The organism is Rossellomorea pakistanensis, assembly GCF_016908495.1.
Taxonomy (GTDB): Bacteria; Bacillota; Bacilli; order Bacillales; family Bacillaceae_B; genus Rossellomorea; species Rossellomorea pakistanensis.
In genome coordinates, this window is record NZ_JAFBDZ010000003.1 from 576,713 (window position 1) to 692,055 (window position 115,343).

The following is a 115,343-nucleotide window of genomic DNA, read 5'->3' on the forward strand; positions in this document are numbered from 1 at the left end:
ATAGCTGATGAACAAAATTTGAAATCCGCTGTTATGACGTTTGACCCCCATCCTTCTGTTGTATTAGGTAGAAAACATAAACATGTTCAATTCATTACACCTCTTATAGATAAAGAAGAACTAATAAAGGATATAGGAATTGATTACCTATTTATCGTTAGATTCACTTCTGACTTTGCGAACTTGCAACCACAAGAGTTTGTTGATCAATATCTAATAAAATTCAATGTAAAGCACGTTGTTGCGGGATTTGATTATAGTTATGGCAGGCTTGGGAAAGGAACGATGGAAACTCTCCCGTTCCATTCGAGGGATCTTTTTTCTCAAACCACTGTCAGTAAATTAACAGATGGTGATGTGAAAGTAAGTTCTACATTAATAAGAGATAGGTTAGGAAATGGGGATATGACAAAGGTTTCTACTCTTTTAGGACGCAATTATCGTACAAAAGGTACAGTCATTCACGGGGACAAAAGAGGGCGGAAGATAGGCTTTCCAACTGCTAATATTGAATTATCAGAGGACTATATAATCCCTAATAATGGTGTATATTCCGTTAGAATCATGGTTCAAGGCAAATGGTATAATGGGGTGTGTAATGTAGGGTATAAACCAACATTTAACGATCCAGATCACGTCTCACTCTCGATTGAAGTCCACATATTTGATTTTGAAGGAAGTATATACGGTGAGGAAGTAATTGTCGAATGGCACGATCGCATCCGATCTGAGAAAAAGTTTAACGGAATCGATCAGTTAATCGATCAAATTGAAAAGGATAAATTAACTGCTATTCACTATTTTTCTGCCTATTCCCATAAAGAGTAAAAGGGTTTCATTCCATTTTGGCAGATTTATCGGACTAACCCTTGCATTTTAACAGAAATAGTAGTATTCTATTAAACGTATGACATGAACCGTTGCTTGGCAACACGATTCTCCAACGTTTGCTCAGTAATAGGGGATTTTCAGAAAGAAATTTTAGGAGGTGAATAGGATGGCTATCACTCAAGAGCGTAAAAACGAACTAATCAGTGAGTATAAAACTCATGATAATGACACTGGATCACCAGAAGTTCAAATTGCTATCCTTACAGAAGAGATCAATAATCTGAACGAACATTTACGTACTCACAAGAAAGACCACCACTCTCGTCGCGGTCTTTTGAAAATGGTAGGACGTCGTCGTAATCTTTTAACTTACTTACGTAATAAAGACGTACCACGCTACCGTGAGTTAATCAACAGACTAGGCTTACGTCGATAATGATTCTAGGAAGCGGGATTTATTCCCGCTTTTTTCTTAGAAAAAATTTCCAGTAGAATGCTACCTTACGAATCATTTCAATTGTGGCATTCTTATTTATTTCATACCTCTAAAAATTCTTTATTATTTATAAATAACGGAATACTTTTATGAACATTTTGACCACAATACATAATAAATGCCTATTTACAATGCTTTTCAACACATCGTGTTTTGAATAGATTTAATTCAGTCAATGATCTTCTTACTAGTAAGAAGCGAGATAAGAGAGGGGTTTAATATGGAACAAACGAAACAAGAATTCTCCATAGATTGGGCTGGCCGTCAAATGACAGTTGAATATGGTCAACTGGCTAAACAAGCAAACGGTGCAGTATTAATTCGTTATGGTGATACAGTAGTATTAAGTACAGCGACAGCTTCAAAAGAACCAAAGCAATTAGACTTTTTTCCACTTACCGTAAATTATGAGGAACGTCTTTATGCAGTAGGTAAAATCCCTGGAGGGTTTATTAAAAGGGAAGGACGTCCAAGTGAAAAAGCAATTCTTGCAAGCCGCTTAATTGACCGACCGATTCGTCCATTATTTGCAGATGGATTTCGAAATGAAGTACAGGTCATTAGCATCGTCATGAGTGTTGATCAAAATTGTTCTTCTGAAATGGCTGCAATGTTTGGATCCTCACTTGCATTAAGTGTATCCGATATTCCATTTGAAGGGCCTATTGCAGGCGTTGTAGTCGGCTTAATTGATGATCAGTTTGTCATTAATCCAACAGTTGAAGAGCTTGAAAAAAGTGAAATCAATTTATCCGTTGCGGGTACAAAAGATGCTATTAACATGGTTGAGGCTGGAGCAAATGAAGTCTCAGAAGAAAAAATGCTTGAAGCTATTATGTTTGGCCATGAAGAAATTAAGCGACTTATTGCCTTCCAAGAAGAAATAGTTGCAAAAGTCGGGAAAGAAAAAATCGATGTTACTCTTTTTGAGCTCGATAAAGATATTGAATCTTCCGTTCGAGATATGGCTGGACAAGAACTTGTTTCGGCAATCCAAGTTCAGGAAAAACATGCTCGAGAAGCTGCGATAAAAGAAGTAAAAGAAAAAGTCATTACCTCATATGAAGAAAAAGAATCAGATGAGGAAACACTTAAACAAGTTAAAAAAATCTTAGATAAACTTGTGAAAGAAGAAGTTCGTCGTCTTATTACTGAAGAAAAGGTTCGCCCAGATGGCCGTAATCCTGATGAAATTAGACCTTTATCTTCTCAGGTTGGCCTCCTGCCGCGTACACACGGCTCCGGTTTGTTCACCCGTGGACAGACACAAGCCTTAAGTATTTGTACTCTTGGTGCATTAGGTGATGTTCAAATCCTGGATGGTCTAGGTATTGAAGAATCAAAAAGATTCATGCATCATTACAATTTCCCACAGTTCAGTGTAGGTGAAACAGGACCTATTAGAGGACCGGGTCGTCGTGAAATCGGACACGGTGCACTTGGCGAACGTGCTCTTGAACCAGTTATTCCAAATGAAAAAGATTTCCCATATACAATTCGTCTTGTGTCTGAAGTGTTAGAGTCCAATGGATCTACATCACAAGCTAGTATATGTGGAAGCACACTTGCAATGATGGATGCTGGAGTTCCAATTAAAGCACCAGTAGCTGGAATTGCCATGGGACTTGTAAGTTCAGGTGAACATTATACAATTCTGACAGATATTCAAGGAATGGAAGACTTCTTAGGAGATATGGATTTTAAAGTTGCAGGTACATCTAAAGGTGTAACGGCTCTGCAAATGGATATTAAGATTGAAGGTCTTTCTCGCGAGATTTTGGAAGAGGCTCTTCTTCAAGCGAAACGTGGACGTATGCATATTCTAGAAAGTATGCTATCGACTATTTCTGAATCACGCCAACAACTTTCTCAATATGCACCTAAGATCCTTACAATGGCTATAAAACCTGATAAAATCAGAGATGTTATTGGACCAAGCGGGAAGCAAATTAACAAAATTATTGAAGAAACTGGCGTAAAGGTCGATATTGAACAAGATGGTACAATTTTCATTTCATCTGTAGATGAAGAAGCTAATAAAAAAGCTAAGAAAATCATCGAAGATATCGTTCGTGAAGTTGAAGTTGGCCAAATGTATCTAGGTACAGTGAAGCGTATCGAGAAGTTCGGTACCTTTGTTGAAATCTTTAGTGGAAAAGATGGGCTTGTCCATATTTCTGAGCTTGCAGAAGAAAGAGTACGTAAAGTAGAAGATGTCGTTTCAATTGGAGACGAGATTCTTGTAAAAGTAATTGATATTGATAACCAAGGTCGAGTAAATTTATCTCGTAAAGCTGTCCTTAAAGAGCAGCGTGAAAAAGCGGAACAAGAACAAAAATAGTGATTTAAAATGAGTTGACCATAAAAATATTCGATCTATTTCCTATCAGGATAGATTTGAAATTATGGATCAGCTCTTTTTTATTAGACCCCATCTGATAAGATCTTCATATTCTGTTTAATCTCGGTTGATGTACAGTTCTACCTCGTCCCGTTCCTTCATATGAATGTAAGGAAGAGGAAGGTGAAAACCATAATGGGAAAAAAACACTTGATTGGAATAGTCTTCATTGCTATTCTAACGATATTGGTTGTTTCGAATCCGTTATCATCTCAGTATATATCGTTATTAAAAGAAGAATCGGTAACTGTATCAGGGGGGGAAAAGAGTACATTACTTCTACAAATTCAAGAACAGGCTGAAAATTTTGAAATTCCTGCGAAGGATGCTAAAATTGATCCTGTTTGGAAAGCAAGACCAGGATACAATGGTTTAAAGGTGAATATTGAAGCATCGTATGAGAAAATGAAAAAAAAGATGAAATTTGATCAAGAGAAATTAGTTTTTGAAGAAGTATCTCCTAAGATTCATCTTAATGATTTACCGCCATCACCAATTTATAAAGGCCATTCAGATAAATCCATGGTTGGTTTGATTATAAATGTTGCCTGGGGAAATGAATATATACCTGACATGCTTTCAACCTTAGAAAAAAATAAAGTTTCTGCAACATTTTTTCTGGAAGGAAGATGGGTAAAAAACAATCCCGATTTAGCAAAGATGATAGCAGAAGCAGGCCATGAAATTGGAAATCATTCTTATACACATCCTGATATGAAGACCCTTTCTGCAACAAGGTCAAAGGAAGAGCTGGAAAAAACAACAGAGATAATCGAAGGGACGACTGGGAAAAAGGTAAAATGGTTTGCTCCCCCAAGTGGAAGCATTAGGGATGAAGTTGTAAAAATAGCTGATGAAATGAATATGGGAACCATTATGTGGAGCATAGATACAATAGATTGGCAAAAACCACGCCCAAGCGTGATCATCCAGCGTGTAACATCAAAACTTCATAATGGCGCATTGATTCTTATGCACCCAACACAATCCACTGCTAGTGCACTTCCGATTCTCATTCATGAAATTAAAGAAAAGAATTTCCGGTTAGGAACCGTTTCTAATGTATTAAAAGAAGAAAGAATTGAACAAGGTGGAAATAAATCTCTAAAACAAGGAGAGATTAATACTAAACAGTAGATGTAGGCAACAAGACAGGAGGACTAACATTGATTAAGAAATATACTTGTCAAAACGGACTAAGAATTGTACTAGAGGAAATCCCGACTGTTCGATCTGTAGCAATTGGAGTTTGGATTAATGCAGGGTCTAGAAACGAACATGTTAAAAATAATGGTATTTCACATTTTCTTGAGCATATGTTTTTTAAAGGCACAAAATCCCGTTCAGCTCGTGAAATTGCTGAATCGTTTGATAGTATTGGAGGGCAAGTAAACGCTTTTACCTCAAAAGAATATACTTGTTACTATGCCAAAGTACTGGACACTCATGCTTCATATGCTCTTGATATCCTTTCAGATATGTTCTTTCATTCAACATTTGTTGATGAAGAGTTAAAGAAAGAAAAAAATGTTGTCTATGAAGAAATAAAAATGTATGAAGATACCCCCGATGATATAGTGCATGATGTATTAAGTAAAGCTGTTTATGAGAATCATTCATTGGGATATCCAATCCTTGGAACAGAAGAAACTCTAGAAACTTTTTCAAGAGATACATTAAACGAATACATGCATGATATGTATACTCCTGATCAAGTTGTTGTATCGATTGCCGGAAATATTCAGGAGTCATTTATAAAAGAGGTAGAAAAACTGTTTGGAAATTATAAAGGCGGCAGTAGACCTGAAAAAGCAGAAAAACCTGTATTTCACAGCAATAAGATTGCTCGTAAAAAAGAAACAGAACAGGCTCACCTTTGCATAGGGTATAACGGATTACATATCGGACACGAAGATATTTATAGCTTAATTGTACTGAATAATATATTAGGTGGGAGCATGTCTTCTCGTCTTTTCCAAGAAGTTCGTGAACAAAGGGGACTAGCTTATTCCGTTTTCTCTTATCATTCAGCCTTTGAAGACAGTGGAATGTTGACGATATATGGAGGAACTGGAGCAAAACAATTAGATCAATTATTTGATACCATTCAATCTACATTAAATTCCTTTAAACTAGAGGGAATAACTTCTAAAGAACTTTCAAATAGTAAGGAACAGCTAAAAGGGAACTTAATGCTAAGTCTTGAGAGTACAAACAGTCGAATGAGTCGAAACGGAAAGAATGAATTACTTCTTAAACGACATCGTTCTCTTGATGAGATAGTCGAAGAAATTGATAAAGTAACAGATATAAGTGTTAATAAGCTTGCCAAAACTCTTTTCACAGATGAATATTCAGTAGCTCTAATCAGCCCAAATGGAGAAATGCCTAAAAATATAGGGTAGTACTTTTGAAAAACGGGGCTGTCTCAAAACTAAGGTTCGGGAGCCTTATCTTCAAAATATAGAAGAAATCCTCAAAATATCTTCATATTTAGAAGTTGATAATGGTTCCGGCACCTATTGGGACAGCCCCGTTTTGTTTCGTCTATGGAAGGATTGAAATTAAATCAAATTAATCAGTTAACCGCCATAAAAATCATTAATGCATAGTTTGTATAGACTTTTGTTCTAAAAAGGAAAAGCCTAATATACATTTTAGTATAGAGCAATAAAAAGGAGGTTTCTTACTTTGAGATTAAGTGAACTGAGTGGGAAGGAAATTGTTGATTATAAAAGGGCGGAACGTTTAGGAGTCTTAGGTCAAACTGATTTGGAGTTTAATGATAAAACAGGTCAAATTGGTGCACTAGTCATTCCGACTGGTAAATGGATGAGGAAGCAAAGCAGTGAAATTCGAGTACCATGGCATCAAATACGTACGATTGGAACGGATATGATTATCCTCGAGGTGCCTGATCGGGATTAATAACTCTAATTGTTGTAGAGTATCCAAAATAAGTTATAAGGTTTATATAGGATCTAGTTTCTTCTTTAGATTGCAGTTGTGAATTCTAACAAATTATTATACACGGTTGGATAGATGAAATAATAACAATATAAAAACTTGAGCACTTTCCATTCTAAATACCTCTAAGCTAAGAAGCCCAAAGTCAATGGCGAGCCATCAGGGAGGGAACCCCCGTCCTTCATGGCTCGTCTTTTCCTAATTCTCAAGGCACTTTTTATGTAGATTGTTGCTTTACCAAATTAAAGGTCTTATAAATAGTGAAATTGGCAAATCGTCACTTGGTTCATAGTCCCTCTTCTCACTTCTGACATTAAGCACAAAATTACAGGAAACTTACTTTTCTTCTAAAAGGAAGCAAAGTTCGTGAAAAGGATTCTTGAATTTAGGTACAAGCGTCTTTTATTTTTCGAAGGTTCAAATATCCCCTTTTTCCTCTATTCTTTCTTATCTTCACTCACCTATTCCAGATTACATTCATACACTGTTGAAGTGATAACCTTATATTTCTAGTAATTCGATTATGGATAAAAGAAGGTGAAAGTGTTGATGTTGACTGGAATGCAGATCGCAGTATTAGGCGGAGATGCTCGTCAACTCGAGATCATTCGTAAGCTTACAGAACTTGATGCAAAACTATCCTTAGTTGGTTTTGAACAGTTAGACCATGCATTTACAGGTGCGACTAAAGAGAAATTAACTGAAGTGAATTTTAGTGAGGTAGATGCCATTATTCTTCCCGTACCCGGAACCAGTCTTGACGGGGATGTAGACACGATTTTTTCAAATGAAAAAATCAAAATAACAGAAGAGATACTTATGCAAGCTCCTTCTCATTGTGTAGTTTATTCAGGAATAACCAATCGTTACCTTGATGATATTATTCAATCCTCTAATAAAAAACTAGTTCAACTATTTGAGCGGGATGATGTCGCCATTTACAACTCAATCCCAACGGTTGAAGGAACGATCATGATGGCGATACAGCATACCGACTTTACAATTCACGGATCAAATGTTACCGTACTCGGCTTAGGTCGTGTTGGAATGAGTGTGGCACGTACTTTCCACCATTTAGGGGCGAGAGTAAAAGTTGGAGCGAGGAAAAGTGAACACCTAGCAAGAATCTCTGAAATGGGTTTAACTCCTTTTCACTTAGATGACCTACAAAACGAAGTAAATGACTGTGATATATGCATAAATACAATCCCGGTATTAATTGTTACAGCAAATGTAATTGCCAAAATGCCTTCTCATACATTAGTCATTGATCTAGCTTCCAAGCCAGGTGGAACGGACTTTAGGTATGCAGAAAAAAGGGGTGTAAAAGCATTATTGGCCCCAGGACTTCCAGGCATAGTCGCACCGAAAACAGCTGGTCAAATTTTAGCAAATGTATTATCTCAGTTGTTAGAAGGTGACAAGTAAAAGAAAGGGGAATTCATTATGGGTGTAAAGGGTAAAAGAATTGGTTTCGGGCTAACAGGCTCACATTGTACGTATGATGCCGTTTTTCCCGAAATTGAAAAATTAGTTAATGAAGGAGCAGAGGTCATTCCTGTTGTAACTAGTACCGTAAAGAATACTGTTACTCGGTTTGGAGATGGAGAAGATTGGATAAGAAGAATAGAAGAGGTTACTGGCCATAAAGTTGTAGATACGATTGTAAAGGCTGAACCACTTGGTCCAAAACTTCCTCTTGATTGCATGATCATCGCTCCTCTAACAGGTAATTCCATGAGTAAATTTGCAAATGCCATGACAGATTCTCCAGTATTAATGGCTGCAAAAGCTACATTGAGAAATCACCGGCCAGTCGTTTTAGGTATTTCTACAAATGATGCACTCGGTTTAAATGGAGTTAATCTTATGCGTTTGATCTCGACAAAGGATATTTATTTTATTCCTTTTGGCCAGGATGATCCCGAGAAGAAACCAAAATCGATGGTGGCCCGAATGAATATGTTACAAGAAACTGTAGAAGCAGCAATGGAAGGAATACAATTACAACCCGTTGTTGTTGAACGGTTTTTAGATTAACTATATAGAAGGCTTGACTACTACCATCCCCTATTTTTTAGTAGTTAGCCTTCTTTTATTGCGATTTAGGAAAACTTCTTCAAAGTGTATACTGGTTAATCATATCGAATGGAAATAATATACACTTTATTTTTTTCATGCAAATTTATATTGTCAAACAATTGTTTATGTTAGAATATTCTTTATTACGATAAACCATTGAACTGTTTTATGACATGTTTACAAGGAAGGGGAAGATTAAAGATGGTATCCAGTTATCATGTAGCTGTTGTAGGTGCAACAGGTGCGGTAGGACAGCAAATGATTCAAACACTTGAAAGTAGGAATTTTCCAATTGCCAAATTAACATTACTTTCTTCTGCACGTTCAGCAGGTAAGAAAGTAGTATATAAAGGTGAAGAGATAACTGTACAAGAAGCAACTCCAGAAATGTTCGAAGGAGTAGATATTGCTTTATTTAGTGCAGGGGGAAGCGTTTCTAAAGAACTAGCTCCTGAAGCGGCAAAACGAGGAGCGATTTGTATCGACAATACTAGTGCATTTAGAATGGATCCCGATGTACCCTTAGTCGTTCCGGAAGTAAATGAAGAAGATATTAAGAATCATAAAGGAATAATTGCTAATCCAAATTGTTCAACCATTCAAATGGTTGCAGCATTAGAACCGATTCGCCAGAAATTTGGATTAACCAAAGTGATCGTATCCACTTATCAAGCAGTTTCGGGAGCAGGAGCTGCTGCCATTGAGGAACTTGAAGAGCAATCAAAGGCGATTCTTAACGGTGAGGATTTCACCCCTGAAGTTCTTCCGGTAAAAGGAGACCAAAACCATTACCAAATTGCGTTTAATGCGGTCCCTCAAATTGATAAGTTTCAAGACAATGGCTATACATTTGAGGAAATGAAGATGATTAATGAAACGAAAAAGATTATGCATTCTGAAGAATTAAAGGTAGCTGCAACTTGCGTGAGGTTACCAATTGTAACAGGACATTCTGAAAGTGTGTATGTTGAAGTAGAACATGAAAATGTATCTGTAAAAGATATCCATGAAGTCCTTTTAGATGCACCAGGAATTGTTTTAGAAGATGAGCCGCATGAGCAAATTTATCCTATGCCTGCTAATGCTGTTGGTAAAAATGATGTATTTGTAGGGCGTATCAGAAAAGACCTAGATGATGATAAAGGAATCCACCTTTGGATTGTTTCAGATAATCTCTTAAAAGGAGCTGCATGGAATTCTGTTCAGATCGCTGAAAGTGTAGTTCGTCTTGGCTTACTAAAACATTAATAAAAGAAGAGGTTACTCTATATATCAATGAACTTTATTCGTATCACTATTCTAAGGCATACCTCTCATTAGACTCTAGAAATGCAGGCGAGGTGTCGAAATGAAACTAACAGTTCAAAAGTATGGTGGTACATCCGTACGTGATGAGAACGGTCGTTTAAAAGCAATTTATCATATTAAGGAAGCCTTATCACAAGGGTATAAAGTCGTGGTAGTTGTTTCTGCAATGGGAAGAAAAGGAGATACCTATGCTACGGATACTCTTTTAACTCTCATCAATGGGAACAAAACAAAACTGAGCAAAAGGGAGCAGGATTTGCTTTTATCATCTGGGGAAATTATCTCTAGTCTAGTTATGACGAATATGTTATTAGAGGAAGGAATTTCTTCAGTTGCTCTCACTGGCGCTCAAGCTGGGTTCCGTACGAATCAAGATCATACAAACGCAAAGATTACTGACATGAAATGTGATCGTTTGCTAAATGCATTAAGAATACATGATGTTGTGGTTGTTGCTGGTTTTCAAGGGGTCGCACCGAATGGAGATGTTACAACTATTGGTCGTGGAGGTAGTGATACCTCAGCAGCTGCACTTGGAGTGACGCTAAAAGCAGAATGGATCGATATTTTTACAGATGTTGAAGGGATTATGACCGCTGATCCGAGAATTTCAGAAAAAGCTCGTCCATTATCTATTGTTTCATATAATGAAGCTTGCAATATGGCTTACCAAGGAGCAAAGGTGATTCATCCAAAAGCTGTCGAGATGGCAATGAGCGGTAAGGTTCCCATTAGAATCCGTTCAACCTATTCAGATAGTCCTGGAACATTAGTCACTTCAATTAATAGAGCAAAAGAAGAATTAAAATTTCTAAAGAGGCCAGTTACTGGTATTGCCCATGTTAATCATGTATCACAACTGAAAGTGTTTGCTAAAAAAGATCAATATAACCTACAGGCTGAAGTTTTTAAAGCAATGGCAAATGAAAATATTAGTGTCGATTTTATCAATATTTCTCCTACTGGAGTTGTGTATACCGTCTCAGAGGAAATGACGGCACGTGCCATCCAGACGTTAAAAACATTAGGTCATGAACCAATCGTTGAGAGAGAATGTGCAAAGGTTTCGATTGTTGGTGCAGGGATGACCGGAATTCCAGGAATTACTTCAACAATCGTTTCGGCATTGTCAGAAAAAGGAATTCGAATTTTACAATCAGCAGATAGTCATACAACCATTTGGGTTCTGGTAAAAGAAGCAGATCTAAAAACAGCAGTTAACTCATTACATGATGCTTTTCAGCTTGAAGCAGAACCTTATACAATGGAATTAGATGAAATATAAAGGAGCGTGAAAGACTTGCGTTTTGGGCGAGTATCAACTGCAATGGTTACCCCTTTTGATCACAAAGGTAACATTGATTTTCAAAAAACCACACAATTAGTGGAGTATCTCATTAATAATGGAACAGACTCTCTCGTAGTTGCAGGAACAACGGGGGAATCTCCTACGTTATCATCAGAGGAAAAACTAGCTCTATTTCGTCATGTGGTTAAAGCGGTGGATAAACGTATCCCTGTTATTGCAGGAACAGGCAGTAACAATACGTACGCTACAATTGAATTAACGAAGAAAGCAGAACAAGCGGGTGTAGATGCAATAATGGTTGTCGCACCATATTATAATAAGCCGAGCCAAAGGGGAATGTATGAGCACTTTAAAACGGTTGCTGCTGCCACTTCTCTCCCAGTGATGCTCTACAATGTACCAGGTCGAACGGCTGTTACTATATCTGCTGAGACCATTATTGAGCTGTCGAAGATCGATAATATTGTCGCTGTGAAAGAAGCAAGTGGTGATTTAGATGCAATAACAGAAATTATTTCTAATACTGGTGATGATTTCTTACTTTATAGTGGGGATGATGCATTAACGCTTCCAGTTCTTTCAGTAGGTGGTGTTGGTATCGTTTCAGTAGCTTCACATGTTGTCGGAAATGAAATGCAAGATATGGTTTCTGCATTTTTGGAAGGAGAATTGGCTAAAGCAGCAAAACTTCACCAACGTCTTCTTCCGTTAATGAAAGGCCTTTTCACTGCTCCCAGCCCAACACCAGTCAAGACAGCATTACAATTGAAAGGGTTGGATGTAGGATCTGTTCGATTGCCTCTTATCCCCTTAACAGAAGAAGAAAGAATGAACATTTCAAGTTTATTAAAAAAATAACAACGATTTCCTATAATAAGAGGCCAGAATAGATCTGGCCTCTTATTTTATAAAAATAAAGGATTTTTAATATTTTTTATAGAAATGATTAAGTTCGAAAACAATACATAAAAATTGCGAAGTGAAAATGAATGATATTACTTATTGTTTTAATGGGTTATTGTTGTGGACAAATACTAACGGCCCATTTAATTGGGAAACTATTCTACAAACAAGATATTTTTAAAGAGGGGAGTCAAAATCCTGGTGCCCGTAATGCGGGTCGGGTATTCGGAAAATCTGCCTTTCTTCTAGTTCTTTGTGGTGACATTGTTAAAACAATTATACCTTTATGGATTGGGGAGTATTTTGGAGCTGGCATTGAGGAATTGGTATTAATTATGATATCTGTTGTTGTAGGGCATATGTATCCGATTGTATTCTCTTTTACTGGAGGGAAAGGAGTTGCTCCATTCTTAGGTGGACTCTTATTTCTTTCTCCATTCACTGTAGCTGTCACTGCAGTAATTATGTGTATTTCTTGGCCAATATTAGGTTTTACTCGTTCAGGGTTACTATCCTTATTAACGGTGCCTATATCATTTTATTTTTTTACAAAATCCTTTATGGGCTCCATTTTTCTTGGAGTGTTGATGATCATTGTGGTTATAAAACATCTAAAAAAATAGAAATAAAACGGACATTAAGGTTAGTTGATTAGTATTCAAACCTATTAAAAGGCTGTTTATTAAGGTTGGTTGGAACAGCAAGTGAGCAACTTGGAGAGGAAACCAACCTATTTACAAATGATAACAATGTTTACGAAAACTTCCTATAAAAATGATTATAACCTAAAGGTCATTCGCTCTTTTGTCAAATGCCAAGGTCATAATAAACTCCTTTTCCAAGTATGAAAACATTTCCTCAAAGGGATACTATACAATATCATTTGGAAGAAGGAGTGAAGCGTTATGAGTGATAATTATCAGATGGAAGGGTCTCAGGATCCACAAACTTCGCCTGGTTCTGAACCTGATAAAGGAGATCAAGATAAAGATAAAGACCAAAAATCTGGTTTGATGGAAAAGATTCAACAATTAGGCCAAACAAATGTCCCGCAAATGTCAAATGATTCAAATATTCATTGTTTAACCATAGTAGGTCAAATAGAAGGGCATATGCAATTACCGCCTCAAAACAAAACGACGAAATATGAGCACGTTATCCCACAGTTGGTAGCTATTGAACAGAACCCTAAAATTGAAGGGGTACTTGTGGTCTTAAATACTGTTGGTGGCGATGTTGAAGCAGGGCTTGCGATATCAGAAATGCTTGCTTCATTATCAAAGCCTTCTGTTTCGATTGTACTTGGCGGGGGTCATTCTATTGGGGTTCCAATTGCAGTTTCATGTGATTATTCCTTTATCGCAGGGACTGCTACAATGACCATCCATCCTGTAAGGCTTACAGGATTAGTAATTGGGGTACCACAAACCTTTGAATATTTAGATAAAATGCAAGAGCGAGTTGTTAATTTTGTCACGAAACACTCGAATATTACAGAAGATGATTTTAAAGATTTAATGTTTGCGAAAGGAAATCTAACGCGTGATATCGGAACAAATGTTGTGGGTCACGATGCTGTGAATTATGGATTAATCGATGGTGTAGGTGGTGTCGGCGAAGCTATCAAGAAATTAAATGAACTGATTTCACAAAATGGAGGATATAAGGAAGAAGGGATGATTCAATGATCTTGTATACAGTTATTCCAAATGAGCAAGTTTATCCTACTTCCGATGCTGATTATACAGGGCAGATGATGATTGAGCGACAAGGCATTCCAATGATTGTACAGCAAGTTGATCAACAATATAGAATCGTCCGATTAATGAGTAGTGATCCTGCTGATTACCTGATTGAACAATATTGTCCGGGGCAATATATAAAGTGATTTTTTCAAAAGACTGTTTTCTAAAATTTTGTTGCTACCCTGAGATGAGTCGGAAATACATTTTAGAAGCTTTGAGTAGCCTGAATACATATAGATTCCTGCGGGCAGTGGCCAAAGTGAGACCTCGAAGTGTCTCTAGGAGGCTCACGGTCAACCCGAAACCGAAGTGTATTCAGGCTGCGGGTTAAATCACAACAATCAGATGTTCTAAGAAAATGGATATGATATAATAAGATGGAAACAGCAGCCAATGTTGGCTGCTTTCTTCATCTTACATATAACTACATAATAGAAATACTGGAAAAGAATTTAGGTGATTGATAGTGGCAAAAAGAAAAAGAAGAAGAAAGAAGAAAACCTCAGATATAAAACAAACTGTTAAATATGAACTTATTGGTATGCTTCTTATCGCTTTAAGCTTAATCGCCATCATCGAATTGGGGGCAGTAGGAAAAGCATTTGTTTTTTTCTTTAGGTTTTTCCTTGGCGAATGGTACATTATTGCGTTTTTAGGAATGCTTTTTTTTGCAGGATATTTAATGATCAAAAGGCAAATTCCATACCTATTTAAACGAAGATTGGTCGGGATTTATATTGTGTTATTTAGTGCCCTGCTCTTAAGTCATGTGAAATTATTTGAACTTTTATCGAATGATGGTGCATTTCAAAATCCAAGTGTAATTACAAATACATGGGATCTATTTTGGATGGAAGTTAAAGGAGAATCAAGCACTTCTGATTTAGGTGGAGGTATGATTGGAGCTATCCTGTTTGCTGCTTCTCACTTTCTATTTGCCTCTCAAGGTACAGAAATAATTAGTATTGTTCTCATCATAATTGGAATTATTTTAATTACAGGAAAATCTTTAGGTGACTGGATTGGCAGAGTTGGAGGGAAAACCATCCATTTCATGAGTGATCAATGGAGTGCATTTAAAAATGACTTGTCCGAATGGAAAGATGAACGACAAGTGAAAAAAGAAGAACGTCAAAAGACTAAAGCTGATGAAAAAGCAAAAGCAAAAGAAGAAGTAATACAATTTCCTGAGAATAGCACAGAAGAGAAAACAGAACCGATTATTTCAAGTTTTGCAGAAAGGGCATATCCAGATGAAGAGCACAAACTTGATACTCAAAAAATCGAGGGTGAAAATAATAGCTATGATGTGGAAAAGACTCCCTCTTCTGCTATAGAAGAGGATCAGGCACCTCCAATTACCTTTACAGAATTAGAGAATAAGGATTATAAATTACCGCCAATTTCCTTATTAAAGAGGCCACAACAAACGGATCAGAGCAATGAATATCAATTAATTCATTCCAATGCAGCCAAACTCGAGCGAACTTTTCAAAGCTTTGGTGTAAAAGCAAAAGTAACTCAAGTTCACCTAGGTCCTGCAGTAACGAAATATGAAGTACACCCGGATGTTGGGGTAAAGGTTAGTAAAATCGTAAACTTAAGTGATGATTTAGCACTTGCACTTGCTGCTAAGGATATAAGAATTGAAGCACCAATCCCAGGGAAATCTGCCATTGGGATCGAGGTCCCAAATTCAGAAGTGGCAATGGTTTCACTCCGAGAAGTAATTGAATCAAAAGCGAATAACAAGCCCGATTCAAAGCTAATGATCGGTCTAGGAAGAGATATTACAGGGGAAGCGGTATTAGCAGAACTAAACAAGATGCCGCACATGCTTGTAGCCGGAGCAACAGGAAGTGGGAAAAGTGTTTGTATCAATGGAATTATCACTAGTATTCTCATGAGAGCTAAGCCACATGAAGTGAAAATGATGATGATTGATCCCAAAATGGTAGAGTTAAACGTATATAATGGAGTTCCGCATCTATTGGCGCCTGTGGTGACAGATGCCAAAAAAGCATCTCAAGCTCTTAAAAAAGTCGTTAGTGAAATGGAAAGGCGGTACGAGCTGTTTTCACATACAGGGACTAGAAACATTGAAGGATATAATGAATATGTAAAAAGACAAAATAATGATAATGACGAAAAGCAACCGTTACTTCCTTATATTGTCGTTATTGTTGATGAATTGGCAGATTTAATGATGGTTGCATCAAGTGATGTTGAAGATGCTATCACACGACTTGCACAAATGGCACGGGCAGCGGGTATCCATTTAATTATCGCTACTCAAAGGCCGTCAGTTGATGTTATTACTGGTGTAATAAAAGCAAATATTCCTTCACGTATAGCATTTGCAGTGTCTTCCCAAACCGACTCCAGAACGATATTGGACTCAGGAGGGGCAGAAAAACTTTTAGGTAAAGGGGACATGCTCTTTATGCCAGTTGGTGCATCCAAGCCTACCCGTGTACAGGGTGCCTTTCTATCTGATGATGAGGTAGAAGAAATCGTTGACTTTGTTATAGACCAACAAAAGGCACAGTATCAAGAAGAGATGATACCGGATGAAATTCCAGAGAATGAGAGTAGATCGGAAGTAGATGATGATGTCTATGAAGACGCAGTCCAATTAGTGGCTGAAATGCAAACAGCCTCCGTATCCATGCTACAAAGGAGATTTAGAATAGGTTATACAAGAGCAGCAAGATTAATTGATGAAATGGAAGTCCGCGGAGTAGTGGGACCATATGAAGGAAGTAAACCGAGGACAGTACTCGTGCCAAAGCCTTCAGATGAACAAACATCATAGAAAAAGGATGATTCAATAGAGTCATCCTTTTTTGAAGAGGTGGATGGTGCTTATAAACATGATCATCTTCCTTAGGAGGTATATGTATTAAATGGAAAATAAAAAAATTTAAGATATATGATGTCAGACGTCTAGTAAGGATATCCACTATTGTGTTATACTATTAAAAGCGTTTACATTTGTAAAGAAAATGTCTCCTGCTTGTTATAAATGAAAAATATTCGAGTTCCAATGTATTATTATTGTTTATACTGAAAAGGAAAGGGTTTTCATTCGAGGATTCTGCAATGAAAACTGGTTTTGCGAATTCTGAATATTGGTATTTTAGTGTTTTTTCGACAAAATCACACAATCCTATTTATTTTATTTTTGAAAAGTGTTATAGTATTTTCGATTAGTAGGAAAGAAATACGTCAGAGGTCTGATGTCTTGAGAAAATTTGGTGGTGGTTCCAGGATGACAATTAAAACGGATACGAGACATTTATACTTACAGGTCATAGATCGTCTAAAGAAAGACATCAAGGCAGGGGTTTATAAAGAGAAAGAAAAACTCCCGTCAGAATTTGACTTATCAAAACAGCTTGGGGTTAGTAGGGCTACTCTTAGAGAGGCTCTTAGAATACTAGAAGAGGAAAATGTCATTACTCGTCGTCATGGTGTAGGAACATTTGTAAACGCTAAACCGCTCTTTACCTCTGGTATTGAGCAGTTGAACAGTGTAACAAGTATGATTAAACAGGCAGGAATGGAACCAGGTACTATTTTCTTAAGCTCTAGCACTCAAGGTCCAACAGAGGAAGATGTCCGTAGGTTCAATTTTGAAATGGAAGAAGAAGTCGTGGTCATTGAACGTGTTAGAACAGCAAATGGTGAACCGGTTGTATATTGTGTCGATAAAATACCTGCTAGGGTATTCCCTCGCGCTTTTACACATGAAGATAATTCAATCTTTCATGTACTTGAACAAGAAGGAAACCGGAGAATCACACATGCTGTTGCTCAAATTGAGCCCGTTGGATATCATGATAAAATTTCTCCCATTCTTGAGTGTGAACCAGAAACGGCGATGCTTGTTTTAAAACAAATGCACTTTGATGACTTTGACGAGCCGATTCTATACTCTGTAAACTATTTTAAGGCGGATATGTTTAGCTTTCATGTTTTAAGAAAACGTGTTTAGCAAAAATTCACTAGTGTTTCTACTAACTTATTACATTATTAATGGGGGGTACTTTAAGTGAAAAAGCGTAAATTTGGTATGGCGCTGTCACTCGTGCTTGCAGCAGGTACAATTTTAGGTGCATGTGGAACAAGTGGGGACAAAGAAGAAGGATCTTCAAAGGGCGGCAACGAAAAAGATAAATTTACTGTAGCAATGGTAACAGATGTTGGTGGAGTAGATGATAAATCATTTAACCAATCAGCTTGGGAAGGTCTTAAAGCTTTCGGTAAAGAGAATGATTTAGAAAAAGGTACTGATGGATTTGATTATCTTCAATCCCAATCAGATGCTGATTATTCAACAAACTTAAACAAATTAGCACGTCAAGATTTTGACTTAGTATATGGTATTGGCTTCTTAATGGAAGGGGCTATCAAAGAAATTGCTGAACAACAGAAAGAATCAAAATTTGCAATTGTTGATGCAGTAGTCGAACAACCAAACGTAGCTAGCATTATGTTTAAAGAACACGAAGCTTCTTTCTTAGCCGGAGTTGCTGCTGCAAATGCGACAAAAACGAACAAAATTGGATTTATCGGTGGAATGGAAATTCCCGTTATCGATCGTTTTGAAACTGGATTCCTTGCTGGTGTTGCATCCGTAAATCCTGATTTAAAAGTTGATGTACAATACGCTGGTGCATTCGATAAAGCAGAAGTTGGCCAAGCGATTGCTTCTAAAATGTATTCTTCTGGAGTAGATGTCATTTTCCATGCAGCTGGAGGAACTGGTAACGGACTATTTACAGAAGCTCGTAACTTGAAAGAAAAAGATCCTTCACGTGAACTTTGGGCAATCGGAGTAGACTCTGATCAAACTGCTGAAGGAATTGTTAAAGTAGATGGGGAAGAGAAGAACATTGTTTTAACATCTGCACTTAAGCGTGTAGATAATGCAGTAAAAGATCTTTCTACAAAAGCTATGGAAGGGAACTTCCCTGGAGGAGAAACCATTCTATACGGTTTAAAAGAAGAGGGAGTAGGAATTGCTCCACTCAATGAAGAAATTGAAAACAAGGATGAAATCATGAAAAAAGTAGAGGAATGGAAAGAGAAAATCATTAATGGTGACATCACTGTTCCATCTACTAAAGATGAGCTAAAATCTTTCAAAGCTAACTAATAGGTGATTTTTGGGATAAGCGGGCTTTGATTGTCGGCCTCTTATCCCATTTTCTTAAAATTCTAATTGAAGCGTAGATATTGATTCTACTTTTCACTTAGCGTTTTACCGAGGGCATGTCCCTCATTTTTCTTGAAAATACGAGGTCTGACCTCTAACTACTAACCTACTAATTCCGTATACCTTGGAACAAGGAGTGAGAAAGAATGGATTTTGTCATAGAAATGCTCAATATCCGTAAAGAGTTTCCCGGTATTGTTGCAAACGATAATATTACTCTTCAATTAAAAAAGGGAGAAATACATGCTCTCCTTGGGGAGAATGGAGCAGGTAAATCGACGCTAATGAATGTTCTCTTTGGCTTATATCAGCCAGAGCAAGGAGAGATTCGCGTTAGGGGTAAAAAAGTAAATATTTCTAACCCAAATATTGCAAATGATTTAGGGATTGGAATGGTTCATCAACATTTTATGCTTGTTGATACTTTTACAGTCACTGAAAATATCATTCTAGGTCGAGAGCCAAATAATATGGGGACTGTCGATATTAAAAAAGCAGAAAAAGATATTAGGGAAATATCAGATCGCTATGGTTTATCTGTAGATCCTACAGCGAAGATTTCAGAAATTTCTGTAGGTATGCAGCAACGAGTTGAAATTTTGAAAACGTTATATCGTGGAGCGGAAATTTTAATTTTCGATGAACCAACAGCCGTACTAACTCCGCAAGAGATAAAAGAACTAATTCAAATTATGAAAACCCTTATAAAAGAAGGGAAATCTATCATTCTAATTACCCATAAATTAAAGGAAATCATGGAAGTATGTGATCGAGTGACCGTTATACGTAAAGGCGAGGGGATTGGAACACTAGATGTAGAAGGAACCAATCCGAACGAACTTGCAAGCTTGATGGTGGGCCGTGAAGTTACTTTTAAAACAGAAAAAACACTTTCTAAACCTAAAGAGAATGTCCTGGAAATTTCTAATCTAGTTGTGAAAGACCATCGTAATATTCCGGTGGTAAAATCATTAGACCTAGAAGTAAAAGCAGGCGAAATTGTTGGGATTGCGGGTGTAGATGGCAATGGCCAAAATGAACTGATCGAAGCGATTACCGGACTAATGAAGGCAGAAAGCGGTTCAATCAAGCTGAATAATAAAGAAATTATAAATATGAAACCAAGAAAAATAACTGAATCGGGTGTAGGACACATTCCTCAGGATCGCCACAAGCATGGTTTAGTCCTTGACTTTCCAATTGGTGAAAACATGGCTCTTCAAAATTATTACATTAAACCGTATTCAACGGGTGGAATTCTAAATTACAAGAAAATCTATGAAAAGGCAAGAAATTTGATTAAGGAATTTGATGTACGAACACCTTCTGAGTATACAATGGCCCGTGCACTATCTGGAGGAAATCAGCAAAAAGCGATTATTGGACGGGAAGTAGATCGTGATCCTGATTTATTAATTGCTGCCCAGCCTACACGTGGGCTTGACGTTGGTGCTATCGAATTTATTCATAGTCGTTTAATCGAGCAAAGAGATAATGGTAAAGCTGTATTGCTCTTATCTTTTGAATTAGATGAAATAATTAATGTCAGTGATCGAATCGCAGTAATCTACGAGGGGAAAATCGTTTCAATTGTCGACCCCAAAGAAACAACAGAACAAGAACTAGGACTTCTTATGGCTGGTTCGAAACAACAGAAAGCAGGTGAGGATACTAATGTCAAGTCGCTTGATTAATATCATCATCCCCATAATTGCCGTATTTCTTGGTATTCTTGTCGGGACAATCATCATGATTTTTAGTGGATATAGTCCAATTGAAGGTTATTCGGCACTATGGAATGGGATATTCGGAGAAATTTATTATGTTGGTGAAACGATTCGCCAAGTAACACCTTATATATTGGCAGGACTAGCGGTTGCATTTGCTTTTAGAACAGGCCTATTTAACATTGGAGTGGAAGGTCAATTAATCGTTGGTTGGCTAGCAGCTGTTTGGGTTGGAGTGTCGTTTGAACTCCCTAAGATCATTCATTTACCCCTTGCCATTTTAGCAGCAGCTGTTGCAGGTGCGCTTTGGGGGTTCATTCCGGGTCTTCTCAAAGCGAAGTTCAAAGTTCATGAAGTCATTGTCACGATTATGATGAATTATGTTGCTTTACATGTGACAAATGCCATCATTCGTACGTATTTGTCTGAAAGTAGTGATCGTACAGAAAATGTTGCAGAAACTGCGAGCTTAGCTTCACCTTTTTTTGAATCATTGACTGATTATTCACGTATGCATTGGGGAATTTTCATTGCCATCGTATGTGCTTTTATTATGTGGTTCTTTCTAGAAAAAACAACAAAAGGTTATGAGTTAAGAGCTGTTGGGTTTAATCAACATGCATCACAGTACGCAGGCATGAACGTAGGAAATAATATCATTCTTTCCATGGTCATTTCTGGAGCTTTTGCAGGTCTAGCAGGTGCTATGGAAGGACTAGGTACTTTCGGATACGCTTCCATTAAAGGTGGGTTTACTGGTGTCGGATTTGACGGGATCGCAGTAGCTTTATTAGGAGGAAATGCTGCGATTGGGGTAATCCTTGCAGCGTTATTATTCGGTGGTTTAAAAATCGGAGCATTAAATATGCCGCTTGAAGCGGGTGTTCCGAATGAGCTTGTTGATATTATTATTGCACTTATTATATTCTTTGTAGCTTCAAGCTACATGATTCGTTGGTTTATTGAACGTTTAAGAAATAAAAAGGGGGTGAAATAAGTGGGCTTAATGGACATTTTGATGATTGTGATACCTTCTACATTGCTATGGGCGACTCCACTTATTTTCACTGCTTTAGGTGGAGCATTTTCCGAACGATCAGGTATCGTTAATATTGGTTTAGAAGGATTAATGGTTATTGGTGCGTTTGCTAGTATTGTATTTAATCTGGCTTATGCTGATACTTTAGGAGATGCAACACCTTGGATTGCTTTGATCGTAGCTATGTTAGTTGGGGCTATTTTGTCGGTGCTTCATGCCGTAGCCTCTATTACTTTCCGGGCAGATCAGGTTGTTTCTGGGGTAGCCATTAACCTATTAGCTATTGGAGCTGCATTATTCCTTGTGAAATTAATTTATGGGAAAGGTCAAACGGACATTATTCAAAAAGGATTCGGTAAGTTTGATATTCCATTTTTAAGTGACATTCCATTAATTGGAGATTTATTTTTTACCAATACGTATGCTCCACCTTTCCTTGCGATAGCCGTCGCTTTTCTAGTTTGGTTTATCATGTTTAAGACTCCGTTCGGACTACGGCTTCGTTCCGTTGGCGAACACCCAATGGCAGCGGACACGATGGGAATTAATGTGACAAAAATGCGCTATATCGGGGTTATACTGTCTGGAGCACTAGCTGGTATTGGTGGAGGGATTTATGCCCAAGCAATTTCATCAGACTTTGGTCATGCCACCATTAATGGTCAAGGGTTCATGGCATTAGCGGCACTTATCTTTGGGAAATGGCATCCACTTGGAGCTATGGGGGCAGCTTTGTTCTTCGGATTTGCTCAAAGCTTAAGTATCATTGGAAACAGCTTACCATTACTGGAGAATATCCCGAGAGTTTACTTATTAATCTCTCCGTATGTATTGACAATTTTAGCACTTGCAGGATTTATCGGGCGTGCAGATGCCCCTAAAGCACTTGGAAATCCTTATATTAAAGGGAAAAGATAATAGAAAAAAGACGTGGGTTTCTACGTCTTTTTTCTATTATCTACTTAAAATTGTTTTACAAAAAAAGGGGTTTTGAGTGTAAAAAGTTTCATTTATGTATATGCAGTAAGATGAACGAATATTTGTAACACAAGAGGTTTGATGAGAAGAATTATTAGGAATGATAGATTAAAGCTACTAAAGTGGTCAATTCTTATTTGTTATAACAAAAAATTTGTGAGGCGGGTGATTCTCGATGTTTAGGAAATCCGGATTTATATTCATTCTTGTAATAGTAGTTTTATCTATAGGATTTTTCTTCTTAGTTGACGACGATGATAAATCTTATCACAATGATAACTCTAGTCAAAGTGAAATATCAAAAAATGAACCGAGTCAGGAAGACTACTCTGAAATGATATCAGACATGAGTTTAAATGAAAAAATCGGCCAAATGGTTATTGCTGGAATCTCTGGAACCAAGATCAATCAATCCACCAAAACCTTAATTAACCAATACAAAGTTGGCGGGATTATTTTTTATGGGGATAATCTAGAATCCCCTCAGCAAGTCGTTCAATTATTGAATCAAATTAAATCCGAGAATAAGCAAAATCGTTTGCCTCTTCTGCTAAGTGTTGATGAGGAAGGAGGACGGGTTTCCAGATTGCCTGGGAACTTATTAGACCTTCCGACTAATAAGGAGATAGGAAAAATAAATAACCCCGAGTTTTCCTACGAAATCGGGACTCTCTTAGGGGAGGAATTAAAAGAATTCGGCTTCAATCTTGATTTTGCTCCAGTGCTTGATGTAAACAGCAATCCAAATAACCCAATAATCGGTGACCGCTCATTTGGAAACAATGCTGACCTTGTAAGTAAACTTGGAATTCAAACAATGAAAGGCATTCAGTCACAAAATATTATACCGGTGATTAAACATTTTCCTGGTCATGGGGACACGTCTGTTGATTCACATTTGAATCTTCCGAAGGTCAATAAAAGTCTAGAGGATTTAAAAAAGCTTGAAATCATACCGTTTAAAAATGCTATTGATAACGGGGCTGAGGTGGTGATGGTTGCTCATATTTTATTACCTAAAATTGATGCTACTTTTCCATCATCCATGTCTGATGAAATTATAACGAATATTCTAAGAAAACAACTGGATTTTAATGGTGTAGTCATAACAGATGATATGACAATGAAAGCCATTACAAACCATTACGATATCGGTCAAGCGGCTATCGAATCAGTGAAGGCTGGTAGTGACATTATTTTAGTAGCCCATGACTATAACCAAATATTGTCTACAATGGATGCATTGAAAGCAGCAGTTAAAAACGGAGAAATTTCAGAGGAAAGAATAAATGCAAGTGTCGACAGAATCATTCAGTTAAAAATGAATTACGAAATTATTAATGAAAAAGTGGAGGGCATAAATATAAAAGTACTGAATCAATCAATTAAAAATGTGTTAAGTGGAATAGAGTAATCTTTTTCAATTGATGTAATGTGTCTACATCAAATTCTACCTATTAAAATAGAGTTATGCCAAGTACTGAAACCTCTTATCCTTATCACCTTCTGTAACGATCCTTATTATAAGTAGGAGAAAAATCATATATTTGGATTCAAAGGTAAAAACTTGAAAGGATAAAGTTGTTACATGTATAGTTAAACTAACTTTATAACAAAATAAATAAATGGAATATTTTTAGTGAAATTTGCTTTTGATTACAAAAGGAGGTTGGAACATGAGTATGGTTAATGAAGTTATAATAAATAAACAAGGGTATTCATTACATATTGTGAAAACCGAAAAATATAAAACAAATACCCTCGTGTGGAAAATGAAAGCTCCTCTTCAATCAAACGATGTTACCCTAAGAGGATTATTACCGCATGTTTTGCAAAGCAGCAGCAAAAATTATCCAACTACAACAGCCTTTAGAACATATCTAGATGATCTATATGGAGCTAGCTTTTTTGTAGATGTAGCAAAAAAAGGTGAAAATCATATTATGAGCTTCTCCATTGAAGTGGCAAATGAAAAATTTCTCAAGGATTCTGAACCTCTTTTGAAAAAAGGACTTCAATTTCTGGCTGAAGTGCTACTGAATCCAAATGTTGAAGGAAACGCATTCCATAAAGAGACGGTTGAGAAAGAAAAAAGGAATCAAAAGGTTAGAATTCAATCTGTATTCGATGATAAAATGAGATATTCTAACTCAAGGCTTGTTGAGGAAATGTGTAAAGGAGAACCATTTGCCCTCCATGCCAATGGAAATGTAAATGATGTAGAAAGGGCAACAGCTTCAAATCTTTATGAATATTATCAGAAAGCGATTGCGGAAGACAGTCTAGACCTTTATGTCATTGGAGATATAGATGAACAAGAAGTAGAAAGTTTTTGTGACGAAATCTTTCAATTAGCTGAAAGAGATGAGAAACGAGTTAATTCCAATGCACAAAAAACGGTGGAGGAAGTTAAAGAAGTAAAAGAAGAGCAGGATGTAAAGCAAGGGAAATTAAATATAGGATATCGTACAAATGTTATGTATGGTGAAGAAGATTATTTTGCCCTCCAAGTGTTTAATGGAATATTCGGTGGCTTCTCTCATTCTAAACTTTTCATTAATGTTCGTGAAAAAGCGAGTCTCGCTTACTATGCTGCAAGTCGTCTTGAAAGCCATAAAGGTTTGATGATGGTGATGTCTGGAATAGATAGGAAGAATTATGATCAAGCCGTTCAAATTATTAAAGAGCAGATGGATGCCATGAAAAATGGAGAATTTACAGATGGTGAACTTGAACAAACAAAAGCGGTCATTAAAAATCAGCTTCTAGAAACGATTGACACTTCTAGAGGGTTAGTAGAAGTATTATATCACAATGTCGTCGCACAACAGCAATTGGTGCTAGAAGATTGGTTAGAGAAAGTAGAAAGAACCACTAAACAGGACATTATTGATGTAGCCAAAAAAATAAACATGGATACGATTTATTTTCTTACGGGAACGGAGGCATCCGCATGAAGAATATTACCTTTGATCAACTAGGTGAAGAGCTATTCTACGAGAAAATGGCCAATGGGTTAGATGTATATATTCTCCCTAAAAAGGGCTTCAATAAAACGTATGCAACATTCACTACAAAGTATGGTTCAGTGGATAATCACTTTGTTCCAAAAGGAAAAGATGAGTATGCTAAAGTTCCAGACGGTATTGCTCATTTTCTAGAGCATAAATTATTTGAAAAAGAAGATGGGGATGTTTTTCAACAATTTAGCCGTCAAGGAGCATCGGCTAATGCCTTTACCTCTTTTACACGAACGGCTTACCTCTTTTCATCGACGTCTAATGTTGAGAAAAACCTAGAAACCTTAATGGATTTTGTGCAGGAGCCATACTTCACTGAAAAAACGGTAGAAAAAGAAAAAGGAATTATTGGGCAAGAGATCACCATGTACGATGATAACCCAGATTGGAGATTATACTTTGGAGTCATTCAAAATATGTATAAAAATCATCCAGTAAAAATCGATATTGCAGGTACAATTGATTCTATTGCTGATATTACAAAGGATATGCTCTATGAATGCTATGAAACCTTCTATCATCCGAGTAATATGTTATTATTCGTAGTTGGTGCCGTGGACCCTGAAGTAACTATGAATCAAATCCGTGATAATCAAAACCAGAAAGATTATCAAAAGAAAGATGAAATCCAAAGGAAATTTGATGACGAACCAGAGGAAGTGGCAGAAAAGAAACAAGTTCTTAAAATGAATGTTCAAGCACCTAAATGTTTGGTTGGTGTAAAGGCTCTCGAATCGAACCAATCTGGTCAAGAAATGTTAAAAAGGGAACTTACAATGAACCTACTACTTGATATGCTCTTTGGAAAAAGCTCAAGTCTCTACCTTGAATTGTATAATCAAGGGTTAATTGATGAAACATTCCATTATGACTATACGCAGGAAAATGGATTTGGTTTTGCCATATTAGGTGGAGATACAGAACAACCCGATCAATTAGCAGAAGAGCTTCAAGGTATTTTGCTTAAGGCTAAAAATGGTGAGCATATAACAGAAGAAGCCCTTGAGCGTACAAAGAAAAAGAAAATTGGATCATTTTTAAGAGCGGTGAATTCACCTGAATTTATTGCTAATCAGTTTACTCGTTATGCCTTTAATGAGATGGATTTATTTGAAGTGGTTCCTACTCTTGAACAGATTACATTCAATGATGTAAAGGAAGTTGCTTCGAAATTTCTTGACGAGAAAAGATTTACAGTGTGTCAAGTAGTACCAAAAACATCATAAAATTGTTAAGAGGTTAATCATTAAGAGGGACTGACTCGGAATTATATGACTTGGACACGACTTAATTTATAGAAATAATCCTCTGAGTAATTTCTATTATCGTTGTCATGGCCAGCAATGAGTCAGTCTTTTCCTGTATGTTCCCTCTTTTTTTGTGAGGAGAAAGTAATATATGAAAAAATTTGCTTTAATTATCGGGGCATCTGGTGGTATTGGAGCAGAAACCGCAAGAACGCTAGCCGGTCAGGGATGGAATTTATATTTACATTATTATTTAAATTCAGACATTATTGATGATTTGAAAGCAGAATTGCTTTCAAATGATATAGAAATCCATTGTATTCAAGCTGATTTATCTAAAAAGGAAGGAGTTACTAAGATTCTTAACAGTATTTTTAAAATAGATGCTGTTGTTTATACTTGTGGAGAATCTCATTATGGTTTATTTGAAGATATGAATGATAAAGAGATGGATTTCATGTGGAATCTTCACGTGAAAAGCCCGATGCTTCTGCTTCAAAGATTACTTGCAAAGCTAAGAGGTAATGATCTTGCAAGTATTGTGTTGGTAAGTTCTATTTGGGGGCAAACGGGAGCTTCATGCGAAGTGTTGTACTCCACTATGAAAGGAGCTCAGATTTCTCTTGTGAAATCTTTGAGTAAAGAGGTAGCTCGCAGTGGGATCAGAGTGAATGCCGTTGCGCCAGGAGCTGTACACACTAATATGATGAACCAATTTACAGATGAAGTGATATTAGAAATTACAGAAGAGATACCGATGGGAAGAATGGGACAACCACACGAAATAGCTGAGTCAATCTCCTTTCTATTATCACCTCAGTCGTCTTATATTACAGGACAGGTAATAGCAATAAATGGTGGCTGGTATACATAATTTGATTAACTACATGAATATTTTTGAACCTCAGATGCAAACTAACATTGTACTCCGAAAAAAGGAGCAGTTTTTAGTTAGTTTTGCGCATATTAAAGGAGGGTATAAAATGTCTGTATTAGATAACTGGTCAGATTGGAAAAACTTTTTAGGTGATCGTTTACATCAAGCACAGCATGAAGGAATGGATGGTAAAGTAGTATCTGAATTAGCTTATCAAATTGGTGACTACTTATCGAATCAAGTAGAAGCAAAAAATGACCAAGAACAAGTTCTGGCTGACTTATGGTCTGTTGCATCACCGGAAGAACAGCATGCTATTGCGAATATGATGGTGAAGCTAGTAAATAATAACGGTACACGCTAAGAGGGGATACTTCCTCTCTTTTTTTATACAAGAAAAGCCAAGTTTATCTTGTCTTATCTAAAATATAGATCACATTCCTTCTCCTGTGCAATAGAAAGTGTATGTTCTTGTTGCTTGAGTTATTTAATATACAGATTTTCGGATAGTTTTCCTTTTCTAATAGGAAGAAATCATATATTATAGTATCTAGACAGTCTTAATTGTCATCTTAAAATTTACTATTAAAGAATCTTTGTCGTTGTTAAGCGCAAAGCAACCAGCCCCGGTAGACTAAGTCAGTTGCAAGGATACGAAATTCCATCTTTCCGATGCGCTGCTTCTTATGTAGACTGAGGCTATTCAATGCGCCTGCGCTTTTTCTTAGTGTTTATGGATAAAAAGGATTAAGTTTAAACCAAGTGAGGACATCTTAGGTATAACCAAGGTATTTTAATGTTATGAATTGTCCTTTCGATGTCAATGCCCGGAGGATGTTTGACCAACAAGGGATTCCCATAGAGTATGGAGAACTTGGTCTTTCATCCATATGATGCGTCTGCACTTATCGGTGTCCAGCTCCGGCGCCTAGGTTCTCGAGACAGAAGCCAAGTCCCCTAGAAAGGGAAATGGCACCCTTTCTAGGAAACACGTCTTATGCTTGTCGGAGGCCTACAGGACGTAGGTCAGAAAGGCGTTGCCACAGGACGGTGGCGAACTTAGCCTTTCATCCTTCCGAGGGATTTCCACTTATCGGTGTCCAGCTCCGGCGCCTAGGTCCTCGAGACATAAGTCAAGCCACCTAGAAAGGGAAAAGGCACCCTTTCTAGGTGACTCGTCTTATGCTTGTCGGACCTGTTCAAGGCGCCTCCGCTTTTCATTGTCCAGCTCCGGCGCCTAGGTCCTCGAGACATAAGCCAAGCCCCCTAGAAAGGGAAAAGGCACCCTTTCTAGGTGACTCGTCTTATGCTTGTCGGACCTGTTCGAGGCGCCTCCGCTTTTATAATAATCAGGAGGGGAATTATGGAGAGAAAAGAATGGTATTTAGAATATGAAATTCAAAAAAATCGTCCAGGCCTCTTAGGCGACATTTCCTCGTTATTAGGCATGCTGTCAATCAATATTATTACCATTAACGGCGTTGATGAAGGGCGTCGAGGGATGCTTTTATTTGCGAATAGTGATGAACAAATTACTCGTCTTGAATCGATCTTACAGACAATGGATACGATAAATGTAACAAAGCTAAGAGAACCAAAGCTTAGAGATCGACTAGCTGTTAGGCACGGTCGGTACATTCAAAGAGATGCCGATGATAAAAAAACCTTTCGATTTATACGAGATGAACTGGGCCTATTAGTTGATTTTATGGCTGAACTGTTTAAACAGGAAGGTCATAAATTGGTCGGAATTCGCGGTATGCCTCGAGTCGGAAAAACAGAATCGGTTGTAGCCTCAAGTGTATGTGCTAACAAAAAATGGCTGTTTGTTTCTTCTACTTTGTTAAAACAAACGATTCGTAGTCAGCTCATTGATGATGAATATTCATCTGATAATATTTTTATTATTGATGGAATTGTATCAACAAGGAGAGCAAATGAAAGGCACTGGCAATTAGTAAGGGAAATTATGAGATTATCAGCAGTAAAGGTGATTGAGCATCCAGATATTTTTGTCCAGAACTCTGAATATTCTTTGGATGATTTTGATTATATTATTGAATTAAGAAATGATCCAGAAGAAGAAATTACATATGATTTAGTACACAAGAACAACATGTTTCAAGATTCTGATTTTGGAGGATTTGATTTTTAAATTTGGCAGGTGTTACGTTTGACAGAATTAGGAGCACGATTAAAAGAAGCCCGTGAAGCTAAAGGCTATTCATTGGAAGACTTACAAAGGGTAACGAAGATCCAAAAGCGTTACCTTATTGGGATTGAAGAAGGTAACTATGATTTGATCCCAGGGAAATTTTATGTCCGTGCGTTCATTAAACAATACGCGGAAAGTGTTGGGCTTTCCCCAGAAATTATTTTTGAAGAGTATAAGAATGATATCCCTGCTTCCTTCAATGATGACATTCCGGAACAGCTTTCAAGAGTCCGTACACGTAAAACAGTTCCCCAAAGTTCATCTAAGGCATTTGATATTATTCCGAAACTCCTTGTCGCTATTTTTGTTATTGGAGCATTATTTGTTATTTGGTTAGTGGTTTCAAATTATTTAGGAAATGATAAGAATAATGGTGAAACAAATGAGGATCGGTCACCGGTTCAGGTAGATCAAAACAAAGATGCAGATAAAAACAAAAAAGCTAATGAGAACAGTAATGAACAAAATGAAACTGCAAAAGGGGATACTAATCAGACAGAAATGCCCGAAGAAAAATCTGAAACCCAAAAGCCTGAGCTATCAGTCGTAGAATCTTCTGGGATTCAAACAACGTACGAATTAAAAAACGCAGAGGAATTTAAATTAGATTTAGCAACTTCTGGCGATTCATGGATTGAAGTCTACAATTCTAAAGGTGAACAGCTTTCGTATGGAATGATGACGGACGGAGGAAGCAAAAGCATTGATTTAAAGGATGACCCTGAAGCGTCTCTTATAATAGGGAATGCTTCTAATACAGAGATTAAAGTCAATGGTACAGTATTACAATATGAAATTTCCCCAACAGAAGTAGTTAGACAGAATATTACCATTCAGTTTTCAAAGTCTGAATAGTCATCATCAGGAGGTACGAACCCGTGAACTTACCCAATAAAATTACAGTATCAAGAATATTATTAATTCCATTGTTCGTTATAATTATGATTGTTCCTTTTAATTGGGGAGGCATAACGTTTTTAGGAGCTGATATGCCCGTCACTCATTTTGTTGGAGGGTTATTGTTTATCATCGCTTCTACAACGGATTGGATTGATGGATACTACGCAAGGAAACTTAACCAGGTTACAAATCTCGGGAAATTTTTAGATCCATTAGCTGACAAATTACTAGTATCTGCTGCTTTAATCGTGTTAGTAGAACTAGGTTTCGCAGCTTCTTGGATTGTGATTATTATTATTAGTCGTGAATTTGCTGTAACAGGCTTACGATTAGTTTTAGCTGGTGAAGGCGAAGTTGTAGCAGCCAATAATTTAGGAAAGATTAAAACCTGGACACAAATCATTGCGATTTCAGCACTTCTTCTTCATAACACGATTTTTGAAGTCATAAATTTCCCGTTTGCTACCGTTGCTTTATGGGTAGCAATGATTATGACGATTTGGTCCGGCTGGGATTATTTCTATAAAAACAAACAGGCATTGCTGAACTCAAAATAGGAATATATGAGAATTAAGGGGATGATGTCTTGAACGCTGAGATCATTGCTGTAGGTTCAGAATTATTATTAGGGCAGATCGTAAATACGAATGCCCGTTTTTTATCTGAACAATTAGCAGAAATTGGAGTGAATGTGTACTATCACACAGTTGTTGGAGATAATTCAACAAGATTAAAGGATGCGTTAGCGCTTGCAGAGAAAAGAGCAGATTTAATTATTTTCACAGGGGGACTAGGTCCAACAAAAGATGATCTGACAAAAGAAACGATTGCTAACCATTTGGAAACAACTCTTGAAATGAACGATGCTGCTTTTCAATCGATTAAGGATTATTTTCATAAAACCAAAAGAATTATGACTCCGAATAATGAAAAACAGGCTCTAGTCTTAAAGGGTTCAACAGTGTTAGCAAATGAAAAAGGAATGGCACCAGGAATGTACTTTAGTCACAACGGAATGCATTATATGCTCCTTCCTGGTCCTCCATTTGAAATGGAACCGATGTTTGAAAAGTATGGAAAAACAGCCATTGAAAAGGCTTTAGGTCGTAAAGAAACCATTCATTCTAGAGTACTGAGGTTCTTTGGAATTGGCGAAGCGCAACTTGAAACCGAGATTGAAGACATAATCAATGAGCAATTAAATCCAACAGTGGCTCCTCTGGCTTCAGACGGTGAAGTAACACTTCGCTTAACGGCTAAACATGAGTCAAAAGAAATTGCAGGAGAGATGTTAGATCAGATGGAAGAAAAGATCTTGAAGATTCTTTCACCCTATTTTTATGGGTATGATGATACATCTCTCATGAAGGAATTATCTGATAGATTGAAAGAAAAAGAAATTACTCTATCTGTTGCAGAAAGTTTAACCGGTGGACTATTCCAATCAGAGTTCACGAATATCTCAGGCGCTGGTTCTGTCTTAAAGGGCGGAATTGTTTGTTACACCAATGAGGTAAAAAAAGAGCTTCTATCCGTTTCAAAAAATACTTTAAGTATTCATGGGGCAGTAAGTGAGCCATGTGCTAAAGAACTAGCCGAAAATGTTAGAGAGCTTTTCAAGTCAGACATTGGAATTAGTTTTACTGGTGCAGCAGGTCCAGGTCCCCATGAAGGAATGCCAGAAGGAACCGTTTGGATCGGGATAGCAGAAAAAGGTAAACCGACAAGAACATTCCTGCTAAATTTAGCCGGTGGAAGAAACGCCAATCGAATCCGAACCGTAAAATATGGATGTTATTATTTACTAAAAGAAGTAGTATCCATATAGATAATTATAAACGCTGACCCAAAGGATGTTAACATTTCACCCTATTATCATTCGCTCTAAAGGGTCAGTTTTAATGTGTAAAGCGCCAATGAATGTTCTGATAAATAGTTAAAAAGTAGTTTATTAGTTGTTTATAGTGTTTATTTTCTGTTTTTTATAGAAGAAAACTATTTTTTAATTGAAAAGCAGTTCATAAAAAAACCGAATGAATGTTCGATTTTTTTATTGATAAAGTGAAAGAAAACAGATATAGTAGAGATAGGTTCAGAAATGAGACAAAATACTTTTGTCTTCTTATATATTAATTGAATGGTATAAAGGAGGAAGTTTAGTGAGTGATCGTCAAGCTGCCTTAGATATGGCTCTTAAACAAATTGAAAAGCAATTCGGAAAAGGCTCCATTATGAAATTAGGTGAACAAACAGATAGACAAATCGTTACCGTACCAAGTGGTTCATTAGCACTTGATACAGCACTTGGAGTGGGTGGCTACCCAAGAGGGCGTATTATTGAAATTTATGGTCCTGAGAGTTCAGGTAAAACAACCGTAGCGCTTCATGCTATAGCAGAAGTACAAGCTCAAGGAGGGCAAGCAGCGTTCATAGACGCAGAGCATGCGCTTGACCCTGTATATGCACAGAAATTAGGGGTTAATATTGATGAACTATTACTCTCTCAACCTGACACAGGGGAACAAGCTTTAGAAATTGCCGAGGCTCTTGTTCGAAGTGGAGCAGTGGATGCAATTGTTATTGACTCTGTTGCAGCTCTTGTACCAAAAGCGGAGATTGAAGGGGAAATGGGAGACTCACACGTAGGTTTGCAAGCTCGTCTGATGTCCCAAGCCCTTCGTAAACTATCAGGAGCTATTAACAAATCTAAAACGATTGCGATCTTCATAAACCAGATTCGTGAAAAAGTAGGAGTTATGTTCGGTAATCCGGAAACAACTCCAGGTGGACGCGCGTTAAAATTCTATTCATCTGTACGTTTAGAGGTAAGACGTGCTGAAACATTAAAACAAGGGAATGAGATGGTTGGGAATAAAACCCGTGTAAAAGTTGTTAAGAATAAGGTGGCTCCTCCTTTCCGTGTGGCAGAACTTGATATTATGTACGGAGAAGGAATTTCAAAAGAAGGGGAAATTGTTGACCTCGGTTCTGAAGTGGATATTGTCCAAAAAAGTGGTGCATGGTATTCCTATAATAACGAAAGACTTGGACAAGGGCGTGAGAATGCAAAACTATTCTTGAAAGAAAACCCTGAGGTTCGAAGTGAAATAATGCAAAAGATCCGTGAGCATTACGGCCTGGATACCGGAAAAGCGGAAATAGAAGAAGGGCAAGAAGAATTATTTGCTGATGAGTAGAAAGTGACAATAAAGGGTTGGCCCAAATGGTCAATCCTTTTTGTTATATTTGTAATAAAATTATTCAGTGTTTAAAAAAGTGTAGAAAGTTAAGAATGATAAGGGGTGAAAAGGGAGAACCCCTTGACAATGAATTTTCTGAGATTTAAAATTAACATGTATATTTTACAATTTTTTCGAAATGAAATGATTGAAAGCCTAGCGCTGTATATTGAAACCTTTGGAAACAATGTACCAGCCGACATGCAAAGAGACATGACACAAGTTCATAGCAAGAGGAGGTGAAAAGATGGAACCCATTACAATCATCTCCATTTTGCTTGGCCTAATCGTCGGTGTAGTTGTTGGATATTTTATTCGTAAGTCCATTGCTGAAGCGAAAATAGCGGGAGCAAAAGGTTCTGCAGAGCATATTCTTGAAGATGCTAAGCGCGAGGCAGAAGCTCTGAAGAAAGAAAAGCTCTTAGAAGCAAAGGATGAAAATCATAAGCTTCGTACTGAAATGGAAAATGACCTTCGTGAACGAAGAAATGAATTGCAAAAGCAGGAAAATCGTTTAATGCAAAAGGAAGAGAACCTCGATCGTAAAGATGAAACACTTGATAAACGTGAATCATCCCTTGAAAGAAAAGAGGAAGCTCTTAACGAAAGACAACAACATATTGAAGAGATGGAAAGCAAAGTGGACGAGATGGTACGTACACAGCAAACTGAACTAGAACGCATCTCGGGCCTAACACGCGATGAAGGAAAAGCGATTATTCTCGATCGACTTGAAAATGAGCTCTCTCATGACCTTGCAATAATGGTAAGAGAACAAGAGACACGTGCGAAAGAGGAATCGGATAAGAAAGCGAAAGAAATTCTATCACTAGCCATTCAACGTTGCGCAGCAGAACATGTTGCTGAAACTACGGTTTCGGTAGTAAACCTACCAAATGATGAGATGAAAGGTCGCATTATTGGCCGTGAAGGTAGAAACATTCGTACACTTGAAACATTAACTGGAATTGATCTTATCATTGATGATACACCTGAAGCTGTAATATTATCCGGTTTTGATCCAATTCGTCGTGAAACGGCTCGTATTGCATTAGAAAAACTGGTTCAAGACGGTAGAATCCATCCGGCTCGCATCGAAGAGATGGTCGATAAAGCGAGACGAGAAGTGGATGAACATATTCGTGAAATTGGTGAACAAACAACGTTTGAAGTTGGTGTTCACGGGCTCCATCCAGATTTAATAAAGATTTTAGGACGGTTGAAATATCGTACAAGCTACGGTCAAAACGTTCTAAAACATTCAATGGAGGTTGCTTACCTGTCTGGCTTACTAGCAGCTGAGCTTGGTGAGGATGAGACATTAGCTCGCCGTGCAGGATTACTCCATGATATTGGAAAAGCAATAGACCATGAAGTTGAAGGAAGCCATGTAGAGATTGGTGTTGAACTAGCAACTAAGTACAAAGAGAACTCAGTTGTTATTAACAGTATTGCTTCTCACCATGGTGACACTGAACCTACTTCAATCATTGCGGTTCTAGTTGCGGCGGCAGATGCATTGTCTGCAGCGAGACCTGGAGCACGTAGTGAAACCCTTGAGAATTATATTCGTCGCTTAGAGAAGCTTGAAGAGATTTCTGAATCCTACGAAGGCGTAGAGAAATCATTTGCCATTCAAGCTGGAAGAGAAGTGCGAATTATGGTTCGACCAGAAAGTATCGATGATTTAGAAGCCCATCGATTAGCACGGGATATTCGTAAGCGTATCGAAGAAGAGCTTGATTATCCTGGTCATATCAAGGTAACGGTTATTCGAGAAACAAGAGCAGTTGAATATGCTAAATAAAGATCGGTTGGCCCAGTATTGGGTCAGCCTTTTTTGGTTGTTAGGAATAATAAACTTTGTAAATGACTTTAAATATGTATGGCTTATCATGAATGTAAATTAATATAAATACAATTTTATAGTATTTCCTGAACACATTTTCTAGGTTTATCATAAAAAAGGTTATGGGAATAATGTAGGAATGATGTAAAAATGGAGGTTTAAAGATTGTGGTAACAGAAATCGAACCCAATGTAAATAATGAGTATGATAATCTTGAAAAAGTAATTGTCTGTCCTCCAACTTTTATGAAAATAGACAAAGTTATAAATGAAACACAGAAGCAATTTATTGAAAAAAATATCAATCAAGAGAAGGCTACAAGTCAACATCAGCTTTTCGTGAAAACATTAACAGACATTGGAATTGATGTCATCTTTTTACCTGAAGAATCAAAGTATCCAGAACAGGTTTTTACTCGTGATATTGCTTTTACGATTGGAAATACTGTCTATTTATCAAAAATGGGGAATAAAATCAGAATAGGGGAAGAAGAAGTAGTAAGGTCATATTTAAGGGAAGAAGAAATCGCTTATAAAAGTATGGAAACAGGAAAAATTGAAGGAGGGGACGTATTAGTAGCAGATTGTAAAGTTTTTGTAGGAATCAGTTGTCGAACAAATAGAAGTGCGGTTATTGAACTTCAAAAATCTCTTAAACATTATAAGGTACTTCCTATTAAAATAGAGAAAAAGTATTTACATTTAGATTGTGTATTTAACATTATATCTTCTAACGAGGCTCTAGTTTATTCTCCTGCTTTTAGACAAAAAGAACTTGATTTATTATCATCTCATTTTGATCTTATTGAAGTAGAGAATAGTGAACAATTTACGATGGGTACAAACATTTTATCACTAGGGGAAAAACAAATAATTAGTTTACCTCAAAACATTCAAGTAAATAAACAGCTTCTAAATAGGGGTTATAATGTGATAGAAGTTGAATTTTCAGAAATTATTAAATCTGGGGGCTCCTTTCGTTGTTGCTCACTTCCATTACTACGAAGATCAAAATAGTAATGATAAGCAAAGGAATATATGATATAGTATGTACTGACAAAAGAAGAAATTCTGCCGGAAATTCTTGCAGGAGAGGTTCTAGCTACACCCTCTATAAAAAACTAAGGATATTGGTATCTCCTTAGAGGTGCCGTTTTTTTATGTTTTTCAAATAAGTTAGAATTTCTCTTTCTTCTTATATGGAGCAATCCACAAAGGAAAGGTGAAATATAATGAATAGTAAAAAAGCATTAGTTGTTTTCAGTGGTGGACAGGATAGTACAACATGCCTATTCTGGGCCATGAAACAGTTTGATGAAGTAGAGGCCGTTACATTTAATTATGGACAACGACATATAGAAGAACTTCAATGTGCTGAGGAGATTGCGGAGGAGCTGAATATTCGCCATCATATTCTTGATATGAGCTTATTAAATCAGCTAGCCCCAAGTGCACTAACAAGAAATGACCAAGAAATTATAGAAAAAGAGGGAGAATTACCGTCTACATTTGTCCCTGGTAGAAATTTATTGTTCTTCTCATTTGCGGGGGTACTCGCGAAACAAATTGACGCCAAGCATATTATAACAGGTGTATGTGAAACAGATTTTAGTGGATACCCAGATTGTCGAGATCAGTTTGTAAAATCATTAAATGTTACTTTAAATTTATCCATGGAAGAGTCATTCGTTATTCATACTCCACTTATGTGGTTAGATAAAGCTGAAACATGGGAACTAGCAGATCAACTCAAAGCTTTAGATTTTGTACGTGAAAAAACATTGACATGCTATAACGGAGTAAAAGGTGATGGATGTGGGACATGTCCTGCGTGTAAGCTTCGCGGGAGGGGTTTACAACAGTATTTAAACCATAGAGAAGAGGGGAAAAGAGCATGATTCAACAGATTTATCCTAGCCCAACCCACTCTTTTCAATATGAATTAAATAAAGATTTACAGTTCGCTGCAGCCCATTTTGTTCCACACAGTGAAGCAGGTGTATGTCAACAAGTCCATGGTCATACTTATTTTGTGAATATTACTATTGCAGCTGATGAATTGGATGATTCAGGATTTTTAGTGAATTTTAAAGACATAAAAACACTTATTCATAATCGATTTGACCATCGCATTCTAAACGAGGACTCGTTATTTTCGAATGATCATGCGAATGACTTTCCGACGTCCGAGGTCCTAGCAAGGAAGGTTTATGAAATTATTCAGCAGTACTTGGACACACGAAAAAATGCACCTAAATGTTTACAAATCTTCTTAAGAGAAACTCCGACTAGCTATGTGATTTATCGCCCAAAGGAGGCAAGAGGTTCATGAAGAAGCTTCCTGTTTTAGAAATCTTTGGACCAACTATTCAAGGTGAAGGAATGGTGGTCGGACAAAAAACGATGTTTGTACGAACAGCAGGGTGTGATTATTCTTGTTCATGGTGTGATTCTGCATTTACATGGGATGGTTCAGCTAAGGAAGAAATAAAAATGATGACAGCTAAGGAAATATGGGAAGAGCTTAAAAGCATCGGAGGAGACCGATTCAAACATGTGACAATTTCAGGTGGGAACCCGGCTCTTCTTTCGCATTTAAATGAGCTATTGGATATTTTTCAAATGAATGAAGTTGCTTCAGCTCTCGAAACTCAAGGCAGTCGTTGGCAGGATTGGTTCCTTGAGATTGATGATTTGACAATCTCGCCAAAGCCTCCAAGCTCAGGAATGGTCACAAACTTTCATGTACTTGACGATATCATTTCAAAGCTCTCGCAATCTTCTCAGGGAAAATATAGTCTAAAAGTAGTCGTCTTTGATGACGAAGACTTGGAATATGCATCAAAAGTACATCATCGCTATCCTAATGTCCCTTTTTACATCCAAACGGGGAATCCTATTGTAAGTGAGAACAACGATGAAGTTCTAATTCAAACATTACTACAAAGATTTGAGGCCCTAACAGATCAAGTAATGAGTCGAAAAGATCTTCTAAATGTAAGAGTATTGCCACAGCTTCACACCCTAATCTGGGGAAACAAACGCGGAGTTTAGTACTTTAACGTACTGAGGGACGGTTCTCGACCGCTTTAAAGCGGTCGAGAACCGTCCCCAGTTATGTTAAAATATAAGAAATTGAAAATGAGGAAGGATTTGTGAATGAACATTCTATTTATTGGTGACGTTGTCGGCTCTCTTGGCCGGGAGATGATCACAGAATATTTACCAAAATTAAAGGCAAAATATCGTCCAACATTAACAATCGTGAATGGAGAGAACGCTGCCTCAGGACGTGGAATTACTCAAAAGATCTACAAAGGTTTCCTTCAAGATGGTGCAAATGTCATAACGATGGGAAATCATACATGGGACAATAAAGAGATATTTGAATTTATCGAGACTAGTAAGAATATAGTCCGCCCGGCTAACTTTCCAAAGGGCACACCTGGAAAAGGTCTTATTTTTGCCAATATGAATGGAGTCGAAATTGCCGTAATCAATTTGCAAGGCAGAACCTTTATGCCTCCATTAGACTGCCCCTTTGAGAAGGCAGAAGAATTAGTGAACGAAGCGAAAAAACGAACTCCGTTTATTTTTGTCGATTTTCATGCAGAAGCAACAAGTGAAAAACAAGCAATGGGTTGGTACCTTGATGGAAAAGTCACAGCAGTCGTAGGGACACATACCCACATTCAAACAGCGGATAATCGAGTACTACCAAATGGAACAGCGTTTATAGCAGATGTTGGGATGACAGGACCATACGATGAAATCCTTGGTATGACAAAAGAAGCCGTCATAAAAAAATTCATGACGAGCTTACCGGTACGCTTTGAAGTTCCAAAAAAAGGCCGCAAAAGTTTAAGCGGGGTGCATATCGAAATCGATTCAAAAACAGGTATGGCTAAAAAGATTGACCGAATCCTTATTAACGACGATCATTTATTTTTAGCAGAATAATTTCGAACCTTGTCTTTCCATGCTTTTTTCGTCCAAGCCGGAATGATTTGACTTTTTTGTGAATATAGTATCAGTGGAATCATTCTTACCAAGTTTGTTCTTGCTTGTGGACATTCGGTATAGGGAAATGACAAGGAGGAAATGAAATGGAAATATTAAAAGTTTCAGCAAAATCTAATCCCAATTCTGTAGCTGGTGCACTTGCCGGTGTTCTTCGTGAAAGAGGTGCAGCAGAGATTCAAGCCATAGGAGCAGGCGCTCTAAATCAAGCCGTTAAAGCGGTGGCGATAGCTAGAGGATTTGTTGCCCCCAGTGGAGTCGATCTCATTTGTATCCCTGCCTTTACAGATATTCTAATTGATGGGGAAGAGCGTACGGCTATAAAGCTGATTGTGGAACCACGTTAATACTAAAGGTCTGTTTTCTTGCCTAAGAGGCAGGGAAATAGGCCTTTTTTAGCTTTATAAAGGTTGAGACACTTATTAGAATCGTAATTCATATAGACGAAGTTACACCATCCTTTCAAGATCCTTTTGCAAAAAAATTAGCCTCTTAGTAAGGTAAGAAATTATAAATGATTCTGTGTAGATTACATGGAATTCAGTTATTTAGGATTATGGTTTCACCCATTTTCATTTGCTTATCCTTGCCGAATTATGGTATGAAAAGAGAATAGGATTTATTTGAATAAAATTAACCTATCTAATTTTAATTCATGAAGGAATTAGCTACATTAGAAGCGAATGAAAATAAAGAGAGGAGAGAAAAAAATGATTTTTGATGCACATTGTGATGCCTTGTTAAAACTGCATTATTATAAAGAAAAGGCTTCTTTTCAAAGCAAAAATGAATTACATATAACCTATCCACAGCTTGTTTCAGCAGGAAGTAAGGTACAGCTCTTTGCTATTTTTCTTGAACCAGAGTTAAAGCCTGGCCAGCGTTTTCAAACAGCACTAGAAATGATAGAAGTTTTTCACAAACAAATTCTCGCTCCAAACCCTAAGATGAAGTTGGTCAAAAGTAAAAATGATATCGAACAATTAAAAGAAGATGAAATTGGGGCCATGTTAACACTTGAAGGCTGCGAAGCCATTGAAGAAGATCTAGTAAAACTCGAAACCCTTTATCAGCTTGGAGTTCGATCGGTAGGGTTAACCTGGAACTGGGCAAATGCTGTGGCAGATGGAGCGTTAGAACCGAGAGCTGCAGGAATCACAAAATTCGGGAAAGAAGTTATTCAATTTTTAAATAGCAAGAAAATGTGGACGGATGTCTCCCATCTATGTGAAAAATCGTTCTGGGATACGTTAGAATTGGCTCAGTATCCGATTGCCTCCCATTCAAATACTTACACTTTATGTGAGCATCCGCGAAATCTAAAGGATGAACAAATAAGAGCACTTTTAGATAAAAACGGAGTAATCGGAGTAACCTTCGTCCCCAAGTTTTTGACGAAGAAAAATAAAGCAACGATTGCAGATATTATCCGTCATCTCGACCATATTTGTTCATTAGGAGGCAAAGATCAGGTAGGGCTGGGCTCTGATTTTGATGGGATCTCTGAAACCGTCGAAGGATTGTCGTCATTTAAAGATTACTCATTATTGGTCAATGAGCTTCAGAAGCATTACAGTGAAGACCAAGTGCACAATATTCTTTATAAGAACTTTTTCAATAGGTTACCACAATAATAACTAGCGGTTTTCCGCTAGTTATTTTATTTTAATTAATGAGGAAATTGCCTTAGGAAAATATCTTTATAGAATTATACTCAAATTAGTATGTGATACGTTTTCATAGTTTCTGAGTCCAATAGATTACAAACAATAATAATGTAAGGGTTTTCATGATAAAAATCACTGGAAACTGTCTGAATTCCTAGTGATTCACCCTGAAAAGTGGTAAACTAGTTAAGATATTTCTATTAATGATCGTGTTTTGAAGGGGTGAATGAAATGGTAGAACAACTGTCGTGGAAAGTTGGAGGACAGCAGGGTGAAGGGATTGAGAGTACCGGAGAAATCTTTTCTATGGCTCTTAATCGTTTAGGATATTATTTATATGGTTATCGTCATTTCTCTTCTCGTATTAAGGGAGGGCATACAAATAATAAGATCCGAGTCAGCACGAAGCAGGTTCGTGCAGTATCGGATGATTTAGATATATTAGTAGCTTTTGACCAAGAAACGATTGATGTGAATTATCATGAACTTCATGAAAACGGAATTATTATTGCAGATGCAAAGTTTAAACCTGTAAAGCCAGAAGATACTTCTGCTTCATTATATATTATTCCTTTTACAGAACTTGCAACAGAACTGGGAACATCTTTAATGAAAAACATGGTAGCAGTCGGTGCTTCTTGTGCGGTATTAAATCTCGACCCAGAAGTGTTTAAGGATGTTGTAGAAGAAATCTTTGGTCGCAAAGGTGAAACCGTTGTTGAAAAAAATATGGAAGCGATTAAACAAGGCTTCTCAACTATGAAGGAACAATTAGGTGATCATGTAGGCGTATGGCAATTAGAACAAGCAGATGGGAAAAAACGCATGTTTATGATCGGGAATGATGCTATTGCTTTAGGTGCTTTAGCAGCGGGTGTCAGACTGATGCCTGCATATCCTATTACGCCTGCATCTGAAATTATGGAATACTTAATTAAAAAATTGCCATCTGTTGGAGGAACCGTCATTCAAACAGAAGATGAAATTGCGGCTGCTACAATGGCAATCGGTGCTAATTATGGAGGGATTCGTTCCTTCACTGCATCAGCAGGTCCGGGCCTCTCATTGATGATGGAAGCCATTGGCTTGTCAGGGATGACGGAACAACCACTAGTGGTAGTCGATACTCAACGTGGCGGTCCATCAACAGGGTTACCTACAAAGCAAGAACAATCAGACTTGATGGCAATGATTTACGGAACACATGGAGATATTCCGAAAATCGTCCTAGCTCCAAGCACGGTTCAAGAGGCATTCTATGATACTACCGAAGCATTCAATCTAGCAGAAGAGCATCAATGTCCGGTTATTATCCTATCAGACTTACAGCTTTCACTTGGAAAACAAACCGTGGAACCACTTGATTATAGTAAGGTAGAAATTCGACGCGGAAAATTAGTTAAGGATGCATCTGAACTTCCAGAGCTTGAACCAAAGAAATACTTCAAACGATATGAAGTTACGGAAGATGGTGCCTCGCCTCGTGTGATACCAGGAATGAAAAACGGAATTCATCATGTGACAGGTGTTGAGCATGATGAAACTGGAAAGCCGTCTGAAGCTGCCTCAAATCGTAAAGCACAAATGGATAAACGATTCCGTAAAATTGAAAAGATCAAGTTCAATCATCCTATTCATGTAAATGCTCCAAATGAAGAGGCTGATCTACTACTGATTGGATTTAATTCTACACGAGGTGTGATAGAAGAGGCAATGGAACGTTTAGAAGCAGACGGAATAAAAGTAAATCATGCACATGTTCGTCTCCTTCATCCATTCCCTGCAGAAGAATTACGCCCGCTGGTTGAATCTGCTAAGAAAATCGCAGTGATCGAGCATAATTCCACAGGTCAATTAGCAAATATTATCAAGATGAATGTTGGTCATGCAAACAAAATGACAAGTCTAACAAAGTATGATGGTACGCCATACTTGCCGCATGAAATTCATTCACAGTGCAAGGAGTTGTTTTAATCTATGGCAACATTTAAAGATTTTCGTAATAATGTAAAACCGAACTGGTGCCCTGGATGTGGCGATTTCTCTGTACAAGCATCCATTCAACGTGCAGCCGCAAATGTTGGTCTTGAACCTGAAGGGCTCGCCGTTGTATCAGGGATCGGATGTTCAGGAAGAATTTCTGGCTACATTAACTCCTATGGATTCCATGGTATCCATGGTCGCGCCCTGCCAATTGCTCAAGGGTTAAAAATGGCGAATCGTGACCTAACCGTTATTGCATCTGGGGGAGATGGAGATGGGTTTGCTATCGGGATGGGGCATACCATTCATGCAATGCGTAGAAACATCGATATTACCTATATTGTCATGGATAACCAAATTTATGGCCTAACTAAGGGCCAGACATCTCCACGATCAAGCGCAGGGTTTAAAACGAAATCAACACCACAAGGAGCGATCGAGCCTGCCCTAGCGCCTATGGAAATGGCATTGACAGCTGGAGCAACATTTGTTGCCCAAAGCTTCTCTTCTGATTTGAAGGAGTTGACGGCTCTCATTGAAGCTGGAATTCAACACAAAGGTTTCTCTGTCATTAACGTGTTCAGTCCATGTGTAACATACAATAAAATTAATACGTACGATTGGTTTAAAGAAAACCTAACAAAACTTAGCGATATTGAAGGCTATGATCCTTCCAACCGAGAAGAAGCGATGAACACATTGATGAGAAAGGATGGACTTGTTACAGGGTTGATTTATCAAAATCAAGAACAACCATCCTATCAAGAGCTAGTTACAGGCTATTCAACCGAACCACTAGCACACCAAGACATTAAATTGGACGAACAGAAATTTGATGAACTACTAAAAGAATTTATGTAATCATAAAGAACCGAACTCCAATCAATGGGGTTCGGTTTTAATTTGGGTTTTGTTTTAATTGTTGGATTTCTTCCATAAGAATAGCGTTAGTGTATAAAAGGTGTTGAATCATTGTTTGGTTTTTTTGCTCATTATTTTCGTTAGATTTCTGTTTTGATTCATCCTGACTCTTCTGCTCAAATAGTAATCTGTTGTCTTTCATTATACTGACCTCTTCTTTGAATTTTTTTAGCCCCATTATTATTTCCTGTTTTTCTTTATTAAGCATTTGAATATTTTCTTGGAGGTCTTGAATCAACTTTTGAGCTTCTTGAAGTTGTTTTACTTTTTCCCATTCACTTTTAGAAAGGGTTTCAATTAGCTCTTTTTGTTCTTCTTGAAATTTCTTTAATTCCTTCATTTCTTCAATCTTTTTCTGAGACTCTTTTTCACCTCTCTCTATCCCCAATTCATAAAGATTCACTTGTGATTGGTAAAGCTGTGACTTTAATGATTGAATTTCTTCAAATTGAGTTTCGTTTACTTTAAGAAGATAGCACTGTTCAATTTGTGATAACACGGCTTCTTTTTTCGTGCAGTTCAATTGATCTTCAAAACATTCTGCCCTATCTGCTTGTTGTGCTACGTGAATCTTATGAATTTGATTTGATTTGAGTAATTTATCTTTGTATTGATTGAGAGTAAAATTTAATCTTTTAATTTCAAGCTGCTGAGTTTTTAAATTATGGAAGTAATTCTCGGTGTATGCTGTTTCTTCCTTTAATTTGGACTGATATTCAGTTATCTTATGGTTCTGATCATCGACCTTTTGATTGAGTGCTTGAATTTCATGTTGGAGGGATTTGATCTTTTGAGATAAATAGTCATCATCTAGTTCTAGAACTTTATGTTTGTACTTTTCTAATTCTGATTTATAATGAATAATCTGTTGCTTCAGCTGAACATCTGTTAGTTTTTTCATTTGGTAAGTCTTACTCCTTTCTATTGAGTGATCCTACTCTGTATATATATGTTGAAACAAGAGAAGGCGCTATTCAGCAATATAAAAAAGACCTGAAAACTTCCCAGCGTTTACAGGTCTTTTTAGTTATAAAAAATATATATAAATATCATTGCAATGATAGATTGTGATAAAACATTCCGTTCTACTATTCATTTTAAAAGAAAATGAAATGCGTAACTATTAGAGTACTACACTTTAGCCTCCATTCTTCACATTAGGATAAAAAAATAAATAATATATATAAAATAATTTAAATAAATTTTAAAGTTTGGTACATCCAATTATGGTTGTTTCACATTCCTCCTTTCTTTTACTATATACTATGAAATTTTTTGGTGTGGATAACTGTCAAATGACTATTTATTTGCCTATTTTTCAATAGATTTTAGTAATACTATGAAAACGCCTAGTAAATTTTTTTTGAAAAATAGGTCATTACTCTATACCAAATTCCATCTCGTCCATAGGATATAGTGTGATATAAATATTCATTTAAAAGAAAGGAAGGATTTGTTTGAATAAGCGTAAAACTATTAGGGGTTCCCAGACTCCTACGCCATCAGCGTCTCCGATTCCATTAGATCCAAACGATTTGGCTCCAGAATGTATTCGCGTTGACAAGGTCTATGACTGGGTATTCTTTGCTAACAAGTACGAGAATAAGAACTTCATCCCTGATGAAGATTGTCGTGCAGCTGTAAGTGCAGCATTAGCAGCAGGTCAAAGGGTAGAGGTTCAATGTACTCCTCCAGACCCAAGTGAAGTTCAAAGCACTGCGACAATCCAGGAAAATGGAAACCCAGGAAGAGTTCTTATCATCTGGACAGTTCCGGTATTAGTAACAATCCTAATTGACGGTGAAGCAGAATGCTCATTTACTGTTCGTACACAATTTACAGATGAAATTATGCTTTGCGTACCAACTGGAATTACAAATGCTAACCTTAATGTAAGAGCTACTCAGGTTATTTGTAGTACTGGTGGAGTTTTAATGGGGCCAGATCCATTTGGACCAATGATTCCATTAAAAGTTGTTCTATGTAAAGACGTTCAAGTAGAGTTCCCAGTTAAACTAGAAGTTCTAGCGAAATTCTGCTTCCCACGTCCTAATAACATCCGAGTGCCTGAAGAAAAACTAAGATGTGATCTAAACTTACTAGAATTCCCACGTCAATGTCCTGGATTATTCCCAGTAGATAACTGTGAATGCCAAGCGACTGCTCTAGCAAGAAACGAAGATACGGATGCAACATTTGGAACCGGAGCTACTGCAGATATCGTTACAGGTCTCTCTACCCTAAGAGCTGAAATTTGTCAGGAATGTTCATTGGCTGATAGTACATTCACCTACTCATTTACTGACACAGAAGTTGGTCCGACACCTGCTCCAACAGCAACAGGATTCCAACCAGACTTCAGCTTTACATTCAACCCAACTTCGATTGATCGTGTAACATGTGGTGATGATGCATTAACAGCAGTTGGTGAAGGAACTCGTTTCTTTGACGGTGTACCTGAACAATTATTCTATGAACTTCAAATCTTTACAGGATTAGTAGGACCAATTACAGAAGGATTCCGTTTAATTCTAAGAAATACAGCAAATGTTGTTATCTTTGATAGTGGAGTAGTAGAAGCACTTGTAGAGTTTGGAGAGTGTGATACTTTCGCAGACTTAATCGGAGACGATTTTGACGATTAAGTAGTTGAGAGGAGGGAGTAACTTCTCTCCTCTTTATTTTATTGACTTAAAGGAACTAGGAATTTTCTATTCTTCCTACAGTCATACCAGGATTATTTTAACCTTGTCACTAAACCTTACATACAATAGTACAACACCAAGAAAAGATGGGGGTGAGATGAATGACAGATAAAGAGATGCTTTTCGAGAATACATCTGGAGAGAGTTATTTAGAAGTGCTTCAAGATATTCATTCGATTTCATCTGATTTAGAATCCCTCTATAAACAGTACACCAATAGGCTTAAGAACTTATCGGAAGAGCTAGCCGCGGAAAAATCGAAACATCGATTATATCAATTTGAGATTTCAGATAATCATGAAACCATTCAAACCTTATCAGAACAAATTAATCATTTACAGGAGGATAGACAGAAGAGAATAGAGACCATTTATCTTTTAAACAAACAGCTTTCACAGACAAAAACCCAGGTTCAATTAAAAGAAAATTCTCCAAAAACAGAGGAGTCCTCCGTTACCAGACCCCAAATCGGACAATTATCGGATCGTCCTCCTACTCAGCCTCCAGAAATTATGATTATCTATGAAAGTAATTATCAGGAGAAATTACTTCTAATTGAACAATTTAAAAGAGACTTTATTTCTTTCCTTTTAGATTCAAAAAAATTTTTACTTCGTTCACAAACTGTCTATACAGATATTGAAGCGTACGGTCAGCTTATTTCAAATGAGATGAAAGAAGTAAACCTTTATAAGCAAGAGTTTATTAAAAAACAAAAAGGTGGAAGGTGGATAATAAAAATGTGGAATTTTTTATGGGGAAAAAGTGAAGAAAATATAAATCCTGAAGTATTAAAAAAACTCGAAGTTATTGAGAGTCATTTACAGTCTTATTCTAATAAGTTTAAGGAAGTAAGTGAATCAATGAAGGAAAAGGAGGAGAGAGATAAAAAGACTGAACTTTATCTTGAAAAAATGAGTAGCCTCCATGCAGAGCTGAAAAAAATAGAAGAGTATTATGAAGAAGAATTAGAAGCATTAAAGACGAAATTAAATGAGTATAAACAAAAAGAAGTTGAACTTCAAAAAGAAGTCTCATTATTAAACAAGAATCTTACTGAAAAACAGGAGCCAACAACCAGTGAAAGAGAAGAAGAATTAGAAAAAGAATTGGAAATCCTGAGGAAGAAACTTCAGTCTCAATCTAATAAGAAAAACAACATGTTTCAACAAATGAAAAATACGGCCAATTTAGAAAATAAGAAAAGCCAAACAGAGCAAATGAGTAATCCAGAATACGAAAAATACGCCAGTGTTCCGATGCCTAATGAATCAAAGAAGACCATATTTGATCCAAGACGTTATAACAGATCATAACACTTTGAAAGGGGGGAAAAAGATGCAGTCAAGGAATTTGAATAAAATTTACCGGCAGCAAAAAAGTATGCCTATGGGAGCAAAAAAAGAACAACGAAAGAAAATGGAAGCAAGTAGAACAAAATTTAAATTTAAAGGATGCGGTTGTGGAGCAAAATAATTCGGTCCTTCTATCCAAAAATGTCTATAGTCAAATCATGTATGAATGTAAAATGGGGCTGCCAAATGAAGCATGTGGTTTACTTTCAGGCTGTGGCAATCGTTGTAAAACGGTATGGCCAATGAAAAACATGGAACCAACTCCATTTTCATTTGTGATGGACATACAAGAGCAAGATATGACATTTGATATGATAAAAAGGAGAAATGAACGTTTTGTAGGTATTTATCACTCCCATCCATTTGGTGTTGCTGTACCTTCATATGATGATGTAATTCATGCATTATACCCAGACACCTTTTATTTTGTAATTTCAGTAGGTCATCGCTCAGCGGAATTAAAATGTTATAAAATTTATAAAGGTAAAGTGAAACATGTAGAAGTTATCATTACAGACTAAGAGTGCTTCATTTGAAGTACTCTTTTTTACCTTCTATTAAAATGGGATATGATACAAGCCGATATGGATGATTTACATATTATATTGTAGATGATACTCGAAAGAAGGTATAGACATGAAAGTATCAGTCATCATTCCTTTTTATAATTGTCCTTATGTAGATCAGGCGATAAAAAGTGCATTGAACCAAACTTATCAGAATATTGAAGTGATAGTGGTTGATGATGGTTCAACACAACATGTGGAAAAGATTAAACCGTTTATAAATAGAATAAAGTATTTAAAGAAAGCTAATGGCGGAACCGCTTCTGCTTTAAATTATGGTCTCAAGCATGCTACTGGACAGTATTTTGCTTGGTTGAGTTCCGATGATATGTTTCTAAAGACTAAAATTGAGAGACAACTAACATTTATGAAGAGTACCGGAGCTCTTGTTTCCTACACTGCCTTTATTTCGATTGATGCTAATAATAAAGCGATCAACCAAGTACATTCGATACAAATGAGCAGAAAGAAATTGATGAGACAGCTTCTAAAAGGATGTCCTATTAATGGTTGTACGGTAATAGCCGATATTAATTTAATCAAAAGGTCTGGATTTTTTGATGAAAGTTTTAAATATGCTCAAGATTATGAAATGTGGTGCAGGCTTATTCTTGATTCAAGTATTTCCTATTTAGATGAAGCTTTAATTTTATACAGGGTCCATAATTCTATGGGATCAGTAAAACATGCTAACGGAGTTGGAAAAGAGACATTAAGGGTCAAAAATAAATATAAAAAATTTTTCCAACTTTATTCAAGTCATAAAAAAACGAATAAATAATACTAATATATAGGTAGAGTTATATAAAAAGCATTTTTATAAATAAAGATTTCTGACTAACGGGCAAGGGGTGAACCTATTTGGTTTGTTTCGTGCTCTTTTTTTGTGAAGGCTCATTTGATCACTTATTTTTGGTTGGATTGTTGATTGTGATGAACAGAAACAATCAAAAAATATAAACAGAAATTATATCATTACCCATTTATCCATTTTGTTCTAAACTTCTTTTGATTTTAATTGGTATGTAAAGGGATGAGGAATTGAAAATGTTCGTAAAGCATGTAAGTAGAGAAGTAAGAGGGAATGGACTTATAATCCTTAAAAGCTTTTACTGAATGTTGAACATATGGAAAATGAATTTAAAAAGAAATAGAGCCTTTCCATGTGTCTCAAAAAAGCTCTATTCAGTTTATTAATAACTTGCTAGGCTTGTCTTTTTTTAATGATTATCCAGCTGTAGCAATAGCACTAAAACTCTCTGGACCAACCCTAATTGTACCTACGGCAGAAGCAGTTATTAGAGCTCTGTACACAAGAGGACCACTAGCAGGTTTTGGTGGATTAAAGTCTGCACCTGAAAAGGTGACTAATTGTGGACCAGCGACTTCAAGGCTTAATTGTTGTTCTGCAGTAAATACCGTTGTCATCCCAGTTTGTGGTGTTCCTCGAAGAATCGTAATAGTTACATCAGTCAGAACTGGAATTAGTGGCAATTGTACTGCTACCGTACCATTAAACTGGACCCTTATTTGTCCAACGGTTGCTTGTGAAACGTCTAGACCAACAATACCAAATAGACTTTCTTGACCTACAAGGATCGGGGTGGTAATACTGTTAGCTAAACTAGCATTTTGTGATGTTCTACCATCTAAATAGACTCCCATATTTTCACCTCCTTTTAACATATACAATATTATATGTTAAAAAATATCATGCGAATGTGCTAATATAACAGAGGAAACATACAATTATTAACGGCATGTTTACACTTTTTTCAGAGATAGAAGGTTAATGTTTTGCCTTTTTTATAGTTTGCAATTTAACTAATCATAGAAGTGATAGAAAGAGGCGGCTGTCCTGGTTCTGGGTGTTTTCCTACTCCCATATTTTTAGATTGATGAGTAAATAAAGTTTAGTTAGATTGGATTGAATTCGCGATATTTATTTTGTGAATATATGGGATATGGTGCAAACGGAATAAGGAAATTTACATATTATAACGTAGATGATTCTCGAAAGAAGGTAGTGAAATGAAAGTATCTATCATAATTCCTTTTTATAATTGTCCTTATGTAGATCAAGCGATTAATAGTGCACTAAACCAATCTTATAAGAATATTGAAGTAATTTTAGTTGATGATGGTTCTACACAATATGTGGAAAAGATTAAACCGTATTTAAATAGGATAAAATATTTAAAGAAAGCCAATGGTGGAACAGCTTCCGCCTTAAACCATGGGATTAGACATGCCACAGGACAATATTTTGCATGGTTAAGTTCAGATGATATCTTCTTAAAGGATAAAGTAGAAAGACAACTAGCTTTTATGAATAGAACGGGTGCACTCATTTCCTATACAGCTTTTACAAAAATAGATGCTAATAATAATGTTATTAATCACATCCATTATGGACAAATGAATAGAGCAGACTTTATGGAGCAACTCTTGAGGGGATGTCCAATAAATGGTTGTACTGTTATGATCGATATTAATTTACTTAATAAGGTTGGTATGTTTGATGTGAATTATAAATATTCTCAAGACTATGAAATGTGGTGCAGGATGCTTCTTCATACTCACATTTATTACTACAACGAGCCACTTACCTTATATCGGGTTCATAATGCAATGGGTTCGGTGAAATATCGAAGTAGAATGTCTAGGGAGGAAGAGTTAGTTAAATATAGATATAATAAATATTTTCAGGTTTATAAACATAAATACAAATAAGATAATGAAATAAAAAAAGATAGTGATTAACCCTCCTCAATAAATGATGGGGAGGGTTCGAAATTCGTATTAAGAATTCATAGAAATCTTATATGTTTCTAAGACTCCCGATTTTATATCATAATCAGGGGTCCATTTCAATTCATTTATTGCTTTACTATTAGCAAGACAGCTATGTTTAATGTCACCTACCCTTTCATTAGTGTGAATATAGTGAAGATCCTTTAAATGTGTGTTGTCAAGAATTCTAATTAAATCAATAATTGAAGTAGATTTACCAGTACATATTTGAAAAGTACCATTTTTTCCATTCTCAATAGCAGCAATATTTGCACTTGCGACATCTTTTACATAAATATAATCCCTTGTCTGCATTCCATCGCCATGAACCTTTAATGAATCATTGTTCTTCATTTTTTTAAGAAAAACCGCAATTACTCCACCTTCACCTTTTGCAGTTTGCCTTGGCCCATAAACATTTCCGTATCTTAATATAGTATAAGATTGTCCAAAAATATTATTATATAATTTTATATAATGTTCAGCAGATAATTTTGAAAGGCCGTAGTAAGAAATTGGAAGAGTAAAGTCTTCTTCATGTATTATTTTTTTTCCTGTGTCCCCATATACTGCAGAGGTAGATGAAAAGATAAACTTTTTAACAGAAGCTTCCTTACAAGCTTCCAACAGATTGATCGTTCCCATTATATTAACGTCCGCATCAAAATATGGATTTAATGTAGAGTGTTCTACATCTGCTTGCGCAGCTAAATGAAAGAGTAAATCAGGTTTTTCATTTACGATTAAGTTTTTGGTTTCTATACTACAAATATCCATGTTATGTGGGATGGCCAAAGGATGGATATTGCTATGTTTTCCGGTACTATAGTTATCAATGACATGCACTACAACGCCTTTATTAATTAATGCCTCTACTAAATGGGAACCAATAAATCCTGCTCCTCCGGTAACAATTGCTTTCATACTTTATTACATCCTTAATCTTTTTTAATATCGTATGTTAATAGATATTTTTTTGATAAGGCAAGAACCTAAAATAAAGTTATTAAAAGTATGTGAAAGCTAAATAGTGTTTTTTACTAATAAGGGCTTTTGATTCAATATAGCCAATTCCAATATCATTCCTGAGGATTGTACATATAATAAAAAGAATCTAAGTACTTAAAATATTTCATAATAAGAAAGAAAAAGTATATCCGGAATAACTCTTAATGATTGTACAATGATGAAAGATTTAGAAACTATAAAACTAAGATTGTTTGAAGGTATATGTAGAATATTTATTAGATCTTTAAAGGATAAGAATTAATTTGAAAAAAGGTGAGGGGTTAATGAATAATATCTATTTAGTTGGGGCGCAGCAAAAATCAGAGGTATTAAAAGATTGGGAACAATTTAAAAGGTCTATTGTATTAGATATGAATTTAAGTAATCAAAAGGTTATAAAAGTAATTGATTACGTATCTCCACCAGAAGTTTGCCCAGATATGAATGCATCGATTTCTTTTACAGCAGCAACCCTATCCAATCAAAAATTATATGTTGGTACTCAAACGGAGGTTATAGTATTTAATACACAGAATTTCAAATCGGAAAAATATATCTCTCTCCCATTATTTAATGATATTCATCATGTAAAACCTCGAAAAAACGGAAACCTGCTGGTGGTGAATACTGGATTAGAAATGGTTATTGAACTTTCGGCGAACGGGAAAATTATCAATTATTGGAATGTATTAGGTGAAGATCCATGGGGACGTTTTAGCAAAACCACTGATTATAGAAAAGTTCCTACAACAAAACCTCATCAATCTCATCCGAATTATGTTTTTGAATTAAATGATGAAATTTGGGTTACAAGGTGCTTACAAAAAGATGCTATTTGTGTAACCGAACCAAACAAAAAAATTACCATTGGCCGACAGTTAATTCACGATGGAATTGTTTTTAATAACAAAATTTATTTTACTCAAGTAGATGGATGTATTGTAATCGTTAACGCAAATACATTAGAAATAGAAAAGGTTATTAATCTTCTTAATATTTCAGGGAAGGATAAAAAGCTTGGTTGGTGCAGAGGAATTAAACCACTCAATGAAGATATTGTTTTGGTTGGATTTTCTAGAATAAGGCCATCAAGAAAAATTAATAAGGATGGTACAACAGAATGGTTAGGTGGTTATGGGGTAATGCCGACCAGATTAGCTTGTTATGATATTAAAAAGAATAAGTTACTTTGGGAAAAAAATTTGGAAGACTATGATTTAAATGTTATCTATTCAATCAATTAAATACAATATTCCAGTAGTGAAGGAAATTAAATTCGTCTCAATTTCCTTCACTTTTTTCCGGGCAAAATATTAAGAATGCTCTTAGTATTTATTAAAAGTTTCCTACGATTGAAACTAGGTCTAAATAGACTTCTTTTTGGTTTTACGAATAGAGAATGACTTCTTAAGTAAAAAACGGAATATGAGATATTGTCATCCTTACTTTTTGAAACCAATTACAGTAATTGGTGTGGTAATATCCTCTTATTCTCTATCAAAAGTAAAAAAATGAAGGATATTACCTGGCTAGAAAATGACTAAAAATTAAATTAATAAAGACGAAGATGGACTCTAAAACCATTAAGAATAAAAATATCTATTTTTTAGATACAATAGAGTTTAGCATAGTAGTAAAGTTATGGTTATAGCGTTCTAAACTGAAATTATTTTGTACATGGGTTAGTGCGTTTGTTCTGATTTTTTCCGTTAGTGAAGAATTCGTCATTAACTCTTTTGCTTGTTTGAATGCGCTATTTATATCACCAATTGTATAGTATTTTCCTGTTTGGTTATGAACAACTGCGGTCTGGATCCCGTCGCAGTCTGTAGTTAGAATAGGACAGCGACTGCTCATTGCCTCTAAGGGGGCATACGGCGCTCCTTCTACTTTGGATGTAATACATAAGAATCCGCCAGAGTCACCGATTTTTGAGAAGTAGTGGCTCATATCCTTATTTGGTATATTTGAAAATACGGTTAAGTTTTTATCAATATTTAGTTTCTTTCTCATTGCTGCAAAACTCTCACGTTCTTCTCGAGTGGATAGAGTGGGATCTTCAAACATATATAGCTCAATATTAGGGTTATCTTGAACTAATCGATGACCGATAAGTAGGAATTCCCTCCAATTTTTGTTATCTTCAATACGACCAATCCACGCAACTATTGGGTTAGGGTGTTTAGGTAGTATTTTGTAGGAGTACTGTTTCCAATCTAAACAATTGTTAAAATTAAATTTTGGGGTGTTTGGAAAAAGAGTATTAAATAATTTCGTTATATGAGGAGTCCTAGGGTTTAATAATCCATCAGCATATTTCGATACAATGGGCTTTGCTGCTGTTAAGACCTTAGTTGCTTTATTTTTTGCACCCAGACCTTGGATTTCATAAATTAATTTTCCTTTAAAACCCAAATTTATTAACCGAGGTAATGCACCATAATCTGATATGATTACTGCTGCGTCATAATTTCCCTTTAATAAAATTTGTTTAATCTTGTTATCCTCGTTAGTAATATAGACTGGAGCATGATGATCATTGATTAATTCCCTTTGTTTTCGATAGTAAAGAAATTCACATTGATAATTTTTAAGTGCAGCCCGACGCTGTCGGTTATGAGTCTCTACCCCTCCACTTGGTACATAATATACAAACAGAATCTTCATGTAATACCTCCATTTAATTATTTTAAAGAATTGACCTTATTCCGCACTTCCCTTTTGTAGCTTCCAACTTCAATATATGTATATGTATAAAAATGATTCCAAATCGCCTATGCAAATGAGAAAAATAGTACATAAGATAAGTAGAGAATGTTAAAGACAATGTTTGTGAAATTAAAGTCTCTAAATAAATAAGAAACTAGTAATACTTTATGCTTAGACTCGAATAGTTTATTGCTGTCTATATAATTTTCAAATAGGTGCAATTGTAAAGATAAAATAAGCAAACTAAACCTAGAATTATACATTATGATTGATTTGAAAATTGAAATATTTAAGGACATATATATAACTATTAATAGTAGATATCTATATCTATGAAGATTAATTTTATTAAATTGGGGGATTGGTTTTAAATGAAGGCAAAGTATCTTGTTATCTCTAGTGTAGGGGATACATCTTTACATTTATCCTGGGTAAAGCCGGCCAAACATAAAAGTTTCGACTTGGCTCTCATTTACTATGGAAATCAAAAGGGAAGATATAAGAATGATTGTGATTATTATTTTGAACGGAAAGGTACAAAGTATCGAAATGTTTACTATGCTTACTCCCAAATGAAAGAACGTTTTCAAGAATATGATGCTATCTGGATACCGGATGATGATATTCTTATAAACAGTGAAGAAATTATGAATTTTTTTAATATTATCAAGAGCTATGATCTATTGTTAGCCCAACCATCTTTAACTCATGATTCTTATATTGGGCACTGGAAGATAACTGAGCATCAAAATGGAAATATTTTAAGGTATACAAACTATGTGGAAATTATGGCACCTGGGTTTTCTAAGCTAGGATTTAAAACATGTATAGAAACTTTTCAGGAAAGTCACTCTGGATTTGGTCTTGATTTTACTTGGCCTCGCATAATGGGACTACCTAAAAATAAAATTGCTGTTATTGACGAGGTATTAATGAAGCATACTCGACCTTCTAAAACTGGAGATTTATATCCACAACTAATTGAAAATCCTATCAATGAAGGTAGAAGAGTTTGTTTAAAATATGGGATAAATTGGGATGATTGTCTAGTTGCAGAAACTTATGGAAGGGTAAAGTCTGAAAGAAGTAACTTAAATGTACAGAAAAATTCAATATGTTTTATCATTCCAACCACTACTAACAGAGAAAGGGTACTTTATAAGGTAGTTAAACATCTATTACGGGATATTCCTTTTCCTTTTAGCCTATATATTTATAATGACCGAGCTAATCCTTTAATTCCGGCACTAACAAGACTAATAAAGGCGGTGAAAAGAAATGATATTAAATTAGTGGTTTATAATGATACTGGGAAACTCAATAATAATAAAATAGGTGCTGGTGGCGCTCGGAACTTGATGTTTGAAGAGACAAAACTAAAGCACGATGTTGTCATTTCATTGGATGACGATATGCAGCTAAAACCTCAATGGGTTGAGAATGTAATTAATGCAATGAATAAATATCCAAAACACTGTGTTTTTACTGGGATAGTGAGGGGACAGGATGGGAAAATTCAATTTGCAGGTTCAAAATTTAAAATTAATAATAATACGCTCTATCGTTATGATCTCACTGATATGGAGTCAAAATATAAATTTACCGATTGGGGACCGATAGGTTGTATGGCTTTTTGTCGTTCTGCCTTAACAGAATCAGTCTATATTCCCCCTTTATACATTAGGGATGACGCCTCTTTTTATCTCTTACTACGTAAATTCGGAATAAATGAAACGGTAGTAGTATCTGATGCTGAATCCATACACAAACCGATTTCAGTGCCAAGCTCTAATTTGCGTTTAAAGGAAGAGCTGGAAAAAGAGCGTGGCTACTTTAGGAAATTGTATGGTTTAGAACTTGGTTACTAAAATGGAATTATTTATTTATCATAGTTACAATACAATGATTGGGAAGTGTCTTTATGCCGTTAGATGATCATGAAGTAATAGAAAGGTTAATAAGTTCTTATGTCCCTTTATATAATAAAGATTTTCCTCTAATTTTATTTTGGACTCCTAAAAGCGGATGTACAACCTTTAATAAATGGTTTTTTTTTCAAATAGGACTTTTAGATAAAGTAAACGCAATGAAAGAGGGTAAACCCCATAGTTATAGGAGTTATATATACAGAGAAGAACCTAAATATTCACAACAGATAACACTAAACCTGTTAGAATCTAAAAAGGATACGTATAAACTTGTTCGTAATCCTTATAAAAGAGCGGTTAGTTCTTTTTTGCATACACTCAGTCATACATGGCTTAAAAGTGTATTTCATAGTTATGTAAATGACGGTTTATCCTTTAAGCAATATTTACATCATCTTAAACAATTAGGTTCAAGTGTCTATAAATTAGATCGACACATTGCACCTCAATATATAGAAGGTGAAGAGCGATTTATAAATAATTATATCCAATTGGAGGAATTCACCAAGCGTATTAGAGAGATTGAAATGAAATATAACCTATTAAATGCTCCTCTTTCTGAACTTTCGAAATCCTCACATCACTTTTCTGATCGGATGACAGTTAAAGGTGATTATGCTGAAAAAGCTCTTACGAAAGATTCCTTTAATGGGATGTTCCCAACTTATGATAGCTTTTACAATAAAGAAACAATAGAGTTGGTTAAGGAAATATTTAAGAAGGATTTTGAGATGTATAGGTACAAGAAAAGTTACCACCTTTAAAGGTTAATAGTTATTCTTATAAGTTAATTTTCTAAAAAATCGTCCTCTTATATGTTTTATAGGAGGGCGATTTTTTTGGGGGCTAAATCAATTGAAAACTCTTATAGCTTATAGGAATTGACATGATTAAATATTATTCTTTCTTTCAATTTTTCTAAGGACAAAAGCCTTTTTTGAAAACAGAGAGAGATGTCTAGGACAGGAACTGTGTTTAATCATAAATATATAAAAGAGAGGGAACAAAGGAGAGGGGATTAATGAAAGTATTAACTGTACTAGGAACAAGGCCGGAAGTTATTAGATTGAGCATAATTATAAATAAATTAGATGAATTGGCAGATAAGCATATACTTGTTCATTCCGGTCAGAATTTTACTCATTCCTTGAACGGCGTTTTTTTTAAGGAACTAGGAATCCGCAATCCAGACTATACGTTATCGACAAAGCAACAAACCTTGGGAGAACAACTTTCTTCATTATTTTCTGGTTTAGAAAAAATTCTTCTTAAAGAAAAGCCAGATAAAGTTCTAGTTTTAGGGGATACAAATAGTGGATTAAGCTCCATATTGGCTGAGAGACAGATGATTCCTGTTGTACACATGGAGGCAGGTAATCGTTGTTTTGACCTAAATGTTCCTGAGGAGAAAAACCGAAAAATCATCGATGCCATTTCATCTTTTAATCTTGTATACACTCCATATAGTAAAAATAATCTACTTAGAGAAGGAATGACTCCTAGTAGAATCATAATCTGTGGAAATCCTATTTATGAAGTACTCACACATTATGATAAACAAATCACAAATAGTCGTATTTTAAAAGATCTAAAGCTTCAAGTACAAGATTACTTTCTAGTAACGATTCATAGAGCAGAAAACGTAGACAATTCAAGACATTTGAAAAATATTGTTAATGCATTGAATACATTAGCAGACACCTACAAAAAAAGAATCATTTTCAGTACCCATCCTAGAACAAGATCTAAGCTAGATCAAGCTCAAAACATTCCTCTTAATCCTTTAATTGAATTTCACGAGCCCTTTGGTTTTTTTGATTTTGTCAAATTGGAGAAAAATGCTCTATGTGTGTTGACTGACAGTGGCACAGTCCAAGAAGAATGCTGTATTTTTCATGTACCAACTGTAACGGTTAGAAAAACAACAGAAAGGCCGGAGACTGTGGATTGTGGAAGTAACTTTATATCTGGTTTGGAAGAGAGCAATATCATTGATGGAGTTAAAGTAATGATTTCGAGATCAACAAATTGGGAATGTCCCTCTGAGTATCTTGATTTAAACGTATCCGATAAAGTGATTAACATTATCTTAGGAGGTTCAGAAATTGTTTACTAATAAAACGATTATGGTAACAGGTGGAACAGGGTCATGGGGGCATGAATTGGTTGCCCAATTATTGGACAAAGGTCCAAAGGAAATTCGTATTTTTTCAAGAAATGAAACAGGTCAAGTATCAACGAAACAGAAGTTTGAAAATAACCCAAAGCTTAAATTCGTAATTGGGGATGTACGAGATAAGGAAGCAGTCTTAGAAGCTTGTGAGGGAGTCGATTATATCTTTCATCTGGCTGCATTAAAGCATGTACCTGTTTGTGAATTCCAACCGCTTGAAGCATTAAAGACAAATGTGATTGGTACTCAAAATATTATAGAAGCTGCGATAGCAAAAGAGGTAGAAAAAGTCATCAATATTTCAACGGACAAAGCTGCGAATCCATCAAACTTTTATGGGTTTACGAAAGCTATGGGCGAAAAGCTTATTATCAACGCAAATGTCCTTACAAATAAAACGAAATTTGTATGTGTCCGAGGTGGGAATGTCCTTGGAACGAACGGAAGTGTCATACATGTATTTAAGCATGGTATTAAATATAAATCAAAAATTGGTATTACCGATAAAAAAATGACCCGTTTCTTTTTGACGATCAAGGATGCTATTAAACTATTGTTTAAAGCAACCTATGAAAGTCATGGAGGGGAGATTTTTGTCATGAAAATGCCTACCTGTAAAATCCTTGATTTAGCTCAGGTATTAATTGATGAGTATGCAGATGGAGAGGTCATGATTGAAGAATCTGGGATTCGGCCAGGGGAGAAGCTGCATGAAATCCTGTTAACAGAGTTTGAGAGTCATAATACGATTGCCTATGACAACGAGTACTTTGTTATTCTGCCAACAATCCCAATAGACGGATTAAAAGAATATTATAAGGACTTTGCAAAAGTAGATTTAGATACTTATAGTTCCAGTGACAATATCATCTCTTATGATGAAATCAAAGCCATGCTTAAGGATGGAGGTTTTCTAGAATGAAAATCCTCGTTCTTGGCGGACAAGGAATGGCTGGCCATGTAATGACCGATTACATGATAAACAAAGGACATTCAGTGTTGTATACAATTAGAGGGAAGGATGATGATAAAGGAATTTCCTTAGACGTGAGAGACTTAGATAATGTAAAAAAAGTAATTCTAGATTATACACCTGATATTGTCATTAATGCAGTGGGAATTCTGAATGAAAATGCCGAAAATCATGTGATAGATGCGGTGAAAGTTAATAGTCTTCTTCCGCATGTTATAGTGGATGTCCTTGATTCTTATGGGGGAAAGCTTATTCATATTAGTACAGATTGTGTTTTTTCTGGTGAAAAGGGGTCTTATACTGAAGAAGATCATACCAATGGTTACAATGTTTATTCTAAAACAAAAGCGTTAGGTGAAGTTAGAAAATCCCCCCATTTAACGGTAAGAACATCTATTATTGGTCCAGAACTGAAAGAAAATGGTATTGGTTTACTACAATGGTTCTTAAAACAAAAGGGTACGATAAAAGGTTTTGAACAGGTATATTGGAACGGAGTAACCACTTTGGAGCTTGCAAAAGCAATTGATAAACTAATTGAAAACAATGTAACGGGACTTTATCATCTATGTACAGATGGAAGGATTTCGAAATATCAATTACTTTTATTATTCAAAAAAACGTTTAATAAGAAAGATGTTACTATAATCCCTTCGTCACTCCCTTCACACGATCGTTCTTTATTGCATACGAGAAAGGACTATAAATATGGAGTGAAGGACTATCCAGCCATGTTAAAAGAGCTGTATGAATGGATGAACAAGTAAATGAAAAGAATTCTAATAACGGGTGCAACCGGGTTTACAGGTGTTAATGCATGTGGGTATTTTGCGGAAATAGGTTATGAAGTATATGGAATGGTTCATAAGAAAATCCCTAAGGATGGTAAAGCCAATTACGTTTCTTGTGATCTTATGAATAGTGAAGAGGTAGAAGAAGCTCTTAAAAATATCCAGCCTCATTATGTGTTACATTTAGCGGGACAAAATCATAGTGGTAGATCTTGGGAGGAACCGATTTCCACCTTTATGGCCAATGTAAATGGTACTTTAAATTTACTAGAAGCAGTACGACACTATTCACCAAATGCTGATATCATTGTGGTAGGATCTGTTATAGACTTTAATCCTTGTTCGTTATCAAAGCCTAATCATCCCTATGGACTTTCAAAATATGTTCAAACACTTTTATCTACAAGTTGGAGTTCATTATATGATCTTAATATTAAAATTGCTAGACCCTCGAATTTAATTGGACCAGGCCCCTCCAACGGAATTTGCTCTCTCCTTGCAAGAAAAATTGCCATGAACGAAAAAAAGTATACAAGCGAAGGTTTTCACTTTCATAATATTCTGGATCAGCGAGACTTTCTAGATGTGAGAGATGCTATCAGAGCATATCATTCGATCTTTAAATACGGTCAAAACGTTAAATCTTATAATATTGCTTCAGGAAAAGACAGAACAATATTAGAAGTGGTGAGAGCATTTAAATTCCTCTCCGTTGCTGATTTGGAGATTACTACAGATTTTTTTCAACGTCAAGAACCGATGTACGTTGATATAAAAGAGATAAAATTATTAGGATGGGAACCTAAGTATACTTTTCAAGAAAGTATAAAGGAGACATTAAATTTCCATAGGGGGGAGGTATTTTAGTGCCTACAAGCTTTTGAAAATAGATTTCATGTTTTCAAAAGCTTGACTGTTTAAAACGAAATTCTAAACTTCCTAAACAATTCATCAATTTGCATTTTTCTTCTCTTTTCATACAACTTTTTTTTACTGAGGACACCATCATTTAATACTCTATTTTCTATTACAGCTGGCGAGTTATGAATGATTAGGGATTTTGTTTTTTGAATTCTATCTGAATCAAAATGAAGATAGGCCATTCTCATTAAATTATAATAAGTACCTTCATATTGTACGTTATAAGGGTGGTGCGTTCTAAATAAATGCAGAATTTTAACAGATGGTTCACAGTGACATCGGTAACCGAAAAGCCAAAGTTTCAAGGAAATTTCTACATCCTCATGACCCCAAGTAGCAAAGCCTGTTTCAAATCCACCAATCTCATCAAAGACTTTTTTAGATAGGACGATACATGCTCCAGGTAAGATGGCGGTTTCAAAAAGATATCTCTTTTTTGGGTTCCATTTAATTCTTAGGTTGGAATTTAGTGACTGCCCATACCCGACAACCTTTGGGTCATCAAGCGAAGCGATTGCCGGACATACGGCATCAGAAAGGTTAGATAGGATAGGGAAAATAAGACGGTCAAGCCAAAAGTTTTCAAAGGTCATATGGGCATCACAAAAAACAAGGTATTCATATTTGGCTCGTGAAGCACCTAAATTTCTTGCATTGGCAGGCCCGATCCCATTTGTTCTAATATATGTTATATTCTTATTATGAACATAGGTTTTAATAAAATGACATCCGTTATCTGTCGAAGCATCATCCACGATTATGGCTTCGAATGGGATGTTTGTTTTCACAGAGAATAATGAATCTAAAGTCATCTTTACATTTTTTCCTTCATTTCGGACAGGGAAAACAACGGATATTCTTGGAGGCTCCTTACCCATTAATCTCTCTCCTTTTACATACATTCTCATTTAGTTTATGAAGTTTTAACGTTTCTGTTCCAATAAAGAAAGAGGCTGCCCGCCAAAGGACAACCTCTATACTCATTTAGTCTATTTCCTTTTACAGATAAATGAAGGATTTCTTAAGCATTCTTTGTTATAGAGTAACGGTCTTTGTGATTCATCATTCATAACATGGCCGCCTGCTTCCTCTACAATGATCTGCCCTGCAGCCGTATCCCACTCCATTGTAGGAGCGAGCCTTGGATAAAAATGTGCCATTCCTTCAGCTACATAGCAGAATTTTAATGAACTGCCGACAGAAATTAATTCAATTTCACCTTCATTTTTTTGTAGTGAGTTTATGAACTCTTTTGTATTTTCTGTAATATGGGATCGGCTAATAATGGCAGTTGTTTTCTTTTGGGTGTAAATAGGAAGTTTAACAGACTCATTCATGAAATTTTTTGTTTTATGTGGATCGGTTAATTTAAATGCACCTTTTTGTTTTTCGGCAAAATATAGAAGGTCAAGTGCTGGTGCATATACAACACCTAATACAGATGTATTATTATTAATTAGAGCAATATTTATGGTGAATTCACCATTTCGTTTTATAAACTCCTTGGTCCCGTCTAATGGATCAATTAGCCAAAATGTTTTCCAATTTACTCTTTCATTAAATGGAATATGGTGCCCCTCTTCACTCAAGATTGGATAATGTGGTGTAAGTCTCTTTAATTTTTCAGTAATTAGTGTATGGGATTTTTGATCGGCTAAAGTAAGAGGAGAGTGATCGGTTTTATGCTCCACCTCTATTGGGGATTGATATACATCTAAGACCTCTTTTCCTGCTTGTAAGGCAATGGAAATCATGTTTTCTATCATTTTTTACCTCCTGGTTCTTTTGTTAATTGAAAGGGCCTGTCAAAAAGGGGGCAGGAACCACTATGATTGTCGATATATAGAAGGTGTCCTTAAGGTTTTCTTCTACATATTGAAGTTGTGGTTCCTGATATCTTTGTTTTTAGGTAGCCACATGTTCTTTTTAAATTGAGAGATAATGGTTCTTTTTTAAATAAGAAATAATTTGATCAACTGACTCATCAACGGAGTTTTTTTCGGTATCAAGGATGATTTCCGCTGTATATGGTTCTTCATATGGTGAATGGATACCTGTGAAATCTTTAATTTGACCTTTTCGAGCCTGTTTATAAAGCCCCTTTGGATCTCGAGCTTCACAAGCTTCAATACTAGCCTTAACATGTATCTCAATAAATTCACCTTCAGCAAATAATGACCGTACTTGATCGCGGTCTTTCCTGAAAGGAGAAATAAATGCTGTAAGGGTCAATACTCCTGCATCAACAAATAGCCGAGAAACTTCTCCAATCCTTCTTATGTTCTCAAGCCGATCTTCATCTGAAAACCCGAGATCATGATTCAAGCCATGACGGACGTTGTCACCATCGAGTCGATAGGTCCTAACCCCTAATTCATGTAGTTTCTTCTCTAGCTCAACAGAAATAGTAGACTTTCCTGAGCCGGATAATCCAGTAAACCATAGTGTAGCACTTAGATGTTTATTTAATTTTTGTCTTTGATCTTTCGTAACTTTTCCTTCATGCCAGGTAATATTATTGGCTTTCAATAATGACACTTCCTTTCGAGCATTACCGTAAGAAATAGACGATCGTAACCGTCGTGATCATGACAAGAATATTCAGTGGAATACCGATTTTTAAAAAGTCTTTGAACTGGTATCCACCTGGTCCATAAACGATCAAATTGGTTTGATAGCCAATGGGTGTGGCAAAGCTTGCAGATGCGGCAATTGCGACAATGATGGATATGGAGATTGGATCAATCTTCATTTTATCAGCAATCTCAATGGCGATGGGAAACATGAGAACCGCAGCAGCATTATTTGACATCATCTCAGTAAAGAGATTGGTCAATAAATATACGCTAAGAAATACTGCGAACATACCGATAGGTTCTGTCAGATGAATGAGTAAATCTGCAATGGCATTGGCTACCCCAGAATTTATAAGGGCTGCACCAATACCAAATGAAGATGCAACAAGAAGAAGAACGTTCCATTGTATGAATGCTTTTGCTTCTGGCGGAGTAATGACTTTAAAAATGATGAGAAGCATGGTTGCTATTGACATCGCGGTAACCATTTGAATGAACCCTAGGGACACCAACAATATCATGAAACCTAATAATGCGATTGAGAACCAGCCTTGTATTAATTGGCTTTTCGTTTTGATATTCTTGGAGGTTGAAGTAATAAAGTAAAAATCATTTTGAATGACATTTTTATTAAATTCTGTTCCCGTTACCATCAATAAAATATCTCCAGGCTTTAAAACGATGTCTCCAATTTTCGTTTTCAATCGCTGATTTTTACGATGGACAGCAATAACAGCCGCATTATGCCTGCTCCTGAAATTTGTATCCTTTATTTTCTTATGAAGGAGTGAGGAATAATGGGATACGACAGCTTCTACAAGACGATGGTGATTTTTTGGAAAGTGAGAACCTTGACTTGTTTGTAAATTCAGTCCTTTTTTGTTTTGGAGTTCCGTGATGGTTGTAATATCTCCGGTAAAAAGTAATCGATCATGTTCCTTCAACTTCGTCAGGTTGGATACAGGGGCTATCTGCTCTTGCTCACGGAGAATACTAACTAAATACAATCCTTTTAAACTTCGTAAACGTGCTTGTTCAACGGATTGACCAATATAGGGGAAGTCTTTTGTAATCAGAATCTCCCCCGTATACTCCCTGATGGCTTCAACCTTATTCATAACAGCTAACCTTCTATCAGGTAGGAGGCTACTACTAAAAAAGAATAGGTAGGTTAAACCAACAATTGTAATCGGAATTCCCACAATAGCCGGCTGGAAAAATGAAAACCCATCCAAACCCTCATCAATAAGGAGTCCATGCACAACTAGATTCGTCGAAGTACCTATAATGGTAATCGTTCCTCCAAGAATGGTGGCATAAGACAATGGAATTAAAAACTTGGACGGAGAAAGGCCTTTTTCTTCGCACCATTTTCTTATCATGGGGGTAAATGCAATGACAATAGGGGTATTGTTCATAAAAGCTGATAGGAATGAAATGGGGAATAATAGTTTACCAAGAATATGTTTACTAGTCGATGAATTACGCAAAAATTGATGGAAAGCCCCATCAACAATACCGCTCTTTTGAATACTTCCAGCTAAAATAAATAAGAGCCCTATCGTGAGCACACCTTCGTTTGAGAAGCCTTTTGTCGCTTCAACGGGAGAAATCACTCCTGTTACTAAATAGAGAATAACTGTTGAAGCTAGAATAACCTCTGGTCGTTCAATTTCAAACAAAAGCCCCAAAAGCATAAGAATGGTTGTAAAGAGCACAAAGTAGAATTCTAACATGATGACTTCTCCTTAAAGTCAAATATCCGATTTTTCATTTTGGTTGAGTTCTTTCATTAAAATAGTAACCACTTCTGGTCTTGAAAACTCTTTCGGTGGAAATTGTCCACTTCTTAACATTGCTCTTACTTTTGTACCGCTTAAATGAATATGATTTTCTACTGGATGTGGACATGTCTTTGATGTAGCCATACAAGAACATTTAGTGCAATAAAAGGCATGCTCAAACTTTAAAATTTCAATTCCTAGTTCATCTTTCCTGAACTGATTGAAAATCTCCTGTGATTCATACGTTCCATAGTAGTCTCCTACACCCGCATGATCACGACCGACGATAAAATGGGTGCAGCCAAAATTCTTTCTAACAATGGCATGGAATACTGCTTCACGAGGGCCAGCATATCGCATGGCAGCAGGGAACACCGAGAGAAAAACTCGATCTTTAGGGTAGTATTCCTGCATTAGTGCTTTATAGCTTTTCATTCGAATATTAGCTGGGATATCATCTTTTTTCGTATCTCCGACAAGTGGATGTATTAAAAGTCCATCGACATTTTCAAGAGCGGTTTTTTGAAGGTATTCATGCGCTCTATGAATAGGGTTGCGAGTTTGAAAGGCAACGATCGTTTCCCAGCCTAACTCTTGAAAAATTTTCCTTAATTCAAATGGTGTTTTGTAATCCTCGGAGAATGTTAGCGGCTGATTTAATAATGTAATAGGTCCAGCTAAATAAACTTCCTCTTTTTCAAATGTCTTAATGACTCCTGGGTGCTTCTGATCAAGCGTTTTATAAACAAATAGTGCTTCTGCTTCTTTACTGTATTCATACATTTCCTCAATTAGCATTAACCCATAAATGTTTCCATCTTCTCCTTTTAGGTTTACCGTTTCACCAAGTGATAGAGTGTTTTTTTTATCTTTGGAAACCGGAAGGGTAATAGGTAAACTCCAGATCGTACCATCTGATAACCTCAAATCTTTCAAAACACTTAAATAATCTTTTTGGCCCATAAATCCTGTCAATGGACTAAATGCACCATTCGCTATTAGTTGTAGATCAGATAGACTCCAAGAGTTTAACGTAATGGATTGTAGTGTAGCGGATTGTTGCAATAAACGTTCTCGATCTGCATCGGTTGCAATTCGATTAACCAACTTTCCTCCATGTGGCGTGATCATCGGAATAGTCTCCTTTCGTGAAAATGGCAATAATAGATATGTTATTAGTTTATGAGAGTGTGAATTGATAGGGGAGGGCAGAGGATTAAAACAAGCACCAGCCTAATGATTTTATAAATTTGATTTCATAGATTGGATGATCCACTCATATGATAAATAGAATAAATATCTAATTAGGGTGATTGCTGTGGATATTAATCTTAAGATCAATGGTAAAGCGAAAGGGACTGTACCATATGGATCTATCGCGTCCCTTCAGCTATTCTGTGTTCAACATAACCTTGAGACAGACTGGAATGAAGAGCAAGGGACATTTGAAATTAGAAGTAGGCTAAAAGGGAAGAAGGTATGGGTACTTGTTAATACAGGTAATGAGGAATATGATGAGGAAATCTTAAATAAAATGAACCTTTTTCTTCAACATTACGGAATCGAGATTACTAGAGCAGAGAAAAAAAGATATTCTGAAGGTGATTTGTTTGTTGATTTACAAGCGATTTATCAACAAATCGAGAATACGGAAATCGCATTAGGAACAAATAAACGATTAAAAACAGTTGACGCAAGGGAAAACTTTAAACCTTATCTCCCACAAGTTGTGTTCAAAGGATACTATTATCTTGAAAATGACCTAACTCATGATATCCCTCATCTTCAATGTAAGGTTCGATTTTCAGAACACAATCGTTTTTTTACATCAGAGCTTCCCATTCTTTTATCTAATTGCATCGTAAAGTTTATTCTTCAAAGTGATCAAGCTAGTTTCATTGATTTAAATATAGATAGATTACTCATGCCATTTTCATTAAAAGAAGCTGAGGGAAAGAACGTAGTTACGAGTGAAAATGAGTTGTCAGCCAAAAATAAGAATAGGAAGAAAGAGGACAGTCAAGAGGATAGGGATTATTTAGAGGCAAAGCGAAAAAAGGCTTCAAAAATGAAAGAGAAAAGTCAGAAAGCAGAAGTATATTTTGACTACAATGTTATGCCGAACAGAGAGCTCGATCGCTATTCTGTTAAAGCGGATTTTCTCATAAAGAATACAGGGAACACTGAATTACTGAATCCTAAGGTCTGTTTTAGAATGGACCCTACAGATAAAATCGAAATAGGCGGGCAAATTCTTCCACCGGAAATGAGCGAGATTTTCTCTGTACAAGGGAATCAAGGTGCACAAGGTTGGCAGTATATGGGGAAGGATTGGCTAGAAAAGGCTTATGAAACAGGTGAATATTGGATCGAATCCGTTCAAGATCTCACCATTATGCCAGACGAATCTGCCGTTATAGAGGGAATTCAATTTACAATTGAATCTTTAGAGAAACAAGATGTGGCGACCATTGTTGGATTTGTTTATTTTAATAATCAAAGACTACAAGTAAGTTCTAACAATAAAATAATGATTTCGTTTTAATGTTAATAAAAAAAGTCCGACTCCACATGCGATCTTACCTGGAAGCCCAGACATAATACAAAACACTCCCGTATATTTTGCATATCTTATGCCTTTAACTTTTAAGTTCGACCAAATGTGGTGACGGACTTTTTAGTCATTTTTTTGTTTCTGATTATTATAAGGCTGAGCTCCACGTATTTCATGTAGAGTATTTTGGCGTTTCATGATAAATTGTGCTTGACTACGTTTTTGCTTCTCAACAAAATCCTTCATTTCAAAAAGGTTAAGGGACATTTTATCATTATGATCCCGTATCGAATTTAATTGCTCGACTAAAAGGGAAAACTTTTCATCTACAGCATGAAACCCTTTTAGTACTTTTTCTTTGTAGTCCTTGTAATCGTTCAAATTAGAAATTTGATCTTTTTCAATAGCTTCTAATTTTTTCTCCTGTTGTCTGGTCGTTCGATCAATATCCGCAAATTGATTTGAAAGCCACCATTCATTTTCTTCAAATTGTTTTTTATATGCTTCGATAATTTCCCAAAAGAAATCGACCTTCATTTTTTCTGCTTCAATAAGCTGTTGTTTTGCCTCATTAAATTTCTCGTGAAGATGCTTTCTCTCAGAAAGTAGTCGCTCTAAGTTCTGTGATTTTTCAAGGAGTTGATCGAGGAGTTCTCTCTTGGTTTTTTCTGAGAGCTCTAGTGCAGCCTTTAGATCTTTAAGATGTGCTTCTTTTGATTGAACATCAGAAATTAATTTTTCTTTTTCCATGTTCTCCTTTGCAAGCTGCTGTTCGAGTTTTTTCTTTAAAGTGGACAACTCCTTCATTTCTAATCGCTGTAATTCCATACTTTCCTTCATCTTTAAAAATTGTTCATCCTGGAGTTCTAAATCTTTTTTTAAAGAATCAATTTCGTTCTGGCATGAAAGTAATTCTTGGTCAACTTCATGTTTATGATCGTTAATTGCATTTATTATTAAGGCTTTCTCATAGAGTTCATCTTGCTGGTTCTGTAATTTAACCTCTAACCGATATTGGGTATCGAGAAGTATGTTTTTTTCTTTGAGAAGTTCCTCTTCAAACGCTTCGTTCACCTTTAATTGTTCTTCAGCATTTGTGAGCTTATCTTGTAATAAATTGTTTTCTGCTTGAAGTGATACGTTTTTTTGGTGAAGATATCGACTTTGGAGTTCTTCTACTAGTTTTTTATAACGCATTAATTCAGATTTTAAAAAAATGGTATCTTGTTGATAAATAGTATAAAAGGGAGTATCCCCTTCTTGTTTCTTAATTTTCATCTCCCCCTTTGGGACTTTTCCTTATATCACGATATGCATTAAGGGAATTAAGAGTGACAAACATCCAGTTTAGAATGAAAGGGATAAAATGATAAATTTTATATAAAAATCAACAGTTTAATCAATTTGTTGTGCATATAGGGTAAAACCTTTATACTAATGTAATGGGCAAACACAATTGATAAATAGGTAAACAGTTTGTGTAACTGTTTTATTATAATGATTTAATAGGTAGAAAGGGGATTATTCATGAACGAAGAACAACGTAAACAAGGTCAACTTGTAGAGTCTGCAAATCCTTCGGACAAAAAATCTGAAAAGGATTATAGCAAGTACTTCCAAAGTGTATATATTCCACCCTCTTTAAAAGAGGCAAAAAAGCGTGGTAAAGAAGAGGTAAAATATCATAATGATTTTGATATTCCGATAGAATTTAAAGGTTTAGGGGAAGGCAAGAAGTTCTACATTCGAACGTACGGCTGTCAAATGAACGAACATGATACAGAAGTAATGGCTGGAATATTCATGGCACTTGGGTATGAAGCAACCAATACAACTGAAGATGCTGATGTCATTCTTCTTAACACATGTGCGATTCGTGAAAATGCAGAGAATAAAGTGTTTGGTGAAATTGGTCACTTAGTTCATTTGAAAAGAGAAAACCCTGAATTATTAATTGGTATTTGTGGGTGTATGTCTCAAGAAGAATCGGTTGTAAACCGAATTCTGAAAAAGCATCGCCATGTAGATATCATCTTTGGTACACACAATATCCATCGTTTACCAAACATTCTTAAAGATGCTTATATGTCCAAGGAAATGGTTGTGGAAGTTTGGTCGAAGGAAGGGGACGTCATTGAGAACCTCCCTAAAGTTCGACGTGGGAACATTAAAGCATGGGTAAATATTATGTACGGCTGTGATAAGTTCTGTACGTATTGCATTGTTCCATATACACGGGGAAAAGAACGTAGCCGCCGCCCTGAAGAAATCATCCAAGAAGTGCGTCAACTAGCAGCGCAAGGGTATCAAGAAATTACCCTGCTTGGACAAAATGTTAATGCTTACGGTAAAGATTTAGAAGACATCGATTATGGTCTTGGACAATTAATGGATGATTTACGTAGTATTGACATCCCAAGGGTTCGATTTACGACAAGTCATCCGCGTGACTTTGATGATCATTTAATAGAAGTATTAGCAAAAAAAGGAAACTTAGTTGAACATATTCACTTACCAGTACAGTCTGGGTCAACGGATGTTTTAAAAATCATGGCTCGAAAATATACCCGTGAACAGTTTTTAGAGCTTGTTCGTAAAATTAAAGCAGCGATTCCAGATGTATCGCTTTCAACAGATATTATTGTAGGGTATCCAAATGAAACGGATGAGCAGTTTGAAGAAACATTATCACTCTATCGTGAAGTTGGTTTCGAAGCTGCCTATACGTTCATTTATTCCCCGCGAGAAGGAACACCTGCAGCAAAAATGAAAGATAATGTTCCGATGAGTGTGAAAAAAGAAAGGTTACAACGTTTAAATGCTTTAGTGAATGAATTTTCAGCTGAAGCCATGAAGAAATACGTTGGACAGGTTGTTGAGGTATTAGCAGAAGGGGAAAGCAAAAATAATCCTGATATCCTGGCTGGATATACAAGGAAAAATAAGCTCGTCAACTTTAAAGCACCGAAAACAGTGATTGGTAAGCTTGTAAAAGTAAAAATCACGGAAGCAAAATCATGGTCACTAAATGGTGAAATGGTCGAGGCAGGACCAATTGGAGCAGAGTTTCAAGAAGCTGAAGAGGTGAAATAACATGGCAAAATACACAAAAGACGATATTATCGCACGAGCAGAAGACTTGGCGAAAATGATTTCAGAAACAGAAGAAGTTGATTTCTTCAAAAAAGCAGAAGCACAAATTCATGAAAATCAAAAAATACGTGAGAAAATTGCAAGTATTAAAAGCTTACAAAAACAAGCCGTTAACTTTCAACACTATGGAAAAGTGGAAGCCTTGAAAATGGTTGAAGAAAAGATTGATAAGCTTGAAAAAGAATTGGATGATATTCCAGTTGTGCAGGAATTCAAACAATCTCAGATTGATGTCAATGATTTACTTCAAATTGTTGCCTCAGCCATATCTAATTCCGTTACAGACAATATTATCACATCGACAGGTGGAGACTTATTACGTGGGGAAACAGGAGCTAATGTGAAAAATTCAACACCTGGCAGTTGTTCTTAATGAACGATAAAGCCGATCCTTAGGGGTCGGTTTTTTTGTTAGACATTCTTAAAATATAATGGTTTTCGTAATGATTTTGTTATTGAAGACGTAGCCTGAATATACTTCGGACACCATAGGGTTACCCGTGCTTCCTTTCTACGATACTGGGTCATACTTTGACCACTGTTCCCGCAGGAGTCTATGTGTAATTAGGCTACTCAATGCTTCTAAAATGTATATCCGACTTATCTCGATAGCTACAAACTTTTAAAAAACAGCCCAATATAAAAACGATTCCCTTTTCATTTTCTGAATCGAGGAATCGTTTTTTATGTTTTTTACGGTTTCGTAGTAAAAGTTCACTCTTTGTTTTCGTTTTTCTTTCATGTGTACTAAATGATGGTTGTTGGTTTCTGAAGAGCGATGCATCTTTACCGTTATTCCGGAGAAGATGATCTCTCTTTTTTCTCGCCTTGCTTTTAGCCAAGAACACTCACCTCTTCGTTTCATTTTCCTAAGAATATTAGGGTTTCTCCATTATAAAGGATAATTATGAAAAGAAGAAGGCTTATGTTTATTTTTGAAGTGAGAGGATTAAGAATAGAGGTATTCTTTGCCTTCGTTGGTATTCTTCTTTATTAGTAAAGAATTTTTGTTCTGGTTTTCCTTCTTTTATCCCTTTAAGAGTGAAGCCACAGTTAAGGGCGGCTGATATGTATTCTTCAATTGTACGATGGTGTTTGACAACGGAATGCTCCATCCAACTTTCTATACGTTCGCCACTTCTAAAGTAGTGATCGACTAACCAATGTCCCCGTTTTTCTTTTCCATTATGGTGACTCATATATGACGTGATGACTGGATGTTGTACACTTAACACAAAATGGCCGCCTGGAACCAGTGATCCATGGATTTTATTGAAAAGCGGTTGAATTTCAGGTAAATAATGAAACACGAGTCGAGAGGTAATGAGGTTAAATTGGTTTTTTTCAAATTTCACTTCATCTAGGTTTTGACATACAATTGAAGATGAGAGTCCATGTAAATTTTTATTAGCTAATTCAGCCATATTTTCAGACCCGTCGATTCCTTTATAAAAGGAAGCCCCTTGTTCTAAAAGCTCTTTTCCAAACAATCCATCTCCACAACCTAAATCTAAAATTTTACTTCCTTCGAGGTTTGGGAGTAGTTCCATGATTGCTGGTTTTTCAATTGCATTATTGGGGCTATCCGCTCTCATTTTCCTTTTAATAAATGTTTCAAAAAAATCCTGTTCGTCATAAGCACTTGACCCTTTATGCTCCATCCCTTATTCCCCCTTTAGGGTATTTTAACTATCTCACCATAAAGTGTGCATAAATCGATTTGGGAACATTCATTATTTTTCCGCATACAATGAACTATCTCAAAAACAATCTTGTCAACGATTTAAAATTACTCGCACAAACACCTAGACGGTCGCATAAGATGAAATGAAAATGAATGAGGAGGTTCGCTCGAATGGCAGAATATAGAGAAATTATTACAAAAGCGGTCGTAGCGAAGGGACGTAAATTCACACAGTCTCATCATACGATTTGCCCGCCGCATAATCCATCGAGCATTTTAGGCTGCTGGATCATAAATCACGAGTATGAAGCACACAAAGTCGGCAAAAAAGTCGAGGTTTGTGGCTCATATGATATTAACGTTTGGTACTCACACAACGATAACAGAAAAACATCCGTTGTGACTGAGAGAGTAGATTACACAGACGTCATTAAGCTAAAATATCGTGATCCAGACTGCTTAGATGATAAAGAAGTATGTGCGAAAGTACTTCAACAGCCTAATTGCTGTGAAGCGGTGATTTCACCATGTGGTACAAAGGTAATTGTTCATGTCGAACGCGAATTCTTAGTAGAAGTTATCGGGGAAACAAAGGTATGCGTACTTGTAAATCCAGAAGGATGCGACGATGACGACTGGGATTGCGAAGTAGATGATGAAGAGTTTGAAGAACTCGATCCTGACTTCTTAGAAGGCATCGAGGAATAGCTAGGGCTAGGAAGAGATGTTCTTCCTAGTTTTTTCTTTTTTACATAAATCAAAAAATGGATGGAAGAAAGTTTGCTCTGCTCTAGCTCTCATTTAAACCGTTCTTAAGTATTTTTAGAATGGATGATTTCATAAGGAAAAACTGAAAACGAAGCTTAAAAAATGCACTCTTGTCTAATATACTAGGTGTTCCGCAATAAAGTCGTTTTATAGAATAAGGAAAACACAGGGAAGAGTGGGGTATAGTGGTATGAAATATGTAAATGTGTATTTCTTTTTACCTCCCCTGTTATAGATGAAACAATTATAGTTAGTAAATTTAGAGACTAACTACTATTTAGTTGATTTTCTATTTCTGATCTCAACATCGATGAATGATAGAAGATTTTCTAGACTACTATTTTCGCTATCTGAATTTTTTTGTAAGTAATCATTGATGCTCATTTGCATGCAAATCAATACTTCGAAAGAAAATGTATTTAGCTGCTTTTTAATAGTCACTGTATAAACCCCCTTTCTTAAGGGGAGGACAAAGTCATATTACAATATGACGTAATCGTTTAGGTCCAAAAAGTAAAAAAAGTGAAGATTCATCTAAGCATAATTTAATAAACAGTGACAAAGAATTCCTTTTTTATTTCTTTAGAAATTTGTCGGCTAAACAGTATAAGTGAATGCTTTTGGAGGAAAAGAGTGGGTTGACCATTACTATGAAAAAAAGATCCCGAACAAGAAAAGCAATACTTGTTCAGGATCTGAATGATTTTTATTTTTTCTCATTATTTTCTAACGTGAATTTTAAATATTTATTTTGCGATAAAATTACGCTACTAAATATTGTTGTAGCTACCAGTCCAAAAATAGAAAAAATCAGTAGAACGACAAAATCATTATTTGATCGCATAGGGTACCTCCTTGAAATTTGTAAGAATAGTATCTGCAAAATTATCCATCTGATACAAATATTATAGGTAGCTTAAAAAAGGGGGAAGAAAAAGCTGATTGAATTGTTATGCATTTTCAAGAGGATTTGAACTTTTGTGGTATGGTATTTACGAAAGGAACCGACCATGACTTTAGGGGTATTTTATTCTTTTTTCTTCATTCAAAATATTTATCAGCTAACATTAAAATTTTCGAATTGGCATTGTAATAAATTGTGGATAAAATAAATGGAAGAGGAGTGAGGATTATGACTTATAAAGTTCTTGGTTTTGATCATGTGCAATTAGCAGCACCAAAGGGGTGTGAAAAAGAGGCACGAAACTTTTTTTTAGGTATTTTAGGGTTTGAAGAAATAGAAAAACCGGCTAGTCTCGGAAACCGAGGAGGATGTTGGTTTCAATGTGGAGTACAAGAAATTCATGTAGGAGTGGAGGAACCATTCGTTCCAGCTAAAAAAGCTCATCCAGCAATAGTTGTGGAAAACCTAGAAGCCTTAAGAGACCACCTAAATGCTTCATCTATCGAAGTAAAAGAAGACAAACCAATCAAGGGAAGAAATCGACTCTTCATCAATGACCCTTTCGGTAACCGAATCGAATTCCTTGAATTCCTTTAAGACTTTAGTGTGTTGAGGGACGGTTCTCGACTGCTTTAACGCAGTCGAGAACCGTCCCTCAATGCTTTACTGCGATACCGTAATCCAGAACCGTCCCCAAACGGAGATGGCTATGTTATAATATGTGTTTAGATTAGTAGTTTTGAACGGAAAGGTTTGGGTGTTTAGAATGGCAAAGTATACTCCAATGATTCAGCAATATTTACAGGTAAAGGCAGAATATCAGGATGCCTTTTTATTTTTTCGTCTAGGCGATTTTTATGAAATGTTTTTTGATGATGCAATCCGTGCATCACAAGAGCTTGAAATCACCTTAACGAGTCGTGATGGTGGTGGAGAGGAAAGAATCCCTATGTGTGGTGTCCCTTACCATTCATCCCCGAACTATATAGAGCAATTAATAGACAAAGGTTATAAAGTGGCAATTTGTGAACAAACAGAGGACCCTAAACAAGCAAAAGGAGTTGTGAGGAGAGAGGTTGTCCAGCTTGTTACACCTGGTACCGTAATGGAAGGTAAGGGGCTTTCCGATAAAGAGAATAATTATATAGCAACTTTAACCCATTTGGATGACACTACATATGGACTAGCCTATTGCGATTTGTCGACAGGAGAGTCAAAGGTGACACAAGTTTCCAATGTATTTACAGATGTATTAAATGAGCTAGCTACGATTGGTGCGAAGGAAATGGTCATTGATCCCGATTTTAGTGTAGAAGGACAGAGACTCTTAAGTGCACGTGGGAATGTCACCCTTTCGTTTGAAAAAAACGATAGCTTAACAGAGAAAGCGCATGAATTATTGTCAGGTGTCGAACAAGAGAATCTTCAAAAAACCGTATCAAGATTGTTAAATTATCTCTATCGCACACAACAAAGAAGCTTAGACCATTTACAACCTGTTGAGTTGTATGAAGTCTATCAATTTATGAAAATGGATTATTATTCAAAACGAAACCTTGAATTAACGGAAACGATTCGTTCAAAAGGGAAAAAAGGATCACTATTATGGTTATTAGATGAGACGATGACTGCAATGGGGGGGCGATTATTAAAACAGTGGATTGATCGTCCATTAATCAATAGAACTGAAATTGAAAAGCGTCATCTTATAGTGGAGCTTTTTAAAGAAAGCTTTTTTGAACGCGAAGACATTCGCGAACGCCTAAAAGAGGTCTATGATCTTGAACGACTATCAGGAAGGGTAGCATTTGGAAACGTAAATGCACGTGATCTTATCCAGTTAAAAAAATCATTGGAACAAATTCCTGCTTTAAAGGAAGTCATTCTAGGTTTAGGAAACGATCTTTCTGATCATTTAGCAGAAAAAATGGATCCCTGTGAAGAATTGACTTCAGTACTCGAAGAAGCGCTTGTAGAAAATCCACCTTTATCTATTAAAGAAGGAAATCTTATTCGAGACGGTTTTAACAATGAATTAGATCAATATCGTGACGCTAGTCGAAACGGAAAAACGTGGATTGCTCAATTGGAAAAGGATGAAAGAGAACGTACTGGAATCCGCTCATTAAAAGTCGGATATAACAGGGTGTTTGGTTATTATATTGAAGTGACAAAAGCGAACCTCCATCATCTTGAAGAAGGAAGATATGATAGAAAGCAAACGTTGACAAATGCTGAACGGTTTATTACACCTGAATTAAAAGAAAAGGAAGCTCTCATTCTTCAAGCAGAAGAGAAAAGTGTTGATTTAGAATATGAACTATTCTTGGGAATTAGAGAAAAGGTTAAAGCCTATATTCCACGTCTACAGCTGCTAGCAAAAACAGTGAGTGAAATTGATGTGCTCCAATGTTTTGCCACAGTCAGTGAAAAACGACACTACACACAGCCATTATTTAATGAAGAAAGACGTATTGTCATTAAAGATGGACGTCATCCAGTTGTGGAAAAAGTAATGGATCGACAAGAATATGTTCCAAATGATTGCTATATGGATAAAGAACGTGAAATTCTTCTCATCACTGGACCGAATATGAGTGGGAAAAGTACATTTATGAGGCAATTGGCCCTAACGTCCATTCTTGCTCAAATTGGATGCTATGTTCCGGCCAGTGAAGCAAACTTGCCGATATTTGATCAAGTCTTTACACGTATTGGTGCTGCCGATGATCTCATATCTGGACAAAGTACGTTTATGGTAGAAATGCTTGAAGCAAAAAATGCAATCACTAATGCATCAACAGAAAGCTTGATCCTATTCGATGAAATTGGCAGGGGTACATCTACCTATGATGGAATGGCGTTAGCTCAAGCCATTATCGAATATATTCACGAGAATATAGGGGCAAAAACATTGTTCTCTACTCATTACCATGAGCTAACGGCATTGGAAGAACAACTCCAGATGGTAAAAAATGTTCATGTTAGTGCAATGGAGCATAATGGAAAGCTCGTTTTCCTTCATAAAGTAAAAGAGGGAGCAGCAGATAAAAGCTATGGAATCCATGTAGCGGAACTTGCCGAATTACCTGCTAAATTAATTAATAGAGCAAATGAAATCCTGAATGAGCTTGAGAAAAAAGGAGAAAAGAGCACTGAAAAACAGACTCCTGTAAAGAAACAAGACGACTCTTTAGCGCAGCTCTCTTTCTTTTCGGAAGAAATTAAGGAGAAAACTTCAAATGAAGAGAAGGTTTCAACAAAGGAAAAACGAATAATGGATGAAATAAAGAATCTAGATATTTTAGAAATGACGCCAATGGAGGCACTAAACGTGCTATATAAATTACAAAAAAAAATGAAAGGGTAAGGAGGTGATCATTCTTGAGGAAGATTTTTCAGCTTGATGATGCTCTATCAAATAAAATTGCTGCTGGTGAAGTCGTAGAGAGACCTGCTTCTGTTGTCAAAGAGTTAGTTGAAAATGCCATTGATGCTAATAGTACCATTGTCGAAATCCTGATAGAGGAAGCGGGATTGTCATCAATCAGAATTATTGATAATGGAGATGGGATTCAAGAAGACGATGTGCTTACTGCTTTCAGAAGACATGCGACAAGTAAAATCAAGGATGAAAATGATCTTTTCAGGATTCGTACTCTTGGATTTAGAGGGGAGGCTCTTCCAAGTATCGCTTCTGTTTCCTATCTTGACCTTCAAACGGGTACAGGAGAAGGAGCAGGTACCTTTTTAACCCTTCATGGGGGAAAAGTGATCAAACATGAAAAAGCATCGAGTCGAAAAGGGACTGATATTACGGTTTCGAGCTTGTTTTATAATACTCCTGCTAGATTAAAGTACATGAAGACTATCCATACTGAGCTTGGAAATATTACAGATGTTGTCAATCGAATTGCTCTTGCACACCCAGAAGTTTCTATTAAACTCCTCCATAATGGAAAAAGTATCCTGCACACAAATGGAAACGGGGATGTCAGACAAGTGATTGCGGGTATTTACGGCATCAATATTGCTAGGAAAATGGTCCGAGTCGAGACCGATTCACTTGATTTCTCCATTAAAGGATATATCTCTATGCCAGAAATTACTCGTGCATCAAGAAACTATATATCTACCATGATCAATGGACGATTCATTAAAAATTATGGGTTAGCCAAAGCAATTGGTGAAGGTTATCACACCTTACTACCGATTGGACGCTATCCAATTGTTCTTTTATCCATTGAAATGGACCCTCTTCTAGTTGATGTGAATGTTCATCCATCTAAAATGGAAGTGCGTATTAGTAAAGAGCAAGATCTATTTCAGCTTATATCCAATAGTATTAAGGATGTTTTTAGTGATCGTGAATTAATTCCATCTGGAGTAAGTCAGCCTAAAAAAGAAAAACCGAGGTCAGAGCAAACTTTTCTGTCCTTAGATCATGTATCAGAAAAGCAGGTAAGCTCTAATGCTCAACCTAACCAATGGACATCCAATAGCTTCAAAAGGGAACCTTTACTGCCGAAAGAAGAAATGAAAAAGCTATATGACGTTGGAGAAGATCACGAAAGTAAGCCTGAAGATATGAAAGTAGCGGAGGAATCCGTTAATGAAGCTTTTAATGAACCTAGTATTGAAGATCATGTTAAAGAAATCAAAACATCCAATACTTCAAGAGTTCCTCCCCTATACCCTATCGGACAAATGCACGGAACGTATATTTTTGCACAGAATGATCAGGGATTATATATTATCGACCAACATGCAGCACAGGAAAGAATTAAATATGAATTTTTTAAAGAGAAGGTAGGGAGAGTCGAAAAGGAACTTCAGGATCTATTAGTTCCCATGACACTAGAATACAGTACTGATGATTATATAAAGATTAATGAATATCAACATGAGTTAGAAAAAGTAGGTGTATTTCTAGAGCCATTCGGCCAAAACAGCTTTATTATTCGATCCCATCCCCAGTGGTTTCCACAAGGTGAAGAACAAGAAACGATTGAGGAAATGATAGAACAATTGCTCCAAATGAAAAAAGTAGATGTGAAAAAGCTACGGGAAGAAGCGGCAATTATGATGAGTTGCAAAGGCTCTATTAAGGCAAATCATCATTTAAGACAAGATGAAATCGCTGCATTACTTGACGAGCTTCGCCAAACGATAGACCCATTTACATGTCCACATGGAAGACCAATCATTATCCATTATTCGACATATGAAATGGAAAAAATGTTTAAACGAATCATGTAATGGGGAAGGCTGCTGTATAAGCTAATGGTATTCCAACGACGTTTATGTGGAAGGCTAGCTTACTGCAGTCTTTTTTACCTTGAAATGTTGTTGAAAGCTCATAATAATTTTATGTAAACTGAATGACAAGGGACAAGAAATAAGTTACACCTTTTGTTCATGTTAAAAACCCAATCGTATAACAATCGTATTAGATTCTTTATAATCTCAATAATATGAAGAATCTTTTGTAAGTATTTTTGTTAAAGAAAGAAGTGATATCCATGTCATTTAACGGGCAAAAAATATTACCGGCCGTTCGAAATATGAAAGATTTTGATAAGATGATGAATACTCATTATCAATATGGCGTTTTTTTGGATTTACATGTAGGTCAATTAAAAAGTGTCTATCAATATGCAAATAATGCAGAGAAAAAAATGTTTCTTCATATCGATCTCATTCAAGGCCTGAAAAGTGATGAATATGCAACAGAATATGTTTGTCAAGAAGTAAAACCATATGGGATTATTTCTACAAAAGGAAGTGTTATTCAAAAAGCAAATCATAAAGGTGTAGCTACAACGCTCCGGACCTTTATTATTGATTCAAGCGCACTAAAAAAAAGTATAAATCTAATACAAAAAGTGGACCCGGATTATATTGAAATTTTACCAGGTGTAGTACCAAAGGTTATTAAGGAAATTCACGAGGCGACTGGTAAACCCATTTTCGCGGGTGGATTAATAGAAAGTGTTGAGGAAGTTGAGGTAGCATTAGATGCTGGTGCATCAGCCATTACTACTTCAAATCGTTCTTTATGGAAACAATATGATTTATCTCGCATTAATGGGCAGTAATCCTTCCCACCTTAAGGCTTAGAGGAATCGAAGAGTGTAGGTGTAGGATAACTCCCCGTAAAAGCCCGATTCGTTCAACTTAGGCTGCCGAAGGTGTTAGGAACCAAAACTCAATAGGTGAAGATACCCTAAAGACATCTTCTAGATATTGATATTCATAGTGGTTTCAGACCTCTTTTTGGACATCTTAATGGAGGTTTCGCTTTATCTGAAAAATAAAAACATATTGACAACGCTTTCATTCTGCTGTAGCATTAAGTCAAGTTAATAATTTGTGAAGAGAAGTAGAGACTCACACCAATTCCTTTTTTAATAGGGAATTCGTGTGAGTTTTTTGCTTCTTGCTAGTTCCATATTTTAGTAATTTAGGAGTGAGAGGGATGACAGCTTTTATTGGAGAAATTGTTGGTACAGCACTATTAATTGTATTTGGTGCAGGTGTATGTGCAAATGTAAATTTGAAAAAGTCATTTGCCCATAATTCAGGATGGATCGTCATCACTTTTGGTTGGGGTCTGGGGGTTGCAATGGCAGTGTATGCCGTCGGGCAATTTAGCGGAGCCCATCTAAATCCCGCAGTAACGCTAGGACTTGCATTTAATGGTGATTTTTCTTGGAATGATGTACCGGGTTATATTGTTGCTCAAATGATTGGAGCGATGATCGGATCTATTATCGTATATCTTCATTTTCTTCCTCATTGGAAGGCGACAGAGGACCCTGGTACGAAGCTTGGAGTTTTCTCGACAGGACCAGCAATTCCCCATTACTTTTCCAATTTAATGAGTGAAATCATTGGAACTTTTATTCTAGTAGTAGGAATATTATCAATTGGAGCGAATACCTTTACTGATGGATTAAATCCTTTTATTGTCGGGTTTCTTATCATTGCAATTGGAATTTCTTTAGGAGGGACCACTGGTTACGCCATTAACCCTGCTAGAGATCTCGGTCCAAGAATTGCACATGCACTATTACCGATTCCCGGTAAAGGACCTTCAAATTGGGGATACTCATGGATTCCAGTCTTAGGACCGGTTTTAGGCGGCTCATTTGGAGGGTTATTTTATAAAGCAGTCTTTACAGGGAATCTGACGAGTTCTTTTTGGATTGTTTTCGGTATTATGATAGTCGTTCTTATTATTGCCTTTTATGCTGATCGTCAAGAAACCATTAGCATGAAATCAAAGAGATTAACAGCTTAATTGAGAGGGGTCTTATTGATGAAAAAATTTATTCTTTCCCTTGATCAGGGAACAACGAGTTCAAGAGCGATACTCTTTAATGAACAAGGGGATGTTGTTCATATTGCCCAAAAGGAATTTACACAGTATTTTCCGAAACCAAGTTGGGTAGAACATAATGCCAATGAAATCTGGGGTAGTATATTAGCCGTCATTGCGACTGTTCTATCTGAAACATCGATTAAGCCTGAGCAAATTGCTGGAATTGGGATTACGAATCAACGTGAAACAACCGTCGTTTGGGATAAGCATACAGGAGAGCCTGTTTATAATGCTATTGTTTGGCAATCAAGACAGACATCAGGCATTTGTGACGAATTAAAAGCGAAAGGATATAATGATCTATTTCGAGATAAAACAGGATTGTTGATTGATGCTTATTTTTCAGGAACAAAAGTAAAGTGGATTTTAGATAATGTCGATGGGGCAAGAGAAAAAGCAGAGAATGGGGATCTTCTATTTGGAACAATTGATACTTGGCTCATTTGGAAACTTTCCGGTGGAAAAGCACATGTCACCGATTATTCAAATGCATCACGGACATTAATGTATAATATTTTTGATTTAAAATGGGATGAAGAGCTACTCGATATTTTGGGAGTTCCGAAATCTATGCTTCCAGAAGTAAGACCTTCTTCAGAAGTTTATGCTAATACGATTCCATACCATTTCTTTGGTAAAGAAATACCGATTGCTGGTGCAGCGGGAGATCAGCAAGCAGCATTATTCGGTCAGGCTTGTTTTACAGATGGAATGGCGAAAAACACTTATGGAACCGGTTGTTTCATGCTAATGAACACAGGAGAAAAAGCGGTTAAATCTGATCATGGTTTACTTACGACACTAGCATGGGGGGTGAATGGGAAAGTCGAATATGCCCTTGAAGGTAGTATCTTTGTAGCTGGTTCTGCGATTCAATGGTTACGTGATGGTATGAGAATGCTCAAGTCAGCAAGTGATAGTGAAGGCTATGCAGAAAAAGTTGAATCAACGGATGGAGTGTATGTAGTACCGGCATTTGTAGGATTAGGCACCCCTTATTGGGATAGTGATGTCAGAGGAGCAGTATTTGGTTTAACAAGAGGGACTTCTAAGGAACATTTTGTAAGGGCTACATTAGAATCTTTAGCTTATCAGACCAAGGATGTTCTAACTGCGATGGAAGCAGACTCAGGGATTTCCTTGAAAACGCTGCGTGTAGATGGTGGTGCAGTTAAAAATGATTTCTTAATGAGTTTTCAAAGTGACATGCTTGGAGTCCCAGTTGAGCGCCCAACCGTTAATGAAACGACTGCCCTCGGAGCTGCATACCTTGCAGGATTAGCAGTAGGATACTTTAATAGTATGGATGATATTTCCAAACAATGGAATGTGGAAAAGAAATTTGATCCTAAAATGAATGAAGAAACAAAGACCGCTCTTTATGATGGATGGAAAAAAGCTGTGAATGCAACAATGGCTTTTAAATAAAACAATTATATGATATACTTGCATTAAGTTAATAATCTGGTAGAGACGTAGAGAGACCATACTTCACTATGTAACAGTTGCTGTTCATAGTGTTAAGTGTGGTCTCTTTTTGTGTTTATCGGCTGGTATATAAAGGTAAAATAATGACGAGGTATCAAGGAGGACACGAAAAATGACATTTTCGAACCTACAACGAAAAGAAACATTAGAAACATTAGGGACCGAACAATTTGATTTAGCTATTATAGGCGGTGGAATTACCGGCGCTGGGATTGCTCTTGATGCCGCATCAAGAGGAATGAAAGTGGCACTTATTGATATGCAAGACTTTGCAGCAGGAACATCTAGTCGATCGACAAAGCTTGTACATGGAGGGTTACGATACTTAAAACAATTCGAAGTCAAACTCGTTGCCGAAGTTGGAAAGGAAAGAGCCATTGTTTATGAGAACGGGCCACATGTCACAACACCTGAAAGAATGCTTCTTCCAATCCATAAAGGGGGAACCTTTGGGAAATTCAGCACTAATATTGGTCTACGTGTTTATGACTTTCTAGCAGGTGTAAAAAAGGCTGAAAGAAGAATCATGTTATCTCCTAAAGAAACACTTGAGAAAGAACCTCTTATCAAGAAAGAAGGTTTAAAGGGAGGAGGGTATTATGTTGAATATCGTACAGATGATGCTCGTCTGACAATAGAGGTGTTAAAAAAAGCTGTCGAACATGGAGCAACGGCCATCAATTATGTAAAAGCTGATCGCTTCTTATATGATCATAACGAGAAGATAGTAGGACTTGAGGCAACAGATCTCCAGTCTAGTCATACATTTTCAATTAAAGCAACAAAGGTGATTAATGCTGCGGGTCCTTGGGTAGATGAAGTTCGCAAAAAAGATCTTACCATGAACAACAAGCAGCTTCGTTTAACTAAAGGCGTTCATGTGGTCATTGATCAATTGAAGTTTCCTTTAAAGCAAGCAGTGTATTTTGATACTCCAGATGGGCGAATGGTATTTGCGATCCCGAGAAATGGGAAAGCGTATGTTGGTACGACAGATACATTCTTCGATGGGGATACGGCTAACCCGAAAATGACCACTGAGGACCGTGATTATATTCTTAAATCTATAAAATTTATGTTTCCAAATATCGATATTACGGCACAGGATATCGAGTCCAGCTGGGCTGGTGTTCGCCCATTAATTTTTGAAAAAGGAAAAGATCCATCCGAAATATCAAGAAAAGATGAAATTTGGGAAGGAGAAAGCGGCTTAATTACAATGGCTGGAGGAAAATTAACTGGTTATCGGAAAATGGCTGAAACAGTAGTAGATCTTGTGGGAAAACGGTTAAAAGAAGAACAGGAAATCTCTTTTCCATCATCTAAAACAAAAACGTTAAAAATATCAGGTGGAGAAGTTGGGGGTTCCCATAATCTTGAGGGCTTTATTGAACAAAAAAGTGAAGAAGGTATACAATACGGGTTCACTAAAGAAGAAGGAAAGGTGCTTGCCAGACAATATGGTTCAAATGTGGATGCATTATTTAAAATTGCTCACGACTACAAAAATTCTCAAAAGCAATCTGCCATTCCTGCCATGTTATATGCTCAATTAATTTATAGTATCCATGAAGAAATGGTGTCTACTCCACTCGATTTCTTGGTAAGACGAACAGGTGCATTATTTTTTGATATTGATTGGGTATTGAAGTGGAAAGAAGAAGTTGTAAATTCTATGAGCGAAATTCTTAATTGGTCAAAGGATGAGAAATTACGTTATTTAACGGAATTAGAGAAAGAGATTAAAGATGCGTATATCCCAAGAGAAGTTTAAGGCTAAAAGGTTGACCCGATTGTAAATGGGTTAGCCTTTTTGTTTTGGCTGTTTTCGTAAACATTGTTGTAATTTGAAAAGGGGTTGGTTGATTGCAGCGAAAGAATGCTCGCTTTCCGCAGGACGGGCGGTGAGCCTCCTTGCTCCTGCTTTGGCCTCACCTGTCCCGCTTCTCCTGCAAGAGTCTCGCACCTTCCACTTCAACCAACCTCACTACAAAAATTTATATTCTTAACAACAATCTTTTAGAGAGTAGCCTTTGTTGTTTAATGGAAATATATTTTCGAAAAATGCTAAATTTTATTGAAATTTCATAATAAAAGTGTAAAATTACACTAAAAGTATAAAAGGGGTATGAAAATGAAATTAAAGAAGAAAAAGACTGTACGAAATAAACTATTGATATTGATTTGTTTTGTTTCTTCCTATCTTCTTATAATGACTGTTTCATTCAACGATCGTCTTACTAGAACCGAGATCTCTGATGTTGGGAATTTAATGCCAGTGAAAATTAAAGAGGCAGTTACAGGAAAAGAAGAAAAGACTTTTGAACAAACACTTAAAGAAGCAAGTGAGAAGAACCTTTCTGTTTCTATTGCAGGAAAAATGCATAGCCAAGGTGGCCATACCTATTATCCGAATGGAATTGTTCTTGATATGAAGTCCTATAATAGAATCCTTCAAATTGATAAAGAAGAAAAGACGGTTACCGTTCAAAGTGGAGCAACATGGGATGATATTCAACGAGCCGTTAACCCATATGGACTTGCTGTAAAGGTGATGCAGTCGCAAAACATATTTACGATTGGGGGATCATTATCAGTGAATGCCCATGGTCGAGATATACGTCATGGATCCTTGATTGAAACTGTAAACTCATTTCGTTTAATGAAGGCAGACGGAGAAATAATAAATGTTTCACGTAAAGAGAATAGTCAGTATTTCCCTCTTGTAATAGGCGGCTACGGTTTATTTGGCATTATTTTGGATGTGGAACTACAGTTAACGGATGATGAGTTATATGAGGTACGAACTACCTCACTTTCCTATAAAGAGTATTCTGATTTTTTTACAGAAAAAGTGATGGCAGATAAAAAGGTGAAAATGCATCTTGCACGAATATCAACTGCACCCGATTCATTTTTGAAAGATATGTATATAACGGATTGGGTGCTAGCAAATCAAGAAGCTTATACTTCCCACAGTCAATTAAAGGAAGAGAGGGGGACGTTTTTAATGAAATTTTTACTAGGGTTATCCAGGAATTTCGATTGGGGGAAAAAGCTTTTTTGGGATTTACAAGAGGGTTATTTTCAACGCCAAGATGGGGAGCTTATGACAAGGAATAATGTGATGAGGTCTGAGTCAAAATTTCTCGAGTATGAAAGTGAATCAGATACAGATATTTTGCAGGAATATTTTGTCCCCATAGATGAATTTGAAAGCTATATGGATGATTTACGTCATGTACTACTAGATGAAGATTTAAATTTGATGAATATAACCATTCGTTACGTAGAAGAAAATCAAGAGGCTGTTCTTTCCTATTCAAAAGAAGACATGTTTGCTCTCGTTCTCTTGATCAATCAAGGATTAACAGAAAAGGACAAAGAAGAGACAGGCAAGATCATAAGAGAAATGATTGATGTGACGCTTGATCATAATGGAAGCTATTACTTGCCGTATTATTCATATCCAACTAATGACCAAATGAAGAGAGCCTATCCAAGGAAGGAAGAATTTTTTCAGAAAAAAAGAAATCTAGATCCAGAAGAACGGTTTAGAAATATGTTTTATGAGGGGTATGGAGAATGAAATGGTTTATAACGGCCCAGAGCTTTGCGCTTATGGCTTCTTCGATAACGTTTCCTTTCTATCTTCTTTTTATAAAAAATATTGGCAGTACCTTTTCGAGTTTTGGGTTTGCATACGGATTATTTACTTTAAGTTCAGCGATTTTTCATCGATGGATCGGTGCAGGGGCAGACAGGTTTGGAAGCAATGTCTTTCTAGTCGCGTATGCATGGGGGATGGCGTTACTATTTTTATTAATCCCAGGAATAACAACATTACCGGAAGTGTATGTGATGCAAATCGTACTTGGGCTGCTGGGAGCAGTACAAAAAACGTGTGAAAAAAGCATGGTTGCTGAGATTAGTGAAGGACAAACTAGAGGGAAAATAATTGGAAATTATCATTTTTGGACAACCCTTTTTTCTGCCATTGCCGTTATGGGGACAGGGGTCCTCATTGATTTCTTTACGATTCATTTTATTTTTTATATAGGCTCTGTTTTGTTTGCGGTTAGCGGGGCTTTGTTCATTCTGTTTGATTCTAATAGGATTAAGTAGGTATACCATGGTTGAGCTAACTACAATCGAAAATTTACTTAAACTACAAAATACATAATGGATAAAAAAACTTTAGAAACTTCTATTAAAATTACATTAGATTTATCAAAGATTTAAAAATACAATGCAAGTAAACTTTTCCAATTTAATAGAAGGATTCCCTCTTAACAAAAGCTAATATATTCATTAATAGGATAAGGGGGGATTTTGTTGGAAGTATCGATTCCAAAGCGGAAAAAAAGAAAAAAGAAATGGGTGTGGGGAAGTGTTGCAGGGCTTACGTTTGTAATTCTTTCAGCTCTTATTTATGGAAACGTTTATATATCAAAATCATTACCTGTAACAGAAGGTGCAATTGAACTGTCACCTTTAAATGGTAATGTTGATGTAGTAAGGGATGATAATGGTGTCCCACATATTACAGCAGAAGACGAAAGAGATCTCTATATTGCTCAGGGCTATGTGCAAGCACAGGACCGGTTATTTCAGATGGATTTAAGCAGAAGACAAGCCTCTGGTGAGTTAAGCGAAGTAATCGGTAAAGCCGCACTTGATCGTGATAAATTTTTTCGGACACTTGGATTAAGAAGAGCAGCAGGAGCATCACTTGATACATACACAGAAGAAGCACGAAAGGTATTGGAATGGTATTCAGAAGGAGTGAATGCATACATGGAAGATGCCAAGGAAAACGGTACTCTACCGATTGAATTTACCCTTCTCGGATATGAACCAAAGGAGTGGACGCCGATTGATTCGCTGACAATCGGAAAATATATGGCTTTTGACTTAGGAGGACATTGGCAAGGGCAAGCATTTCGTTATTGGGCGATTGAAAACTTACCAAACGAAAAAGCACTTGATTTATTTCCTTCCTATCCAAAAGATGCCCCTACTATTCTAGCTGAATATGAAGAAATTGATTTAGATATAAGCCAATCATTCGCTGCAGCGGTCATTCCTCCAGAATTCAACGGAAGTAATAATTGGGTTGTTAGCGGGGAAAAAAGTGTTTCTGGTAAACCGTTGTTGGCTGATGATCCTCATTTAGGACTCGGAACTCCTTCGATATGGTATCAAATGCATTTAAATGCACCTGAAATGAATGTAAGCGGGGTTATTTTTGCTGGAGTACCTGGAATCATCCTTGGACATAATGATCAAATTGCATGGGGGGTTACGAATACTGGCCCAGATGTACAGGATCTTTATATCGAGAAAAGAAACCCAAATAATCCAAAAGAATTTCTTTATAAAGAAAAATGGGAAAAAGCAAAAATTATTAAAGAACCGATTAAGGTAAAAGACGAAGAAACGGTGCCTTATGAGGTTACAGTAACTCGACACGGACCGATTATTAATGAATTTGCTTATGAAACTATGGGAAATACTGCTTTGGCGATGAGATGGACAGCTTTAGATCCTTCTAATGAGTTACAAGCCATTTTGGAGATAAATAAAGCGACAAATTGGGGACAATTTGAAATGGCCTTAAAAGATTTCCACGTTCCTACCCAGAATTTTGTGTTTGCAAGTGCAGACGGAACCATCGCCTATAAGGCAAATGGAAAGATCCCGATTCGGAAAAAAGGAGATGGAATCCTGCCGGTACCAGGTTGGACAGATGAATATGAGTGGGAAGGGTTCATTCCATATGATGAATTACCAAGAGTGGTTAACCCAGAAAAAGGGTTCATTGCTACGGCAAATAATAAAGTAGTAGATAATCCATACCCATACCATATTAGTCATCATTGGGCCCAACCGTATCGTTATATGAGAATAAAAGAATTTCTCGAAGAAAAAGAGAAACTTTCTCTTATAGATATGAAAACTCTACAAATGGATCAAAAAAATCTTCATGCAGTTGAATTTTTACAAAGCATGGTAGTAGAAATTGAACAAGAATCATTAACACGAGTGGAAAAAGAGGCAGTAGCAGAATTGAAAGAATGGAATTTTATAGACGATAAAAGTCAGGCGGCACCACTTCTTTTCAATCTTTGGATGAAAGAGATTCCAAATGTCCTTTTTAATGAGGAAATACCAAAGGGAATGAGGAAACTTTTTACAGGGAAAGCAAGTGTTGTCGACGAACTACTCCGAAAAGCATTCGATGGAAATGTTTCGCCATGGATAGCAGGCCAAGGGGGAATATCGAAGGTGCTACATCAATCATTTTCTAATGTTAAAACGAATTTACAAGAAGAATACGGTTCATCGCCTGAAAGTTGGCAGTGGGGAGATTATCATCAATTATATTTTGCCCATCCTGTCTCCAGTTCATCTGATATCCTTGCTTTCTTTTTTAACCGGGAAAAGCCTATTCCTGTAGGCGGCAGTCATGTTACTGTTCAAGCGGCATCCTATGGAGAGGATGGAATAGCGGATCATGGAGCATCGTGGAGGTTTATTATGGACACTAGTAATATGGCAATCGGCGAACATATTGTTGGCCCTGGTCAATCAGGGCATATAAAAAGCAGGTGGTACGATGATCAAATCGGTGACTGGGTAAAAGGAACTTATCATCAAACATCATTAAACGGACCAAACAAAGAAGTTGAAAAGTTAATTCTAACTCCTTCAGAATAATGAATAGAAAGTGGGTTGCCCTGATAAGGCATGGTTTTCATATTTTCTTGTATAGATTATGTATATGGATCCTGATCCAGTGGGATTGGGGCAGCCCATCTAGAAGTTGGTGCGGATAAATTTCAAAAAGGTGGAATTTTTATGGAGCAAACCTTAACAAAGCTGGTAACGATTTTTCAACAGAAATTAGATGAGAATTTAGTTGGAGTGTATCTCCATGGTTCTCTAGCAATGGGGTGTTATCATCCTGTGAAGAGTGATATTGATCTATTAGTTGTTGTAAAAGAGCCGCTTTTACCTACTACTAAAAGAGAACTTATTAATAGTTTCTTTAAAATCGAGGAGGAATTTCCTCAGAAAGGATTAGAAATGAGTGTTGTGAATGAAGCTGTATTGAACCCTTTTCAACACCCTACTCCATTTGAGCTTCATTATTCAAATGCACACAGACATCATTATATAAGTGATCCAGAATTTATCCTTGAAGGTGGGAAGGATCGCGATCTTGCAGCACATGTGGTGATGACAAAACATCGCGGCAGGTGTTTAATTGGATTACCCATTCAAGAAGTTTTTGAAGATGTCAGCTCAAAGGATTACTTAGATTCTATTATTTTTGATATCGAAAATGCAGCGGAAGAGGTTTGGAATGATCCGGTCTATTATATTCTGAATCTATGCCGGGTTTTATTTTTTATTAGAGAAAAAGGGATCGCTTCGAAGAAAGAAGGGGGGGAGTGGGGAAGAGAGAATCTTCCGGGTCTATTCACAATTCTAATTAATGAAGCTCTATTTTCATATGAAAATGGAATAAGGTTAGAAATAGATGAACGACAAGAACAGGTGAAAGAGTTTGTTCATTATGTTCTTGAAAAAATTTCAATAGAAAAACAAAAAATTGTATAAATAGAAGAGATTCGGGTAAACTAATTTGATGTGAATCCTGTCGTGAAGTTATGGTACGATAATGTTAAGATCATAGCAAAGAAAGCAGTGAAAACTTTGAAGCAAAAATTAATCGTACTTATTGGACCTACGGCTGTTGGAAAAACAGAAACGAGCTTGCAGTTAGCTAAAAGATTTAATGGAGAAATTATTAGTGGGGACTCTATGCAAATCTATAAACAGTTAGATGTGGGTACGGCAAAAATAATGCCTTATGAAATGAAGGGAATTCCGCATCATCTTATCGATATAAAAGAACCAGAGGAAAGCTTCTCAGTGGCGGAATTTCAACAATTAGTAAGAGAGAAAATCAACGAAATTCATGCTCGCGGCCATCTTCCTATGATTGTCGGTGGAACAGGGCTCTATATCCAATCAGTAATCTACGATTACCATTTTACTGAGACTGCAGGAGATAAGAGCTTTCGCCGTCAATTAGAAAAAGAAGCTGAAGAGTATGGAAACGAATATATACATAAGAAACTAGTTGCGAAGGATCCGCAATCAGCTAGTCAAATTCATCCTAATAATGTTCGACGTGTTATTCGGGCACTTGAAATTCTTCATTGTACGGGTAAATCGATTCATGAGTACCAGAAGAATCAGAACAAAGAACTTCTGTATGATGTTGCTTTAATAGGGTTAACAATGGAAAGGGAAACTCTGTATAATCGAATCAATCTTCGAGTCGATTTAATGATGGAACAAGGCCTATTAGAGGAAGTTACGAGTTTATATGAAAAAGGAATCCGAGATGTTCAATCCATTCAAGCTATTGGCTATAAAGAGATCTATGAGTACCTAGAAGGTAAGGTATCCCTTAATATAGCAATTGAAAATTTAAAACAAAACTCGCGTAGATATGCTAAAAGGCAATTAACATGGTTCCGAAACAAAATGAATGTTGAGTGGTTTGATGTAACAAATAAGAAGGAACAAAATAAAAAAATCGAAGAGATTTCTCATTTTGCAGCAGGAAAGTTATGCTTAAAGTCGAATAGTTAGAGTGTAGAGATAGAAAGAGGAGGACGAATCATGAAGCAGTCTGTAAATATCCAAGATCAATGCCTTAACCAATTAAGGAAAGACAATATTATGGTAACAGTTTTTCTTTTAAATGGTTTTCAAATCCGCGGACATGTAAAAGGGTTTGATAATTTTACGGTATTATTTGAAACAGAAGGTAAGCAACAGTTAGTATATAAACATGCTATTTCAACTTTTTCACCACAACGGAATGTACAAATTAATTTTGATGAATCTAAATAATACAATATGAATCACCTGAGTTGATTTATAAAAGCTGGGAATATCAATGACAACCTTGATAATACCTGCTTTTATGGATCAACTTATTTTATTTTGGACAAAAGTCTTCATCATTGGAAAAAAGGAATAATGAATTGAGAATTGGGTGAATAAGATGATAAGAGAGCCTAAAAATTTCCCATTATTTCTTGGGAAAGCGCATAAATTGACAGAATATTATAATAAATACTGGTATTTGTCGATTAAGCGATTGGATTGTCGAATAATCAGGGAGAATTAGGCATCTATCACCGTTAATGACCGAGAGTCGTATACTGTAGAAAATGGTGAGGTGAAGCTCTTGGATCAACCAATGCGAAAAAGGAGTAACGGCCAGATTAACGTAGTCTTGAACTCTCATAAACGTACACATGTGAAAGATATAGTTAATCGTGAAGCAGCCCCAAAACCATTTCCACAAGAGCATGCTGCCTTAAGGGATATAGAAGAAGAATTAGGAGCACTTGTCGGGATGGAAGAAATGAAAAAAATGGTTAAAGAAATTTATGCTTGGATTTACGTGAATAAGAAGCGGGAAGAAATGGGTTTGAAGGCAGGAAAGCAAGCTTTGCATATGATGTTTAAAGGAAATCCAGGAACAGGGAAAACAACAGTCGCGCGCTTGATTGGGAAATTGTTTCAAAAGATGGATGTGTTAACGAAAGGTCACTTGATTGAAGCAGAGCGAGCTGATCTAGTTGGTGAATATATTGGTCATACAGCACAAAAAACAAGAGATCTTATTAAGAAGGCACTCGGTGGTATCCTCTTTGTTGATGAAGCGTATTCATTAGGAAGGGGTGGAGAGAAGGATTTTGGTAAAGAAGCCATTGATACAATGGTCAAACATATGGAGGATAAGCAACATGATTTTATTTTGATTCTTGCGGGCTATTCTCGGGAAATGGATCATTTTTTAACATTAAATCCAGGCTTACATTCACGATTTCCACTAGTGTTCGATTTCCCTGATTATACAGTTGATCAATTAATGGAGATTGGAAAAAGAATGTTAAATGAAAAAGAATATATATTGAGCAGTGATGCAGAAAGAAAGGTTCGAGAACATTTGGCACTTGCAAAGGTAGCTCTTTCCTCGTCCGCTTTTTCGAATGGACGTTATGTTAGAAATGTATTAGAAAAATCAATACGTTCACAAGCGATGAGGCTTTTAATGGCCAATCATTTTGATCGTAATGATCTCCTAACCATCAGAAGTAGTGACTTAGTATTACCCAAACATGAAACAACTCCGTACTAAGTGGTTATGGGACGAACAGGAATTTGTCGAGTCAAACAAAACCCGAGAATTCTCCTTTGAGATTTCTCGGGTTTTTACATGTGATTATTGAATAAAGACGGTGGCACTAGAAGAGTGTCGGTCATTGAGTAGCCCTAATATTTCTGTTAGGGAGTCTCCATTTAAACAGATAGGACATAACTCGAAGTGCAGTTGTGAGTACAAATAGGATATATAACTCAAGCGATGAATTTACAATCCCTATACCAATGGCAAGACCTGCTAAGATTGCCCATACAGCATATATTTCTGACCTGAGGACTAACGGCTTTCTTCCTGCCAATAGATCACGAACGATTCCGCCGCCACTTCCAGTTAATACCGCTGCAACAATAACGGCACTTAGCGGATGGTTCATATCTGATGCATAGAGGGCACCTTGGATAGCAAATGCTGCTAATCCAATACTATCAAAGAAATTTCCCCATCTTCTCCAATGCTTGAGTAAGTTGTTTGGAAATAGAAAGACAGTTGTAATGGCTAATAATGCAATCTGGAACATCATTCCTTGTTCCCAAAGAGCTGAAACAGGAACACCAATAAAAAGGTTACGAATGGCTCCACCGCCAAAAGCCGTAACAATTCCTAATATATAAACTCCTAAAATATCATATTCTTCCTCCATAGCAACAATGGCACCTGATACAGCAAAAGCAATTGTTCCAATGGTACTTAAAACTTCCCAAGTCATGGCCCTTCCTCCTTATCTATGAAAATATGTATTCTACAGGAATAGGCTGTGGTTGTTTACATGAAATTTTATTTAGCTTTTCTTCAAGCATATTGATTTTAACATCTAATTTCCTTTTTGCAACCACTTTTTCAAAAGATAAGATTAAAATTTTTGGAATCCTTATGGGGAGAATCATTATAAGTATCTTCACTGCTTTTTCGTGTAGGTTTTAAAGGGTTAATAACATAGTGTTTCCTTTTTATTTTTGATATGATGAACAAAAGGACTCTAATTTGGAAAGAAGGATATAGATTGAACGAACCAATTAAAGAAAAAGCCATTTTAGTCGGCTGTCAATTAAATGAAGAAGATGCTCGATTTTTATATTCGTTGGAAGAATTATCTTCACTAACAGAAACCGCACAAGCTGAAGTGAAGGCTACATTAACACAGAAGAGAGAAAGAATCCACCCCGGTACATATATAGGAAAAGGTAAAGTGGAGGAGCTCGTTATGCTTGAAGAGCAATTTGAGCCAGACCTCATTATATTTAACGATGAACTATCACCAAGTCAAATTCGAAACTTATCAGAAGAAGTGAATGCAAGGATTATTGATCGGACCCAATTAATATTAGATATATTCGCCCAAAGAGCACGTTCTAGAGAAGGGAAGCTACAGGTTGAACTTGCACAGCTGCAATATTTACTTCCTCGATTAGTTGGTAAAGGTACAGCCCTATCCCGGTTAGGAGGGGGAATTGGGACAAGGGGACCTGGTGAAACAAAACTTGAAAGTGACCGTCGCCATATCCGACGAAGAATCGATGACATAAAGAAGCAATTAAAGATTGTTGCGGAACATCGAGAGCGTTATCGGGAGCGACGAAAGAAGAATAAAACGTTTCAAGTTGCCTTAGTAGGTTATACGAATGCAGGGAAATCAACGCTTTTCAATAGACTTTCAACAGCAGAATCTTATGAAGAGAATCAACTTTTTGCTACTTTGGATCCAATGACAAGAAAGTTTGTTTTTCCAAGCGGTTATTCTGCGTTATTAACGGATACTGTTGGATTTATTCAAGACTTACCAACGACGCTTGTAGCTAGTTTTCGTTCAACTCTTGAAGAAGTTAGGGAAGCGGACTTGCTTCTCCATGTAGTGGATTCTTCAAACCCCGATTATAAAAATCACGAAGAAACCGTTCAATCCCTTTTAAAAAGCTTAGAAATGGATCATATTCCTCAATTGACGGTCTATAACAAAAAGGATCAAATGCATCCTGATTTTGTTCCTGATAGTGAAGGTGAAGTAATCGTTATCAGTGCATTAGATGAAGGAGATAGAAGGAATCTGAAAGAAAAAGTCGAACAGCTTGTCATGGGTTTAATGGAACCTTATCATGTTCATCTCCCCTCAGATGAAGGGAAACTACTATCGCAATTAAAAGCAGATACCATTTTAAGAAAACTTGAATTTAATGAAGAAACTCAAGAATATGAAGTAAAAGGATTCACATTAAGTGATCATCCCATTACAGGTAACATCAAGAAATATCAGAGCTAAAGGAGAAAGTAATGTTTGAACAACTAAAGTATGGAAGCAAGCTTGAACCGATTGTGAAAGAAATTGAAAACCTAATCAGTCCACGTCATAATGATGTCGATCAACTAGCAGAAAAAAATCAATTTCGAGTGTTAAAAGCGTTTCAGGATCATAAGGTAAGCGATTCGCATTTTATTCCTACTACAGGGTATGGATATGACGATAACGGAAGAGATACTCTCGAGAAAATATATGGTGATGTTTTTGGAGGAGAAGCAGGGCTAGTACGCCCGCAAATCATCTCTGGGACTCACGCTATTTCGATTGCTTTATTCGGTGTGTTGAGACCTTGGGATGACCTATTATATATAACGGGAAAGCCTTATGACACTTTAGAAGAAATTGTAGGCATTCGTGGATCTGGGGTAGGCTCTCTCAAAGAATATGGCATTGGTTATCAATCAGTTCCATTGACTAAAGACGGATCAGTGGATTTCAGTGCTGTAAAACATGCCATGACATCAAAAACGAAAATGATCGGTATACAGCGTTCAAAAGGGTATGCCACTAGACCTTCGTATACAATCACACAAATAAAAGAAATGATATCATTTGTAAAAGAAATAAATCCCGAAGTGGTTGTATTTGTTGATAATTGTTATGGAGAATTTGTTGAAGAACTAGAACCTTGTCATGTTGGGGCCGATTTAATTGCAGGTTCTCTCATTAAAAATCCCGGTGGTGGAATAGCAAAAACGGGTGGATATATAGTAGGGAAGAAAGATCTCGTTGAAGCATGCTCTTACCGTATGACTTCACCTGGTATTGGTGCAGAAGCTGGGGCATCCCTTTATAGTCTGCAAGAAATGTATCAAGGTTTCTTTCTTGCACCACATGTGGTTGCACAATCCTTAAAAGGAGCCATTTTTACTGCAGCACTATTAGAGGAAATTGGAATGAATACGAATCCAAAATGGGATGATTCAAGAACGGACTTGATCCAATCCGTTCAATTTGATTGCAAGGAGAAAATGGTTGCGTTTTGCCAATCGATCCAATATGCATCACCTGTTAATTCTCATTTTACTCCGTATCCAAATTACATGCCTGGATATAAGGATGATGTCATCATGGCAGCGGGTACCTTTATTCAAGGAGCAAGTATTGAATTATCTGCAGATGGACCCATTCGTCCTCCATATCTAGCCTTTGTTCAAGGTGGATTAACTTATTCTCATGTTAAAATTGCGATATGCATAGCATTAAATCAAATGATTGAAAAAGGTTTATTAGAATTATAAATAGGATAAAAGAGTAGTCAGTCCTAAATGGGCAAGACTACTTTTTTTACGAATAAATTTTCATGTTATAAAATATAACATGTGTTTGACAATTTATCTAACATAACATATAATAAAATTATCAGTTAGGAAAGAAAAGGAGGAATCATGATGAGCGGAAGTGAAATTCGTCGTGGAATGCCACTTTTTCCAATGGGAATTGTCATGCAGCTTACCGACTTATCAGCTCGTCAAATTCGTTACTACGAAGAACATCAGTTGATTTCACCAGCGCGTAACGATGGGAATCGTCGGGTGTTTTCCTTAAATGATATTGATATGCTCTTAGAAATTAAGGACTTATTAGATCAAGGTATCAATATGGCAGGGATAAAGAAAATCTTTGCTGTAAAAAATGAAAAACTAGAAACGAAAGAAACAGTTCAGCAGGAAGAGGAAAAAGTAAGACGTAACCTATCTGATGAAGAATTAAGAAAACTGTTACGTAATGAACTTGTTCATACAGGGCGGTTTAATAAACCTTCATTAAGACAAGGAGATATGTCACGCTTCTTCCATTAATATAAACTTTTTATTATTTAGAGGAGGAATTTTGACAGATGGCAAAGTATACTAGAGATGATATTAAAAAGCTTGCAAATGAAGAAAACGTAAAATTTATTCGTTTACAATTTACGGATATCCTAGGAACTATTAAAAACGTTGAAATCCCTGTAAGTCAGTTAGAAAAAGCATTAGATAATAAAATGATGTTTGATGGATCTTCGATTGAAGGATTTGTACGTATTGAAGAATCAGATATGTACCTTTTCCCTGATCTAGACACTTGGGTAGTATTTCCGTGGACTGCAGAAAAAGGGAAGGTTGCACGTTTAATCTGTGATATTTACAATCCAGATGGAACTCCATTTGAAGGCGATCCACGTAATAATCTAAAACGTGTTCTTAAGGAAATGGAAGAACTAGGATTCACTGATTTCAACCTTGGGCCAGAGCCAGAATTCTTCCTATTTAAATTAGATGTTGAAGGACAACCAACACTTGAATTAAATGATAATGGCGGCTATTTTGACTTAGCTCCAACTGATTTAGGTGAAAATTGTCGACGTGACATTGTTCTTGAGCTTGAAGAAATGGGATTTGAAATTGAAGCGTCTCACCATGAAGTGGCTCCAGGACAACACGAAATTGATTTTAAATATGCAAGTGCATTAAGAGCTTGTGATGATATTCAAACGTTTAAGCTTGTTGTTAAAACCATTGCACGTAAACACGGGCTACACGCAACATTTATGCCAAAGCCACTATTCGGTGTGAATGGATCAGGAATGCATTGTAATATGTCTTTATTCAAAAATGGAAAAAATTCTTTCTTTGATGAAAAAGGAGATTTACAATTAAGCGATACGGCACGCCAATTCCTAGCGGGAATTATTAAGCATGCTACAAGCTTTACAGCGATTACAAACCCAACAGTTAACTCATATAAGCGTCTTGTACCTGGATATGAAGCTCCATGCTATGTAGCTTGGTCTGCACAGAACCGTAGTCCGTTAATCCGTATCCCTGCATCACGTGGATTGAGTACTCGTGTTGAAGTGCGCTCTGTGGATCCTGCAGCTAACCCTTACTTAGCGATGTCAGTACTTTTAGCGGCTGGACTTGATGGAATTAAGAATAACATGACACCACCTAAGCCGATTGATCGCAATATTTATGTTATGAATAAAGAAGAGCGAGAAGAAGAAGGAATTATTGATCTACCTGCGACATTACACAATGCTCTTGAGGATCTTAAGAAAGATGAAGTCATGATCAAAGCATTGGGCGGTCACATCTTCGAACACTTTATTGAAGCAAAAGAAATTGAATGGGATATGTTCCGTACGCAAGTACATCCATGGGAAAGAGAACAATATTTGCAAATGTATTAATAGTTGTTTTTTGAAAAGTCATGTTCATTTGAACTGGCTTTTCTTTTTTATTTTGAAAAGGGTTTTGGTAATTGTAAATACAACATATGATTAAGTGTATTTTAAAAAATCAAATTGAGTATAGAGAATGATTTTTCCATTATTATGAAAGGTCGTATTCTAAAAGATTGTTGTTTTTTAAGAAAATAAATCTTAGTAAAAAGGTTGGTCTTCGCTGCAGGTGGGAGACTCCTGAGGGGATGTGGGGCAGAAGAGACTTAAGCAGGTGCAAGGCGAAGAGAAGGCTCACCACCGGCCCCGCGGAAAGCGAGCATCCTTACGCTGCAACCAACTCCTTTTCAAATAACCCGAAAACAGGCTTTGAGAATGAAAAAACTTGAGAAACTAGTCTTTATTGAGAATGTATATAGAAAAAACTGTATGAAAACTTTCTCTTATTTATAGGCAGTTTGGACAATTGATAACAGAATATTCCTAATATATAATCTTTAGTATTATCTTCAAGGAGGGAAGAACGATCACTTATTCTAATACTCAAAAACAGAAAACAGATATCTCTTTGCGTAACATTTGGGAAGCAAGAAAACGAATATCTTCAATTGTAAGTAAAACACCGTTGATTGGATCTTCTATTCTATCAGAAAAAATAGGTCGTCCAGTTTATTTGAAGCTTGAAAATGTTCATGAGGTAGGAGCGTTTAAAGTAAGAGGTGCCGCAAATAAAATAGTAAGTCTAAGTGAAGAAGAAAAAAATCGTGGGGTTGCAACGTTTTCTACAGGTAACCATGGGTTAGCGGTCGCATATGTGGCAAAAAAACTTGGGATTGAAGCAACTATTTGCATTTCAAATCGAGTACCACATGCAAAAGTAGACTCATTACGGAGATTGGGAGCCAGCATTGAAATAGTAGGAGAAGACCAAGATACTGCTGGGGAGCGTTGCTATCAGTTAGAAGCGGAAAAGGGATTGACGGTCATACAGCCATTTGATGATCCTTATGTTATTGCAGGACAAGGTACCATTGGCTTGGAGCTAATGGAAGAGATTCCAAATCTAACCGATGTGGTGGTACCACTCTCGGGGGGAGGGCTTCTCTCCGGTATTGGTTTGACATTAAAATCCATTGAACATGATATAAGAGTGACCGGAGTTTCCATGGAGCATTCAGCTGTAATGTATGAAAGTTTAAAAGCTGGTAAACCAGTAAAACTAAATGAATGTGAGACACTTGCTGATAGTTTACTAGGAGGAATTGGACTAGATAATCAATACACGTTTCAACTGGTTCAAAAGTATATGGATGATTTGGTGCTCATTCCTGAAAATGAGATTGCTTATAGTATGGCATTTATGATGGACAAACACCGAATGATTATGGAGGGAGCGGCTGCAACAGGGGTTGCGGCAGTTTTGGGAAATAGTATCCCTCATCAAAATGGAAGTATCGCCATTATTATCAGTGGGCAAAACGTAGATCTCTCTGTTTTGTCGAAGCTAACCGAAAATTATCTTCTTGATAATAATGATTAATAGTGGAATTTGATAAAGCGAATGTTGAAAAATGCTCCCTTGGGCATGTTTCATTATTATTTATCTATTTTTTTATCCCTTAATTTACTATCAAAAAACTTACTGACATCATTTTACTACTTATGAGTTGGCAGAATGAGCCATAGACAAGTACGGCTTTATTAAAAGAGAATGAATAAACTGAATTTTTTTATCCCTCAATGATTATTAAATGATACAATAATAACGATAGTTTTTTTAAAATAATATATTTTTGTAGTTTTTAATCTTCAGTTGGTTAGAGGGAGGCAGCATGAGATTATCAATACAAGATGTTTTAAATTACGAGATTATGAAGAATGGTAGAATTATTACTGGAAAAGAATTTGCTAATGAACGACATGTCCAATGGATTTCCGTAATTGAGATGCCGGTGGAAAATTTTGTTCGTAAAAATGAAGTGGTATTGAGTACTGCTATTGGATGCCATCAAGATGTTGAATTATTTAAACAGTTTGTACAAGATATAATAGATTCTGAAGCATCAGCTCTTATGATCGCTTTAGGAAGGTATGTTTTCGATATTCCTAAAGAAGTCATTGAACTAGCTGAAATGAATAATTTCATGATTATTGTCATTCCATGGGAAATCCGTTTTGCTAGTATAATTGAAGAAGTGATGAAGGAAATAAATGGAATGCAGTATCAGGAACGTGAAAAGTCCGAGAAAGTACAGCAGGAGCTATTAAAGTTAATTCTAAAAGAAACGGATCTAAAACTTATTTCAAAATTAATCCAAAGACATATTGGTTGTCCAATCATTATTACTGACCGTTCAGGTTCCATTCAAGAAAAAAGTAATTATACTAGAGGGTTTGTTAATAATTGGAAGAATTACGTCTTCCGGGGTATCCTTCCTTCAAGGAGAGATAAATCACTCATTACGCGTGATCCAATGTTTCAGAAATTTCAAATGATTAAAGTAGAAGATCAGACTGTTCTGCAGCTGCCGGTTTTGCAAGTTTCAGGGGATGCACAAGGCTATTTATTTGTGATGCTGCCAACAAATACATCGGTCGAATCGTTTTTAACCCAGTTTCGAGTAAATGTTTTAGAGCATTCAGCGACAACCATTGCATTATGGCTTTCAAGAAAAAATGCTATTGAAGAAACGAAAATGCGGCTTCGTAGTGATTTTGTCCAAGAGCTTGCTAAAGGTGAGTTTATTTCTTATGATCAAGCCAATTCAAGAGCCAAATTACTGGGATATAATATAAAGCGCCCATTTGTTTGTATTGTTGGGCTTCCTGAAAATTTAAAAGGGCTGTTTCAAAAGAGAAAAAAAGATTATGATTCATTTGAGCACTGGCTTGAAAGTATGATTCTTTATATTGAAGAGGAAATTTATTATGCAGCCCAATCATTAAAGAGAGAAGTGATGATGACATACCAGGGAGAACAATTGCTAATTTATCTTGAGGTTCAGCATAATATTGAAAATGAAAACGCCACCAATTTCTTGGATCTTGTGGAAAGACGCTTGCGTAATTTACTTCCAGAAGTTGTTATATCATGGGGAGTTGGAAACCATAGTGAGGATTACAAAGGGTTTTCTGAAAGTTACCAAAATGCTAATGTAGCTTTGAATATAGGAAGACGTAAAAAAGGTATAGGATATCGTATGATGTATGAGAATACTCGTGTTGATCGAGTTCTCCTAAACCTTTCTAAAAATGAGGAAATGAAAGAAGTTATTATGTCAACCATTGATCCATTGGTCCAATATGATGAACAGCGTAATATGGATCTAATTGGAACCTTCAGTGCATATAATCAAAGCCATGGAAATGTAAGTCAAACGGCGAGGTCATTAAATTTACATAGACAGTCCTTATTGTATCGATTAAGAAAAATTGAATCCTTGACAGGTCTTTCTCTTATTGATCCAGATGATTTATTTTTGTTGGATTTAAGTATAAAGACATGGAAGATAGGGATGGCTGATAAATAACAGGAAAAAACAAAATAAAAAAGCAGACCGTTATGGAAATCATTTTCATGACGGTCTATTTTTTGTGGAATAAATACTCCTTAAAGAATCTTTTTTTTAAACATTTTCTATAAATTCACTTAATTCTATATTTTTTGATAATTTGACTAGAAACTTGATAAAAACTTCATACATTTTTGCAGATGATACATTTTTTGCAGATTAATTATAATGAATTCACAGTTACATAATTCAGAAAATTATAAAAGTGAAATTGAGTCCTAACAGGAGGAATGTAACCATGTCATTTGGAACAGCAGAGTATAAAAAGAGAATTCACGAAACGAAAGAAAAAATGGCAGCAAAAGGGATCGAAGTATTGCTGATTACAGATCCAGCTAATATGAATTATTTATCTGGTTATGACGGTTGGTCTTTCTACGTCCATCAGATGTTAGTCATTATAAATGATGAAGACCAACCGATTTGGATTGGGAGAGGCCAGGATGCCAACGGTGCTAAATTAACGACTTGGCTTTACCACGAAAATATCATTCCTTATCCTGACGAATATGTGCAATCCGATACGAGGCATCCAATGGACTTTGTAGCTGATATTTTAAAACAAATTGGCCAAGATAATCGTTCCATCGGTGTTGAAATGGAAAACTATTATTTTACAGCAAAATGCTATGAGCAACTGAAACTAGGATTGCCAAATGCCTCGTTTCATGATGCGACACTTCTTGTAAACTGGGTTCGTATTGTGAAATCTGATACAGAAATTGAATATATGAAACGCGCTGGAAAGATTGTTGAAAACGCAATGATGGCTGGAATCGAATTGGTGAATGAAGGTGTCCGTGAATGTGATGTTGCAGCCAAAATCTTCCATACTCAAATAGCGGGAACACCTGAATTTGGTGGGGATTATCCAGCGATCGTTCCACTACTTCCATCTGGAGAGAAGACATCAACACCTCACTTAACATGGACAGATCAACGCTATAAACAAGGAGATACGGTGATCTTAGAATTAGCTGGATGCTACAAGCGCTATCATTCACCACTAGCTAGAACGGTGAATATCGGTCAGCCTTCCGACAAAATACAAACGCTTTCAAATATTGTTGTGGAAGGGTTGAATGCTTGTCTTGACATGATTAAACCTGGTATCGCGTGTGAAGAAATTGAAGAAACTTGGAGAAAAACAATCGAGAAAAGCGGCATTATAAAAGAACATCGACTCGGTTATGCAATGGGCCTAAATTATCCACCTGATTGGGGTGAGCATACTGCTAGTATCCGTAAAGGAGATAAAACCATTCTCAAACCAAATATGACATTCCATCTAATACCAGGTATTTGGTTAGATCAGTATGGATTTGAAGCAAGTGAATCATTCCGAGTAACGGAAACGGGATGTGAAACATTTGCAACACTCCCAAGACAGATGTTCATCAAAGATGGAGTCCTGACAAAAAATTAGAAACATTAAAGGAGGTGAAGAAGGAAAGTGATTATATTTACAGAGCAAGATCTCAAACAACATGTCCGATTAAATCAAGAAGCGATCCCCATTATCGAAGAAGCATTTACAAAGCTAGCAAATAATGAAGTAGAGATGCCGCCGATTATGAGAGTGGATGTTCATGATCAAAATGGAGAAGTGGACGTAAAAACTGCATATGTAAAAGGCAAAGATATGTTTGCAATAAAAGTATCTTCCGGATTCTTTAATAATTTTAAGCTGGGACTTCCAAGCGGGAACGGACTAATGATGTTGATTAGTACTCAAACCGGCATTCCACAGGCACTTCTTTTAGATAATGGTTATTTAACCGAAGTTAGAACCGCAGTGGCTGGAGCAATTGCTGCAAAATACCTTTCAAGGGAAGACAGTGAGACCGTTGGGGTACTTGGAGCAGGGAGTCAAGCACGATTTCAGGTAAGAGCATTAAAGCTTGTGCGTGATGTCAAGAAGGTACTTGTTTATTCGCGTTCAACTGATCGCGCAAAAAAATATGCAGCAGAAATGAAGGCGGAAACGGGCATTGAAGTCGAAGTAATCGATTGTGCGGAACAAGTTGTTCGAAGCAGTGATTTAGTTATAACCACAACACCTTCAAAGGAGCCGATTATTAAAGCGGAATGGCTTCATCCTGGTCTTCATATTACAGCAATGGGATCGGATGCTGAACATAAGCAGGAATTGGAAACGGAAATATTAGTCCGAGCAGATATGCTTGTCTGTGACACGATTAAGCAATGTGCTAGATTAGGAGAATTACATCATGCCCTTGACAGTGGAGTTTTGACAAACGATTCAACCATTGTTGAGCTTGGTCAACTAACATCTAAGGAACTGACAGGTCGTGAAAATGAAGAACAAATAACGGTTTGTGATTTAACGGGAACGGGTGTGCAAGATACAGCAATTGCGTTGTTTGCATATAACGAGATGTTGAAACGAAATTTAGGTCAACAAGTTGAAAATAAAACAGTATCATTAAAAAACTAATAAGGAGTGTTCATATGACAAACAAAAACATTCAGGTAGGTACGAAATCAGTATGGGCAGGGGAAAAAGAATATCTAGTGCATGGTGCAACGCAAGTGCCGGTCGTTCTAAGTGTAGCTTATGGCTACGATGATATGGATGAGTGGTATGATGTAGCGATTGGCAAGAAGAAAGGCCATATTTATGGACGAAATACAAATCCGACTGTTCAAGCTTTTGAGGATAAAGTGAAAATTCTTGAAGGTGCAGAAGCCGCAACAAGCTTCTCAACGGGAATGGCTGCGATAAGCAATACACTATCTACATTTCTATTACCAGGTGATCGAATTGTCTCCATTAAAGATACTTACGGTGGCACGAACAAAATCTTTACAGAATTCCTCCCTCGCCAGCAGATTAATGTGGTTCTTTGTGAAACGGGCAATCATGAGCAAATTGAAGCAGAAGTAGCAAAAGGCTGCAAAATTTTATACTTGGAAACACCAACTAATCCAACAGTCAAAATAACGGACATTGAGCGAATGGCAAAAGCTGGCCGAGATGCAGGTGCGCTGGTCATTGTAGATAATACTTTTGGTACACCGATTAACCAAAACCCACTGTCATTAGGAGTAGATTTAGTGCTTCATAGTGCAACAAAATTTCTTGGTGGGCACGCAGATGCATTAGGCGGTGTTGTGTGCGGATCTCATGAACTTGTAGAAAAAATTTATCATTACCGTGAAATTAACGGGGCAACAATGGATCCAATGGCTGCTTACTTAACATTACGTGGAATGAAAACCCTCCATCTTCGTGTACGTCAGCAAAGTGCTAATGCAATGGCCCTTGCTGAGTATTTACAAACAAAAGATTTAGTTGAAGGTGTGTACTACCCAGGGCTTAAAACACATCCACATCACGACATTGCGAAAAAGCAGATGAAAGATTTCGGTGGAATGCTCAGTTTTGCTGTAAAAGGCGGAGTAGACACAGTAAGAGAACTTTTACCAAGATTACAATTTGCAAACCGTGCTGCTAATCTAGGTGCTGTAGAAACAACAGTAGGGCCTGCTCGTACAACAAGTCATGTTGAATGTACACCAGAAGAGCGTGCAGCAATGGGGATTCCTGAAGGGCTTATTCGCGTATCCTGTGGAATTGAAGATATTGAAGATCTAATTGCGGATTTTGAGCAGGCATTCAATCATGTAGAAAGTGCTTTGCAAGTATAAAGGCAACTTGATTCAAAATGAGGTGAGTAATGAATGAAAAGCGATCATCCTTTTGTTGAAAGAGTAAACAACTTATATGACCAATTGATTGAATGGAGAAGAAGATTTCACCAACTTCCCGAACTCAGCTTTCAAGAGTTCGGGACCTCCCAATTTATTGCTGAAACGTTACAAATGATAGATGGAATGAAAGTAGAAAGAGGGATTGGTGTAGAAACAAGTGTTGTCGGTACCTTTAGTACAGGAGAAGGTCCTACTATTGCGATAAGAGCTGACATGGATGCACTCCCGATTACAGAAGAAAATAAGTCAAATTATAGCTCAAAAAATGAAGGTGTCATGCATGCTTGTGGTCATGATGCACACACAGCGATTTTACTAGGTGTTGCAACGATACTGGCTGATGTTATTAAAAAGGGTAAACTAAAAGGTACAGTCAAATTTGTATTTCAGCCTGCAGAAGAAAGTACAGATGAAAACGGACTTTCTGGAGCTCCTTATATGGTGAAAGCAGGGGTTTATGACAAGGTAGATGCTGCGATTTCCCTTCATATGTGTCCTTGGCTACCTGTAGGTGAACTACAGATAAGTGATGGATATAGTATGGCAAATGTTGATGTATTTGAGGGTAAAATTTATGGAACAGGTGGCCACGGAGCATATCCTGAACTTGGGACAGATCCCATATGGATGCTTGGACCAGTCATGCAAGCGCTGAACGGTATTGTCTCACGCAAAGTATCCGCATTAGATGCAGCAGTTGTCAGTATAGGTCAAGTACATGCTGGGACGGCCAATAATATTATACCTACGGAAGTGACGATTTCAGGTACAATGCGCAGTTATTCACCTGAAGTTCGGGATTTATTAGCATCAGAATTAAAGAAAGCGTTTTCAATAGTTGAACATTTAGATGGTCGTTATTCTCTTACAGTCGAAAGAGGTGAGCCGGCTTTGAATAATAGTGTAATGGTCAATCATTGGTTTAGAGAAACAATTACTGAGCTATTTCCTGAAATTCAGATTACTCATTCTCCATTCGGAATGGGCGGAGAAGACTTTGGTTATGTGACACAGGAACTTCCTGGTTCCATGTTCTTTCTAGGGTGTAAACAAAAAGACGGAATTCAAAGGGATTTACACACACCGAATTTTGATATTGACGAAACTTGTTTACCAATAGGGACAGCCATTCTCGCTCATTCAGCTATTAAGTTATTAAAAGGTGAGGTTAAATTACCAATCAATCAAAATATGGAGGTGCAAACACATGGCGCATAAACTTGCATTTATTGGTTTTGGTGTAGTAGGTCAAGGACTAGCCGAAATCTTACGGAATAAAAAAGTAGCTTTAAAACATGAGGAAGGCTTTGAAGGAGAAATTGTTGCGATTTCAGATCTGATGAAAGGCTCGATCTATCATCCCAACGGACTTGACATCACTACAGCTCTTCAAGTATTAAAGGAAACTGGCAATCTAGAAAACTATCCAAATTCTCCAGGGCTTATAACTGGATGGGATAGTCTAAAAACAATCCGTGAAACAAATGCAGATACGATTATTGAGGTATCTTATACTGATGTAAATACTGGCCAACCAGCTATTGATCATTGTAAAGCCGCATTCGAAAGTGGAAAAAATGTTGTCATGACAAATAAAGGACCTGTCGCACTTGCTTACAAAGAGCTTTCTGAAATTGCCAATAAACATGGTGTTTACTGGGGATTTGAGGGAACTGTTATGAGCGGAACACCCGCATTACGAATGCCAATCGTTACATTAGCAGGTAATGATATTACCGAAATACGAGGTATCTTAAATGGGACAACTAACTATATCCTAACCCAAATGGAGGCTGAAGGTGTTTCCTATGAAAGTGCATTGAAAGAGGCACAGGAGCTTGGATTTGCTGAGGCAGATCCTACAAGTGATGTAGAAGGGTTTGATGCAAGATACAAAATTGTGATTTTAGCAAACTATGTCCTGAAGGTACCTCTGGCTGTTGATGAGGTGTCTTGCGAAGGGATTACAGGTATTACTTTAAAAGATATCGAAGAAGCAAAAGCAGAAGGAATGCGTTGGAAACTGTTAGCGAAAGTACGAAAAGAAAATGGCAATGTTATCGCCTCCATTGCACCTGAAAAAATTAAAGTTACAGATCTGCTTGCCTCAATCAATGGGGCTACTAACGCAATCACTTATGAATGTGATTTATTAGGAACTGTGACATTAAGCGGTGCAGGTGCGGGAAAAGTTGAAACGGGATTCTCCCTCTTAATTGATTTAATTAACATTGATCGTGAAAGACAATTCGCTAAAATCTAATGGGAAAGGCGGTAGTGTAATGACAACTCAACTTACAGGTCAAAAGATGTTTCTTGCAGGTAATTGGGTGAAATGTGATCGAATGATCGAAGTACGTGATCCACAAGATAACAGCATAATTGATACTGTGCCTGCTGCTTCAGAAGATCACATGTTGAAAGCTATTGAAGAAGCGAAGGCTGGAGCTGAAATTGCTGCATCAATGCCTGTTCATCAACGAATGAAAATTGTGAATGTGGCTGCTGACTATATTGAAGTACACTCAGAAAAGTATGCGCGAACGATTGCTAGTGAAGGTAGTAAAACCATTCGTGAAGCACGAAAAGAAGTAGCAAGATGTGTAGAAACTCTTCGTATTAGTGCAGAAGAGGCACGACGAATTCACGGTGAGACAATTCCTTTTGATCAAATGCCGGGGAGTGAGCATCGAGTGGGGTATTTTTATCGGTTTCCGATCGGCATAATTGGTGCTATAACCCCCTTTAATGATCCACTTAATCTTGTGGCGCATAAAGTAGGACCAGCTATTGCTTCAGGAAATGCAATTATTGTAAAGCCCGCAACTGTTACCCCGCTTAGTGCCCTTCTGTTAGCAGAAGCCTTTGCACAAGCGGGACTGCCTCCTAAAGTGTTATCAGTGATAACAGGATACGGAAGTGAGATCGGCGATGTATTGGTTTCTCATCCAGCCGTTCGAATGGTTACTTTTACAGGAGGAGTAGATGCCGGAGAGGAAATATCACGTAAAGCCGGTTTGAAAAAAATTAGTATGGAACTCGGTTCTAATTCTCCTGTTATCATACTAGAAGATGCCGATTTAGAAGATGCTGTCGAGTCAACTGCCTCTGGTGCCTTTTGGGCAGCAGGACAAAATTGCTTAGGTGTTCAACGTGTTTATATCCAAGAAAGCATTATGACGAATTTCGAGAAAGCATTTGTAGAACGTACCAATCAATATCGTGTTGGTGATAAACAATCAGAGCATATCGATATGGGACCACTTATTTCTGAAAAAGAAGCGATTCGTGTAGAGGATTTAGTAAACGAGGCAATCGAAAACGGGGCTTTATTATTAGCAGGGGGAGAGCGTGATGGTGCCTTTTATTCACCAACTGTATTAGCGAATGTTCCAACAGATTGCACCATATCCAAAGAGGAGATCTTCGGACCGGTTGTTCTCCTTTACCCAGTTTCTGATCTTGACGAAGCTATCCAACAATCAAATGATGTAAATTATGGTTTACAAGCTGGTATTTTTACTAAAGATATAGAAAAAGCTCACAAAGCTATTGCGAAGATGGATGTGGGTGGGATTATGATTAATGACAGCAGTGACTACCGAATTGATGCGATGCCGTTCGGTGGAGTCAAGAAGTCAGGGCTGGGACGCGAAGGAATCAAGTTTTCGGTACAGGAAATGACAGAGCCGAAAGTAGTATGTTTTAAATTATCTACCCATTAAATCTTATCAACAATTGTAAATCTGAAAGGGAAGATGTAACTTATAGCATATTCCCTTTTAATTTCTTTGTAAGTATCTGAATTTTCAATCACGAAAACAATACATCCGATATTCCATTTATTTATTCGAAAAAGATTCTTTCTAGAAAAAATCAGATAAAGGGTGGTTGATTTGAGGAAAAACATAGAACGTGTATCTTATAACAATCCGGTTTTTAAGGTATCGGCCATTGTCGTTGTCCTTTTTGCGGCCTGGGGAGCTCTTTCTCCTGAGAGTCTTTCGAAGAATGCTTCAGCTGTTTCTGGTTTTATCAATGATTCATTTGGCTGGTTTTACTTAGCTTCTGTCGCGTGTTTTGTTGGGTTTTGTTTATTTTTGGCGTTTAGTAAGTATGGGAATATTAAACTTGGACCAGAACATGAAAAACCTGAGTTTTCATTTTTTGCCTGGATCAGCATGTTGTTTGCCGCAGGATTTGGTGCTGGAATTGTCTTTTGGGGGGTAGCCGAGCCGTTAACTCATTTTGCCAATCCACCTTTAGATGGGATTGAGCCTCAATCTGCTGAAGCTGCACGTGTAGCGATGCGTTATTCCTTTTTTAATTGGGGGTTCCATCAATGGTCTGTGTTTACAATTGTTGGTTTAGCCCTAGCTTATTTTCAATTCCGGAAAAAACGTAAATTGCTAGTGAGTGAAACACTTAGTGAAGTGAACATTAAGAAAAGGAGTATAAAAAAGACAATTAACATTCTTGCTATCATTGCAACCGTTACAGGGGTTGCTACGTCGATGGGAATGGGCGTTTTACAAATTGATGCAGGACTAAGTTATGTATTTTCGATACCAGACAATACATGGATGCCATTAGCGATTATTGGCATAATGTTTGTACTTTATATGATATCAGCAATAACCGGAGTCAATAGAGGTATAAAATTTTTAAGTAATACAAATATGGTACTAGTGATCGGGTTCATGCTATTTTTCCTTTTTAAAGGTCCGACAGTTTTTATTTTAGAGAGCTTTGTATTGGCAGTTGGCGATTACCTTCAACACTTTCTTGAAATGAGCTTTTTCTTGACACCTTACACAGGTGATAAATGGGTACATAACTGGACAGTTTTCTATTGGGCATGGGTCATTACATGGTCACCGTTCGTGGGATCGTTTGTTGCTAGGATATCCAGGGGAAGAACCATTCGAGAATTTGTCATTGGGGTTTTAATCATCCCACCAGTAATTGCATTTATATGGATGGCCATTTTTGGTGGAACAGGACTATATATGGATTTATTCCAAAATACAGCGCTTTCTGATGCGGTTTCAAAGGATGTAGCAACGGCTATATTTGTTTTTTTACAACAATTCCCATTATACGGTATTCTATCTGTGTTAATGCTTGTACTTATTATGATTTTTCTTATCACATCCGTAGATTCTACGGTCTACGTTCTTGGAATAATGTCATCAGGTGGAAATGAAAATCCGTCCATTTCTGTAAAAGCGGTTTGGGGAGTGTTAATAGCAGCTATTACCGCTGTTTTAATAGTAAGTAGTGGATTAGAAGGGGTACAATCAATTGCATTAATTGCCGCACTTCCATTTACGATAATATTGATCTTGATAAGTATATCGTTATTTAAATCTTTATATACCGAAAAAAAGAACGCCACAAAAGATCTTAATCAAGAATTTAATCAAGTTCAATTACACAGGAAAGTGGAATAATTTAAAAAATTTTAATGGAAGTGAATGGTCTCCAGCCTATGTAATGTAAAGGAATACTACAAACGAAAGAAAGTGAGTTCATTATTTTCTTTTTGTTTGTAGTATTCTTTTCATATGTGAACGATAAACTATTGGTTCTAAAGAACAAAATAAAAGAGAAATAGAAAAAGAGAAACCTCGATGGATTTCTCTTTTTTCCTTAATGGACCATTCTATATACTCCAATGACTTTTCCTAAAATTGATACATTACGAAGGATGATAGGTTCCATCGAAGAGTTCTCTGGTTGTAAGCGGACAAAGTCTCGCTCTTTAAAGAAACGTTTAACAGTAGCCTCGTCATCGTCTGTCATTGCGACGACAATGTCTCCATTATTAGCCGTCTGCTGCTGTTTCACAATAACGAGATCTCCATCGAGGATTCCTGCCTCAATCATACTATCTCCCATAATTTCCAACATGAATATTTGTTCATCTGAAGGTGCTAATCTTTCAGGTAGCGGGAAGAACTCTTCTACATTTTCTACTGCTGTGATAGGCTGCCCAGCTGTAACTTTACCGATCAATGGGACGTTCACAACATTTTGGCGTGGAATATGATCTTCTTCTAAATCTAACACTTCAATTGCTCTAGGTTTGGTTGGGTCTCTACGAATTAGCCCCTTACTTTCTAATCTAGCTAAGTGACCATGGACAGTCGAACTGGATGCTAAACCAACAGCTTCGCCAATTTCCCGTACTGAAGGTGGATATCCTTTTGACTTAACTTCCTCTTTTATATACTCAAGGATATCCTGCTGCCTTTTTGATAATTTTGTCATTTTACGCACCTCTATATTCATCGATCTTATGTTCTCATTATAGCATGTCTTTCCAGTAGATACAAACATAAGTTCGAATTTTCTATTGACACCAAACGAACGTTCGCATTATAATGAAATCATCAAATGCGAACAAATATTCGGGTGGAGGTCTTTTATTATGTTGTTAAATATCTGGAAAAAATACTCTTATATTATCGTTCTTTCATTATTAGTCCTATCCTTAAGTATTACGGTTCTGTTAAAATTAGACTCCAATGGTGACCAATATCAACAAATTAAGGTTGAAAAAGGAGATACACTATGGACGATTGCAGATAAATATTCCGATCATTATACAATGACAAAGGAAGATTTTATTAATTGGGTCGGATCGGAGAATGATTTGGTAAGCTATCAAATTAAGGCTGGAGATTCTCTAACTGTTCCCGTTAAAAATATACCTGCATATAAGAATACTGATTATCAACTAGCAAGCGAATAGAGGGAGCAAAATGAATGCTATTATTTATTGTCGTGTAAGTACAAAAAAAGAAACACAAGAAACATCATTGGAAAGACAGGAAGATGAGTTACAAAAGCTATCTGATTCACTTGGTTTTCACGTTTTTAAGATTATAAAAGATCAAGAGAGTGGATATGAGCTTGATCGTCCTGGCATTCTACAGCTTATGGATATAATAAAGGAAGAGAAAATTGATGCGGTATTAATTCAAGATGAGACAAGGATTGGGAGAGGAAACGCAAAGATCGCCCTCATCCATTGTTTATTAAAAGAAAATGTAAAGATTTATTCTATTTCCCAAAACGGTGAGCTTCAACTTTCTGAGTCTGATTCAATGGTTTTGAATATTGTAAGTATGGTAGAAGAATATCAGAGGAAAT

At 36.6% G+C, this 115,343-nt stretch carries 100 protein-coding genes and 1 riboswitch (2 of these 101 running past the window's edge); of the genes, 86 read left to right on the forward strand and 14 right to left on the reverse strand.

What is annotated here, in order from left to right; genetic code table 11:
• The 40 genes from ribF to JOC86_RS16950 form a co-directional block, all read left to right on the forward strand.
• On the forward strand, positions 1-828 hold the 3' portion of the coding sequence (gene ribF / locus JOC86_RS16755) for a bifunctional riboflavin kinase/FAD synthetase (protein ID WP_205174051.1). Its footprint begins 129 nt before the window's first position; 828 of the gene's 957 nt are visible here — the last part of the coding sequence; its start codon lies off the left edge, out of view; its stop codon occupies positions 826-828.
• Positions 829-997: 169 nt separating this feature from the next.
• Positions 998-1,267, forward strand: coding sequence for a 30S ribosomal protein S15 (gene rpsO / locus JOC86_RS16760; RefSeq protein ID WP_205174052.1), 270 nt, complete (start codon positions 998-1,000; stop codon positions 1,265-1,267).
• 280 nt (positions 1,268-1,547) lie between these two features.
• A complete protein-coding gene (pnp, locus tag JOC86_RS16765; protein WP_205174053.1) occupies positions 1,548-3,668 on the forward strand; it encodes a polyribonucleotide nucleotidyltransferase in 2,121 nt (706 codons plus the stop codon).
• 195 nt (positions 3,669-3,863) lie between these two features.
• Entirely contained in the window at positions 3,864-4,865 is a 1,002-nt protein-coding gene (locus JOC86_RS16770) for a polysaccharide deacetylase family protein (protein WP_205174054.1), read from the forward strand.
• 29 nt (positions 4,866-4,894) lie between these two features.
• Entirely contained in the window at positions 4,895-6,133 is a 1,239-nt protein-coding gene (locus JOC86_RS16775) for a M16 family metallopeptidase (RefSeq protein WP_205174055.1), read from the forward strand.
• A 286-nt stretch (positions 6,134-6,419) separates the two neighbouring features.
• The gene (locus JOC86_RS16780; RefSeq protein ID WP_205174056.1) at positions 6,420-6,656 is read left to right on the forward strand and encodes a YlmC/YmxH family sporulation protein; all 237 of its coding nucleotides are present in this window, start codon (positions 6,420-6,422) and stop codon (positions 6,654-6,656) included.
• Between the two features lie 588 nt (positions 6,657-7,244).
• Positions 7,245-8,123 (forward strand): dipicolinic acid synthetase subunit A, encoded by an 879-nt coding sequence (dpaA, locus tag JOC86_RS16785; protein WP_205174057.1) that lies wholly within the window; start codon positions 7,245-7,247, stop codon positions 8,121-8,123.
• Between the two features lie 18 nt (positions 8,124-8,141).
• Positions 8,142-8,735 carry a dipicolinate synthase subunit B gene (gene dpaB / locus JOC86_RS16790; RefSeq protein ID WP_239587648.1) on the forward strand — a complete coding sequence of 198 codons (594 nt, stop codon included), beginning with the start codon at positions 8,142-8,144 and terminating at the stop codon, positions 8,733-8,735.
• 243 nt (positions 8,736-8,978) lie between these two features.
• The gene (asd, locus tag JOC86_RS16795) at positions 8,979-10,025 is read left to right on the forward strand and encodes an aspartate-semialdehyde dehydrogenase (RefSeq protein ID WP_419096084.1); all 1,047 of its coding nucleotides are present in this window, start codon (positions 8,979-8,981) and stop codon (positions 10,023-10,025) included.
• Positions 10,026-10,125: 100 nt separating this feature from the next.
• On the forward strand, positions 10,126-11,370 hold the full coding sequence (dapG, locus tag JOC86_RS16800) for an aspartate kinase (RefSeq protein ID WP_205174059.1): 1,245 nt from the start codon (positions 10,126-10,128) through the stop codon (positions 11,368-11,370).
• A 15-nt stretch (positions 11,371-11,385) separates the two neighbouring features.
• The gene (gene dapA / locus JOC86_RS16805) at positions 11,386-12,252 is read left to right on the forward strand and encodes a 4-hydroxy-tetrahydrodipicolinate synthase (protein WP_275583413.1); all 867 of its coding nucleotides are present in this window, start codon (positions 11,386-11,388) and stop codon (positions 12,250-12,252) included.
• Between the two features lie 131 nt (positions 12,253-12,383).
• Positions 12,384-12,920, forward strand: coding sequence for a glycerol-3-phosphate acyltransferase (locus JOC86_RS16810; protein WP_205174061.1), 537 nt, complete (start codon positions 12,384-12,386; stop codon positions 12,918-12,920).
• A 282-nt stretch (positions 12,921-13,202) separates the two neighbouring features.
• On the forward strand, positions 13,203-13,985 hold the full coding sequence (locus tag JOC86_RS16815; RefSeq protein WP_419096085.1) for a ClpP family protease: 783 nt from the start codon (positions 13,203-13,205) through the stop codon (positions 13,983-13,985).
• The gene (locus JOC86_RS16820) at positions 13,982-14,185 is read left to right on the forward strand and encodes a YlzJ-like family protein (RefSeq protein WP_205174062.1); all 204 of its coding nucleotides are present in this window, start codon (positions 13,982-13,984) and stop codon (positions 14,183-14,185) included. Before JOC86_RS16815 ends, JOC86_RS16820 begins: the two co-directional genes overlap by 4 nt.
• A 323-nt stretch (positions 14,186-14,508) precedes the next feature.
• Positions 14,509-16,857 (forward strand): DNA translocase FtsK, encoded by a 2,349-nt coding sequence (locus JOC86_RS16825; RefSeq protein ID WP_205174063.1) that lies wholly within the window; start codon positions 14,509-14,511, stop codon positions 16,855-16,857.
• A 456-nt stretch (positions 16,858-17,313) separates the two neighbouring features.
• Positions 17,314-18,039, forward strand: coding sequence for a GntR family transcriptional regulator (locus tag JOC86_RS16830; protein ID WP_205174064.1), 726 nt, complete (start codon positions 17,314-17,316; stop codon positions 18,037-18,039).
• 57 nt (positions 18,040-18,096) lie between these two features.
• Positions 18,097-19,203 (forward strand): BMP family ABC transporter substrate-binding protein, encoded by a 1,107-nt coding sequence (locus JOC86_RS16835; protein ID WP_205174065.1) that lies wholly within the window; start codon positions 18,097-18,099, stop codon positions 19,201-19,203.
• 206 nt (positions 19,204-19,409) lie between these two features.
• Positions 19,410-20,957 carry an ABC transporter ATP-binding protein gene (locus JOC86_RS16840; RefSeq protein WP_205174066.1) on the forward strand — a complete coding sequence of 516 codons (1,548 nt, stop codon included), beginning with the start codon at positions 19,410-19,412 and terminating at the stop codon, positions 20,955-20,957.
• Positions 20,938-21,987: an ABC transporter permease gene (locus JOC86_RS16845; protein ID WP_205174067.1), complete on the forward strand. Its 1,050-nt coding sequence runs from the start codon at positions 20,938-20,940 to the stop codon at positions 21,985-21,987. The genes JOC86_RS16840 and JOC86_RS16845 overlap by 20 nt, the downstream gene beginning before the upstream one ends.
• Positions 21,988-22,947 (forward strand): ABC transporter permease subunit, encoded by a 960-nt coding sequence (locus JOC86_RS16850; protein ID WP_205174068.1) that lies wholly within the window; start codon positions 21,988-21,990, stop codon positions 22,945-22,947.
• 235 nt (positions 22,948-23,182) lie between these two features.
• Positions 23,183-24,421, forward strand: coding sequence for a beta-N-acetylhexosaminidase (gene nagZ / locus JOC86_RS16855; protein ID WP_205174069.1), 1,239 nt, complete (start codon positions 23,183-23,185; stop codon positions 24,419-24,421).
• Between the two features lie 262 nt (positions 24,422-24,683).
• Positions 24,684-25,964, forward strand: a complete 1,281-nt coding sequence (yfmF, locus tag JOC86_RS16860) for an EF-P 5-aminopentanol modification-associated protein YfmF (RefSeq protein ID WP_205174070.1) — start codon at positions 24,684-24,686, stop codon at positions 25,962-25,964.
• Positions 25,961-27,253 (forward strand): EF-P 5-aminopentanol modification-associated protein YfmH, encoded by a 1,293-nt coding sequence (gene yfmH / locus JOC86_RS16865; RefSeq protein WP_205174071.1) that lies wholly within the window; start codon positions 25,961-25,963, stop codon positions 27,251-27,253. The genes yfmF and yfmH overlap by 4 nt, the downstream gene beginning before the upstream one ends.
• Positions 27,254-27,425: 172 nt before the next feature.
• A complete protein-coding gene (gene ymfI, locus JOC86_RS16870; RefSeq protein ID WP_205174072.1) occupies positions 27,426-28,148 on the forward strand; it encodes an elongation factor P 5-aminopentanone reductase in 723 nt (240 codons plus the stop codon).
• 109 nt (positions 28,149-28,257) lie between these two features.
• The gene (locus tag JOC86_RS16875; protein ID WP_205174073.1) at positions 28,258-28,515 is read left to right on the forward strand and encodes a DUF3243 domain-containing protein; all 258 of its coding nucleotides are present in this window, start codon (positions 28,258-28,260) and stop codon (positions 28,513-28,515) included.
• A gap of 999 nt (positions 28,516-29,514) precedes the next feature.
• A complete protein-coding gene (locus tag JOC86_RS16880) occupies positions 29,515-30,306 on the forward strand; it encodes a DUF3388 domain-containing protein (protein WP_205174074.1) in 792 nt (263 codons plus the stop codon).
• Positions 30,307-30,315: 9 nt separating this feature from the next.
• The gene (locus JOC86_RS16885) at positions 30,316-31,221 is read left to right on the forward strand and encodes a helix-turn-helix domain-containing protein (RefSeq protein WP_338021769.1); all 906 of its coding nucleotides are present in this window, start codon (positions 30,316-30,318) and stop codon (positions 31,219-31,221) included.
• A gap of 23 nt (positions 31,222-31,244) precedes the next feature.
• A complete protein-coding gene (pgsA, locus tag JOC86_RS16890) occupies positions 31,245-31,823 on the forward strand; it encodes a CDP-diacylglycerol--glycerol-3-phosphate 3-phosphatidyltransferase (protein ID WP_205174075.1) in 579 nt (192 codons plus the stop codon).
• Positions 31,824-31,852: 29 nt separating this feature from the next.
• Positions 31,853-33,094 carry a competence/damage-inducible protein A gene (locus tag JOC86_RS16895; RefSeq protein ID WP_205174076.1) on the forward strand — a complete coding sequence of 414 codons (1,242 nt, stop codon included), beginning with the start codon at positions 31,853-31,855 and terminating at the stop codon, positions 33,092-33,094.
• Positions 33,095-33,425: 331 nt separating this feature from the next.
• Entirely contained in the window at positions 33,426-34,463 is a 1,038-nt protein-coding gene (recA, locus tag JOC86_RS16900; protein WP_205174077.1) for a recombinase RecA, read from the forward strand.
• 289 nt (positions 34,464-34,752) lie between these two features.
• A complete protein-coding gene (gene rny, locus JOC86_RS16905; RefSeq protein WP_205174078.1) occupies positions 34,753-36,312 on the forward strand; it encodes a ribonuclease Y in 1,560 nt (519 codons plus the stop codon).
• Between the two features lie 209 nt (positions 36,313-36,521).
• Positions 36,522-37,370, forward strand: coding sequence for a dimethylarginine dimethylaminohydrolase family protein (locus tag JOC86_RS16910; RefSeq protein ID WP_338021770.1), 849 nt, complete (start codon positions 36,522-36,524; stop codon positions 37,368-37,370).
• A 69-nt stretch (positions 37,371-37,439) separates the two neighbouring features.
• Positions 37,440-37,484, forward strand: a riboswitch (PreQ1 riboswitch).
• A 101-nt stretch (positions 37,485-37,585) separates the two neighbouring features.
• Positions 37,586-38,251 (forward strand): 7-cyano-7-deazaguanine synthase QueC, encoded by a 666-nt coding sequence (gene queC, locus JOC86_RS16915; protein ID WP_205174079.1) that lies wholly within the window; start codon positions 37,586-37,588, stop codon positions 38,249-38,251.
• Positions 38,248-38,685 carry a 6-carboxytetrahydropterin synthase QueD gene (queD, locus tag JOC86_RS16920; protein WP_205174080.1) on the forward strand — a complete coding sequence of 146 codons (438 nt, stop codon included), beginning with the start codon at positions 38,248-38,250 and terminating at the stop codon, positions 38,683-38,685. The genes queC and queD overlap by 4 nt, the downstream gene beginning before the upstream one ends.
• Positions 38,682-39,407, forward strand: coding sequence for a 7-carboxy-7-deazaguanine synthase QueE (gene queE / locus JOC86_RS16925; RefSeq protein WP_205174081.1), 726 nt, complete (start codon positions 38,682-38,684; stop codon positions 39,405-39,407). Before queD ends, queE begins: the two co-directional genes overlap by 4 nt.
• A gap of 105 nt (positions 39,408-39,512) precedes the next feature.
• Complete coding sequence (locus tag JOC86_RS16930) at positions 39,513-40,313, forward strand: TIGR00282 family metallophosphoesterase (protein ID WP_205174082.1); 801 nt, start codon at positions 39,513-39,515, stop codon at positions 40,311-40,313.
• A gap of 146 nt (positions 40,314-40,459) precedes the next feature.
• Positions 40,460-40,720, forward strand: coding sequence for a stage V sporulation protein SpoVS (gene spoVS, locus JOC86_RS16935; RefSeq protein WP_003211281.1), 261 nt, complete (start codon positions 40,460-40,462; stop codon positions 40,718-40,720).
• Between the two features lie 363 nt (positions 40,721-41,083).
• Complete coding sequence (locus JOC86_RS16940) at positions 41,084-42,007, forward strand: dipeptidase (protein ID WP_205174083.1); 924 nt, start codon at positions 41,084-41,086, stop codon at positions 42,005-42,007.
• Between the two features lie 264 nt (positions 42,008-42,271).
• The gene (locus tag JOC86_RS16945; RefSeq protein ID WP_205174084.1) at positions 42,272-44,014 is read left to right on the forward strand and encodes a 2-oxoacid:acceptor oxidoreductase subunit alpha; all 1,743 of its coding nucleotides are present in this window, start codon (positions 42,272-42,274) and stop codon (positions 44,012-44,014) included.
• A 3-nt stretch (positions 44,015-44,017) separates the two neighbouring features.
• On the forward strand, positions 44,018-44,884 hold the full coding sequence (locus JOC86_RS16950; protein WP_205174085.1) for a 2-oxoacid:ferredoxin oxidoreductase subunit beta: 867 nt from the start codon (positions 44,018-44,020) through the stop codon (positions 44,882-44,884).
• Positions 44,885-44,921: 37 nt separating this feature from the next.
• Here JOC86_RS16950 and JOC86_RS16955 read toward each other — a convergent pair whose 3' ends face one another.
• On the reverse strand, positions 44,922-45,845 hold the full coding sequence (locus JOC86_RS16955; protein ID WP_205174086.1) for a coiled-coil domain-containing protein: 924 nt from the start codon (positions 45,843-45,845) through the stop codon (positions 44,922-44,924).
• Positions 45,846-46,401: 556 nt separating this feature from the next.
• On the opposite strand from JOC86_RS16955, the gene JOC86_RS16960 reads away from it, so the two are divergent.
• The 5 genes from JOC86_RS16960 (at position 46,402) to JOC86_RS16980 (ending at position 50,351) form a co-directional block, all read left to right on the forward strand.
• A complete protein-coding gene (locus JOC86_RS16960) occupies positions 46,402-47,589 on the forward strand; it encodes a BMQ_0737 family morphogenetic spore coat protein (RefSeq protein ID WP_205174087.1) in 1,188 nt (395 codons plus the stop codon).
• Between the two features lie 161 nt (positions 47,590-47,750).
• Positions 47,751-48,965, forward strand: coding sequence for a hypothetical protein (locus tag JOC86_RS16965; protein ID WP_205174088.1), 1,215 nt, complete (start codon positions 47,751-47,753; stop codon positions 48,963-48,965).
• 22 nt (positions 48,966-48,987) lie between these two features.
• Positions 48,988-49,125 (forward strand): hypothetical protein, encoded by a 138-nt coding sequence (locus tag JOC86_RS16970; RefSeq protein ID WP_205174089.1) that lies wholly within the window; start codon positions 48,988-48,990, stop codon positions 49,123-49,125.
• Entirely contained in the window at positions 49,112-49,525 is a 414-nt protein-coding gene (locus JOC86_RS16975; protein ID WP_205174090.1) for a M67 family metallopeptidase, read from the forward strand. Before JOC86_RS16970 ends, JOC86_RS16975 begins: the two co-directional genes overlap by 14 nt.
• Before the next feature lie 115 nt (positions 49,526-49,640).
• Positions 49,641-50,351 (forward strand): glycosyltransferase, encoded by a 711-nt coding sequence (locus JOC86_RS16980; RefSeq protein ID WP_205174091.1) that lies wholly within the window; start codon positions 49,641-49,643, stop codon positions 50,349-50,351.
• A 446-nt stretch (positions 50,352-50,797) separates the two neighbouring features.
• On the opposite strand, the gene JOC86_RS16985 is transcribed toward JOC86_RS16980, so the two are convergent.
• Complete coding sequence (locus tag JOC86_RS16985; protein WP_205174092.1) at positions 50,798-51,235, reverse strand: hypothetical protein; 438 nt, start codon at positions 51,233-51,235, stop codon at positions 50,798-50,800.
• Positions 51,236-51,601: 366 nt separating this feature from the next.
• On the opposite strand from JOC86_RS16985, the gene JOC86_RS16990 reads away from it, so the two are divergent.
• On the forward strand, positions 51,602-52,303 hold the full coding sequence (locus tag JOC86_RS16990) for a glycosyltransferase (RefSeq protein WP_205174093.1): 702 nt from the start codon (positions 51,602-51,604) through the stop codon (positions 52,301-52,303).
• A 69-nt stretch (positions 52,304-52,372) separates the two neighbouring features.
• Here the strand turns inward: JOC86_RS16990 and JOC86_RS16995 are convergent, their stop codons facing one another.
• Positions 52,373-53,287 carry an NAD-dependent epimerase/dehydratase family protein gene (locus JOC86_RS16995; RefSeq protein ID WP_205174094.1) on the reverse strand — a complete coding sequence of 305 codons (915 nt, stop codon included), beginning with the start codon at positions 53,285-53,287 and terminating at the stop codon, positions 52,373-52,375.
• 368 nt (positions 53,288-53,655) lie between these two features.
• Between JOC86_RS16995 and JOC86_RS17000 the strand changes: the two genes are divergently transcribed.
• Positions 53,656-54,615, forward strand: coding sequence for a hypothetical protein (locus JOC86_RS17000; protein WP_205174095.1), 960 nt, complete (start codon positions 53,656-53,658; stop codon positions 54,613-54,615).
• A 355-nt stretch (positions 54,616-54,970) separates the two neighbouring features.
• Here the strand turns inward: JOC86_RS17000 and JOC86_RS17005 are convergent, their stop codons facing one another.
• A complete protein-coding gene (locus JOC86_RS17005; RefSeq protein WP_205174096.1) occupies positions 54,971-56,038 on the reverse strand; it encodes a glycosyltransferase family 4 protein in 1,068 nt (355 codons plus the stop codon).
• Between the two features lie 614 nt (positions 56,039-56,652).
• Between JOC86_RS17005 and JOC86_RS17010 the strand changes: the two genes are divergently transcribed.
• The 6 genes from JOC86_RS17010 (at position 56,653) to JOC86_RS17035 (ending at position 62,812) form a co-directional block, all read left to right on the forward strand.
• Positions 56,653-57,948, forward strand: coding sequence for a glycosyltransferase (locus JOC86_RS17010; RefSeq protein ID WP_205174097.1), 1,296 nt, complete (start codon positions 56,653-56,655; stop codon positions 57,946-57,948).
• Positions 57,949-58,001: 53 nt separating this feature from the next.
• On the forward strand, positions 58,002-58,772 hold the full coding sequence (locus tag JOC86_RS17015) for a sulfotransferase family 2 domain-containing protein (protein WP_205174098.1): 771 nt from the start codon (positions 58,002-58,004) through the stop codon (positions 58,770-58,772).
• 257 nt (positions 58,773-59,029) lie between these two features.
• The gene (gene wecB / locus JOC86_RS17020; protein ID WP_205174099.1) at positions 59,030-60,124 is read left to right on the forward strand and encodes a non-hydrolyzing UDP-N-acetylglucosamine 2-epimerase; all 1,095 of its coding nucleotides are present in this window, start codon (positions 59,030-59,032) and stop codon (positions 60,122-60,124) included.
• A 10-nt stretch (positions 60,125-60,134) separates the two neighbouring features.
• A complete protein-coding gene (locus JOC86_RS17025; RefSeq protein ID WP_205174267.1) occupies positions 60,135-61,103 on the forward strand; it encodes a polysaccharide biosynthesis protein in 969 nt (322 codons plus the stop codon).
• The gene (locus tag JOC86_RS17030; RefSeq protein WP_205174100.1) at positions 61,100-61,921 is read left to right on the forward strand and encodes a dTDP-4-dehydrorhamnose reductase family protein; all 822 of its coding nucleotides are present in this window, start codon (positions 61,100-61,102) and stop codon (positions 61,919-61,921) included. Before JOC86_RS17025 ends, JOC86_RS17030 begins: the two co-directional genes overlap by 4 nt.
• On the forward strand, positions 61,922-62,812 hold the full coding sequence (locus tag JOC86_RS17035) for an NAD-dependent epimerase/dehydratase family protein (RefSeq protein ID WP_205174101.1): 891 nt from the start codon (positions 61,922-61,924) through the stop codon (positions 62,810-62,812).
• Positions 62,813-62,862: 50 nt separating this feature from the next.
• Here the strand turns inward: JOC86_RS17035 and JOC86_RS17040 are convergent, their stop codons facing one another.
• From JOC86_RS17040 to sat, 5 genes are all read right to left on the reverse strand, one after another.
• Positions 62,863-63,744 (reverse strand): glycosyltransferase family 2 protein, encoded by an 882-nt coding sequence (locus tag JOC86_RS17040; RefSeq protein WP_205174102.1) that lies wholly within the window; start codon positions 63,742-63,744, stop codon positions 62,863-62,865.
• A 111-nt stretch (positions 63,745-63,855) separates the two neighbouring features.
• A complete protein-coding gene (gene cysQ, locus JOC86_RS17045; RefSeq protein ID WP_205174103.1) occupies positions 63,856-64,632 on the reverse strand; it encodes a 3'(2'),5'-bisphosphate nucleotidase CysQ in 777 nt (258 codons plus the stop codon).
• A gap of 160 nt (positions 64,633-64,792) precedes the next feature.
• Entirely contained in the window at positions 64,793-65,395 is a 603-nt protein-coding gene (cysC, locus tag JOC86_RS17050) for an adenylyl-sulfate kinase (RefSeq protein ID WP_205174104.1), read from the reverse strand.
• Between the two features lie 22 nt (positions 65,396-65,417).
• Positions 65,418-67,178 (reverse strand): SLC13 family permease, encoded by a 1,761-nt coding sequence (locus JOC86_RS17055; protein ID WP_205174105.1) that lies wholly within the window; start codon positions 67,176-67,178, stop codon positions 65,418-65,420.
• An 18-nt stretch (positions 67,179-67,196) separates the two neighbouring features.
• Positions 67,197-68,357, reverse strand: a complete 1,161-nt coding sequence (sat, locus tag JOC86_RS17060; RefSeq protein ID WP_205174106.1) for a sulfate adenylyltransferase — start codon at positions 68,355-68,357, stop codon at positions 67,197-67,199.
• 187 nt (positions 68,358-68,544) lie between these two features.
• On the opposite strand from sat, the gene JOC86_RS17065 reads away from it, so the two are divergent.
• Positions 68,545-69,771, forward strand: coding sequence for a hypothetical protein (locus JOC86_RS17065; protein ID WP_205174107.1), 1,227 nt, complete (start codon positions 68,545-68,547; stop codon positions 69,769-69,771).
• A gap of 132 nt (positions 69,772-69,903) precedes the next feature.
• On the opposite strand, the gene JOC86_RS17070 is transcribed toward JOC86_RS17065, so the two are convergent.
• Positions 69,904-71,058, reverse strand: a complete 1,155-nt coding sequence (locus JOC86_RS17070; RefSeq protein WP_205174108.1) for a coiled-coil domain-containing protein — start codon at positions 71,056-71,058, stop codon at positions 69,904-69,906.
• Between the two features lie 249 nt (positions 71,059-71,307).
• On the opposite strand from JOC86_RS17070, the gene miaB reads away from it, so the two are divergent.
• Together miaB and JOC86_RS17080 are read left to right on the forward strand one after the other, a co-directional pair.
• A complete protein-coding gene (gene miaB / locus JOC86_RS17075; RefSeq protein ID WP_205174109.1) occupies positions 71,308-72,873 on the forward strand; it encodes a tRNA (N6-isopentenyl adenosine(37)-C2)-methylthiotransferase MiaB in 1,566 nt (521 codons plus the stop codon).
• Between the two features lies 1 nt (position 72,874).
• Entirely contained in the window at positions 72,875-73,306 is a 432-nt protein-coding gene (locus JOC86_RS17080; RefSeq protein ID WP_205174110.1) for a YlbF/YmcA family competence regulator, read from the forward strand.
• Positions 73,307-73,502: 196 nt separating this feature from the next.
• On the opposite strand, the gene JOC86_RS17085 is transcribed toward JOC86_RS17080, so the two are convergent.
• The gene (locus tag JOC86_RS17085; RefSeq protein ID WP_205174281.1) at positions 73,503-73,775 is read right to left on the reverse strand and encodes a hypothetical protein; all 273 of its coding nucleotides are present in this window, start codon (positions 73,773-73,775) and stop codon (positions 73,503-73,505) included.
• An 87-nt stretch (positions 73,776-73,862) separates the two neighbouring features.
• Positions 73,863-74,594: a class I SAM-dependent DNA methyltransferase gene (locus JOC86_RS17090; protein WP_205174111.1), complete on the reverse strand. Its 732-nt coding sequence runs from the start codon at positions 74,592-74,594 to the stop codon at positions 73,863-73,865.
• A 194-nt stretch (positions 74,595-74,788) separates the two neighbouring features.
• Between JOC86_RS17090 and JOC86_RS17095 the strand changes: the two genes are divergently transcribed.
• The 15 genes from JOC86_RS17095 to spoVK all read left to right on the forward strand — a co-directional run bounded on the left by JOC86_RS17095 (position 74,789) and on the right by spoVK (position 95,395).
• Complete coding sequence (locus tag JOC86_RS17095) at positions 74,789-75,325, forward strand: outer spore coat protein CotE (RefSeq protein WP_205174112.1); 537 nt, start codon at positions 74,789-74,791, stop codon at positions 75,323-75,325.
• 1,192 nt (positions 75,326-76,517) lie between these two features.
• A complete protein-coding gene (locus tag JOC86_RS17100) occupies positions 76,518-76,886 on the forward strand; it encodes a VOC family protein (protein WP_205174113.1) in 369 nt (122 codons plus the stop codon).
• Positions 76,887-77,055: 169 nt separating this feature from the next.
• Positions 77,056-79,659 carry a DNA mismatch repair protein MutS gene (gene mutS, locus JOC86_RS17105; RefSeq protein WP_205174268.1) on the forward strand — a complete coding sequence of 868 codons (2,604 nt, stop codon included), beginning with the start codon at positions 77,056-77,058 and terminating at the stop codon, positions 79,657-79,659.
• Positions 79,660-79,673: 14 nt separating this feature from the next.
• Positions 79,674-81,548: a DNA mismatch repair endonuclease MutL gene (gene mutL / locus JOC86_RS17110; RefSeq protein ID WP_205174114.1), complete on the forward strand. Its 1,875-nt coding sequence runs from the start codon at positions 79,674-79,676 to the stop codon at positions 81,546-81,548.
• Positions 81,549-81,811: 263 nt separating this feature from the next.
• Positions 81,812-82,387, forward strand: coding sequence for a glycerol-3-phosphate responsive antiterminator (locus JOC86_RS17115; RefSeq protein ID WP_205174115.1), 576 nt, complete (start codon positions 81,812-81,814; stop codon positions 82,385-82,387).
• Between the two features lie 380 nt (positions 82,388-82,767).
• The gene (locus JOC86_RS17120; RefSeq protein WP_205174116.1) at positions 82,768-83,592 is read left to right on the forward strand and encodes an MIP/aquaporin family protein; all 825 of its coding nucleotides are present in this window, start codon (positions 82,768-82,770) and stop codon (positions 83,590-83,592) included.
• A gap of 18 nt (positions 83,593-83,610) precedes the next feature.
• Positions 83,611-85,101: a glycerol kinase GlpK gene (glpK, locus tag JOC86_RS17125; RefSeq protein ID WP_205174117.1), complete on the forward strand. Its 1,491-nt coding sequence runs from the start codon at positions 83,611-83,613 to the stop codon at positions 85,099-85,101.
• Between the two features lie 172 nt (positions 85,102-85,273).
• Positions 85,274-86,935: a glycerol-3-phosphate dehydrogenase/oxidase gene (locus tag JOC86_RS17130; RefSeq protein WP_205174118.1), complete on the forward strand. Its 1,662-nt coding sequence runs from the start codon at positions 85,274-85,276 to the stop codon at positions 86,933-86,935.
• Positions 86,936-87,289: 354 nt separating this feature from the next.
• Positions 87,290-88,750 (forward strand): FAD-binding oxidoreductase, encoded by a 1,461-nt coding sequence (locus tag JOC86_RS17135; RefSeq protein WP_205174119.1) that lies wholly within the window; start codon positions 87,290-87,292, stop codon positions 88,748-88,750.
• Entirely contained in the window at positions 88,747-89,286 is a 540-nt protein-coding gene (locus tag JOC86_RS17140) for an MFS transporter (RefSeq protein ID WP_205174120.1), read from the forward strand. The genes JOC86_RS17135 and JOC86_RS17140 overlap by 4 nt, the downstream gene beginning before the upstream one ends.
• 210 nt (positions 89,287-89,496) lie before the next feature.
• Positions 89,497-91,881, forward strand: coding sequence for a penicillin acylase family protein (locus JOC86_RS17145; RefSeq protein ID WP_205174121.1), 2,385 nt, complete (start codon positions 89,497-89,499; stop codon positions 91,879-91,881).
• Between the two features lie 141 nt (positions 91,882-92,022).
• Entirely contained in the window at positions 92,023-92,787 is a 765-nt protein-coding gene (locus JOC86_RS17150; protein WP_205174122.1) for an aminoglycoside adenylyltransferase domain-containing protein, read from the forward strand.
• 96 nt (positions 92,788-92,883) lie between these two features.
• Complete coding sequence (gene miaA, locus JOC86_RS17155) at positions 92,884-93,831, forward strand: tRNA (adenosine(37)-N6)-dimethylallyltransferase MiaA (protein WP_205174269.1); 948 nt, start codon at positions 92,884-92,886, stop codon at positions 93,829-93,831.
• 30 nt (positions 93,832-93,861) lie between these two features.
• Positions 93,862-94,095 carry an RNA chaperone Hfq gene (gene hfq / locus JOC86_RS17160; protein WP_205174123.1) on the forward strand — a complete coding sequence of 78 codons (234 nt, stop codon included), beginning with the start codon at positions 93,862-93,864 and terminating at the stop codon, positions 94,093-94,095.
• A gap of 340 nt (positions 94,096-94,435) precedes the next feature.
• Positions 94,436-95,395: a stage V sporulation protein K gene (gene spoVK / locus JOC86_RS17165; protein WP_205174124.1), complete on the forward strand. Its 960-nt coding sequence runs from the start codon at positions 94,436-94,438 to the stop codon at positions 95,393-95,395.
• Between the two features lie 121 nt (positions 95,396-95,516).
• On the opposite strand, the gene JOC86_RS17170 is transcribed toward spoVK, so the two are convergent.
• Positions 95,517-96,125, reverse strand: a complete 609-nt coding sequence (locus tag JOC86_RS17170; RefSeq protein WP_205174125.1) for a trimeric intracellular cation channel family protein — start codon at positions 96,123-96,125, stop codon at positions 95,517-95,519.
• Positions 96,126-96,380: 255 nt separating this feature from the next.
• Here JOC86_RS17170 and hflX point away from each other — a divergent pair, with 255 nt between their 5' ends.
• The 13 genes from hflX to JOC86_RS17235 all read left to right on the forward strand — a co-directional run bounded on the left by hflX (position 96,381) and on the right by JOC86_RS17235 (position 113,638).
• Positions 96,381-97,673 (forward strand): GTPase HflX, encoded by a 1,293-nt coding sequence (gene hflX, locus JOC86_RS17175; RefSeq protein ID WP_205174270.1) that lies wholly within the window; start codon positions 96,381-96,383, stop codon positions 97,671-97,673.
• A gap of 11 nt (positions 97,674-97,684) precedes the next feature.
• Positions 97,685-98,953, forward strand: coding sequence for a methionine gamma-lyase family protein (locus JOC86_RS17180; protein WP_205174126.1), 1,269 nt, complete (start codon positions 97,685-97,687; stop codon positions 98,951-98,953).
• Between the two features lie 150 nt (positions 98,954-99,103).
• Positions 99,104-99,514 carry a MerR family transcriptional regulator gene (locus JOC86_RS17185; protein ID WP_205174127.1) on the forward strand — a complete coding sequence of 137 codons (411 nt, stop codon included), beginning with the start codon at positions 99,104-99,106 and terminating at the stop codon, positions 99,512-99,514.
• 38 nt (positions 99,515-99,552) lie between these two features.
• A complete protein-coding gene (gene glnA / locus JOC86_RS17190; protein WP_205174128.1) occupies positions 99,553-100,887 on the forward strand; it encodes a type I glutamate--ammonia ligase in 1,335 nt (444 codons plus the stop codon).
• 553 nt (positions 100,888-101,440) lie between these two features.
• A complete protein-coding gene (gene eutB / locus JOC86_RS17195) occupies positions 101,441-102,418 on the forward strand; it encodes a hydroxyectoine utilization dehydratase EutB (RefSeq protein WP_419096099.1) in 978 nt (325 codons plus the stop codon).
• Between the two features lie 292 nt (positions 102,419-102,710).
• Positions 102,711-104,408 carry a PucR family transcriptional regulator gene (locus tag JOC86_RS17200; RefSeq protein WP_205174129.1) on the forward strand — a complete coding sequence of 566 codons (1,698 nt, stop codon included), beginning with the start codon at positions 102,711-102,713 and terminating at the stop codon, positions 104,406-104,408.
• A 280-nt stretch (positions 104,409-104,688) separates the two neighbouring features.
• The gene (locus JOC86_RS17205) at positions 104,689-105,876 is read left to right on the forward strand and encodes a M24 family metallopeptidase (protein ID WP_205174130.1); all 1,188 of its coding nucleotides are present in this window, start codon (positions 104,689-104,691) and stop codon (positions 105,874-105,876) included.
• Positions 105,877-105,903: 27 nt separating this feature from the next.
• The gene (locus JOC86_RS17210) at positions 105,904-106,908 is read left to right on the forward strand and encodes a cyclodeaminase (protein WP_205174131.1); all 1,005 of its coding nucleotides are present in this window, start codon (positions 105,904-105,906) and stop codon (positions 106,906-106,908) included.
• Between the two features lie 14 nt (positions 106,909-106,922).
• Complete coding sequence (locus JOC86_RS17215) at positions 106,923-108,122, forward strand: cystathionine gamma-synthase family protein (protein WP_205174132.1); 1,200 nt, start codon at positions 106,923-106,925, stop codon at positions 108,120-108,122.
• Positions 108,123-108,155: 33 nt separating this feature from the next.
• Entirely contained in the window at positions 108,156-109,403 is a 1,248-nt protein-coding gene (locus tag JOC86_RS17220; RefSeq protein WP_205174133.1) for a M20 metallopeptidase family protein, read from the forward strand.
• Positions 109,393-110,448 carry a homoserine dehydrogenase gene (locus tag JOC86_RS17225; RefSeq protein WP_205174134.1) on the forward strand — a complete coding sequence of 352 codons (1,056 nt, stop codon included), beginning with the start codon at positions 109,393-109,395 and terminating at the stop codon, positions 110,446-110,448. Before JOC86_RS17220 ends, JOC86_RS17225 begins: the two co-directional genes overlap by 11 nt.
• Before the next feature lie 19 nt (positions 110,449-110,467).
• Entirely contained in the window at positions 110,468-111,910 is a 1,443-nt protein-coding gene (locus tag JOC86_RS17230; RefSeq protein ID WP_205174135.1) for an aldehyde dehydrogenase family protein, read from the forward strand.
• Positions 111,911-112,081: 171 nt separating this feature from the next.
• Complete coding sequence (locus JOC86_RS17235) at positions 112,082-113,638, forward strand: BCCT family transporter (RefSeq protein ID WP_205174136.1); 1,557 nt, start codon at positions 112,082-112,084, stop codon at positions 113,636-113,638.
• Positions 113,639-113,837: 199 nt separating this feature from the next.
• On the opposite strand, the gene lexA is transcribed toward JOC86_RS17235, so the two are convergent.
• Entirely contained in the window at positions 113,838-114,458 is a 621-nt protein-coding gene (gene lexA, locus JOC86_RS17240) for a transcriptional repressor LexA (RefSeq protein ID WP_205174137.1), read from the reverse strand.
• 160 nt (positions 114,459-114,618) lie between these two features.
• On the opposite strand from lexA, the gene yneA reads away from it, so the two are divergent.
• Positions 114,619-114,942: a cell division suppressor protein YneA gene (gene yneA / locus JOC86_RS17245; protein ID WP_205174138.1), complete on the forward strand. Its 324-nt coding sequence runs from the start codon at positions 114,619-114,621 to the stop codon at positions 114,940-114,942.
• A gap of 10 nt (positions 114,943-114,952) precedes the next feature.
• Positions 114,953-115,343, forward strand: the 5' portion of a protein-coding gene (locus tag JOC86_RS17250) for a YneB family resolvase-like protein (RefSeq protein WP_205174139.1). 260 nt of this gene lie beyond the right edge of the window; only the first 391 of its 651 coding nucleotides appear in the window; the start codon lies at positions 114,953-114,955; its stop codon lies off the right edge, out of view.

Bases quoted from the DNA above. Each gene is read 5' to 3' on its own strand.
- JOC86_RS17055 (WP_205174105.1), bottom strand. From the start codon at position 67,178: ATGTTAGAATTCTACTTTGTGCTCTTTACAACCATTCTTATGCTTTTG.
- JOC86_RS17135 (WP_205174119.1), top strand. From the start codon at position 87,290: ATGAAAATGAAATTAAAGAAGAAAAAGACTGTACGAAATAAACTATTG.
- sat (WP_205174106.1), bottom strand. From the start codon at position 68,357: ATGATCACGCCACATGGAGGAAAGTTGGTTAATCGAATTGCAACCGAT.
- JOC86_RS17215 (WP_205174132.1), top strand. From the start codon at position 106,923: ATGACAAACAAAAACATTCAGGTAGGTACGAAATCAGTATGGGCAGGG.
- JOC86_RS16950 (WP_205174085.1), top strand. From the start codon at position 44,018: ATGGCAACATTTAAAGATTTTCGTAATAATGTAAAACCGAACTGGTGC.
- mutS (WP_205174268.1), top strand. From the start codon at position 77,056: ATGGCAAAGTATACTCCAATGATTCAGCAATATTTACAGGTAAAGGCA.
- JOC86_RS16970 (WP_205174089.1), top strand. From the start codon at position 48,988: ATGCAGTCAAGGAATTTGAATAAAATTTACCGGCAGCAAAAAAGTATG.
- queD (WP_205174080.1), top strand. From the start codon at position 38,248: ATGATTCAACAGATTTATCCTAGCCCAACCCACTCTTTTCAATATGAA.
- rpsO (WP_205174052.1), top strand. From the start codon at position 998: ATGGCTATCACTCAAGAGCGTAAAAACGAACTAATCAGTGAGTATAAA.
- JOC86_RS17040 (WP_205174102.1), bottom strand. From the start codon at position 63,744: ATGGGTAAGGAGCCTCCAAGAATATCCGTTGTTTTCCCTGTCCGAAAT.
- JOC86_RS17100 (WP_205174113.1), top strand. From the start codon at position 76,518: ATGACTTATAAAGTTCTTGGTTTTGATCATGTGCAATTAGCAGCACCA.
- JOC86_RS17220 (WP_205174133.1), top strand. From the start codon at position 108,156: ATGAAAAGCGATCATCCTTTTGTTGAAAGAGTAAACAACTTATATGAC.
- JOC86_RS16820 (WP_205174062.1), top strand. From the start codon at position 13,982: ATGATCTTGTATACAGTTATTCCAAATGAGCAAGTTTATCCTACTTCC.
- JOC86_RS17000 (WP_205174095.1), top strand. From the start codon at position 53,656: ATGAATAATATCTATTTAGTTGGGGCGCAGCAAAAATCAGAGGTATTA.
- JOC86_RS17180 (WP_205174126.1), top strand. From the start codon at position 97,685: ATGTTTGAACAACTAAAGTATGGAAGCAAGCTTGAACCGATTGTGAAA.
- JOC86_RS16875 (WP_205174073.1), top strand. From the start codon at position 28,258: ATGTCTGTATTAGATAACTGGTCAGATTGGAAAAACTTTTTAGGTGAT.
- JOC86_RS17225 (WP_205174134.1), top strand. From the start codon at position 109,393: ATGGCGCATAAACTTGCATTTATTGGTTTTGGTGTAGTAGGTCAAGGA.
- JOC86_RS17035 (WP_205174101.1), top strand. From the start codon at position 61,922: ATGAAAAGAATTCTAATAACGGGTGCAACCGGGTTTACAGGTGTTAAT.
- glpK (WP_205174117.1), top strand. From the start codon at position 83,611: ATGAAAAAATTTATTCTTTCCCTTGATCAGGGAACAACGAGTTCAAGA.
- JOC86_RS17150 (WP_205174122.1), top strand. From the start codon at position 92,023: ATGGAGCAAACCTTAACAAAGCTGGTAACGATTTTTCAACAGAAATTA.
- JOC86_RS16930 (WP_205174082.1), top strand. From the start codon at position 39,513: ATGAACATTCTATTTATTGGTGACGTTGTCGGCTCTCTTGGCCGGGAG.
- JOC86_RS16945 (WP_205174084.1), top strand. From the start codon at position 42,272: ATGGTAGAACAACTGTCGTGGAAAGTTGGAGGACAGCAGGGTGAAGGG.
- JOC86_RS17030 (WP_205174100.1), top strand. From the start codon at position 61,100: ATGAAAATCCTCGTTCTTGGCGGACAAGGAATGGCTGGCCATGTAATG.
- JOC86_RS16880 (WP_205174074.1), top strand. From the start codon at position 29,515: ATGGAGAGAAAAGAATGGTATTTAGAATATGAAATTCAAAAAAATCGT.
- dapG (WP_205174059.1), top strand. From the start codon at position 10,126: ATGAAACTAACAGTTCAAAAGTATGGTGGTACATCCGTACGTGATGAG.
- yneA (WP_205174138.1), top strand. From the start codon at position 114,619: ATGTTGTTAAATATCTGGAAAAAATACTCTTATATTATCGTTCTTTCA.
- hflX (WP_205174270.1), top strand. From the start codon at position 96,381: ATGAACAAAAGGACTCTAATTTGGAAAGAAGGATATAGATTGAACGAA.
- dpaB (WP_239587648.1), top strand. From the start codon at position 8,142: ATGGGTGTAAAGGGTAAAAGAATTGGTTTCGGGCTAACAGGCTCACAT.
- ymfI (WP_205174072.1), top strand. From the start codon at position 27,426: ATGAAAAAATTTGCTTTAATTATCGGGGCATCTGGTGGTATTGGAGCA.
- miaB (WP_205174109.1), top strand. From the start codon at position 71,308: ATGAACGAAGAACAACGTAAACAAGGTCAACTTGTAGAGTCTGCAAAT.
- spoVS (WP_003211281.1), top strand. From the start codon at position 40,460: ATGGAAATATTAAAAGTTTCAGCAAAATCTAATCCCAATTCTGTAGCT.
- JOC86_RS17015 (WP_205174098.1), top strand. From the start codon at position 58,002: ATGCCGTTAGATGATCATGAAGTAATAGAAAGGTTAATAAGTTCTTAT.
- JOC86_RS17120 (WP_205174116.1), top strand. From the start codon at position 82,768: ATGACAGCTTTTATTGGAGAAATTGTTGGTACAGCACTATTAATTGTA.
- JOC86_RS17200 (WP_205174129.1), top strand. From the start codon at position 102,711: ATGAGATTATCAATACAAGATGTTTTAAATTACGAGATTATGAAGAAT.
- lexA (WP_205174137.1), bottom strand. From the start codon at position 114,458: ATGACAAAATTATCAAAAAGGCAGCAGGATATCCTTGAGTATATAAAA.
- JOC86_RS16830 (WP_205174064.1), top strand. From the start codon at position 17,314: ATGACAATTAAAACGGATACGAGACATTTATACTTACAGGTCATAGAT.
- JOC86_RS16985 (WP_205174092.1), bottom strand. From the start codon at position 51,235: ATGGGAGTCTATTTAGATGGTAGAACATCACAAAATGCTAGTTTAGCT.
- cysQ (WP_205174103.1), bottom strand. From the start codon at position 64,632: ATGATAGAAAACATGATTTCCATTGCCTTACAAGCAGGAAAAGAGGTC.
- JOC86_RS17095 (WP_205174112.1), top strand. From the start codon at position 74,789: ATGGCAGAATATAGAGAAATTATTACAAAAGCGGTCGTAGCGAAGGGA.
- queE (WP_205174081.1), top strand. From the start codon at position 38,682: ATGAAGAAGCTTCCTGTTTTAGAAATCTTTGGACCAACTATTCAAGGT.
- JOC86_RS16980 (WP_205174091.1), top strand. From the start codon at position 49,641: ATGAAAGTATCAGTCATCATTCCTTTTTATAATTGTCCTTATGTAGAT.
- queC (WP_205174079.1), top strand. From the start codon at position 37,586: ATGAATAGTAAAAAAGCATTAGTTGTTTTCAGTGGTGGACAGGATAGT.
- JOC86_RS17205 (WP_205174130.1), top strand. From the start codon at position 104,689: ATGTCATTTGGAACAGCAGAGTATAAAAAGAGAATTCACGAAACGAAA.
- JOC86_RS16995 (WP_205174094.1), bottom strand. From the start codon at position 53,287: ATGAAAGCAATTGTTACCGGAGGAGCAGGATTTATTGGTTCCCATTTA.
- JOC86_RS17005 (WP_205174096.1), bottom strand. From the start codon at position 56,038: ATGAAGATTCTGTTTGTATATTATGTACCAAGTGGAGGGGTAGAGACT.
- JOC86_RS17140 (WP_205174120.1), top strand. From the start codon at position 88,747: ATGAAATGGTTTATAACGGCCCAGAGCTTTGCGCTTATGGCTTCTTCG.
- nagZ (WP_205174069.1), top strand. From the start codon at position 23,183: ATGTTTAGGAAATCCGGATTTATATTCATTCTTGTAATAGTAGTTTTA.
- wecB (WP_205174099.1), top strand. From the start codon at position 59,030: ATGAAAGTATTAACTGTACTAGGAACAAGGCCGGAAGTTATTAGATTG.
- JOC86_RS17230 (WP_205174135.1), top strand. From the start codon at position 110,468: ATGACAACTCAACTTACAGGTCAAAAGATGTTTCTTGCAGGTAATTGG.
- JOC86_RS16815 (WP_419096085.1), top strand. From the start codon at position 13,203: ATGAGTGATAATTATCAGATGGAAGGGTCTCAGGATCCACAAACTTCG.
- JOC86_RS17170 (WP_205174125.1), bottom strand. From the start codon at position 96,125: ATGACTTGGGAAGTTTTAAGTACCATTGGAACAATTGCTTTTGCTGTA.
- rny (WP_205174078.1), top strand. From the start codon at position 34,753: ATGGAACCCATTACAATCATCTCCATTTTGCTTGGCCTAATCGTCGGT.
- JOC86_RS16840 (WP_205174066.1), top strand. From the start codon at position 19,410: ATGGATTTTGTCATAGAAATGCTCAATATCCGTAAAGAGTTTCCCGGT.
- JOC86_RS17115 (WP_205174115.1), top strand. From the start codon at position 81,812: ATGTCATTTAACGGGCAAAAAATATTACCGGCCGTTCGAAATATGAAA.
- JOC86_RS16845 (WP_205174067.1), top strand. From the start codon at position 20,938: ATGTCAAGTCGCTTGATTAATATCATCATCCCCATAATTGCCGTATTT.
- JOC86_RS16810 (WP_205174061.1), top strand. From the start codon at position 12,384: ATGATATTACTTATTGTTTTAATGGGTTATTGTTGTGGACAAATACTA.
- JOC86_RS16990 (WP_205174093.1), top strand. From the start codon at position 51,602: ATGAAAGTATCTATCATAATTCCTTTTTATAATTGTCCTTATGTAGAT.
- hfq (WP_205174123.1), top strand. From the start codon at position 93,862: ATGAAGCAGTCTGTAAATATCCAAGATCAATGCCTTAACCAATTAAGG.
- glnA (WP_205174128.1), top strand. From the start codon at position 99,553: ATGGCAAAGTATACTAGAGATGATATTAAAAAGCTTGCAAATGAAGAA.
- JOC86_RS16770 (WP_205174054.1), top strand. From the start codon at position 3,864: ATGGGAAAAAAACACTTGATTGGAATAGTCTTCATTGCTATTCTAACG.
- pnp (WP_205174053.1), top strand. From the start codon at position 1,548: ATGGAACAAACGAAACAAGAATTCTCCATAGATTGGGCTGGCCGTCAA.
- JOC86_RS17010 (WP_205174097.1), top strand. From the start codon at position 56,653: ATGAAAGAACGTTTTCAAGAATATGATGCTATCTGGATACCGGATGAT.
- asd (WP_419096084.1), top strand. From the start codon at position 8,979: ATGGTATCCAGTTATCATGTAGCTGTTGTAGGTGCAACAGGTGCGGTA.
- yfmF (WP_205174070.1), top strand. From the start codon at position 24,684: ATGAGTATGGTTAATGAAGTTATAATAAATAAACAAGGGTATTCATTA.
- JOC86_RS16955 (WP_205174086.1), bottom strand. From the start codon at position 45,845: ATGAAAAAACTAACAGATGTTCAGCTGAAGCAACAGATTATTCATTAT.
- JOC86_RS16940 (WP_205174083.1), top strand. From the start codon at position 41,084: ATGATTTTTGATGCACATTGTGATGCCTTGTTAAAACTGCATTATTAT.
- JOC86_RS16965 (WP_205174088.1), top strand. From the start codon at position 47,751: ATGACAGATAAAGAGATGCTTTTCGAGAATACATCTGGAGAGAGTTAT.
- JOC86_RS17090 (WP_205174111.1), bottom strand. From the start codon at position 74,594: ATGGAGCATAAAGGGTCAAGTGCTTATGACGAACAGGATTTTTTTGAA.
- JOC86_RS17130 (WP_205174118.1), top strand. From the start codon at position 85,274: ATGACATTTTCGAACCTACAACGAAAAGAAACATTAGAAACATTAGGG.
- JOC86_RS17080 (WP_205174110.1), top strand. From the start codon at position 72,875: ATGGCAAAATACACAAAAGACGATATTATCGCACGAGCAGAAGACTTG.
- JOC86_RS17185 (WP_205174127.1), top strand. From the start codon at position 99,104: ATGAGCGGAAGTGAAATTCGTCGTGGAATGCCACTTTTTCCAATGGGA.
- JOC86_RS17070 (WP_205174108.1), bottom strand. From the start codon at position 71,058: ATGAAAATTAAGAAACAAGAAGGGGATACTCCCTTTTATACTATTTAT.
- dpaA (WP_205174057.1), top strand. From the start codon at position 7,245: ATGTTGACTGGAATGCAGATCGCAGTATTAGGCGGAGATGCTCGTCAA.
- yfmH (WP_205174071.1), top strand. From the start codon at position 25,961: ATGAAGAATATTACCTTTGATCAACTAGGTGAAGAGCTATTCTACGAG.
- JOC86_RS17025 (WP_205174267.1), top strand. From the start codon at position 60,135: ATGGTAACAGGTGGAACAGGGTCATGGGGGCATGAATTGGTTGCCCAA.